A 112,939-nucleotide genomic window follows, 5' to 3' on the forward strand; every position below is an offset into this window, starting at 1 on the left:
CCGCCCACTGAGCGGCGGTCAAATCACCACGACCCACCCGAAGATCATCCCAGAAGTAGATCACTCACGTGATCCACTTCTGAAACACGCCCTAGCACGGGGCACATCTTTACACCTTCGTTATCGCCTCGGCAGTCACTCCGATAACTCCAGTCATTTCTGACTATCTCGTCACTTGCCGTGAACCTGTCCCGTCGGAAGCGCGTACCTCCGACCATGCACAGGCTTCTACGCCGCAAACCCGCCGCGGGAGAGCTGCTCCTGCTGGGCGGGTTCGCCCTGGCGGCCGTGGTCACGGTGCTGCTGGTCATGCCGGGGCCCGCCGCGCTCACGTCGGTCTCGCCGGTGGCGCCGACCACCTCCGACCAGGACCTGCTGATCAAGGTACGGCAGGCGGGCCTCTGGGAGATTCCCACCGGGCAGCAGGCCCAGCAACGGGCGCTCAGCGCTCGGGTCAAGGATGTCGGCAAGCACCTGGTCGAGGACCATCTGAAGCTCGACAAGACGGTCATCGCCGTCGCGTCTCGCCTCGGCGTGGTGCTGCCCAGCCAGCCGACGGCCGACCAGCAGCGCTGGATGGCGCAGCTGTCCACCAAGACCGGCGCCGCCTACGACAGGGACTTCGCGAACCTGCTGCGGGCCGCCCACGGCAAGGTCTTCAGCGTGATCGCCCTGGTCAGGGCCGGTACCAGGAACGACGAGATCAGGAAGTTCGCCACGACGGCCAACGCGTTCGTGCTCAAGCACATGACGCTGCTGGAGAGCACGGGGCTGGTCGACTACGACGCGCTGCCCGAACCGCCCACGCCTTCGCCCGCCCCCGTCGCCCTGGCGGCGGCCGATTCAAGGAGAGAGAACCAGTGATCGCATCCAGACGGTTGGCCGCGGCCATGTCGTCGCTGGCCCTGGTGGCCGGCGGCCTGGTGTCCGCGGCCGTCATCCCCGCCCTTCCGGCCCTCGCCGACCACTGCGACCCCGCGGGACACCCCGAGCAGAACCAGGGGCAGCGGGGCGGCGCGCTCAGCCCGGTCGAGCCCACCCCGTCGCCGAGCCCCACAGGGGACGGCGACAGCCGTACCGACCGAAACCAGGAGGGCCGAAACCAGGAGGGCCGGAACCAGGAGGGCCGGGACCCGCGGGACCCCGGCGACCAGCGGCGGCGACCTCAACCCCAGCCCTCGCCCACCCCGTCTCAGGGGGAGAACGACTGCGCCGACCTCGGCCCGTTCGTGGCCGACTTCGTCGACATCCGCGACGTGCCTCCGGGCGGCAACCTCCTGGCGAACCTCCGGTCGGGTTCGCGGGGCACGTTCGTCTCCCGGTGCGGCACGAACGGCAACCGCCACAACAACCCCGACAACTTCATCGTCGCCCCCGGCGTCTCCAACGGCGCCCACCACCTGCACGACTACGTCGGCAACCTCTCCACCGACGCCTTCTCCACCGACCAGTCGCTGGCCGCGGCGGGCACCACGTGCAGGTTCGGCGACCGGTCGACCTACTTCTGGCCCGTCCTCAGGGACAGGCGGGTCGACGCCAACCTCGGCGACCCCGACGGCAACGTCGGCCAGGTGCTGCGCCCCCGTCAGGCGATCATGCTGTTCCGCGGGAACGCCGCGAGCAGGGTCAGCCCCATGCCCCGCTTCCTCCGGCTGATCACCGGCGACGCCAAGGCGGCCACGAACGGCGGCGCCAACGCCCGCGCCGCGTGGTCGTGCGCCGGCTTCACCAACCGCGTCACCACCAGGTACCCGCTGTGCCCGCGCGGCAGCCTCGTGCTCAGGGTGCTCGACTTCCCCAGTTGCTGGGACGGCCAGAACACCGACAGCGCCAACCACCGCACCCACGTGGTCTTCCCCGGCCAGGGCGGCGGCTGCCCGCAGGGCACGAGGGCGGTGCCGCAGCTGCGGATGATCCTCGCCTACAGCGTGCCGCAGGGCCCGTCCTACGCGCTCGACGCCTTCCCCGAGCAGTTGCACAACCCGGTCACCGACCACGCCGACTTCGCCAACGTCATGCCGGACCGGCTGATGTCCTTCGTCGTGAACTGCGTCAACCGCGGCAGGCGCTGCTAGCGGACGCGCTCCTCGACGACCTCCCGGGCGGCACACCTCACCCATCTCCCTGGGAGGGAATCGATCGATGCTCCACAGAAAGCAGCCGCGCCACGCGGGTCTGGACACCAGGCAGCTGCGCCTGGGTGCCACCGCCGCGGTGACCGCGCTGATCCTGTCGGCCGTCGCGCTGACCCGCACCGAGCGCGGTGTCCAGCTGCTGAACGGCGGCCTGGGCTTCCTGGAGTTCTACGTGGGCGTCTTCGCCCTGGTCACGCTGACCGCCACCGTCGCACTCGGACTGGTCACCACCGAGCGCGTCTTCCTCTCGGCCCCCGACAGGATCCGCGCCCAGCTCGCCCACAGGGTCGCGGCGGCGGCAGGCATGGCCTTCCTGCTCGTCCACGCCGCGCTGAAGACGTCCTCGCCGACCGGCCTGGCCGCGTTGGCCCTGTTCGCGCTGGCCACGACGACGGGAGTGGCGCGCGGCCGGTTCGCGCTCACGTCCCGGCCGTGGCTGTGGCGGGCCCTGCACGGCACCGCCTACCTGGCCTGGCCCGTCGCCATCCTCCACGGGCTGACCGCGGGCCGTACGCCCGCCGGGTGGGTGGCCTGGTCCTACGTCGTCTGTCTGGCGGCGGTGGTGTCCGCGCTGCTGGTCAGGGCGGTCGCGACGCTGCGCAGACCGCCGGCCGTTCCCGAGACCGTGGCCGTGGCCGAGCCCGTGGTCGTCGGCGAGCCCGCCCGCGGCGAGCTGATCAGCCTCGACGACCTGCGCAGAAGGAAGGCGGGATGATTCCGCACCGGGTGCCGCGCGTGCTGAGGCTCGCCCCTGCGAGGCTCACGGCTGGGCTCGACCACTGCAGGCGGCTCGACCTGCCCGCGCACCGGGCGCTGCACGGCGAGCCCGCGCGGCGCGACCTCGACGCGCTGGTCGCGCTGGCCGAGGAGGTGGACCTGCGTGGCCGCGGAGGGGCCGCGTTCCCCTTCGCGCGCAAGCTCCGCGCCGTGGCGCCTGGCGAGCGGGTGGTGCTGGTCAACGCCGTCGAGGGCGAGCCCGCCAGCGCCAAGGACGCGATGCTGCTGGTCCGCGCCCCGCATCTGGTGCTGGACGGCGCACTCCTGGCCGCCGAGGCGCTGCGGGCGCGCGAGGTCGTCGTCGCGACCGTGGAGGGGGAGGTCGCGCACGCGTCCATGATCGCGGCCATGGAGGAGCGCCGCGTGGCGACCGTGTCAGGAGCCGCCGAGCGGTACGGCGGGCGGATGCGCGTGGTCGGCCTGCCCGAGCGCTTCATCAGCGGTGAGGGCGGCGCGCTCGTCCGCGGGGTGAACGGCCTCGACGCCGTCCCCGCAGGACGCAGGCGCAGGGCGGCGGAGGAGGGCGTCGGCGGCCTGCCCACGCTCCTGGCGAACGCCGAGACGTTCGCCCAGCTCGCCGTCCTGGCCGGGCTTGGCCCGATCGGGTACGCCGAGGTGGGCACGCCGCGCGAGCCCGGCACCGTCCTGCTCACGGTGGGCGGCGAGGCGGTCGTCGAGGTGATGACGGGCGTCCCGCTGGCCACGGTGCTGGAGGAGTGCGGGCTCGACCCGGGCGAAGGCGTGCTGGTCGGCGGCTACCACGGGGCGTGGCTCAGCGCGGCGGCCGCCGCCGCGGCGGTCGTCTCCCGCGAGGGGATGCGGCTGGCGGGCGGCGTGCTCGGGGCGGGGATCGTGGTGCCGCTGCCCACGACGACCTGTCCGCTGGGCGAGGTGGCGCGGGTGGCCGCCTACCTGTCCGCCCAGTCGTCGGGGCAGTGCGGCCCCTGCCGGCTCGGCCTGCCCGAGGTGGCCAGGACGCTGTGCGCGCTCACCGAGGGCTCGGGCTCGGCCGTCGACGTACGGCGTGCCGTACGGACGGTGGAGCGCCGGGGTGCCTGCTTCCACCCCGACGGGACGGCGAGGTTCGTGCTGTCGGCGCTGGAGGCCTTCGCCTTCGACGTCGAGCGGCACCAGGAGCGCGGCACGTGCGGGCGGCCCGTCCGTGGCGCGCTGCCGCTCCCGGAGGCCGAGGAGGAGCCCCGCTATCGGCTCGACGTCGACTGGACCCGCTGCCAGGGGCACGGCCTGTGCGCGCACCTGCTGCCGGAGTTCGTGGACCTGGACGAGCACGGCTACCCGTCCTTCAGGCAGGTGCCAGGCTGGATGGGCAGGGAAGCACGAAGGGCGGTGGAGATGTGTCCCGCTCTCGCCCTCCGTCTGGTTTCGGGCCGGTGATGCGAATGTGACCAACCAGTCGCTCCCTTCACGCGTCTCACCCTTCGGTTCACAGCAGGACTTCGGGGAGATCACATGGACCGCCGCGGCTTCCTCCGCACCGCCGCCCTCGGCGCGCTGAGCAGCGCCGCCACCGTGGGCGGCCAGGGCGCGCCCGACTGGGCGGCGCTCGGCAGGGTCCTCGACGGCCGGCTCGTACGGCCGGGCGACGCCGGATACGACACCGCCCGCCGCCTCTACAACCCCACCTTCGACACGGTCAGACCACGCGGCGTCGCCTACTGCGCCACCCCGTCGGACGTCGCCGAGTGCCTGGCCTTCGCCCGCAAGGAGCGCGTCCCGCTCACCTCCCGCTCCGGCGGCCACTCCTACGCCGGCTGGTCGACCGGCCCCGGCCTGGTGATCGACGTGTCGCGAATGAATACGGTCACCTACCGGTCGGGGCTGGCGACCGTCGGCGCGGGCGCCAAGCTGATCGACGTCTACGACCGGCTCAACGCCAGAGGCGTCAGCATCCCCGCGGGCACCTGCCCGACCGTGGGCATCGCGGGGCTCACGCTGGGCGGCGGGATCGGCGTGGTGTCCAGGAAACACGGCCTGACCTGCGACGTGCTGGAGTCCGTGCGCGTCGTGACCGCCGACGGCCGGGTGCTGACCTGCGATGAGAACACCCACAGCGACCTGTTCTGGGCGTGCAGGGGCGGCGGGGGCGGCAACTTCGGCGTGGCCGTGTCCTTCACCTTCCGCACCCACCCGATCAGCGACGTCGCCGTGTTCTTCCTGCACTGGCCGTGGTCGAGGGCGGCCGCGGTGGTGAAGGCGTGGCAGTCGTGGGCGCCCGCCGCGCCCGACGCGATGTGGTCCAACCTCCACCTCACCCGCAGCGCCGGCGGCCTCGACGTGCAGGTCGGCGGCCTGTACCTGGGCGGCACGGCGGGCTGCGCGAAGCTGCTCGACGGCCTGCTGAAGGCGACGGGCGCGCCGTCGTCCCGGTACGTGGTCGAACGCTCACACCTGGCGGCGACCATGATCATGGCGGGGTGCGCGGGCCGTACGGTCGCGCAGTGCCGCCGGATGCCGCGCGAGGCCTTCGTCGCCTCCTCCCACCTCGCCTACGCGAAGCTGCCCACGGCCGGGGCCAGGGAGCTGGTGGCGCGCGTCGCGCGCCCCGGCGGGCACGCGGTGCTGATCGACGCGATGGGCGGCGCGATCGGCAGGGTACGGCCCGACGCGACCGCCTTCCCGCACCGCCAGGCGCTGTTCAGCGTGCAGTACTACGCCGACGGGTCGGACCGGGCCTGGCTGCGCGGCACCCGCCGGGCGATGGGTCCCCATCTCGGCGAGCACGCCTACGTGAACTACCTCGACCCCGACATCACGCAGTGGCGGCAGGCCTACTACGGGGCGAACGCGGGCAGACTGGCGGCGGTGAAGGCGGCCTACGACCCAGGTCGGCTGTTCGCGCTGCCCCAGGGGGTGTGAGGCGGCGGATAACGCGTCGCGTTCGACCACGTCGGGCGGCCACAATGGGGCGCATGCGTCATTTGCCGATCTTCGAGCTGTCCGTCCGCACGCCCAGGCTGGAGCTGCGCCTGCCGACCATCGCGGAGCTCGACGAGCTCGGAGACCGGGCAGCCGAGGGCATCCACGAGGCGGGGTTCATGCCGTTCAGCTTCCCCTGGTCCGACGTCCCGCCCGCCGAGCGCGCCCTCTCCACGATCCAGTACCAGTTCCGCCAGTGGGCCGAGTGGAAGCCCGAGTCGTGGGCGTGCGAGTTCGCGGTGTTCTTCGATGGCGAGCCGATCGGCCTCCAGGGCATGACGGCCAAGCACTTCGCGGTCACCGGCGAGGTGCTGACGGGCTCGTGGATCGGGCGGCGCTTCCAGGGCCAGGGCATCGGCACCGAGATGCGGCGCGCGGCCCTGCACTTCGCGTTCGAGGGGCTGGGCGCGCGGCACGCGGCGACGGCGGCGTTCGAGGACAACGCTGCCTCGCTGGGGGTGACGCGCAAGCTCGGCTACCGGGACGACGGGGTCGAGATCCACAACCGGCAGGGCAAGGCCGTCACCATGCGCAGGTTCCGCCTGTCGCGCGACGACTGGAGCCCGGCCGCGGACATCTCGATCCACGGCCTCGAGCCCTGCCTCCCCCTCTTCGGCGCCACCCCCGCCTGACTTTGGGGGGCGGCCCCCAGAGTCACGGCTTGAAGTGCTCCAGAACCTCGGGGTTGGCCATCGCGTCCGGGTTGGCCGCCTGGTCGACCGGCGTGCCCAGCAGGATCTTGCGGACCGGCACCTCCAGCTTCTTGCCCGACAGCGTCCGCGGGATCCCCGGCACCGCGATGATCTCGTTGGGCACGTGCCGGGGCGACAGCTCCTCCCGCAGCGCCGCCTTCAGCCGTGACTCCAGCTCGGGCGTCACCTCCCCCGAGGCCATCGTCACGTACAGCAGCAGCCGCCCTTCCTGCCCGAGCTGCCCCGTGTCGATCACCAGGCTGTCGGCGATCTCGGGGAAGCGCTCCACCACCCGGTAGAACTCACTGGTGCCCATCCGCACGCCGCCCCTGTTCAGCGTCGAGTCGGAGCGCCCGTAGATCACGCAGCTGCCGTCCTGCTCGATCTTGATCCAGTCGCCGTGCCTCCACACGCCCGGGTACACGTCGAAGTAGCTGTCGCGGTAGCGCTCCCCCGACGGGTCGTTCCAGAACATGACCGGCATGGACGGCATCGGCTGGGTCAGCACCAGCTCGCCCACCTCGCCGATCACCGGCTTACCCGCGGGGTCGAACGACTCCACCCGCGCCCCCAGCGACCGGCACGGGATGACGCCCGCGCGGATCGGGTGCAGCGGCGTGGCGCCGACGAATCCGGTGCACACGTCGGTCCCGCCGGAGAAGGAGCCCACCGGGATCCCGGGCAGCACGTCGGCCAGCCACGCGAACCCCTCGGGCGGCAGCGGCGAGCCGGTCGAGCCCATGCCCTTCAACGCGGGCAGCGCGGGCGGCCGCTTGTCGTTCTTCATGCACGAGACGATGTACGGCGCGCCGGTGCCGAAGTAGGTGACGTTCTCGGCCTCGGCGATCGCCCACAGATCGGTCGGCGCCCCGTCGTACAGCACCACGGTCGATCCCACCAGCAGCCCGCCGATGAGGTAGTTCCACATCATCCAGCCGGTGGTGGTGTACCAGAAGAACACATCGCCCTGCCCCAGGTCCTGGTGGAAGGAGAGCGACTTCAGGTGTTCGAGGACCACGCCGCCGTGCCCGTGGACGATCGGCTTGGGCAGCCCCGTCGTGCCGCTGGAGTAGAGGATCCACAGCGGGTGGCCGAACGGCACGCGCTCGAACTCCAGCGGCCCCTGCTCGGCGCGCAGCCCCTCCCAGCCGATCACCTCGCCGTGCGGGAGGGCGGCCGCGTGCGTGGGCGTGGGCTCGGCCAGCTGCGGCGGCCGCCCCTCCTGGGCCGCAACCAAGTAGGGGATCCACACGGTCGCGCGCAGTGACGGCAGCGCGGCGGCGATCTCGGCGACGGCGGCCGACCGGTCGAAGGACTTGCCGCCGTAGCGGTAGCCGTCCACGGCGATCAGCACCACGGGCTCGATCTGGGTGAAACGGTCGACGATGCTGGGCACCCCGAAATCAGGAGATCCGGCCGACCAGATCGCGCCGAGCGAGGCGGTGGCCAGGAAGGCGATGAGCGCCTCGGGGATGTTCGGCAGGTAGCCCGCGACCCTGTCGCCCTTGCCGACACCCAGCCTGACCAGGCCCTTCCTGACCCGCGCGACCTCCTCACGCAGCTCCGCCATGGTGATGACGCGGCGCGTGCCGTCCTCCGAATGGAAGACCACGGCCGGGCCGTTCTCGCGGCTGAGGGCGTTTTCGGCATAGTTCAGCGAGCTTCCGGTGAACCAATCGACGCCCGGCATCGTCCCAGTCATGACGGGCCCGTCACCACGCTCACCGATCACGCCGAAGTAGTCCCAGATCGACGTCCAGAACTCCGCGGGGTTCTCGACGGACCACTGCCATGCGCTCTGGTAGTCGGCGTGGCCGACGTCGTCGAGATAGCGGGTGATCCTCGCGTTCGCCACCACCGACGGGGTCGGCTCCCACAGCAGTGCACCTTCAGCAACCATGTGTCCCATCCTGTCGCCGCGGGAACCGAAAGTCATCATCGCCGCCCACACATCCCCTTACCCGCGTAGGTGGTCCACAGCCATACGCGCCGCCGTACCGATGATCGCGTCGGCGCGCGGCTGGTTCAGCGCGGGGCTGAAAGCGCGGGTGAAGACGGCGACCGCGTAGCGGCCCCCGTCGGGGTACTCGACCACGCCGATCTCGGCGCGCAGCGTCGGCAGCGTGCCCGTCTTGCCGCTGACCGCCACGTCGTCGTACGGGAAGCCGGACGACAGCCGATGCGGCCACACCTGCAGCCCGAGCAGCCGCCGCATCCACGCGCACTGCTCGGTCGAGGCCGCCTCGTCGCGCCAGATCAGGCCAAGCAGGCTGGTGAGCTCCCGCGGCGTGCTCCTGCTGGAGGCGAGCGGGTCGAGCGCCCGCAGCCCGGCGAGTGTGTCGGGGTCGACCACCGGCCATTCGCCGCCGGAGTCCTCGTTGATCTTGGCGAGCAGATCCTCGCAGTTGTCGACCACCCGCGTCCGGCCGAGCCCGAACCCGTCGAGCATCGCGTTGACGCTCTCCAGCCCGATCCTGTCGACGACCGCGTCTGCCGAGGTGTTGTCGCTCACCGAGATCATCAGGTAGGCCAGGTCGCGCAGCGACATCGTGACGTCGTCGAGCATGGCGCCCACGCCCGTGTCGCCGCCGATGCGCCGGGTGAGCGTCAGGCGCTCGCGCGGGTCGAGCACGCCCGCGTCCGCCTGCCGGGCCAGCTCCACCAGCACCGGCACCTTGAACACCGACGCGAGCGGCACCAACTGGTCGGCGCGGTAGGACACCTCGGCGTCGCCGTCGATGTCGGCGGCATGCAGCCACCCCGCCACACCCGCCCGCCTGAAGACGTCATCCAGGTTCATGCCAGGAAACCCATCGCAGGACGGCTCCTGACCTTCCTCGCGGGCGTGACGCCTTCCGCGCTCATCCCGGCACTCTCCTTCAGCGTTCGTACGGCCGCCGCCGCGAAAGCCGCCACCTCGGGCGTCTCCGCACGCCACGCCGTCGAGACCCGCCACGTCAGCGGAGACCCGAGCAGCGGCCGCCAGACCACCCCCTGCGGCGCCAGGTGCTCGGCCGCCCGCGGGCCGAACGCCACTGCCGAGCCCGCCAGCACCAGTCCGAGCCCGATCCCATGATGCACCTCCAGCGGGACGAAGCCGTGCCTGCGGCAGTCGGACAGCGTCTCGGCGTGCGCGCCCGGCTCTCCTTCCTGCGGGAACAGCAGCAGCTCCCGCTCGGCCAGGTCCTGCAGGTGCACGCTGGGGGCGGCGGCCAGCGGGTCGGCCTCGGCCAGCAGCACGCCGGGCGTCTGCACGAGCACCTCGCCGAAGCTCAGTCCTGGAGCGGTGACGGGATGGCGGACCACGCCGACGTCGATCGTGCCCTCGCCCAGCGCGGCCACCTGGTCGGCCGTCCACATCTCGGCGGGGGCCAGCCTGAGCCCGGGGTTGTCCTCGCGGAAGCGCGCCACGAGGGCGGCGATGGCCGTCGCGCCCAGGTCGGGAGGCAGGGCCGCCTTGAGCGTGCGGGCCTCGCCGTGCCGTACGAGCTCGCGAAGGCGGTCGACGCGGGCGATCACCTCGCGCGCCTCCGGCAGCAGCAGCCGCCCCGCCTCGGTGAGGCTGACCTGGCGGGAGGAGCGGTCGAACAGCCGCGCGCCCAGCTCCTCCTCCAGCCGTTTGATGCGCTGGCTGAGCGGTGGCTGGGCCATGCCGAGGCGGATCGCGGCGTTGCCGAAGTGACGCTCTTCGGCGACGACCGTGAAGTAGTAGAGGTGCCGCACGAGATCCACGAACAGGGATGATATCGGAAACCGTATTAATGGGAGCTTGATATCCATATTGGACAAAATCTCCAGGCGTCTGGTCTGCTCGCCGTCATGCACGAACTCGGCAACCTCAGAGCGGAGCGCAGGCGCAGGAGGAAGTGGCCGCTGGTCACCGCGGGGATCCTGGTGCCGCTCCTGGTCGGGGGAGGGGTGATCTGGGTGACGCGCACCACCGGCTCTCCCGAACAGACGGCGGAGGCGTTCCTGTCCGCCTGGTCCAGGCAGGACTATCCGGCCATGAAGGCGCTCGTCAACGCGCCGCCTCCCGACTTCACCGGCGCCTACCAGCGCTTCTCCAAGGAACTGAAGATCACCTCAGCCGCCTTCTCGGTGGGCGGGCCCGTACGGGAGCTGGAGGAGGGCAGGGTCGTCCCGTTCACCGCCACACTCAAGGGCGCCGTCGACTGGACCTACGAGGGCGCACTCCACGTCGGCGAATGGGACGGCGCGTGGAAGGTCGCCTGGTCGACCACCGCCATCCACCCGGCGCTCGGCCACCAGGACACCTTCAAACTGGTCACCACCAAGCCGGAGACCGCCGCCATCACTGCCGCCGACGGCTCGCGCATCGACGGCGCGGGCGCGCCCGGGTCGGTCCAGCAGCTCGTCGAGGGGCTCAAGGAGACCTACAAGGACCGGCTCACCGGCAGCTCGTCCACCAAGCTCAACCTCTACCAGGACGGCAAGCTCGTCGAGACGGTGGCCGAGAAGGGCGCCACCGAGGGCAAGCCGCTGAAGACCACCATCGACCTGCGCGTCCACCGCGCCGGAGCCGACGCGCTCGATGGCGTCACCAAGCCCGCCTCCCTCGTGGCGCTGCGGCCCTCGACCGGCGAGATCCTCGCCGCCGTCAACAAGCCGGGCGGCTTCAACAGGGCGCTGCTCGGGAAGTACCCGCCGGGGTCCACGTTCAAGATCGTCACCGCCTCCGCCCTCGTCGCCGACGGCGTCGCACCCGACAAGACCGTCCAGTGCCCGCCCGAGCAGAACATCGGCGGCTTCCCCTTCCACAACGCGGGCTTCCACGACTACGGCACGCTGTCGTTCAGGGACGCCTTCGCCCACTCCTGCAACACCACGTTCGGCGCGATGGCGGTCTCGTCGCTGAACGGCGGGCGGCTCGGCGAGGTGGCGGCCAGCTTCGGCTTCGGCGCGCCGATCACGCCGGGCGTGCCCGCCGTACGGGCCGAGTTCCCCGACCCGAAGGACGACACCGACCTCGCCTCCGCCGCCATCGGCCAGGGACGGATCCTGACCAGCCCGCTCAACATGGCCGCCGTCGCCGCCGCCGTCGCGAACGGCACCTGGCGGCCGCCCCGGCTTGTCCCCGCCGACCTGGTCCCTTCAGGGGGCTCGGCGCCACGCAAGCTGGAGCCCAAGGTGGTGAGCGCGCTGCGCGACCTGATGCCCGCGGTGATCAGCGAGGGCACCGCCCAGGCGGTACGGTTCCCCGCGGGGTCGGCGGGCAAGACGGGGACGGCGGAGTACGGCTCGGGCAAGGAGCCGCCGTCGCACTCGTGGTTCGTGGGCTACCACGGGGACCTGGCCTTCGCGGTGATCGTCGAAGGAGGCGGGGCCGGAGCGGCAGTCGCGGCCCCGGTCGCGGCCCGCTTCCTCGCCAACCTCTCCCGGTAGCCCCACGCGCCCAGGGCGATCGTTGATCAGGTGGTGTTCGCTGCCGGCCCGTCCACGATCGACTGCGGACGGGCCGGCGCCTCCCCGGGGTTGCCGAACCGGACCATAGTCCGGTAGCTTGAGCCCATCAACAACCGGACTATGGTCCAGTTAGGAAACGGTCATGTGGAGAATGTCCATCACGGTCGCAGCTCTCGCCGTCATGGCGGCGGGACCCGCGGCGGCGGCACAGGACCCGGCGCCGGCTGAGGACCGAGTCGTCTACAAGCACGCGGGAAAGCGGGGCACCCCGTGCGAAGGCCTGCCCGGCTGCACGTTCGTCCAGCTGAAGGGCGACCCGAAGACCGGTCCTTCGGAGGCGATGTTCACCCTCAAGGCGGGCACGCCGTTCGCCCCGCACTGGCACACCAGCCCCGAGCACGTCGTCGGCGTCTCAGGCACGATGTTGTGGAACGTCAAGGGCCACAAGACCTACCGGGTCGGCGCCGGCGACTTCCTCTTCTACCCGTCCAAGGCGGTGCACTCGGGCCGGTGCGCCGCGGGAGCCGACTGCGTCTACTACGTCTACGACTCCGAGCCGTACGACTTCCACCCCGCTGGCCGCTAGCTAGGCGTGATGGACCCGACCGCCGCCTTCCCTGTCCGGTTCGACTTTTCCGATCTCGTGGGGCTCGAGTTGCGGGGGAAGGGGCTTCGGGTGGCAGTGCTTCTTCTTACTCTTCTTCGAACAGTGACTGGCGTCTGTTGGCGTCTGGATGGAGGCCGTGGCGGCAGCTGGCTGAGCCGACAACAGCAAGGGGGCGACAAAGGCGGAGACTGTGATGGCGCTGACTCCGACAGCCTTCTTGAGTACCTTCATGAGATGAAACCCCCTGTTGAACCAGATTTCGGATGTTCGAGGGCTTTTGTAGCAATATGAGGTTGAAAGTCCCTTTCATGTGGCTGACCGGTGCCCGCTGGGGGTCAAGAACTGCTGGAGAAGTGCGGGGACGTGCCGCTCGACGACGTCGAGCGCGACACCGTGGCGCTCATGTGCTCACCGGCTGCGGGAGCAGCGTGGTCAGCGCCGTCAGCGCCTCGCGCACCTCGTCGCAGCGGTCAGCAGGGATGATCACGCGGACGCCGGTGTACATGCGCTCCTGGTACAGCCGGAGCTCGACCCAGCCGAGGCCGTGCTCGACGCTCAGGAAGTCCGGGTTGGCGGGGTCGCGGTCGATCGCCACCACGAACTGGTTCGGGGCGTCGTCCGTGAGGCCCAGCAGGTAGGCGAGCCGGGTGACGTTCTCACGGTCGAGCGGGAATGCCTTCTCGTTCATCCCGACCGCGACCACGTCGACCCCGTTCACGACCATCGGCCAGAAGGCCAGCGTGTCGGTGTCGCGCAGCTGCGGGCGGATCGTCTCGTACGTGGTGCCCGTCAGGGCGAGCAGGTGAAGCGACGGGACGGTGTCGGTGTGGTCGCCGGGGAAGGTGAAGCTGCGGGAGTCTTCGTCCGTCGGGGGGACGTCGGACATGAGGGGGCTCGCTTCTTGGTCTGTGATCTTCGGTTCGGGTGGATCTCCGACCCTAATGAATGATCTTGTATGTTGATTTCATACAGGATATCCGTACGCTCGCGTTACCCCAGCTCAAGCACCCCCTACCCCAGCTTGGAGAGCCGTTGTGGCGTGCGGCGGTCCATGCGACCAGCCCCCTTGACGCCCCACCCTCTTGCCCGGGAGTGCATCGACTGTACGACGCGTGACCGTGTCGCCCGATCTCATTGCATAGGAAGCGCGAAGCGGTGTCCCGGTCAGCCTGCCTTGCGGTCCACTGGCGAGGTCAGTCCCGCCACCGCCGCCACGACCTCCGAGGCGTTCGACAGGTCGGGCAGCACCATGTCCGCCCCCGCCTCCCGCAGTTCGGCCGCCGTCGACCGTCCTGACGCGATCGCCACATGATCGACTATGAGCGGCTCCTGGAGCACTCGGAAGCGCATCTGACTTGGGCTGCGATAACGCTCCTAACGCGCCGCCTGACCAGGGGATCTGTCGCGCTATCGTGGGCCAAGCAGCGACCGGTCTCATCACAGGCGGCTCCATTCGCTCCGCCGAGTTGGATTGAATCGATCCGCTGCCGCAGTGGGATCCGAGCTCGCTCAGAAGGTGTATAGACGCGCCTCGCTTAGCGCAGGGCTGCGGCATAGGTCTTGAGGGTGATGGCGTTGGCCGCCTCCCGGATCGGCTGCATGATCTTCTCCATGACCCTGGCCTTGCCCCGCATGTACGGCATCATGCACATCATCGTCGCCGGGCCTTTCCCCCAAGGCCAGGTATTAACGTTCCCGGCGTTCCCGTAAGAGGTTAGGCAGCGGACCTTCAGCAATCGCGAAACAAAGGCAACCGAGCCCCGTTGATACAGGCAGTCGACCCGGAAAGCACCCAATCGCCGGGTTGCTCAAACACTACCCGAAGCGTGGTCATCAGGCTTAAAAGCCTCAGGGTTCAGGAAGTACTGGAAATTTCTACTCGTAGTCTTGAGCACGGCAGGATCACAAGAGGGCTCAGGCCAGATCTGAAGGTAGTGATCCAGTGCTCCCGCATGATCGTCCAGTCCTGTGATGTGGAACCTCATGCGGTACGGTCCAGGACCAGCCGGCAGTGGGGGGAGGCTGTAGGTCTTAGGCTCATCCCAGTCCCACTCCAGCAGGACAATCCGGCCCGACAGGGACTCGAAAGTGATCTCTACGATGTCTTCATAGCCTTCGAGGTCAGCACGCGGATCCCGACCAGCCACAGCCACCGTGATAGGCACTTCCCCCCAGTCGACGCCGATACTCAGAGTGGCAAGGCCCGGCGTCACCCGGATGACGCCCGCTGAAGTGGTTGGCGAGTCTTCGGAATCGCCCGACACGTCCCCATCGAGTTGTTCGTCCGCAAGGTAGACCTGCCCGTACCACACCTTCACCGTCATTTGGCTGGTATCCACGGCAAACGGCTCTTCTTCGCTCACGTCGGCAAGCATAGAAAAATCCAAGGGACGAGATCAGACATTTGACCTCGATGACTCACGTGGTGACTATGTCGGCTGAGGCAATCAGCATGGCGGAAGTTTCCGCCTCATCATCCTTTTCAAGGTGTCTTGCTGGGTGGCGGCCCCTCGACGCCCCACCTCTCGCCGGGGAGTGCATCGACTGTACGACGCATGACCGTTTCGCCCCCATCTCATTTCCGTGCGCGAGTGCCCGACCGCGCGAGGGCGGAGCCCGAGCTTGAAGGAGGCGTCCGAGCGGAGCGAGGCCCTTCAAGGGGTCGGGCGCAGGCCCGACTGGAAGAACAGCCCGAGCTGGAAAAGCGCGAAGCGCGTCACTGCGAGGCCCTTTGAGCGCGGGCCCGGAATACGCGAGACCGGTCAGCCTGCCTTGCGGTCCACTGGCGAGGTCAGTCCCGCCACCGCCGCCACGACCTCCGAGGCGTTCGACAGGTCGGGCAGCACCATGTCCGCCCCCGCCTCCCGCAGTTCGGCCGCCGTCGACCGCCCCGACGCGATCGCCACTATCGCCGCGCCGCCGATCCGCGCCGCCTGCACGTCGCGGGTGGAGTCGCCGATCAGCACGGTGTTGGCGTGGGTGAACGGCGTGCCGTACCGCTGCTTGGCCCTGCCCTGGGCGACCTGCAGCAGCGTCGCCTTGGGGTAGACCTCCTCGCCGTAGCCGCCGAGGTCGAAGTCGATGTGCTTGTCGAGCCCGAACGCCTTCAGCTTGTGGACCGCGTTGCCCTTGATCGTGCCCGTCAGCACCGACTGGACGACGCCGTCGAGCCTGGAGACCGCTTTGAGCGCGTCCTTGGCGCCCGGCATCATCCTGCCCTCCTTGGCCAGCCGCTTGCGCCGGTCGGCGAACGCGACGGCCAGGGCGGCCAGGAACCTGGGCAGGTGGTCGTCCTGGGCGACGATCCCGTTGACGGCGAGCGTCTCGAAGACGATCTCGGAGTCGGGCCTGCCCATGGCGGGGGCCAGCTTGACCAGGGGACGCCCGGTGACTTGGCGGAACGCCTCGGCGTACGCGTCCCTGGTGACGATCGCGACGTCGACGAGCGTGAGATCGACGTTCCACAGCACAAGGCGGTTGATGGCGGGCCTCCCTGAAGTCCATGCCAGGGTACGGCTCAGCGGCCCGTTTCAGGCGTGTTTGAGCGCTTCGGTAAGGGTGTCGACCACGGGCCATCCGGTCGATTCGAGCTCCGTGCGCGGCGTCATGCCGCCGGTGTAGAGCACGGCCTTGGCCCCCACGTAGGTGGCGGCGACGCCGTCGTCGACGCTGTCGCCGATGAGGAGGATCTCGGCGGGGTCGATCGCGATGGCGGCGATGTGGGTGGCCATGTGCTCGGCCTTCTCCCCTCCGGTGGTGCCGGTGAGCCCGTCGACCCTGGTGAAGTGCGTGGAGATGCCGAAGGCGGTGACGGTGGGCACCAGGTGGTCGTGGGGGGCCATCGAGCACAACGACTGGGTGCCGGTCCAGCCGCGCAGCGACGTCTCCGCGTCGGCGGCGAGCGCGCAGGCGGCCATCAGCCGGTAGTAGTTGTCGTGGAAGCCCTTGTCGAGCTCCTCCCATTCGCCTTCACGCAGCGGGCGGCCGAGCAGCCGCTCGTAGGCCAGCCAGATGGGCCGCGTGTAGACGGCGCGAAACCCGTCGGCGGTCATCGTCGCCAGGCCGTACGGCTTGAAGACCTCGTTCGTCGCGCCCACGACGGCGTCGATGTCATGAAAGAGCGTGCCGTTCCAGTCCCACACGATGTGCTGCGCCATGTCCCCATTGTCGGGCATCAGGCGAGCAGGTCGGGGATCTCCTGGGTGGCGTACCACATGAGCTCGTGCGCCTCCGCGCCGTCGACGGTGAACCTGGCGTCGTCGTCTCCGCCGTCGGCAGCGGGCAGGGCGGCGATGGCGGCCTCGATGTCGGCGGCGGCGAAGGTGTCGTCGATGTGCACGGCCGCCACCTTGGCCATCGGTACGGCTGCCGCCAGCCGTACCCTGGCCCGCTCCTCCAGGTCGGCGCCCATGGACAGCACGTCGTCGGGCACCTCGGCCGCCACGACGACCCTGCGGGGGGCGGCGGCGACGCCGTCGGCGCGGTCGGCGGCGAGCATGCGCAGGGAGGCGCGGGCCGCCTCGGTGAGTGCCACATACTCCAGCTCTTCGGTGTCGCCCGAGGCGTACCACTCGGTCAGCGCCGGAGTGACGGCGTAGCCGGTCAGCGGTGCGGGGCCCAGCTGCCCTTCGGCCGCCGCCCTGGCAAGCGCGGGGAGGGTGCTCGGCAGGTAAACGCGCATCGGGAACCTTTCACGACTGTCAGGGGGACCATCATCGCAGGGGCAGCCGCAGCAGCGTCTCCAGCTCGGCGATCGTCGTGTCGGGCGCGGTGTGGTGGATGACGCCGATGCCGAGCTCGCGGGCGGCGGCGATGTTGACCTCGACGTCGTCGATGAAGACGCATTCGGGGCCGCTCAGCCCGATGAGGTCGAGGGCGTGCAGGAAGATGCGCGGCTCGGGCTTGCGCATGCCGATCTCGCCGGAGATGACGATGGCGTCGAAGACGTCGTCCCAGCCTTCGCGGGGGTACTCGTTGGCCCACGAGTTGGACAGCAGGCAGGTCTTGATCCCCGACCTGCGGATGTGGAGCAGCGCGTCGTACATCGCGTCGGCCCGCTGGAAGCCGAGGAACATCCGGGCGAGCAGGCCCTCGGCCACGGGCGGGGTGCCGTCGAGGGTGCGCAGCCTGGCGGCCAGGTCGCGCTCGAAGTCGGCGGCGCTGATCTCGCCGCGTTCGAGGGCGTGGACGGCGCTCTCCTGCAGCAGCAGCTCGCGCATCACCGCGCGGTAGTGCTCGCCGTCGAGACGATCGGCCGCGACCCAGGCGGCGACGGCCTCGGTCATGCTCGTGGTGAGCACGCCGCCCCAGTCGATCAGGACTCCCTTGACCATGGTGCGCAGCCTATATCCCCTGAATGGAGCCGGTCATTTCCCTCGATAGCGTGGCCTTCCGTCCAAGGCGACGAAGGGACCCGGGTGTCAGACAGGTTCAACCCGCCCGGCCCCGAACTGTTCGAGCTCCCGCCCCTGTTCCGCGACGGACCGGCATGGCTGACCAAGCCCGTGCTGATCGCCGTCCTCACCGCTCTCCTGCTCATCGCCTTCTTCTGGGCGGCGTTCGCCAAGCCCAGGCTCGTGCCGAGAGGCATGCAGAACCTCGGCGAGCTGGGCTACGTGTTCGTCCGCGACCAGGTGGCGCGGCCGTTCCTCGGCAGGCACACCGACCGCTGGATGGGGTTGCTGCTGACGGTCTTCTTCACCACGCTGGTGTGGAACGTCATGGGCGTGATCCCGCTGGTGCAGTACCCGATCGCGGCCAACGTCGCCTTCCACATGGTGCTGGCGGTCACCGTCTACGTCATCAAGATCTACCAGGCGGTCAAACACCACGGCTGGTCCGGCTACCTCAGCCCGCTGGGCTCGATCGTCGGTCTCGTCGGCGTGGTGATGACGATCCTGGTGACCGCCTTCGAGCTGTTCATCATGTTCCTGCAGGCCTACCTGTTCACGCTGCTGGCCGCGATGTTCATCGGGGACGCGATCGAGGGCAACCACTAAGCCCCGGTAATGCTCTGAAATTTCCGGACATGGGTGGGTGTGGAGCGCATACCGAAGGAGTCCGATGAACCAAGCTGACCGGTTCGCCGAACTCTACGAAGAGACCTACACCGCCCTGCTCGGCTACGCGTTGCGCCGCTGCCACGATCCGGAGGACGCGGCCGACATCGTCGCCGAGACCTTCGCCGTGGCGTGGCGGCGCATCGCGAAGGTCCCCGAGGGCGACGAGGCCAGACTCTGGCTGTACGGCGTGGCCCGGAAGGCCCTCGCCAACCACCGCCGAGGCGAACGCAGGCACGAGCGGCGCACGGCCGCCCTGCGCGACCAACTGGCCGCCTCTCCTCTCCTGGAGGACCCGCCCCCCGGCGGCCGGCTCGCCGAGGCGCTGGCGACGCTGTCGGAGGAGGACAGGGAACTGCTGACGCTGGTCGGGTGGGAGAACCTCGACCACGCCCAGCTGGCCACCACGCTCGGCATCTCCCGCAACGCCGTACGGGTGCGGCTGCACCGCGCTCGCAGACGACTGGCCTCGATCATGAACGACCACGAGCTCGAAGGAAGCGCGCTGTGAACCTCACCGATCTCGCGCGGGTACGCGACGAGGACCTGGCGGCCGATCCCGCGGGCCGGCCGTCAGGGGCAGGCGCGCAGGCGCTGCTGGCCGCCATCACGGCCGAGCCGGTCAAGCGACAGTCCGCGGTACGACGGCGCGTCGCGTGGGGTGCGGGGGCGCTCGGCCTGGCCGCCTCCATCGTGCTCGCCACCGGTCTGCCGTTCGGCGAGCCCACCACGAGGTACGCCAACGCCGCGATCGCGGTCTCCAGGTACGAGGGCCAAATCACGATCGAGATCAAGGACCCGCTCGCCCGGCCCGAGGAGTTCAGGGAGGCCTTTGCCGCCATCGGGCTGAACGCCGAAGTGAAGCAAATACCCGTGGTGAAGGAGCAGGTCGGCGCGCTGATGGGGCCCGGCACGCCGGACACGGGGCACTTCGAGGGCTGGTTCTCCCAGGAGCCGATCGAACCGTGCGCGGCCACGACGTGCGTCAAGATGAGCGTGCCGAAGAACTTCCCCGGCCGCATGATCTTCGGCGTCGGCCGCGAGGCGCGCCCCGGCGAGCCGTACACCTTCACGCACTGGTACCTGAGCCCTGCCATGAAGGACGTCAAGGTGGAAGGCAGGCCGGTCGCCGAGGTGCGAGCCGAGGTGGAGCGGCGCGGGTTCAAGGTCGGCTACCAGCTCCGCTGGCACACGGAGAAGAACGCCTACATCCAGCAACGGGCCACGGCCGACCAGGTCGAGGACAACTGGAAGGTCGAGACCGTCCAGGACTACAGCAGCGACATGCTCGACATCGTCGTCGTCCCAGGCCCCGAGGCATGGCCCGCCCCCTCCCCCACCCCCAGCCCGAAGTGGTGGGAGAAGGACTAGCGGCTCTCGCGGACGATCGTGGCCGCCAGCCTGCGGTGCTCGGGCGAGCGCAGCACCTTGGCGGCCTGCGCGGCCGAGGCGACGGGGGCCGCGTCGAGGAAGCCGCGCTTCTCGCGCAGCTTCAGCAGCCTGGTCACCGACTGGTCGAGGCGCTGCTTGGAGATGCGGCCCGACTTGACCGCCGCCAGCACCGCGCTGTGGGCCTTGGGCAGGCTCGGCGGCATCAGCAGCAGGTCGGCTCCGGCCAGGACGGCGCGCACGGCGACCTCGCCGTCGTCGTACTTCTTCCTGACGCCCGCCATGTTGAGCGCGTCGGTGGAGATGACGCCGTCGAAGCCCAGCTTCTCGCGCAGCAGGCCGGTCAGGATGGGCTTGGACAGGGTGGCGGGGTCGCCCGAGGAGTCGAGCTTGGGCATGACGATGTGGGCGCTCATGATCGCGTCGACTCCGGCGCCGATCGCGGCCTTGAACGGCGGGGCGTCCAGCGTCGCCCACTGCTTCTTGGTGTGCTTGATCACCGGCAGGCCGGTGTGGCTGTCGGTGCGGGTGTCGCCGTGTCCGGGGAAGTGCTTGGCGGTCGCGGCGACGCCCGCGTCGTGGAAGCCCTTCACCGACGCGGCCACCATCTGGGCCACGCGCGCGGGGTCGCTGCCGAAGGCGCGCTTGCCGATGACCGGGTTCCTGGGGTCGATGTTGACGTCCGCCACGGGCGCGAAGTCGAGGTTGACGCCGAGCGCCTTCAGCTCGGCGCCGGTCGCCTCGGCGGCCTTGCGGGCCAGTTTCGTGTCGCGGGTCGCGCCGATGACCGAGGCGCCAGGCAGGTCGGTGACCAGCGCGGACATCCTCGACACCAGGCCGTTCTCCTGGTCGGTGCCGATCAGCAGCGGCACGCCGTTCGACGCCTGCTGCAGGCCGTTGGTGAAGGAGACGACCTGGGAGACGCTCTTGATGTTCTCGGGGAAGAGGATCACGCCGCCCAGGTGGTACTTGGCGATCACCTTGGCGGGCGTGCTCGCGCCGAACGCGTTCTGGTTGCCCTCGGAGACACTGTCGGCGGAGGTGCCGTGGACGACCGGCATGAACAGCTGGCCGATCTTCTCCTCGACGCTCATCCGCGCCAGCTTCTGCCGAACGGCATCCGCCTTCGCCGGGGGCGTGGCGGACGGCTTGGCCACAGGTGGCGGCACGCGCGTCGCCGATCCCGCGTGACCTGTCGAGCTCGCGCATGCCACGAGCGAGGTCGCGATCGCCAGGACGCCTGCGGTGCGGATGCCTCTAACCATGGCACCCAAGCTATCCGCCCCGCCGGTGTGACGCCGACCGAACGGCCGCCCGCGGGCCGTGCTCAGAGCCCCAGCTCGGCCAGGCCAGGCAGGTGCGCGCGGGCCGCGTTGCGTGCCTCCACCGCCGTCACCTGCCCCCTGGCCGCCGCCGCCGCGGTACGGCACTGCGCCAGCGAATGCCCCGCCAGCCCCGCCCGTACGGCAGGCAGCGCGGGCGCTGCCATCGACAGCGTCGCCACGCCCATCCCCACCAGCACGCAGGCCAGCGCCGGATCGGCCGCCGCCTCACCACACACCCCGCACGGCACCCCGTGCTCGCCGACGGCCGCGGCGATCAGGTCGAGCAGCGCGGGCTGCCACGGGTCCTGCAGCGCGCTGAGCCCGCCCACCTGCCGGTCGGCGGCGAAGGTGTACTGGGCCAGGTCGTTGGTGCCGATCGAGAAGAAGTCGACGACGGCCGCGAGGTCCTTCGAGCGCAGCGCGGCGGCCGGAACCTCGATCATCACCCCCGACGACTCGATCCCCATGGTCGCGCACTCGTGGGCGAACCAGGCGGCCTCCTCGACGGTCGACACCATCGGCGCCATCACCTGGAGGCGGCCGGAGATCCCCTCGGCCGCGTCGGAGAGCGCCTGGAGCTGCGCGGCCATCACGTCGGGGAACGCCCTGAACATCCGCAGCCCCCGCTCACCGAGCGCCGGGTTGGGCTCCTGGCTAGGCGGCGGCAGGAACGCCAGCGGCTTGTCGGCGCCCGCGTCGAGCGTGCGGACCACGACCTTGCCGTGCGGGAAGGCCTCCAGCACCGCCCGGTAGGCGTCGCGCTGCTCCTCGCGGGTGGGCGCCCCGGTCCTGTCGAGGAAGAGGAACTCCGTCCGGTACAGGCCCACGCCCTCGGCGCCGCTGTCCAGCGCGGCCTTCACATCGCCGGGGCCGCCGATGTTGGCCAGCAGCGGCACCGGGTGCCCGTCGGCCGTCCTGCCTGGCCCCGCCGCCGCGTCGAGCGCCCGTTCCCTGATCCGGGAGACGCGCAGGGCCTCGGCCACCTGCTGCTCGCTGGGCTCGACGGTGACCGTACCTGCTCCTCCGTCGACCAGCACCCTGACACCGGGCCGCAGCCGGGTCGCGCCGCGCGCGGCCACCACCGCGGGCACGCCCATCGCGCGCGCCAGGATGGCGGTGTGGCTGGTGGGGCCGCCCTCCTCGGTCACGAAGGCGGCGACCACGTCCTTGCGCAGCAGCACCGTGTCCGCGGGCGCCAGGTCCCTGGCCACCAGCACGTACGGCTCGGCCGCCACCGTCGGCACGCCGGGCAGCGGCTGCCCGGTGAGCACGGCGATCGTCCTGTCCCTGACGTCGTCGAGGTCGGCCACCCGCTGACCCAGGTAGCCGCCCGCCGCGACGAGCAGCTCACGGTAGGTGGCGAAGGACTCGTAGACGGCCCTGGCAGCCGCCGTACCGCGCTCGATCAGCGCGTCGACGCCGATGGCCAGGCCGGGGTCGCGGGCCATGAGCGCCTGGGCGCCGAGCACGTCCTTGGCCTCGCCGCCCGCCTTGACGCCGCGCGCCTCCAGCTCGCCCGCGACCCGCTCGAGCGCCGCGCGCGCCTTCGCCTTCTCCTGATCCGCCTCGCCCTGGTAGGTGGCGCCCTCGGGGGGTTCGGGCACCGAGACGGTCAACACGTAGACGGGGCCGTGCCCGATGCCGGGACTGACCCCCACCCCCGAAACGGTCATGGCGCCGATGCGATCGCGGCGAGCTCGTCCACGAGCTCCTCCGCGCCCTCTCCGTCGGCCCTGATCACGATGGTCTCGCCCTGACGCACGTCGAGGCCCAGGATCATCAGGATGCTCTTGGCGTTGACGGGCTCGCCGTTCACCTTGGCCACCGTGACGTCGATGACAGCCTTCGACGCCGCCTGCACGAACGTCGCCGCGGGTCGGGCGTGCAGGCCGACCTCCGCCTCGACGGTCACCTTGCGCTCGGCCATCGGGACTCCTCCTAGGTGTGCCGGTCCAGACCAGCTGGACTCACGAAAACAACGGCCAGTCGACCCCGGTCAGGTCGGCGACCACGAGGTCGGCGTCGGCCAGGTCCTCGCCGACGTGGGTGGTGGCCACCGCCACGCACCGCATACCCGCCGCCTTCGCCGCGGTTATCCCCGCCACCGAGTCCTCGAAGACTACGCAATCGCCGGGCTCGGCCCTCAGCCGGGTCGCGGCGAGCAGATAGCCCGCGGGGTCGGGCTTGCCGACCTCGACGTCCTCGGCCGTCACCAGGATCTCGAACAGCTCCCGCACCCCGATCTGGTGCAGGCGCTCCTCGGCCCACGAACGGTGCGCGGAGGTGACCAGGCCGATGCGCGAGCCGTAGGCGGCGACCTGGCGGACCAGCTCGGCGGCCCCGGGCACGGGCACCACCTCGGGCAGGCCGGGATGGTCGTCGTAGCTGAACACCTCGGCGATGAGCTTTTCGACGTCGTGGCCGGGGAAGACCTCGGGGATCACGTCACGGCCTCTGCGGCCCATGAAGACGGCCACGTCGTGGTCGAGGTCGTGGTTGTCGAGCAGGAGTTGCCAGATCGCCTTGTTGCGCACCTCGGTGTTGATCAGCGTGCCGTCGAGGTCGAACAGCGCCGTGTCTACGCCCACGTGTCTACGCCCACTCGTCTACGCCCACGTGTCACGCCCATTGGAAGAGCTCGTCCCCCACGTGCACAGGGCCCTCCGCGATCACGGTCACCGCCTCCGCGCGGGCGTCGAGCGCGACGACGGGACATACCGGGGACCGGCCGCCCGCCTCGACGACGGCGGGGTCCCACGCCACGACGGGCTGGCCCGCGTTCACCCTGTCGCCCTCGGCCGCCAGCAGCTCGAAGCCCTCCCCCTTGAGCTGCACGGTGTCGATGCCCAGGTGCACCAGCACGCCCCTGCCGTCGTCCCCCACGATGACGTAGGCGTGCGGATGCAGCTTCAAGATCCTTCCGGCTATCGGGGCGACGGCTTTGCCCGGCTCGCGCGGCGGGTCGATCGCCGCCCCCGGCCCCACCATGCCCGCCGAGAACACCGGGTCGGGCACGGCCCCCAGGCCGATCGCGGCCCCGTCGACCGGGGCGAGAACGCTGGTCATTGGTCCCCCCTGCACCAGAACGCCGGCGGCGGAAGGCCCGCCACCGGCGCTCTAGCCGATGATGTCCTCGATGTCGCTGGCGATCGTGTCGGCCTCGGGACCGACCACGACCTGGACGACGTTGCCCGCGGCCATCACCCCGTGGACCCCTGCGGCCTTCAGCGCCGCCTGATCGACCTTGGAGGCGTCGTGCACCTCGGTGCGCAGCCGCGTGATGCACGGCTCGATCTCGATGATGTTGGCCGCACCACCGAGCCCGGCGATGATCGCGTTCGCGTCCGCCGCCATCTGGTCCTCCCTCGTGGATACGTCTGTCTGACCAGGTTAAACGACCACGAGTAATCAGTCGGTCTGCGTCACTTTGTTGAGCCCGCGCGGCGCGTCGGGGTCGATTCCGAGGCGACGGGCCAGGGCCTCGGTGAGGAGCTGGCCGGGCACGATCAGGCCCATCGGGGCGACCCACTCGGGCAGGTCGGGGCCGTTGAGCGCGGCCGTACCCGCCTGGGCCAGGGCCTTGCCGCCGCCCACCGTGAAGGCCGCGGCGCCGGCGCCGACCACGCGCTCGGCCAGGGCGACCGTGCCCGCCAGCGTCGGGCTGTTCTCGGCGGCGACCAGCAGCGCCGGGGTGTCCTCGTCCACCACGGCGATCGGGCCGTGCAGCAGGTCGGCGTACGACAGGCCCATGGCGTGCAGGTAGCAGGCCTCCTTGAGCTTCAGCGCGGTCTCCAGCGCGGTGGAGAAGGCCAGGCCGCGCCCGGAGACGACCACGCCGGGCTTGTCGGCCAGGCCCTCGACGACCGCCTCGAGGTCGCCGGGCTCGGCGATCAGCTTCTCCACCGCCTCCGGCACCCGCTGCAGGTCGGCGGCGTCGACGTCCGCGCCGAGACCCAGCGCGAGTACGGCCAGCGCCGCCAGCTGCGTGGTGTAGGTCTTGGTGGCGGGCACCGCCTTCTCCTCGCCGGCCAGCGTGACCAGGGCGACGTCGGCGGCCTGGGCCAGCGGGCTGTCCTCGCCGCCGTTGGTGATGCCGACGGTCCTGGCGCCGCAGTCCTTGGCCCACGCGAGCGTCTCGACGATCTCCTCGGTCCTGCCGGACTGGGAGATCGCCACGGCCAGCACGCCGTCGAGGTCGAGCTTGCGCCGGTAGGTGGTGGCGATCGAGGGCGCGGCGAGGGCGGCCAGGCGGCCGGCGTGCGACTCGATGAGGTAGCGGCCGTAGACTGCGGCGTTGTCCGAGGTGCCGCGCGCGATGAACAGCAGCTGCCTGGTCTGGTCGCCGAGCGCCTTCACCTCATCGACGCGGGGAAGCAATGAATCCAGGGTGGCCCGCAACGCGGCCGGTTGCTCGGCGATCTCGCTGCGCATCTTCGTGGTCATCGTGTTCCCCATCGCTTGACTGGCTGTTCCGGCATGTGGTCTAGTCCGGACTAGACCAGTACGAACCATAACTCATCACCAAAACGAGAGCGAGGGGAGGATCCGTGGCGCACATCGATCCGGACAGCCCGGTGCCCAAGTACTTCCAGCTCCGCGAGATCCTGCTGGATCTCATCGACAGCAACGAGCTCAGCATCGGCGCGGCGATCCCGTCCGAGCGCGAGCTCTGCCAGCGGTTCGGCCTGTCGAGGATGACCGTCCGCCAGGCCGTCGACCACCTGGTCTCCGAAGGACGCCTGCACCGGGTGCCGGGCAAGGGCACCTTCGTCGCCAGGCCCAAGATCGAGCTGGCGCTCCAGCTCACCTCCTTCACCAACGACATGCGCGCCCGCGGCCTCGCACCCGGCTCCCGCGACCTCGACCGGCGCATCGTGCGTGCCAGCGCCCACCTGGCCAAGGAGCTCGGGATCCAGCCGGGCGAGGAGGTCCACTTCATCGAACGGCTGCGCACCGCCGACGGCGAACCACTGTCGATCGAGCGCGCCCACATCCCCGTCTCGCTGGCCCCCGACCTGGCCGAGCACGACCTCACGGGCAAGTCGCTCTACCAGCTCCTCGAGACGCGCTACGGCATCGTGATGGACGCCGGCGAGCTGACCATCGACGGCGGCATCGCCGACCCGAGCGACGCCGACCTGCTGAAACTGCCGCGCGGCGGGGCCGTGCTGCTGCTGCAGCGCCGCTCGTTCGCGGGCGGGGTGTGCGCCGAGCTGGGCGTGTCCACCTACCGCGCCGACCGGTACCAGTTGCGCACCATCCTGGAGATTCCCACCCGTCGCGGCTGACCCGGTTCGCAGGGGTACGGCATGCTTGAGTCCATCCCCCACCCCCCGGAGGAACTCTCGGTGAACGAGTCCGCCGCGATCCCTTCGCCGTTCTCCCGCTTCATGGCGGTGCTCCAGCGCCTGGGCCGCTCGCTCATGCTGCCCATCGCGGCCCTGCCCGCCGCCGCGCTCCTGATGCGCTTCGGCCAGCCCGACATGCTGGGCGCCAACGGCGCCGAACCCGGCGGCCTGGCCGACGTGGCCGGTCTGGCGTGGATGACCCACGTGGCCGAGGTGATCGCCGCCGCGGGCGCCGCCCTGCTCGACAACCTGCCGCTGCTGTTCGCCGTCGGCGTGGCCATCGGGTTCGCCCGCAAGGCCGACGGCTCCACCGCGCTGGCCGCCGTGGTCGGCTACCTGGTCTTCGACCGCGTCACCAAGGTCATGTTCTTCGACTCGGCCATCAGGGACACCGTGCTGCTCCGCCAGGCGGACGGCCAGGGCATCAAGGAGATCATCGACTACGGCGTGCAGAACCCGACCAAGGTGCTCGGCGGCATCCTGATCGGACTGGTCACCGCCATGCTCTGGCAGCGCTTCTACCGGATCAAGCTGCCCTCCTGGCTGGCCTTCTTCGGCGGGCGGCGCTTCGTCCCGATCATCACCTCGATCGCGGCGCTGCTGATCGGCGTGCTCATCGGCTGGATCTGGCCGGTGCTCGGCGAATGGATCGGCCAGGCCGGCCGGGCCCTGGCCGACGCGGGCGCGATCGGCACGGGCCTGTACGGGTTCTTCAACCGGCTGCTGGTGCCGCTCGGCCTGCACCACTTCGTCAACTCGATCGTGTGGTACGTCGTGCCCGAATGCCAGGTCGGCGGGCGGACCCTGGCCGGCGACTGGAACTGCTACTTCGGCGGCGACCCAGGCGCGGGCGAGTTCATGGCCGGGTTCTTCCCCATCATGATGTTCGCGCTGCCGGCCGCCGCGCTGGCCATCTGGCGGGCGGCGCTGCCCGCCAAGCGAAGGGCCGTCGGCGGCATCATGCTCTCGGCGGCGCTCGCCTCGTTCGTCACCGGCATCACCGAGCCGATCGAGTTCGCGTTCATCTTCGTCGCACCGGTGCTCCTGGTGGTCCACGCGGCGCTGACCGGCATCGCCATGGCGGTGACGACGCTGGCCGGCGGGCAACTCGGGTTCGGCTTCTCGGCCGGGCTGCTCGACCTGCTGCTGAACGCCGGCAAGTCCAACACCCACAACCTGATCGGCATCCTGGTCATCGGGGTGATCTACGGGGCGGTCTACTACGTCGTGTTCAGCTTCCTGATCAGGCGGCTGAACATCATGACGCCGGGGCGCGAGCCTGAGGTCGACGTGGACTCCGGCGAAAGCGCCACCAGCCGCTCCCCCTGAGCGTTTCCTCAATCCAGAGCGTGGTAGATACCTGGCATCCCCCGTGACGACCTGCCGGGGGAGCCGGGATGAGCGCAACGACCGCCGACGGCGGCACGTCCTTCTGGTCTGCCGCCTTCGCCGTGCTCCAGCGGGTCGGCAGGTCCCTGATGATGCCCATCGCCGTCCTGCCCGCCGCCGGCCTGCTGCTCCGCTTCGGCCAGGACGACCTGCTCGGCCGTACCGACAACGCCTTCCTCGACAACGTCGCCGCCATCTTCGCCGCCGCCGGCGGCGCGCTGTTCGACAACCTGCCGCTGCTGTTCGCGATCGGCGTCGCCATCGGGTTCGCCAAGAAGTCCGACGGCTCCACCGCGCTGGCCGCCCTCGTCGGCTACCTGGTCTTCGACCAGGTCACCCGCCGCATGTTCTTCGACTCCACCAGCGAGGCGGTCAAGACCAAGGTCACCCTCACGCTCCAGGACGACAGCACAGTCATCAACCAGGCCGCCTCCGCCCAGCCCACGGGCGTCCTCGGCGGCATCATGATCGGGCTGGTGGCGGCCGTGCTCTGGCAGCGCTACTACCGGATCAAGCTGCCCTCCTGGCTGGCCTTCTTCGGCGGCAGGCGCTTCGTCCCAATCATCACCGCCGTGACCGCCCTCGGCCTCGGCGTGATCTTCGGTCTCATCTGGCCGCCCATCGGGACCGCGCTCACCAGCTTCGGCGACTGGCTGGCCACCCACGCCGCGCTCGGCGCGGGCGTCTACGGGGTGGCCAACCGGCTGCTCATCCCGCTCGGCCTGCACCACTTCATCAACTCGATCGTCTGGACGGTCATCCCCGAGTGCACGGTGAACGGCGTGCACGCCGCGGGCGACCTCAAGTGCTACGCGATCGGCCAGCAGGGCGCCGGCATCTTCATGACCGGCTTCTTCCCCGTGCTGATGTTCGGCATCCCCGGGGCGGCGCTGGCCATCTGGCGGGCGGCGCCGCGACACAAGCGGGCCGCGGTGGGCTCCATCATGGTCGGCGGCGCGCTGACCGCGTTCGTCACCGGGATCACCGAGCCGGTGGAGTTCGCGTTCATCTTCGTGGCGCCGCTGCTCTTCGTCGTGCACGCCCTGCTCACCGGCGTCTCGATGGCACTGCTCGCGACGCTGGACACCCGTCTCGGGTTCAGCTTCTCGGCGGGCAGCATCGACATGCTGCTGAACGCCACCAAGTCGAACACCCGCGGGCTGGTGCTGATCATCGTGATCGGGCTGGCGTACTTCGCGCTGTACTACGCGCTGTTCAGCTTCCTGATCCGCAAACTCAACATCCTCACCCCGGGCCGCGAACCCGAGGACGACGACACCATCCCCTCCGCCCCCTCGCCTCCCTCGCCTCCCTCGGGCCCCCCGTCTCCGGCCTCCGGCTGACATACGGACAGACCCACCCGGATTCGGTACGGCAGGCAGGCCACCCGCGCCCGCCGGAATGCCGGACAAGCTGGCCGCCAACCGATCCAACTCGTCGTGATCTTCTCCGCCGATGCCTGCAAAAGACCGCACGACGCGGGAAAGCTGGCGGCCGATGTATCTGAGCGTGGGGCCGAAAACTCCTTATAGCGACGTTCTCCCGCATGAGGTTGGAGGTTTCATGGCATCACGGCTGCGTCCCGCTCCGCTCCCCCGCGTCACCCTCACCCCTATCCCCGACCCGCCGTACGACGGGGAGCACCGCGGTCCCGACCCCGCCGCCACCCACGGGTCGCTCGCCCTCGCTCCAGCGGACCCGCGCCCCCTGGTCTGGGGGCCGCCGGGGTCCGTCCCCGACGAACGCCACCTGCGCCACCTCGGCCAGGCGCTCGCCGAGATCCTCACCGGCCGCCGGCCGCCCGAGACGGTCAGCGACCGCCTCACCGACCGGGCCTACGCCGAACTGGTCCGCGCCGGGCAGATGATCACCACGGGGAGCCGACCCCTCGTCGGCGTCCCCCGCGTGACACAGCCCGGGGACGGCGTGGTCGAGATGTGCCTGCTGGTGCACGGCGGCGAACGCAGCCACGTGCTCGCGCTCCGGCTCGAACGCCGCGGCGTCCAGTGGCTCTGCACCGACTTCGAGACCGCCTGACGGACCCTGCGCGCCGTACCCGCCAAGCCCGGGTACGGCGCGCCACCCGCCCGAAAACGCCAGCGACCCCTGCGATCCCAAACCCAAGACCCCAGAGACCCCGACGACCCCGGGCCACTCCGAAAACCCCAGGCCCCGAGACCCGGAAACCCCGGCTTGAAGATCCTGAAGGCCCCGGAAACCCCCGGCCTGAAGACCCCAGAGACCCCTGAAGGAGCCGGGGGTCGCAGAGGCCGCGGACGTCCCGCGACCTCAAAGCCCCCGGACACGCGGAAGGCCCCGCGCCCGGACGAACCGGGGGCGGGGCCTTCGGGCGCTTCGGTTACGCCTCGACGTGCTTCGGGTCGCCGTGGCAGCGCTTGTACTTCTTGCCCGACCCGCACGGGCACGGCGCGTTGCGCTCCACGTTGCCGTAGGCGGCGCGCTCGGCCGCCGTCGTGCGGACCTTGGTGTGCTCGACCTCGCCGGTCTCGCCCGGAGCGGTGTACTCCAGCTCGGTCGGACGCTGGGGCCCACGCAGGCCACGCGCGATGATGTTGCGGGTCTCGGCGATCTCCGCCGACTCCTCGACGATCGGGTTCTCCTGCACCTCGACCTCGAGGTTGAACAGGTAGCCGACCGACTCCTCCTTGATGCCGTCGAGCATCGCGGAGAACATCTCGAAGCCCTCGCGCTGGTACTCGATCAGCGGGTCGCGCTGCGCCATCGCGCGCAGCCCGATGCCCTCCTGGAGGTAGTCCATCTCGTAGAGGTGCTCGCGCCACTTGCGGTCGAGGACCGACAGGATGACGCGCCGCTCCAGCTCACGGGTGGCCTCGGAGCCGAGCTCCTCCTCGCGCCGGTCGTAGGCGGCCAGGGCGTCGGCCTTGATCTTCTCGCGGAGCAGGTCGGCCGACAGCTCCTCACGGCCGCCCGTCTCCTCCACCAGGTCGTCGAGCGGGAGCGCGACCGGGTAGAGCTCGCCGAACGCCTTCCACAGCTTGTCGAGGTCCCACTCCTCGGAGAAGCCCTCGGCCGTGGCGGCGCCGACGTACTCGTCGATCACGTCGGCGACGAAGCCGCGCACCTGCTCGTGCAGGTCGGCGCCCTCCAGCACGCGATGGCGCTCGGCGTAGATCACCTTGCGCTGCCGGTTCATGACCTCGTCGTACTTCAGAACGTTCTTGCGGATCTCGAAGTTCTGCTGCTCGACCTGGTGCTGGGCGGAGGCGACCGCCTTGGTGACGATGCCCGACTCGATCGGCTGGTCGTCGGGGATGTTCATCCTGACCATGATCGCTTCGACGCGCGGCGAGTTGAACAGCCGCATGAGGTCGTCGCCGAGCGAGAGGTAGAAGCGCGACTCGCCGGGGTCGCCCTGGCGGCCGGAACGACCGCGGAGCTGGTTGTCGATGCGGCGCGACTCGTGGCGCTCGGTGCCGAGGACGTACAGGCCACCGAGGCCGGTGACCTCCTCGTGCTCGGCCTTGACCGCCTGCTTGGCCTTCTCCAGCGCCTCGGGCCAGGCCTTGTCGTACTCTTCGGGCGTCTCGATCGGGTCGAGGCCGCGCTGGCGCAGCTCGATGTCGGCGCGGAACTCGGGGCTGCCGCCGAGCATGATGTCGGTGCCACGCCCCGCCATGTTGGTGGCCACCGTCACGGCGTGCTTGCGGCCCGCCTCGGCGACGATCGCCGCCTCACGCGCATGGTTCTTGGCGTTGAGCACCTCGTGCTTGACGCCCTTGCGGGTCAGCAGCTTCGACAGCCGCTCGGACTTCTCGACCGAGGTGGTGCCGACGAGGACGGGCTGGCCCGCCTCGTAACGCTCGGCGATGTCATCGACGACCGCGTAGAACTTCGCGTCCTCGGTCCGGTAGATCAGGTCTGACTGGTCCTTGCGGATCATCGGCCTGTTGGTCGGGATCGGGACGACGCCGAGCTTGTAGGTCTGGTGGAACTCGTTGGCCTCGGTGACCGCGGTGCCGGTCATGCCGGAGAGCTTGGTGTAGAGGCGGAAGTAGTTCTGGAGGGTGATCGTGGCGAGCGTCTGGTTCTCGTCCTTGATCTTCACCCCCTCCTTGGCCTCGATGGCCTGGTGCATGCCCTCGTTGTAGCGGCGCCCGTGGAGGACTCGGCCGGTGAACTCGTCGACGATCAGGACCTCGCCGTCGGCGACGATGTAGTCCTTGTCCTTCTTGTAGAGCTCCTTGGCCTTCAACGCGTTGTTGAGGAAGCCGACCAGGTGGGTGTGCTCGGGCTTGTAGAGGTTGTCGATGCCGAGCCAGTCTTCGACCTTCTCCACGCCGGCCTCGAGGATGCCGACCGTGCGCTTCTTCTCGTCGACGACGTAGTCGCCCGTGCTGGGCTCGCCGGGGGTCTTGGCCTCGACGCCCTTGCGGAGACGCGGGACGATCTTGGCGAACTCCGTGTACCACTTGCCCGACTGCTCGCCGGGACCCGAGATGATCAGCGGAGTACGGGCCTCGTCGATGAGAATGGAGTCGACCTCGTCCACGACCGCGAAGTTGTGGCCGCGCTGGACGCACTCCTCCAGCGACCACGCCATGTTGTCGCGGAGGTAGTCGAAGCCGAACTCGTTGTTCGTCCCGTAGGTGATGTCGGCGTTGTACATCTTGCGGCGCTCGGCCGGGTCCTGTCCCGCGAGGATCATCCCGACCTCGAGACCGAGGAAGCGGTGCACGCGGCCCATGTTCTCGGCGCCGACCTTGACCAGATAGTCGTTGGTCGTGATGACGTGGACGCCCTTGCCGGAGATGGCGTTGAGGTAGGCGGGGAGAGTACAGGTCAGGGTCTTGCCCTCACCGGTCTTCATCTCCGAGATGTTGCCCAGGTGGAGGTTGGCGCCGCCCATGATCTGGACATCGAAGTGACGTTGGCCGAGCACGCGGCGCGCAGCCTCGCGGACCGTCGCGAACGCCTCGGGGAGCAGGTCATCGAGCGACTCGCCATCGGCGTGTCGCTGCTTGAACTCATCCGTGAGCGCGCGCAACTCCGCGTCGGACAGGCTCTTGAAGTCGTCCTCGATGGAGTTGACCTGGTCGGCGATCCGCCTGAGCTTGCGCAGGATCTTACCCTCGCCGGCGCGCAGAATCTTGTCGAGAATGGCTGGCACTTGTGTAAAGCTCCTCGCAGGTCTTCCCCGGCGGCCGCCAGGAGGAGAGGCTGAGACAAACTTCCCCGCTGCCATCGTAGGCGGTTTCGCCACCAGACACAGCCACCGCGGCTGGGAGGCCGCTACACCCGTCTGGGAGAATGGTCTTTCGGCAGAGCGTATGCCGATCTGGTTTGATCTCGCACCATTGACATGGCTCGGCGGGAAATATCTTCAGGAGGGATAGGCCATGGCAGATGGTCACAACCTTGGCAACCACGGCGGGCGGGCGTCCTCGTGGCTGGCGGTCAGCATCATGCTGGCCGGGTTCACTGTGGGCGGCGTCGGTCTGACGGTGGCCAACTGGATGATCGTCTGGGTCGGCGTGGGAATCTTCGCCCTGGGCGGGATCCTCGCCCTGGTCTTCGACATCTTCTCCGACGTGGTCATCGACGCGCCCCGTGTCGGCATGCGCGCCGAGGACCATCGCTGACCTACTCCGCCGACGGCGGGCGCCAGGGCGAATCATCGCCCCGTCGCCCGCCGTCGTCGTTTCCGGGGCCGCGTTTTCCGTCGGTCCCGCCGTCGTCGGTTCCGGAGCCACGTTTCTGGTCGTCGCCTGCCGTCGTCGGGTTCCGGGGCTGCACTTTCCGTGGGTGCCCGTCGCTGTCGTCGTTTCCGGGGCCGCGTTTTCTGTCGGTGCCCGCCGTTACGATCGCGGCATGCTGTGCCGTACCGCCATCACCGGATCGACGACATGACCGAGCTGAGCGCCGACGAGGCGCGCCGCCTGATCCTGCGTGCCCAGGGGCTCATGGGCGCCGACGGCAGGCGCGGCGGCGTGCGCGGGATGCTGCGCAGGCTGGGCGCCGTCCAGCTCGACACCGTCTCCGTCCTGGCCCGCTCCCACGAGCTGGTCGCCTACGGCAGGCTGGGCGCCGTCGGCAGAGCCGCCGTCGAGCGCTCCTACTGGCACAACCCCGCCCGCAGCTTCGAGTACTGGTGTCATGCGGCGTGCATCCTGCCGATCGAGCACTGGCCGCTGTACGGCTTCCGCCGCCGCGCCTACCGTGAGCGCAAGCAGCGCTGGCACGAGGTCCCCGCCGACTACGAGAAGGTGCTCGACCAGGTGCGCGACAGCGGCCCTGTCACCACCTCCGACATCGGCGGCGCCAAGAAGAGCGCCGAATGGTGGGACTGGTCCGACTCGAAGATCGCGCTCGAGTGGCTGCTCGACATCGGCGAGCTCGTCTGCACCCGGCGTGTCGGCTGGCGCAGGGTCTACGACCTGGCCGAGCGTGCCGTCCCCGCCGACCTGCTCGGCCAGGAGCTCACCGACGAGGAGTGCGTCGTACGGCTGGCCCGCGTGGCCGGCTCCGCCCTCGGCGTGGCCACGCGCGGCGACCTCGTCGACTTCCTCAGGGTCAGCGGCCCCTCCGCCGCGCTGCTCGACCAGGCCCTGGCCAGCGGCGCGGCCGGGCTGGTGCCGGTCAAGGTGGCGGGCTGGCCGTCGGGCAAGCAGGCCGCCAACGCCTGGGTCGCCCCCGAGGCGCTCGAGTCAGAGCCGCGCGGGCGGCACCGCACCACGCTGGTCTCGCCGTTCGACTCGCTCATCTGGCATCGCGGGCGCACGTCGCGGGTGTTCGGGTTCGACTACACGCTGGAGATCTACGTCCCCAAGGCCAAGCGGGTCCACGGCTACTTCACGATGCCGGTGCTGTCGGGCGGCAAGCTGATCGCGCGGGTCGATCCCGCACGCGAGGGGCAGACGTTGGTGGCCAGGCAGGTGTCGTTCGAGTCGTCCAGAGTGCGGCCCGCCGACGTGGCGGGGGTGCGGGAGGCGCTGTGGTCGGCGGCCGACTGGGTGGGGTGCACCGACGTGCGGGTGGAGCGCGTCACCTCTGAGGCCCACACCCGACCGCTCCTCGACGCCCTCCCCCTCGGCCTGTCCGACCTCCGCTGACCCACGCCAGGGGCGACCTCGACCCCCTGGCGCATGTCCGCCCTCCGCCGACGCACGACAGGGGGCGCGTCGACGCCCTCGCCTGGGCGCTGTCCGACCTCCGCTGACCCACGACCGCGGGCGGCCTCGACCCCCTTGGGTGCCCTCCCCGGGGCCTCTCCGCCATCCGCCGACCCACGGCCGGGGCGGTTCCCGACGTCCTGGTGCCCTTCCCTGGGCACACGCGATCGGGGGCAGGCTCGAAAGGCGTCCCCCTCAGCGCCGGAAGGGGGCGCGCCTCAGGTGATCTCCAGCATGCGTTCGCGAACGGCGTAGACCACCGCCTCCATCCTGGAGTGCAGCTGCAGCTTGTCCAGGATGTTGCGCACGTGGTTCTTCACCGTGTTCTCCGAGATGAACAGCTGCTTGGCGATCTCGCGGTTGTTCATCCCCTTGGCCACCAGCCGCAGCACCTCCATCTCCCGGTCGGTCAGCCGGGGCACCGGCAGTTGCGGCGGACGCTCGGCCTCCTTGCGGCTCATGTTGGCGAACTCGGTGATGAGCTTGGCCGCCATGGCGGGGTTGATGAGGGACTGGCCCTCGTGAACCCCGCGCACCGCGTCAGGCACCTCGTCGATCTGGACGTCCTTGAGCAGATATCCGGTCGCGCCCGCCTTGATGGCCTCGAAGAGGTCCTCCTCCTCGTCGCTGACCGTCAGCATGATGATCCTCGTGCTGGGGACCGACGCCTTGATGCCGCGCGTCGCCTCGATGCCGCTCTGGCGGGGCATGCGGACATCCATCAACACCACGTCGGGCAGGAGACGGTCGGCGAGTTCGACGGCCTCCTGACCGTCGCTGGCCTCGCCGACCACCTCGATGTCGTCCTCTGCGGCCAGAGCCAGCACGAGACTGCGCCTGATCAGCTCGTGATCGTCAACGATCATCACGCGGATCGGGTCGCTCATGCGGCCTCCTCGGCGGACCGCATCTGCCTGATGGCTCGCTCGCTCACGTGGCCGAGGCGCGCCGCCTCGACTCGCTCGCTGCGCTCGCTCACGTCTCCTCCTCGTGGGGGGCCAGAGCCGTTGAACCGCCATGATGCCAGGCTTTTGCGGTCCTAGGGTGGTCGAGAGGATCTTCGTTGGCGTAAATCAGGGCTCGACGAGCCGCAACACGCCGTAGTTGTAACCGCGCCTGCTGTAGACGACGCTCGGCTGACCGCTCTCCTTGTCACGGAAAAGGTAGAAGTCGTGGCCGACCAGTTCCATCTCGAGGAGGGCCTGGTCGATGGTCATGGGCTCGGCTTTGTGGAACTTCTCCCGGACGACGCAGGGTCCGTCGCCGTCCATCGCGATGGGGACGATGTCGTCGTAGGCCTTGTCGTCGGGCAGGAAGTCTTCTTCCGACTCCTCCTGCGCGGGGACGACGGTGGCCTCCGGCATCGTGTCGTACACGTCGGCGAGTGCGGCTGTCAGCTCCGCCACGGAAGGGGTCGCGTGGTTGCCGTGATGCACCTTGCGCCGGTCTGCGATGCGCCGCAGACGGCCTTCGAGTTTGTCGAGGGCGAGATCGAGGGCGGCGAATCGGTCGTCGGCCGAGGCCTCGGCGCGGATGGCCGGTCCTCGGGAGTGGATGGTCAGCTCGACACGCTCGCGCTGGTCGGCGAGGCGGGGGTTGCGTTCCTTCGACACCTCCACATCGACTCGGATGAGCTTGTTGTCCAGACGTTCGATCCTGGCCAGCTTGGTCGTCACGTGGTCTCGGAACCGATCACTCACTCCTGTGTGCCGGCCCTTGACGATGATGTCCATGCAACAGCCCCCCTTCGCCTAACGACTGAGACAGAGCGCCCGACGATGTGCCCGTCGGACGAGGTCATGATTCACCGTTACCCTCTTTCGCCACATCGTCACCAGCTACTCCAGTGGCACCCGCTCGGCCGACCTGGTCTTCGACCCCACATCCGCCTGCTGAGGGGTTCGCAGCTCAGTGCCACTACTGCCCTTCTCTTCTTGACGAGGGACATCTGGACCCTCGGGAAGGCAGGACTTACCTCTAAGCCGCACCGTGATCAGTCGACAAAGAGTCGCCTTACGTGGACCGTTTCGCCTGCGGCTGGCATCGGCTAGCGGAGCCGGGACCCCCGGCTCTGCGCAACCACGGACCCGAACGGGTGCCATGTCAGAACGCTATCTGCATCCTGACCGAATGTCAGCCTGGGGATCGCCCAAAAGATCACTTTCTGTGATTTTCTTCGGGTCCACAGGGGGTGCGAGATGCCGCCTTTGGTAGCTGAATACACCTTTGGACCTGCCTCTCCAGAGCGATGAGCTGGGAACGGGGAAGACACATGTAGCGAACCGGCGAGCCTCCCGACTTGGCATTCTCTTTACCCTCCGTGATCGCTAGCCGTTCGAGCGTGTCGGCGTGTCGCGGCGAAGGTCACCGCCGCGACCACCGTCACCCCCGTCTCACGCACCGCTCTGGCCGCCTCCGCAAGGGTCGCGCCCGTGGTGACCACATCGTCCACGATGACCACGGGCGGGCCTGAGCGGCCACTCAGACCCGCTTTACCTGCCTGGGTGACTTGCAGGGACGAGGCGAGGTTGGCGGCCCTCTGCGCGGCGCTGAGGCCCGCCTGGTCGGCCACCCTCCTGCTCTGGCGCAGGTCTGTGCGGAGAGTGACCTGCCGGCCCAGCCGCATCAGATGGCGTACGGCGAGCGCGGCCATGCGCGGCACCGGGTCGTGACCTCTGGCGCGTACGGCACGGCCGGCGCTGGGCACGGGGACGACGGCCAGCCCGCCCTCGGGGACGGCCATGGCGATGGTGAACGCGACGGCCTGGGCTAAGGGGGCCGCGAGCGCCGTACGGCCGCGCTCCTTGTAGTGAAGGACCGCCTGACGGGCCGCGCCCTCGTAGAGGGTCGCCGACCAGCAGACCGGCAGGCCCTCGGGGGCGGGGTGGGGCGTGCGGGGGGCGGGGGTGACGACCAGGCACGCGTCGCACAGGAGGCTGCCCGGGGCGGCGCAGCCGACGCAGCGGGTGGGCAGGAGGAGGTCGAGCACGTGAACCAGGTTGCCGGACGGCACCGACAAAACCCGGCCCTGAAGGTCCCCGCGGCTGGGCGTTCCCGATGGACCTCAGGTGAGGCGGGGGCTGGGGTTTCAAAGGGGGGCAGGCGGGTGGCGCGCGGGCTGGGGTTCTGAAGGGCTCTGGGAACAACGACCCCAGGGACGACGCCTGGTGGGGGCGTGGGCTGGGGTCCTTGAGGGGCTCCGGGAAATCCGCCCCAGGGCGACGCCCTGTCGGGCACGAGCTGGGTTCTTCAAGGGGTCAGGCGGCGCGGGCCGGGGTGGTGGACGGGCGGGGGCGAGGTGCGCGGGCCGGGTCGTCAGGCGACGGCCAGGGAGCGCTCCGCGCGCAAGTCAGTCGAGGGGGAAGGTGGGCGACGAGGTGCCGTCCTGGACCTTGGTGTCGGCCCACTTGTCCTGCACCAGCTCCAGCACCTTGCCGCCGCCCTCGTCGTCCGCCCCGGTGCCGGCCACCAGCCGCTCGTTCAGCGCCGAGATGGACGTGATGTGCTTGTGCGCGGCCAGCTCCCTGAGCTGCCCGTTGCTGATGTCGATCTCCCTGGGCGTGTTTCCCGAACTGCTCCCCACCAAGGCGATCAGGTGCTCGGAGTCCTTCCAGGCCAGGTCCTTGATCTCCTCGCTCTTCTCAGCCGTGTACAACGTCTGGAAGTGGTCGAGCCGGTCGCCCGCGATCACCCCCACCATGACCGACACCGCACCGCCGTCGGCGACGATCGCCGCCACCCGGGTGCCGTCGCGCGCCACCTTGAACGCCATGACGTGCTTGCCGTTCAGGTCGGGCGCCGCGATGCGCGTCACCTCCTGTTCGAGGTTCGACATGTCGTAGCGCAGCACGTAGGAGGTGTGGTCGTCGATCCGGTCGACGGTCCACAGCGTGCCGTTCCAGTTCCAGGCAGGCGGGGTCAGGTTGGTGCCCTTGATCGCCTCCTGCCACTGGCTGTCGGGCGAGAGCCTGTTGGTCCAGATGCTGCGCCCGTCGCTCTTGAGCGCGGCCACGTACTCGGCGGGGTCGCCCTTGGCGGGCCCGGGGATGCCGGTGATCGCCGGCTCCTTGTAGGTGTCGCCGAGCTGGCCGACCGGGCCGGGGAACGCGATGCCCGCGCCGTTGGCGCCGAGCCACATGAGCTGGCCGTTCTGGACGAAGTAGACCTTGCTCGCCGGCGAGCGCAGCCAGGTGTCGCTGTCCTTGGAGCCGATGGTCAGCGGCGCCGAGTCGAAGAAGGTCTCGCCGTTGAGCCGTACCTCGATGTTCCTGCCCTTGGTGACCTCGCGCAGGCTCCACTGCAGCTGCCTCTTCAGCGCCTCGACCGACATGGGGTCGCTCTTCTTGCCTTCGAGGTAGACCACGACGGTCTCCTCGTCGGTCGCGATCCGGTCGAGGCTGAGGCCATCGAACGCGGTGGACACGGCCCCGCGCAGCGACTCGCTCGGCCCTTCGAGCAGCCGGTCGACGATCGTCTCGGCCAGCGACCTGGTGGGGTTGATCGGCAGCCACACGTGGTCGACGACGGGCAGCGCGGCCAGGTTGTCCTGCGAGCCCGAGCCGCCCAGGAAGTAGATGTCGGCGGGCGCGTAGGCCCTGCGCACGTCGGCCGCGGTGAGCAGCATCAGCCCGTTGCGCAGGCTGGAGACGCGGTAGCCCTGCGGGGTCTTGGCCACCATGAACTGGAGGGTCAGCTTCTCCCGTTTGGGCTCGTACCAGCCGTCGTCGTGGATGACGGCGATCTGGTTGGCCTCGAGCTGCACGATGTCGTCGCCCACCGGCACGTAGCTGGGGTTGTCCTCGACGACGATCACCGAGTTGCCCGGCTGCCACGCGCGCTTGGCCTCGGGTGTGAGATAGCTGCGCAGGATCTTCTGCTCGACGTCGTCGAAGCTGGCCATGGCGGCCTGCATGCCCTTGACGGTCCTGACGGGGTCCCAGTCGGGCTGGGGTTCGGTGGCGACCATGCGCTGGAACGGCTTGCTCAGGGAGTCGGCGGCGTTGCCCTGCTTGACCTGCTCGGGCGGGCCGCCCACCGAGATCACCGAGCAGGCGGAGCTGCCGCACACCACGCCCGCCGCCATGACGGACAGGAGGATCCTCCTACTCCGCATGGAAAACCCCTTCCCCCGCCACCGGCGAAAGGACCGGTGTGATGTGCCCGCGCCATGTCCGTCGCATTTCCACCTCCGGCGGCACGAGCGAAAGCGGTGACCCCTTCAGCTCAGCCCCCGCCGTGCGGGGCAGCGTGAGCCTGAACTGCGACCCCTCTCCCGGTGCGCCCCACGCCTGCAGCCATCCTCCGTGCAGCATGGCGTCCTCGCGTGAAATGGCCAGTCCGAGCCCGGTGCCGCCGATGGTGCGGGCCCGCGAGGGGTCGGCCCGCCAGAAGCGGTCGAAGACCATCTGCTCCTCACCAGGCTTCAGACCCACCCCGTGATCCCGTACGGCCACGGCCGCCGAGTCGCGGTCGACGCCCACCGTGACCACGATCTCGCGCCCCTCGCCGTGCTCGATCGCGTTGAACAGCAGGTTGCGCAGGATTCGCTCGACCCTGCGGCTGTCGATCTCGGCCATGCACGGCTCGCTGGGCAGCCGCAGCTCGAAGCGGGTGCCGTGCCGTTCGGCCAGCGCCTCGGAGTCGGCGACGGCGCGCAGCACCACGTCGCGCAGGTCGGTGGGGTCGAGGTCGAGCGTGGCCGCGCCCGCGTCGTAACGGCTGATCTCCAGCAGGTCGGCCAGCATCGACTCGAACCGTTCGAGCTGCGCCTGCATGAGCTCGGCCGAGCGCGCGGCCATCGGCTCGAAGTCGTCGCGGGCGTCGTAGAGCAGGTCGGCGGCCATGCGCACGGTGGTCAGCGGGGTGCGCAGCTCGTGCGAGACGTCGGAGACGAACTGCCGCTGCACCTGCGACAGCTCCTCCAACTGGTGGATCTTGAGCGCCAGGTTGGCGGCCATCTCGTTGAAGGAGGTGGCCAGGCGGGCAAGGTCGTCCTCGCCGCGCACCTTGAGCCGCTCGTCGAGGCGGCCGGAGGCGAGGCGCTCGGCGGCCTGGCGGGCCAGCCGTACGGGAGTCACGACCTGGCGGGTGACCAGGGAGGCGATGGCGCCGAGCAGCAGCACCAGGCCGATGCCCACGACCAGGACCACCTGGCTGACGACGGAGAGCAGCGACTCCTCGTCGGTGAGCGGGAAGAAGTGGTAGATCTCGTAGCCGTCTTCGATGAAGGCGCCCACGACCAGCGTGAGCTGCGGTTCGCTGCCGGCGGCGAACGTGATCCGGTAGACGCCCTGCAGCGGGTCGTTGAGGCTGTGCCTGTCGCGTTTGATCTGCAGCCGGCCGCGCAGGTCCTCGGGGATGTCGCTGGGCAGGACGCTGCCGGTGGCGCGTGACTGTCCCGGCTTGGTGGGGTTGAGCACGAGCAGCTGGTAGCGCTTGCGCCAGCCGTTCTCGCCGGTGCCGATGATGCTGTTGACCGCGGTGTCGAGCGGGTCCTCGGCGGCGGGCGGACCGCCTTCGCCCTGCTTGGCGGGCTCGATGGGCTCGGCGTTGAGGGCGGCCATGATGGCCACCCGGTCGGCGGTGGCCTCGTTGGCGGCCGACAGCTTGCGGCCGTTGACGACGGAGGTGTTGATCTCCTGGACCAGGAAGACGCCGAGCACCGCCACCACGGTCACCGAGATCACCAGCGTGCTGGTGATGACCTGGAGCTGGAGCGATCGCCGCCAGGTGCGCCTGACCATGCCTGCCGCGCGCCGTGCCCGCCGCCGGACGCCGCCCAGAATCTGGCGAAGCGTCCTGCGGCGAATCCTGCTCTTCGACGGAGGCATGAGAGAAGCGGGGGTCAGGCAGGACCGGCTTTGTAGCCCACGCCGCGGACCGTCACCACGATCTCGGGGTGCTCGGGGTCCTTCTCGATCTTGGCGCGGAGCCGCTGGACGTGCACGTTGACCAGGCGGGTGTCGGCCGCGTGCCGGTAGCCCCACACCTGCTCGAGCAGCACCTCGCGGGTGAAGACCTGGCGCGGCTTGCGGGCCAGCGCGACGAGCAGGTCGAACTCCAGCGGGGTGAGGTTGATGGTCTCCTCGCCGCGCTTGACCGAGTGGCCCGCCACGTCGATGGTGATGTCGCCGATCTGCAGGATCTCGGGCGTCGGCTCGTCGGTACGGCGCAGCCGCGCGCGCACCCTGGCCACGAGCTCCTTCGGCTTGAACGGCTTGACGATGTAGTCGTCGGCGCCCGACTCCAGGCCGAGCACGACGTCGATGGTGTCGCTCTTGGCGGTGAGCATGACGATCGGGACCCCCGACTCAGCCCTGATCCTGCGCGCCACGTCGATGCCGTCGGCCCCCGGCAGCATCAGATCGAGCAGGACCAGGTCCGGGCGCGTGTCCCGGAACGCGTCGAGGGCCTTGTCGCCGTCGGATACGAAGGACGGTTCAAAACCTTCGCCCCGCAGTACGATGCCGAGCATCTCGGCAAGAGCGGCGTCGTCGTCGACGACCAGCACGCGACCTTTCATGGCCCCTCATTCGTTCTACGCATTGTGGGACATACCCGCATGGTTGCTGAAGGTTACCCTTGCCTGGCTCATGGCATAACCATCAGACCATTGAAAGCCGAATTTTAGACTCCCTGGTAACCCCCGTAATCTCAGTCTGCAAGACAAGGGCGTGTTTCGGCCATCCCCGAAGACCGACTACACCAATGAGTCGCCCATCATGCCAGGATTGGTGTATGTCAGACGGTCACGAGACGCCGCCCGGCTGGTCGGCTGAGCAGCCTCCGCCCTACCAGGCCCCCGGTTCCCCCTACAGCGGCCAGGGCCCGTCCGCCTGGCAGCAACCGGCTCCCCCGCCGCCGCCCCCCGGTCAGCAGCCCCACAGTCAGCCGCCGCACGGTCAGCCGCCCTACGGTCAGCCAGGTTACGGCCCCCAAGGGTACGGACCCCAAGGGTACGGTTACGCGCCGCCGCCCGCGCTGCGTCCGGGAATCATCCCGCTTCGCCCGCTCGGCCTCGGCGACATCTACGACGGCACGATCAAGCTGATCAGGTCCAACCCCAAGTCGGTGCTGGGCCTGTCGGCGATCGTGGCGGCCATCGCCGCCATTCCGGTGTCGATCGGTCAGGCGCTGGCGTTCAGCTCGTTCGGCGCCATCATGTCCGACCCGACGGCAGCCAACGCCGACGCGCTGGAAAGCGGCGGTTTCCTGTCGCAGACGCTGCCCACGATCATCTCCTCGGTCGTCAGCCTCGTCGCGGTCACGATCCTGACGGGCGTCATCATCAGGATCCTCGGCCGCGCGGTCTTCGGCGGGAAGATCACCGCAGGCGAGGCATGGCGGCTGGTCGCCTCAAGGGTGCCCGCGCTGTTCGGGGTGATCCTGCTGATCATCGCGATCATGCTCGTGCCCGCCGTACCGATCGCCCTGATCATCGTCGCCGTCGCCGCGAACGGATCGGCCGGAGCGGCGGTCGGCCTGGGTGCCCTGTTCCTGATCCTGTACATCGGCTACATGCTGTTCATCAACACCCGCCTCTCCTTCGCCGCGCCCGCCGTGGTGCTGGAGGGCCTCGGCCCGGTGCAGGCGCTGCGCCGCTCATGGCGGCTGGTGAGCGGTGACTTCTGGCGGGTGCTCGGCATCCTGCTCCTCACGATGATCATCGTCTATGTGGTCAGCATGGTCCTCAGCTTCCCGTTCGGGCTGATCGCGGGCGTCGTGAGCGTAATGGGCGGCGGCTCCACGGGCGCCACCATCCTGGTCGCCGTCGTGTTCGCCATCGGCACCACGCTCGGCGCGATGATCACCTATCCGCTGCAGGCGGGCGTGACGGGCCTGCTCTACACCGACAGGCGGATGCGCAGCGAGGCCTTCGACCTCGTCCTGCAGACCGCCGCGCTCGAACAGCAGCGTCAGGGCTGGGTCCACGCCTCCGCCGACGAGCTCTGGCACCCGTCGAACGCCCGCAGGCCGTGACCCCACCTGGTCGTGAGGAGGCCCAGCGCAGGGCCGCCGAAGAGCTGGCCAGGGCCGAGTACGCCGACGAACCGCTGCCCGACAGGCTCTGGCGCATGTTCCAGCAGTGGCTCGGCGACCTCACCGACGTCGTGCCGGGCGGCCCCCCTGTCGGGGCCGTCCTCGCGGCGCTGCTGCTGATCCTGGTGGTCGTGGTGGCCGTCTGGGTGACGGTGTGGCTGTCACGCAGGTCGGCGCGCACCCGCGCCGACGACTCCGGCGACCTGTTCGGCGGCAGGGCGATGACCGCGGCCGAACACCGTATGGCCGCCGAACGCCTGGCCGCCGAGGGCCGCTGGGCCGAGGCCGTCCAGGAGCGGCTGCGCGCCATCGCCCGCGATCTGCAGGACAGGGCGCTGGTCGACAACCTGCCCGGCCGTACCGCGGACGAGCTGGCGGCCGAGGCGGGCCGGTCGCTGCCCGCCTTCGCCGACGAGCTGACCGCCGCCGCGCGCGCCTTCGACGACGTCGCCTACGGCGGCGTGCCTGGCACCCCCGACTCCTACGCGATGCTGCGCGAGCTGGACGAACGGCTCCGCGTGGCCAGGCCGGTGGTGGCGCTGTGAGCGTTTCGACGTCCCCCACCGCGGCCGGGCTGTGGCGGCGCGCCAGGGCGGGCGTGCTCGTCGGGCTGCTGGTCGTGCTGACGGCCGTGATCGCGGCGGTGATCGCGGGCGGGGCGGGGCCCGGACGCTACCTCGACCCCGACGACACCTCGCTGCGCGGCTCCAAGGCGCTGGCGCAGTTGCTGAGGGCGCAGGGCGTGCGGGTCGACAGGGTCGACTCGGTGTCCGCCGCCGAGTCCCTGGCCCGCGAGGGCGACCGGCTGCTGCTGGTCGGCGCGCCGTGGGACGGCGGCTACGACGAGGCCGAGCGGCTGGCCGCGATCCCCGGCGCCAGGGTGGTGGTCGGCGACCAGCCGTACTTCGACGTGCTCGCGCCCGACATCGTCGCCGAGCGCGGGCTGCGGCTGCGCTCCCGCGAGCCGGGCTGCGACCTGCCCGCCGCCCGTGCGGCGGGCAGCGTCTACCTCGGCGGTATGGGCTTCGAGGCGGGCGGCACCTCCTGCTACGGCGGGTCGCTCATGGTCTCGGGTACGGTCACCGCGGTCGGCAACGGCGACTTCATGACCAACCAGCGCCTGGCCGAGGACGGCAACGCCGCTCTGGCCCTGCACCTGCTCGGCACCCGCAGGGCGGTGACCTGGCTGGTTCCCGCGCCCGTCGCGCCCGGCGAGGAGCAGGTGGCCGGCCCGGGCGGCAAGAGCTTCGTGGAGCTGCTGCCCGCGAGCATCCCGTGGGCGGTGCTGATGGCGGCCGTCGCGGTCGGGGTGACCGCGCTCTGGCAGGGCAGGCGGCTGGGGCCGGTGGTGGCCGAACGGCTGCCCGTCGTGGTCAGGGCGGCCGAGACCGTGGAGGGCAGGGGCCGCCTCTACAACGCCCGCAGGGCCAGGCTCCAGGCGGCAGAGGCGCTGCGCGTCGGCGCGCTCGACCGGCTCGTCCCCAGGCTCGGGCTCGGCTCGGGCGCGGGGACGAACGAGGTCGTCGCGGCGCTGGCCGTACGGACGGGGCAGGACCCCGGCTGGCTCGCAGCGGTGCTGTACGGCCCACCGCCCGCCGCTGACACGGAGCTCGTGGCCCTGGCTGGATACTTGGACGAGATCGAAAGGCTGGTTCGTGAACACTGAGGAGACCACCCGCGTGGCGGGGCGCGGCGACGACGCGCGCGAGGCGCTCGGCGCGCTGCGCGCCGAGGTGGCCAAGGCTGTCGTCGGCCAGGACGCGGTGGTGACAGGGCTGGTCATCGCGCTGCTGTGCAGGGGCCACGTGCTGCTGGAGGGCGTGCCCGGGGTCGCCAAGACGCTGATGGTGCGCACGCTGGCGGCGGCGATGTCGCTCGACTTCAAGCGCGTGCAGTTCACGCCCGACCTGATGCCGGGCGACGTGACCGGCTCGCTGATCTACGACGCGAAGACGTCGGAGTTCGAGTTCCGCGAGGGGCCCGTCTTCACCAACCTGCTGCTCGCCGACGAGATCAACCGCACGCCGCCGAAGACGCAGGCCTCGCTGCTGGAGGCGATGGAGGAGCGGCAGGTCAGCGTCGAGGGCGACGCGCGGCTGCTGCCCGACCCGTTCGTGGTGTGCGCGACGCAGAACCCCGTCGAGTACGAGGGCACCTACCAGCTGCCCGAGGCGCAGCTCGACCGGTTCCTGCTGAAGCTGACCGTGCCGCTGCCGCCGCGCGAGCAGGAGATCTCGGTGCTCGAACGGCACGCGCGCGGATTCGACCCCCGCGACCTGAGCCAGGTCAAGCCGGTCGCCTCCGCCGACGACCTGGCGGCGGGGCGGGAGGCGCTGGCCGCCGTGCACGTGGCGCCCGAGGTGCTCGGCTACATCGTCGACCTGGCCAGGGCCACCAGGCAGTCGCCCTCCCTGCAGCTCGGCGTCTCGCCGCGCGGCGCGACCGCGCTGCTGGCCACCTCGCGGGCGTGGGCGTGGCTGTCCGGCCGTACTTATGTGACGCCTGACGATGTGAAGGCGCTGGCCAGGCCCGCGCTGCGGCACAGGATCCAGCTGCGGCCGGAGGCCGAGCTGGAGGGCGCGACCGCCGACGGCCTGCTCGACGGCATCCTGGCCGCCGTGCCGGTTCCACGCTGATGGCGCTGACGGGGCGCGCCGGGCTGGTCGCGGCGCTCTGCGTCGTGGTGGTCGTGCTCGCGCCCGGCCCCGGCTACGCGCTGGCGGCCTGCTGCCTGCTGCTGGCCGCGGCCGTCGTGGTGGACCTGCTGTTGGCGGGCTCGGTGCGGCCGCTCAGGTTCACCCGCTCGGGCGACACGACGGTACGGCTCGGCCAGTCGGCCGCCGTGACGCTCGTCGTGGAGAACCCAGGGCCGCGCCGGGTCCGTGGCGTGCTGCGCGACGCGTGGCAGCCCTCGGCCGGGCTCGCGGTCCGGTCGGTGCCGATCGACGTGCCGCCGGGCGAGAAGCGGCGGATCGACCTCCAGCTGACGCCCACCCGCCGCGGCGACCGCTCTTCGGTCGCGGTGACCGTACGCGCGCTCGGACCGCTCGGGCTCGCCGCGCGCCAAGGCGACCACAGCGTCCCGTGGACGCTGCGGGTGCTGCCGCCGTTCCTGTCCCGCAAGCACCTGCCCTCGCGGCTGGCGCGGCTGCGCGAGCTGGAGGGCAGCCATCTGGCGCTGGTCAGGGGGCAGGGCACGGAGTTCGACTCGCTGCGGGAGTACGTGGTCGGCGACGACGTGCGCTCCATCGACTGGCGGGCCACCGCCAGGCGCAACGACGTCGTCGTGCGCACCTGGCGGCCCGAACGCGACAGGCGCGTGCTGATCGTGCTCGACACCGGACGCACCTCGGCGGGCCGCCTCGGCGCGGGCTGGCCGCGCCTCGACTGGTCGATGGACGCGGCGCTGCTGCTGTCCGCGCTGGCCGCCAAGGCGGGCGACCAGGTCGACTTCCTCGCCTACGACAGGGCCGTACGCGCGTGGGTGGCCGGAGCCTCCAGGACCGAGCTGCTGTCGGCGCTGGTGAACGTCATGGCGCCGATCGAGGCGTCGCTGGTGGAGTCCGACGCGCCCGGCATGGTCGCCTCGATCCTGGCCAGGGCCAGGCGGCGCGCGCTGGTGGTCGTGCTCACCGACCTCAACTCCGCCGCTCTCGACGAGGGCCTGATGCCGGTGCTGCCGCAGCTGTCGGCCAAGCACCTGGTGCTGGTCGCGGGCGTCTCCGACCCGCGCGTCGCCGAGATGGCCGCAGGCCGCGGTACGGCGGAGCTCGTCTACGACGCCGCGGCGGCCTCACGTGCCATCGCCGAGCGCAAGCGGATCACGGCCAGGCTGAGGGGGCACGGCGTCGAGGTCGTGGACGCGCTGCCCGAGGACTTCGCACCCGCCCTGGCCGACGCCTACCTGGCGCTGAAGGCGGCTGGGCGGCTCTGATCAGTTGATCAGTTGGTGGGGACGACATCCGGCGCCCGCTCCAGGTCGCCGGTCTCCCCCTGCAGCTCCGCCTTGCGCCCGAAATAACCGATGTAGGCGAGGAAAGCCACCAGGGCCAGCACCCCGATGCCCACGCGCGCCCACGTCGGCAGGCCCGACGGCGTGACCAGCGCCTCGATCAGCCCCGACACGAACAGCACCACCACCAGCCCGACGGCCACGCTGATCACCGCCCTGCCCTGCTCGGCCACCACGTCGATCCTGCGGCGCGGACCCGGCGCGACCACCATCCAGCCGAGCCGCATGCCCACCGCCGAGGCCAGGAACACCGCGGTCAGCTCCAGCAGGCCGTGCGGCAGGATCAGGCCGAAGAAGACGTCGAGCTTGTCGCGCGAGGCCATCAGGCCGCCGGAGACCGCCACGTTCGCGGCGTTCTGGAACAGCACCCAGGGAATCGGCAGGCCGAGGAAGATGGCGAACACGATGACCTGCATCGACACCCACGCGTTGTTGATCCACACGCGGCTGGCGAACGAGGCGGCGGGATTCTCCGAGTAATAGTCGGCGAAGTCGTGCTCGACGAGCTGCTTGATCTCCTCGGGCGTGCCGATCGCGGCCTGCACGTCCGGATTGCCCGCCACCCACGCGCCCATGACCCACGAGACGGCCAGGAAGGCCAGCGTCGTGACCAGCCACCACCACCTGGCCCGGTAGGCGACCACGGGGAACGACACGGTGAAGAACCTGACGAACTCCCGCCAGACCGGCACATGCGCGCCCGTCACCGCCGAACGCGCCCTGGCCACCAGGGCGGACAGCCTTCCGACGAGCACCGCGTCCTGCGTGCCCGAGCGCACGATCGACAGATGGGTCGACACCCTCTGGTAGAGCTCGACCAGCTCGTCCACCTCCGCGCCGGTCAGCGACTTGCGCCGCCGTACCAGATGCTCCAGGCGGTCCCACGCGGGGCGGTGCGCGGCGACGAAGGCGTCAATGTCCACCGGGACATTCTGGCACTAGGCTCCACTTATGTCCGAGGTGGTAACCGGCGACGCCGTCGTCGTGGAGGTCAGGGTGGCTCAGCCGCCCATCAGAGCCGTGGCGCTCGTGATCGACATGATCGTGCAGATCGTGTTGATGGTCGGGGCCGTGATGCTGATCTTCGCCACCGCCGTCGTGTCCGACCCCGCCCTCGCGGCCGCGGTGTCGATCCTGGTCAGCGTGCTGGTGATAGTGGGATACCCGGTCGTCTTCGAGACGGCGACGCGGGGACGCAGCCTCGGCAAACTGGTCTGCGGGCTGCGGGTGGTCAGCGACGACGGCGGGCCGGAGCGGTTCCGTCAGGCGCTGTTCAGGGGGCTGGCGGGGGTGCTGGAGTTCTGGATGTTCTTCGGGGCGCCCGCGCTCATCGCCTCCCTGGTCTCCCAGCGGGGCAAGCGGCTCGGTGACGCGTTCGCGGGCACGATCGTGATCTCCGAACGGGGGCCGAGCGGGACGTCCGAGCCGGTGCTGATGCCGCCCGCGCTGGAAGCATGGGCGCGGACGCTGGAGCTTTCCCAGCTGCCGGGCGAGGTGGCGGGGGCGGCTCGGCAGTACCTCGTGCGGTGGCGCGACCTGTCGCCTGCCGTACAGCACGAGATGGGGGTGCGGATCGCCACGCAGGTGGCCGCCTACGTCACGCCACCCCCGCCGCCCGGGGTGCCTCCGCATGCCTACCTCAGCGCGGTGCTGGCCGAACGGCGGAGGCGGGACCAGGCTCGGCTGGGTTATCCACAGGGCGCTCCCGCTCCGGCCGGTTATCCACAGGCGAGGGCGGGAGCGGGGTCTGTGCCGTACGGCGGGCCGTACTCTCATCCGCATGCCCCAGCCACCCCGCCCGCCTGGCCAGGACCCGGGCCCGTCTCCACGCCCGGATCCGGGTGGTCCGGACCCACGCCCGGGCCTACCGGACCTACCGACCCCGCTCCCGCGCCGCCCGGCGTCACCCCGGGTGGCTTCGCCCCACCCCAGTAACCCAACTCACCCGCCCGTGGGCCACAAGCAAGGGCATGGCCCCTTCACAGTGGCGCGCTACGCGCGTTCGGACTGTTCTTCCCAGGGGCAGCCCCTTCGACCCCGGCCCTGGACGCCTGGAGAGCACAGCGCCAGATCACGATCGCAGACCGGCCCGGATCTTGACCGAACACAGCAACGAAGCCTGCCACGGGCAGCCCAGCCCACGGCCGCAAGATACCCTTCCCCAGCCACGGCGACCAGCGAGGCCAGAAGAACAAGATCCAGCGCCACTACCCGCACCCGCTGCTGGTCACCCTGATCCGCGACTCGGATCAGAAGAGGTTAGAAGGGCAGTTGGGTCTGTGTGTTCAGCGCCTTCAGCCGCACCTTGGCCGCCGCGTCCGTCCGCTTGTCGGAGATCCGCAGCACATCGAATCCCCGCTGAATGTCACTGCTGTATACGAACCCGTTGTAGTAGTACGCCGACCACGACCCGCCCGTCCGGCGCGGCTTCAGCGCCGCACGGTCGAAGTATCCGATCTCCTTCGGCGCGGTCGAGTCGGTGAAGTCCCAGATCGAGACCCCGCCCTGGTACCACGCCTGCACCATGATGTCCTTGCCCTTGACCGGGATCAGCGAGCCGTTGTGCGCCACGCAGTTCTCCGACGCCTCCTGACGCCTCGGAATCTTGAAGTACGCCTGATGCGTCAGTTGCCCGTCCACGATGTCGAAGATCGCGTTCGCGCCGCGCTGCCCGCCGACCCGCTCGTTGCACGTGGCCGACATGCCGCCGCCGAGCTCGTCGGTGAAGACCACCTTGGTCCCTGTGTTGTTGAAGGTCGCCGAGTGCCAGAAAGCGAAGTTCTCGTCCGTTACGGTCGCCGTCACCTTGGGGTGTTCGCGATCGGAGATGTCCATGAGCACGCCATCTCCCATGCAGGCGCCGGCGGCCAGGTTTCTGGACGGAAAGACGGTGATGTCATGGCATCCGCTGGTGGGCAGGAGCAGGCCGTTCTGCTGCTCGTTGCCACCATCAGGGAAGAGCACGGGCGTGGAGACGACCTTCGCGTCGGTCGGCTTGTCCAGCGGCACCTTCACGATCGAGATCTTGTCGTGCGGTGGCTTGCACTCGGCGTAGATGTCGGCCGGCATGTACGACGAGACGTACAGGTAGACGGACTTACCCGACTTGCCGGGCACCAGCGTGTGCGTGTGCGAGCCGCAGGCCGTCTCGACCGCCTTGACGTACTTCGGCCTGGCCTTGTCGCTGATGTCGAAGATCCTGATGCCCTCCCACGACGCCTTGCTCGTGGGCACGCCGCGGTCGCTCCTGCAGGAGTCGCTGTCGCGCGGGTCGTCCACCGACAGGAAGAGGAGGTCACCTTGCACCGAGATGTCGTTCTGCGCGCCCGCGCACGTGACGCGGCTGACCATCTTCGGCTTCACCGGGTCCTTGATGTCGTAGATCGCGAACCCGTGGTAATTGCCCTGGAAGGCATAGTTTCCTTGGAAGGCCAGATCGGAGTTGAACGCGTCGGAGCCTGCGAAGGATCCCATCTTGGGGACATTCGCCACATGCGTGACGTTGCGGCTCTTGATGATCGTGTCAGCCGACTCCGCCCGCGCCGGCGCCGTGGCCGCCACCAGAGTCAGGGCCGCACCGGCCATCACGAGCAAGCGGCCGAGTCTGGACGCCACCGGGACCTCCCGTCGAGACAAAACGATCAGACCCGACCCACTATGTCACCACAAATCACCCGGATTCCGACTCGATACCGAGCCGATACACCGCCTACGCGACCTTTCTGTAGGTCAGGTCGAAGTCGTGATCCCAGACGGAACCGTCACGCGACAGCTCCCAGTAGCCGGTGATGGTGGCGCCGTCGTCGCCGAGAACACCGGTGAAGCGCTGATGGAAGCCCGGCGCCTCCCGCCACATGTGCCAGGTGGCCCCGTCGAAGCTCATCCGGTAGACACGGAAAACGCCCCGCGCGTCCGCATACAGCATGGAGAGCTCTTCGGAAGCGTCGTCGAGACCCATGATCGAGGTGACGGGGAACGGCGAGTTGGCCACCCATTCCGGCGACGTGCCCTCGACGACCTTGGCATCGGAACGCTGGACGAGGAAAGCGCCGTCCTCCATCCACTCGAACACCGTCCGCGCTCCGGCGGTGTCCTGGTCGGCGATGGAGGCCCAGATCTCCCACTCGCCCACGAAGGCGTCCAGCCGCTGTAGAACGGGGTGAGGTTTCCGCATCGGTTACTCCCTTCGCTGCCACCATTGGAGCACCGACCGCCGACAAAATCCGCCCGTTTGGAACGCCACGGCGGCGACCCCGCCTGGTGACCCTCCGGCACCCGCCCGACCGCCGACGCGGTGGGTAGGTCGGCGCCGATTGGGTCATGCGGCCCGGCGAGGCCGATGCACACCACCCCCCACGAGACACGGCGCATAACTGCGGCAAGGACGTCTGGCCCTGCTGCGCGGCGAGCTGGAACGGCCCGACGGTGTTCCCTGGCGGGGCGACCCTGGCGGCGCTGGAGGGGGTCTGCTCGGATACGGCGCTGCCGGTCGAGGAGCGACCAAGCCGCCCAACCAACCGCACGGTGAGACGACGGGGGGCACGGCGAAGCCGCCAGGGCATCGGCCCTGGCGGCTTGCGGAATGAGGGTGCCGTGCGGGTGGCTAGTGGTCGTGGCCCCTCTCGCGGTAGGACGTCTGCGTCTGGGCGTTCAGCATGTCGAACTTGACGCGCTTCGCCTGGTTCGTGCGCGGGTCGTTGATCCGCAGCACGTCGAGCCCCAGGTTGAAGTCCGACCCGTAGATGTAGCCGTTGTAGTAGTACGCCGACCAGAATCCGCCGGACAGAGCCGGAGCGGTGTTGTCAGGCCCGCGCTCGAAGTACGCGATCTCCTCGGGCCGCGTAGAGTCGGTGAAGTCGACGACCGAGATGCCGCCCTGGTACCACGCCTGCACCATGATGTCGCGTCCCTTGACCGGGATCAGCGAGCCGTTGTGCGCGACGCAGTTCTCGGTGTCGGCCTGATGCCGAGCGATCTTGAAGTAGCCGCGGAACTGCAGCTGACCGCCGGCGAGGTCGTAGTAGGCGTTGGCGCCGCGGTTCGGACCGATGGCCTCGTTGCAGGTGGCGCGGGTGCCGCCGCCGAGCTCGTCGGTGAAGATGACCTTGGTGCCCGCGTTGTTGAACGTCGCCGAGTGCCAGAACGCGAAGTTCACGTCGTCCCGGACGGTCTGGGTGACGCGCGGGTGTTCGCGGTCGGAGATGTCCATCAGGACGCCCTCGCCCATGCAGGCGCCGGCCGCGATGTCCTTCTCGGGGTAGGCGGTGATGTCGTGGCAGCCGGCGGTGGCGGACTTGCCGTCCGGGTACGGCAGCGGCACGCCGGGGTTGCCGCCGTCGTCGGGGACGCCGTCGCCGTTGGTGTCGCGGTCGGGCGCGAACAGCACCGGGGTGTTGACCACCGTGGCGGCCGTCGGGTTGGCGAGCGGCACCTTGATGACCGAGATCAGGTCGTGCGGCGTCTGGCAGTCGGGGAACTCCAGCCGCGGGCCGTACGACGAGATGTAGATGTAGAGGTTCTTGCGCGCGTCGCGGCCCTTGCCGGGCACGAGGGTGTGGGTGTGGGAGCCGCAGTTCGTCTCGACGGACTTGATGTAGACCGGGTTGGTCTTGTCCTTGATGTCGAAGATGCGGATGCCCTCCCACGATTCCTTGATCGACGCGGACTGCCCCTGGCTCTGGCAGGAGTCGTTGCTGCGGGAGGAGTCGACGGAGCCGATGAGCAGGTCGCCGTAGACGGAGATGTCCATCTGGCCGCCGGGGCAGACGACGCTGCTGACCAGGGAGGTCCGCTTCGGACGCTTGATGTCGTAGATGGAGAAGCCGGAGTAGTTGCCGACATAGGCGTAGTCGCCCTGGAAGGCCATGTCGGTGTGGATGTCGGTCAGCGCGGCCGGCTTGGGCACGTTGGTGACGTGCTCCATGTTCGGGCTCATGACAATCTGACCGGGGGCGGGGATGTCAGCGGCCTGGGCCGGCAGCGTGGTCAGCGCTAAGCCGACCGCCGCTCCGATCAGGACGAGGGCTCTGCGGGGGGTGATCACTCAGCCGCCTCCATAAGGGAAAGATAAATGTAAAGAATCCTCACCTGTGTCCTGACAAGCGGGCTAGCGCCCAAAATGTCAATTTTTATTGCGCTTTGCCGTCTTTTTAACGATCACGGTTGTGCTCTAAAGTTCGCTCTCTCGACAAGGGGAGGTCAGGTGCGCGCCGCGCTCATCGTCATCACAGGCACGGTGATCGCCCTCACGGGCTGCAGCGGCGGCGCCAGCCGCCCCGTCGCCGCCACGGACGGTTCGACGGCACCGGTGCTCGCACCGGGCAAACCAGGCGAGGCGGCCAGGACGCTGTCCCCCGCCGAGGCGGCGACCGCGGTCCCCTCGCCCACGGCGAACGCGGTGGACGTGACGTTCGTGCAGGACATGATCGTTCACCACCGGCAGGCGCTCGACATGTCGATCCTCGCGCCTGCCAGGGCCGAGTCGGAGAAGCTGAAGGGGCTCGCCTCCCGGATCAAGGACGCGCAGGGCCCGGAGATCCAGTACATGACCACGTGGCTCCAGGAGCAGGGCCAGAAGGTGACCGACCATCACGCGGGCCACGCGAACATGCCGGGCATGGCGACGCCCGAGCAGATGGCGGCGCTGAAGGCGGCGTCGGGGGCGAGCTTCGACAGGCTGTTCCTCGACCTGATGATCGCGCATCACACGGGGGCGATCACGATGGCGACGAAGGTGCTCGGCGAGGGCTCCCACCAGCGGATCTCCGAGCTCGCCACCGACATCGGCGTCGAGCAGACCGCCGAGATCCGCCGCATGCGCGAAATGCGCTCAGCCCTCTGACCGCCACACGCACGAGGGCAGGTTGCCGGGACCGGTCAGGAGCCGGTTCGCCAGGAGTGGAGGTAGTCCTCCTGATCGGCCGTCAGGCGGTCGATCTCGATGCCCGTCGCGGCCAGCTTCAGCCGCGCCACCTCGACGTCGATGTCCTCGGGCACGTCGTAGACGCCCGGCGCCAGCCGTACACGCTCGGTGGTCAGCCAGGCGACGGCCAGGGCCTGGGCGGAGAAGGACATGTCCATGACGGCCGCGGGATGGCCCTCGGCCGCGGTGAGGTTGACCAGGCGGCCCTCGGCCAGCAGCAGCAGGCGGCGGCCGTCGGCGAGCACGTACTCGTCGGTGTTGGGCCGCACGCCCGGGTTCAGCGCGACGGCCAGCCCTTCCAGCGCCCGCACGTCGATCTCGACGTCGAAATGCCCCGCGTTGGCCAGGATCGCGCCATCCTTCATCGCCGCCAGGTGCTCGGCCGTGATGACGTCGCGGTTGCCCGTGACGGTGACGAACAGGTCGCCGACCGGCGCGGCGGCCCCCATGGTCCGGACCTCGTAGCCCTGGAGTGAAGCGTCCAGCGCCTTGACCGGGTCGATCTCGGTGACGATCACGCGGGCGCCGAGACCCTTGGCCCGCTCGGCGACACCGCGGCCGCAGTAGCCGAACCCGGCGACCACGACCGTGCGCCCGGCGAGCATGACGTTGGTGGCACGCATGACGCCGTCGAGCGTGGACTGGCCGGTGCCGTACCTGTTGTCGAACATCCGCTTCGTCCGCGTGTCGTTGACGGCGACCACGGGGAACCGCAGCGCCCCCTCGGCGGCCATCTGGCGCAGCCTGATGATGCCGGTGGTGGTCTCCTCGCAGCCGCCGCTCACGCCGTCGAGCAGGTCGGTGCGCTCGGTGTGGAGGATGTTGACCAGGTCGCAGCCGTCGTCGAGGACGATGTCGGGCGCCAGGTCCAGCGCCTGGTGGATGTGGCGGTAGTAGGTCGCCCTGTCGACGCCCGCGCGCGCGTGGACCGCGATGCCGTAGTCCCGCAGCGCCTCGGCGACGTCGTCCTGGGTGGAGAGCGGGTTGGAGGCGGCGAGCGCGATCTCGGCCCCGCCGGCTTTGAGCGCGCCCATGAGGACGGCCGTCTCGGCGGTGACGTGCAGGCACGCGGCGATCCTGAGCCCGTCGAACGGGCGCTCGCGCGCGAACCGCTCACCGATGGCCGTCAGCACGGGCATCCCCCTGCCCGCCCACGCAATCCGCCGCTCTCCCACCACAACTCCATGATCTTGTACGGCAAGCCCGCTCAAGGCCACCGTGGTCACCGGTGGCCGCCCGTCCATCACAGCACTCCAGCAGGACTTCGGTACCCGCCGCTACGTCGTATCGTCGACCGGATTCCCCGCTTCGCCACCACCGAAGGTCCGCTGACCCGCCACACGCCCTTCCGGAGGCTGGGTCTTGGGGGCGCCGTGATGGCGGGGACCGGAGTCCTGCTGGGCGGCGCGCCTTCGACGGACGGGACCCGGTGACCACGGAGGCGCCAAGCCCGCTTGCCGTACCCACTGAAGGGTGTCAGACCCGGGATATGGAACGACGGCGGGAGCCCGAACGCGGGCGCCCGCCGTCGGGTGCCGGTCAGTAGCGGTAGTGCTCCGGCTTGTACGGGCCCTCGACGTCGACGCCGATGTACTCCGCCTGCGCCTTGGTCAGCGTGGTGAGCTTGACGCCCAGCGCGTCGAGGTGGAGGCGGGCGACCTTCTCGTCCAGGTGCTTGGGCAGCGTGTAGACGCCGATCGGGTACTCCTCGGTCTTGGTGAAGAGCTCGATCTGCGCGATGACCTGGTTGGTGAAGGAGTTGGACATCACGAACGACGGGTGGCCGGTCGCGCAGCCCAGGTTCATCAGGCGGCCCTCGGCCAGCACGAGGATGGAGTGGCCGTCCTCGAAGATCCACTCGTCGACCTGCGGCTTGATGGTGTTCCTGACGATGCCGGGGGTCTTGGCGAGCCCGGCCATGTCGATCTCGTTGTCGAAGTGGCCGATGTTGGAGACGATCGCCTGGTGCTTCATCTTGGCCATGTGGTCGGCCGTGATGATGTCGAAGTTGCCGGTGGTGGTCACGAAGATGTCGGCGATGCCGACGACCTCCTCCAGCGTGGTGACCTGGAAGCCGTCCATGGCGGCCTGGAGCGCGCAGATCGGGTCGATCTCGGTGACGATGACGCGGGCGCCCTGCCCGCGCAGCGCGTCGGCGCAGCCCTTGCCGACGTCGCCGTAGCCGCAGACCACGGCCACCTTGCCGCCGATGAGGACGTCGGTGGCGCGGTTGAGGCCGTCGATGACGGAGTGGCGGCAGCCGTACTTGTTGTCGAACTTCGACTTGGTCACCGAGTCGTTGACGTTGATCGCCGGGAAGAGCAGCGAGCCGCTCTTGAACATCTCGTAGAGGCGGTGGACACCGGTGGTGGTCTCCTCGGTGACGCCCTTGATCTGCTCAGCGATCTTCGTCCACTGGCGGTCCTCGCCGACCGTGCGGGTGAGCAGGTCGATGATGACGTGCCACTCCTCCGGGTCGTCGGCGGTGGCGGCGGGGACGGCCCCGGCCTTCTCGTACTCGGCGCCCTTGTGGACCAGCAGCGTGGCGTCGCCGCCGTCGTCGAGGATCATGTTGGGGCCCTCGCCGCCCGGCCAGGTGAGCGCCTGCTCGGTGCACCACCAGTATTCCTCCAGCGTCTCGCCCTTCCAGGCGAAGACGGGCACGCCCTGCGGGTTGTCGACGGTGCCGTTGGGGCCGACCGCGACCGCGGCGGCGGCGTGGTCCTGGGTGGAGAAGATGTTGCAGCTGACCCAGCGGACCTCGGCGCCGAGCGCGACGAGCGTCTCGATGAGGACGGCGGTCTGGATGGTCATGTGCAGCGAGCCCATGATCTTCGCGCCGCGGAGGGGCTGGGAGGCCGCGTACTCCTTACGCACCGCCATGAGGCCGGGCATCTCGTGCTCGGCGAGCCGGATCTCCTTGCGGCCGAAGTCGGCAAGTGAAAGGTCTGCGACCTTGAAGTCCATCTGTTTACCCCTCGATACACGAAGCTGTCGCCGTTGAGTTTAAGCGCGGGTTCTCCACGTCGCATCCCACGGGGGCCGAATCTTCCACAAGAATGTAAGGATGCGCATCACAGAGGCGGCGAGACGGTTGGGGATGTCCCCTCGAATGCTCCGCTACAGGGAGGCACTGGGGCTGTTGCCGCCGGTCAGGGAGCAGGGGGCGCATCGGAGGTTCACCGAGGAGGACCTGACGGCGGTGGCCCAGGCGGTGGAGCTGGAGCGGCGTTTCGACGCCTCCCCTGCCGAGCTCGCCTTCGCGCTGCGGGCGCTGGCCGACCCCGCGGTGACGCAGGCCGTCAGAGACCTGGGCCTGCGCATCGGCCGCCTCCAGGCCCCCAGGAGGGCGCTGGACTTCGAGAAGGAGAAGGCGCTGCGACTGCTGCAAACCAGAGCGGGAAATCGGCCGTCCAACCGGATATGAAGGCTCTCGTTCTCGCCACCGCGCTCGCGGCGGCCCCCGCTCTCGCCACGACGCCCGCACCGGCGTCCACGGCCACCGCTCTCGCCAAGCCCGCACAGGCGTTGGCGACCTCCTCTGCGACCGCCTCGGCGGCACCCGCTCTCGCCACGACGCCTGCACAGGCGTTCAAGACCTCGTCGGGAAAGACGGTGAAGGTCTACTTCTCCGCCGACTTCGACGTCCCCGGCAAGGTCGTCGCCGTCACCAGGAAGGCCCCCAACAGCGCGGTGGGCACCTTCGCCATCCAGCAGCTCATCAAGGGCCCGACCAAGACCGAGCGCAAGCGCGGCCTGCACTCGGAGCTCGGCCCGCAGATCAGGGGCAAGTCCGACTGCGGCGCCGACTTCAAGCTCTCCATCAGCAAGGGCACCGCGACGCTGCGCTTCTGCCGCACGGTGTTCGGGCTCGGCGTCGGCGGCGACGCGCGCATCCTGCACACGATCGACAGGACGCTGCGCCAGTTCGGCACCGTGAAGAAGGTCATCACCCTCGACAAGGACGGCCGCTGCCTGTTCGACCAGACCACCAACGGCACGTCCTGCATCACCGGACACGAGTGAGCGCGGGCCGCCGAGGGGGCTTATCTGGCGGCGGCCTTGTCCAGGTCGGGTTCGAGGTAGATGACGCGGGCGATCGGCACGGCGGCGCGGATGCGCTGCTCGGCCTCGTCGATGCCGCGCGCGACGTCGGCGGCCGTGTCGTCGTGCTCGACGGCGATCTTCGCGGCGACCAGCAGTTCCTCGGGGCCGAGGTGCAGCGTGCGCATGTGGATGACGCGGCTCACCTCGGGGGCGTTCTCGAGGGCGGTCCTGATCTGCGTCTCGACCTCCGGCGAGGCGCCCTCGCCCATCAGCAGCGACTTGGTCTCGATCGCCAGGATGATGGCGATGACGGCCAGCAGCACGCCGATCATCAGGGTGCCGATGCCGTCCCAGACTCCGTCTTCGGTGACCACGGCCATGGTGACGCCGAACAGCGCGAAGATCAGACCGAGCAGCGCGCCGAGGTCCTCCAGCAGCACCACGGGCAGTTCGGGCGACTTGGAGCGGCGGATGAAGGCCCACCAGCTCTGACTGCCGCGGTGGACGTTCGACTCCTTGATCGCCGTCCTGAAGGAGAAGATCTCCGCGATGATCGCGAAGATCAGCACGCCGAACGCCCACCCGGGAGAATCGATCTTGTGCGGGTCACTGATCTTGTGGATGCCCTCGTAGATCGAGAACACCGCGCCGATCGTGAACAGCACGACCGCCACGACGAAGGCGTAGAAGTAGCGCTCCCGGCCGTAGCCGAACGGGTGCTCCTGGGTGCGGGCCCGCTGCGCCCGCTTGCCGCCGATGAGCAGCAGCGCCTGGTTGCCCGAGTCGGCCATCGAGTGGATCGACTCGGCCAGCATGGAGGAGGAGCTGGTGAAGAGGAACGCGACGAACTTGGCGACGGCGATCGCGAGATTCGCCGCCAATGCTGCAATGATCGCTTTGGTACCGCCGCTGGCGCTCAACGCACTTCTCCGCTCATGCCACTGAAAATCCCGGACACGGGATTTTATTGGGAAATTCTCGCCTTTAGCTCTGTGATCGACGTCACTGGGGTCGGATCGATGCCGTAGCCGAGGGCAAGGTAGGCGCTGGCGTAGTCGCCCAGCTCGATCAGCGTGGCCAGCCGTTCGAGTGGTTCGACGCCCTCCGCGACCAGCTCGCTGACCGGCACACCGCGGTCCTCGGCCACTCTGAACAGGGCCTGCGGACGCTCCTCGGCCTCACGCAGCACGACCAGCCGCAGCGTGCGCTCGGTGGTCTCGGCGAAGATGTCACGCTCGGCCAGCGGGCCGTCGAGCACCGCGAGCTGGTTGTGCCCGGCCTCGGGAAGCTCACCCCAGATCGCCGGATACTTCGCGTTCTCGTTGAGCTGGAGCGCCAGCCGGTGGGCCGCGACCGCGGTGACCGGCGTCGCACCCCAGAGCACGGGCACGCTCTCGGCCAGCTCCATGGCCAGCGACTTGCCCGGGTTGATGAACGACTCGCTCGACGGGCGGCAGCGGTGCGCCATCTCCTCCAGCGCCCTGGCCACCCCCTCGAACAGCTCGGGGCCCTCCCTGGTCAGCCCCAGCGCCCCCGCCCCGGCGAGCAGCGGTACGGCAAGGCTCCACAGGTGCGCGCGGGCCGGGCCCTGCGCCGTGACCGGCACGAACAGCGCGGACGCCTGCGTGGCGATCGCCTGCAGCGGCGAGCCGGGAGCGCCGACCGCCATCAGCGACGCGCCCCGCCGTACGGCCTCGGCCGCGACGGCGAGCGTCTCGGTGGTCTGGCCCGAGCTCGACACCGCCATCACCAGGTCGGTGGCGCCCACCCAGCCAGGCAGCCGGCCGGAACGCACGGTGAGGATCGGCAGCGGCGCGCCGTACCCGCAGATCGCGGCGAGGATGTCGCCCGCGAGCGCGGCCCCGCCCATGCCCGCCACCACGATCGCCCTCGGCCTGCCGTCGCGGGCCAGGCGCGCGACGCCCGCCTCACTCGCGTCGCGGTGGGCGGTGCGCACCTGGGCGGCCGCCGAGGCGATCGCGGGCAGCATCGCGCCCTGGTCGCCCTCGGCGAGCGAGGCCTGGTCGTCGAGCCGCTCGGGCTCCCAGGTCACGGCTTCCGTGCCTCGTCCACGAGCAGCACGGGGATGTCGTCCCTGACCGGGTAGATGAGACCGCAACCCGTGCAGGCCAGCTCGTCGGTCCCGATGTCAGGGTCGTCCTGCGCGCGCAGCGGTGACTTGCACGCCGGGCAGGCCAGGATCTCCAGCAGCCAGTCGTCGATCTTCACTCTTCAGCTCCTTACGACGGCAAGGACTTCGTCCCTGATCGCCGCCATCTGGCTCGGGTCGGCCGCCTCGGCGTTCAGCCTGAGCAGCGGCTCGGTGTTGGACGGACGCAGATTGAACCACCAGCCGGACCCCGTCACGGTCAACCCGTCGAGCTCGTCGAACTCGCCGCGCCCCGCGAACCGCTCGCGGACCCGCCCCAGGGCGGCCTGCTGGTCGGCGACCGTGCTGTTGATCTCGCCGCTGGCACTGTAGCGGGCGAACGGCTCCAGCACCTGCGACAACGGCCGGTCCTGCTCGCCCAGCGCGGCCAGCACGTGGAGCGCGGCGAGCATGCCGGAGTCGGCGTACCAGAAGTCACGGAAGTAGTAGTGGGCCGAGTGCTCCCCGCCGAAGACCGCGCCCGTGCGGGCCATCTCGGCCTTGATGAAGGAGTGGCCCACTCGCGTGCGGACCGGCACGCCCCCGTGCTCGGCGATGATCTCGGGAACCCCGCGCGAGGTGATCAGGTTGTGGATGACGGTCGAGCCCGGATGCTTGGCCAGCTCGCGGGCCGCGACCAGGCCGGTGATCGTGGACGGCGAGACCGACTCGCCGCGCTCGTCGATCACCCAGCACCTGTCGGCGTCGCCGTCGAAGGCGAGCCCCAGGTCGGCGCCGGTCTCGAGCACGGCCCGCTGCAGGTCACGCAGGTTGTCGGGCTCGATCGGGTTGGCCTCGTGGTTGGGGAAGGTGCCGTCGAGCTCGAAGTAGAGCGGCGTCACCTCGATCGGCAGCCCCGCGAAAACGGCGGGAACGGTGTGACCGCCCATCGCGTTTCCGGCGTCGACGACCACCTTGAGCGGCCGGATGTCCGACAGGTCGACGAGTGAGCGCAGGTGCTCGCCGTATCCGCTGAGCAGGTCTTTCTCGATCCGGCTGCCAGGCCTGCCCGCCGGGATGCCGCCCGCCAGGTAGGCGGCGGCCGTGTCGCGGATCTCGGTGAGCCCCGTGTCGGCGCCGACGGGCACCGCCTGCGCGCGGCACATCTTCATGCCGTTGTAGCGGGCCGGGTTGTGGCTGGCGGTGAACATCACGCCGGGCAGCCCCAGGCTGCCGCTGGCGTAGTAGAGCAGGTCGGTGGAGCCGAGCCCGGCGTCGATCACGTCGGCGCCCCTGGCGGTGGCGCCACGGATGAAGGCGTCGGCGAGCGCGCGGGAGGAGACCCGCATGTCATGGGCGAGTACGGCCTGCGTCGCGCCGAGCACGTCGACGAACGCCGCCCCGACCGCCTCGGCGCTCTCCTCGTCGAGCTCCTCGGGCACCACGCCGCGCACGTCGTACGCCTTGAAGATCCTGGAGAGATCGCCCACTCGTCCGCCCCCTGGTCGCCTGCCTACTGGGACGAGCCTACTAGCGGTCCCGGTGGGGTTGGGCGGAGCGCAGGACACGCAGATGACCGCGACGGCCGACCTCGACACCCTGCCCGACGGGCTCGGTGCCACCGGACGGCGCGGGCCTGGCCGCCTCGCGGACGGCGTTGGCCAGCGCCTCGAGATCGTCGGTGCTGGGGCTGGCACCGTCGGTCGGCAGGCGCACGACCTCCCACCCGCGCGGGGCGGTCAGGCGTTCGGCGTGTTCGGCGCACAGGTCATAGCAATGCGGCTCCGCGTACGTCGCCAAAGGGCCGAGAACAGCGGTCGAGTCGGCGTATACGTACGTGAGCGTGAAAACGGCAGGCTGACTGCAAGCAGTGCGGGAACAGCGACGGACGGGGCTCACGGAGGGACCGTATCTGCTATGCGTGCGAGGCGCCACTACCTGAGCGCTCTTAACGAGCGTGTCGCCACAATTCGGACACCTGTCCCACTGTTTCCACCCACCTGTACCGAAGCTGACCCTGATTGGGTACGTCCGAAAGCTTAAGCTGGGGTGGTGACACCGACGCGCGGCCCTCGACGGCGCGACCGCCATGGGCGCGGCCTTCGCGGTCCTCTCGCCCCTTCCTACGTTCCCCTCGCGCGCTCACGCAGCGAGCGCTTCGACGACCTCGTCCTCGACGCGGTCGACCGGCTCAAGCCGAAGTGGGGCAAGCAGCTCGCGGCTGTGGAGTTCGCGGTGGAGGAGGTGCCTCCGGTCAGCGAACTCGGCGACGGGCCCGGTCGGCTGGGGTCCGATCCGATCCCGTTCGGGCGGGCCGACACCGCGTCGGGCACCGAGCCCGCCTCGGTGGTGATCTACCGGCGGCCGCTGGAGGCGCGCGCCCGCGACCGCGACATGCTGGGCGCGCTGGTGCACGACACGGTGGTGGAGCAGGTGGCCTCACTGCTCGGGGTGTCGCCCGAGACCGTCGACCCTGGCTACGACGAGCGCTGACTCATGAAGAAGGGTCACGCGGCAGACACCGAACGGCCGCGTGACCCTTGTCGATATCCAGTTAAACGGCCTGCTTCTTGATCCTTCGGCGTTCCCGCTCGGACAGCCCACCCCAGATGCCGAACCGCTCGTCGTGCTCGAGTGCGTATTCCAGGCACTCGGCCCGCACCTCGCAGGAGCGGCACACCTTCTTGGCTTCTCTGGTGGAGCCACCCTTCTCCGGGAAGAACGCCTCGGGATCAGTCTGCGCGCACAACGCACGCTCCTGCCAGCCGAGTTCTTCAGCGTCAAGCTGTTCCTGTGCGATGACCACCAACTCGGTCACTGCACACCTCCCTGCCGCCCGCCCGCAATGGAGCCCCCCATGAACGCCTCCTTACATACCCACCCTGGAGGCGTAACAACATGGCTGTAATTACACGCGCGTGCCGTAGGCGACGTCAAGCGGCATGCCGGTATCCGGGGAAAGACCACCTCGCCCCGGTGTGCTTGCCATGTGCTGTTCAGGACCGGGTGAAACCGGGATCCATGGCCTTGACGTGACTTGTTCAACGCTGTCAGCGGTCGGAACCGTACCAGGGCGGGATTGACGCCCGCCCAGGGCCCACCTTCTCTCTATCCGGCGATGACCGATTTCTTACCCGTCGATTCTTACCCGCGCTCCTACCTGCGCGGATCGTTCGGCGTGTAGATGGCCGTGGGGTCTATGGGGTCGTCGCCCGGCCGGTACGCGCTCTGGTCGAACCTGATCGTCGAGTCGGCGGGCGAGGCGTGCGACGCCTGCGACGGGTAGCCGGACGGGGACTGCGGATGGCCGAACGGGTCGTCGTGCGGCTGCTGGTACGGCTGCGCGGGGTTCTGCCCGGGGTTATGCGCGGGGCCGTTCGCAGGGACCTGCCCGGGGTTCTGCGCGGGATCGAAGTGCAGTTGCGGGTAGGTGCCCGCGGTGGACTGCTGGTAGGTCTCCGCCTGCTGGTAGGCGTGCAGCATCTGCTGCGAGCGCGGGTCCACGGGCGGGTCGGGCTCGGCGTAGAGCGGCTGCTGCTGGGCGTACTCCTGGCCCGAGTAGCCAGTGAACGGGCTGCCGCCCTGCTGCTCGAAGGCGGGCGCCTGCTCGTAGTAGGGCTGCTGGGGCTCCGGCTGCTGGTACGGCGTGCCCGGCGCGGTGTCGGCCGGCTGGTACTGCTGCGGCTCGCGGAGGTCGGGCGCGTGGAGGTCAGGTGCGTGGAGGTCAGGCGCGCTGTGCGTCGGGGTGTAGGCGCTGGGCAGGCTGTCGGCCGGCACGTAGGGCGCGGGCTGGTAGTCCTGCTGCTGCGCGAAACCGTTGCTCGGCAGCGTCTCCGACGGCGTGTAGCCGCTGGGCTCCTGCGGCGCGTAGGGGTTCGGCTCCTGCTGGAACGACTGGGGTTCGGGCGCGTAGGCGCTCTGGAGCGTCTCGGCGGGCGCGTAGGAGGCCTGCGGCGGCTCCACGGCCGTCGCGAAGGCGCCCTGCGGGGTGTCGTACGCGTTCTGCGGAGTCTCGTAGACGTTGCTCTGCGGGGTCTGGTACGCCGACTGCGGCGTGTCGTACCCGTTCTGCGGTGCGACGTACGCGGGCTGCGACGCGTCGTACGTGGGCTGCGGAGCGTCGTACGTGGGCTGCGGCGTGTTGTACGCGTTCGCCGGGGAGTCGTGGGCGATTGGTGCCGCCTGCGCCTGCCCGTAGGAGCTCTCCATGGGCGGCGCGTAGGCGCTCTGCGGCGTCCCGGCCGCCGACGCGTAGGCACCCTCAGCCGCCGACGCGTAGGCACCCTCGGTCTGCGACGCGTAAACGTTCTCGGTCTGCGACGCGTAAGGGCTGTCGGTGGGCGGCGCGTAAGCGTTCTGCGGTTCGGGCTGCGGCGTGGGCGCGGGCGGCAGCGCGGGCAGCTCCGCCCTGCGCTGTGCCTGATAAGGCTCCTGCGGCGCCTGCTGCTGCTGAGCGGACCCCGTGTGAGGGGCCGCCTGAGCGGCGGCGGCCTGCTGGTCATGGCCCTGTGGGCCGCCGTAGCTCGGCGGCTGCTGTCCGTAGCCGGAGGAGGCGGGCTGCTGGCCGTAGCCGGAGGAGGCGGGCTGCTGCGCGTAACCGTTGGCGGCCTGGCCGTACTGCGGGGCCTGGCTCGGCGGCTGCTGACCGTAACCAGAGGAGGCGGGCTGTGCGGGGTGCTGGCCGCTCGGGGCCTGGCTGGGGGGCTGCTGGCCGTACCCCTGCTGGGCGTGCCCGTGCTGCGCGAAGCCGGGCTGCTGGCCGAAGCCTGACTGCTGACCGAAGCCGGGCTGCTGGCCGTACCCGCTGAAGACGGGGGTGGCCGGGCCGACGGCGAGCACCTGCGGCAGCAGGTAGGCCAGCCCGATCGCGGTGAGCGCCAGCGTGGGCACGCCGAGCAGCACGAAGGACAGCAGGCTCATGAAGCCCAGGCCGGAGAAGAGCCCGAGGAGCAGCGCGATGGCGCCGAAGAACGTACCGGCGGCGAGCGTGCCCGCGGCGCCGTACGCGATCGTCTTGGCCTTGGGTGTCGGATCGCCCAGCTTGGTGACCAGGACCACGGCCCCGACAGCCAGCGCGGCCGCCACGGGGGACGTCAGGTCACCCTGGGCCAGGCGTGCCCTGACCAGCAGCGAGGTGACCGCTCCCGACTCCGCGACCAGCAATTGCAACAACGCGACGAGGACGTTCCCCGCCGCGACGGCAAGCATGATCCATGCAGCCGGCTCTCTCAGCCGGCTGACGTCTATTTTGCTCACTGTTAACCCCCAGCTGGTGGCTTACCACCCGGGGTGAGTTTGCCACATAGCTGACTTTGGTGGCGGGCGTCCCAGCAAGCTCATCTATCCCGATAGTCCCCGATCAGCTCCAATACACCGAAATTTCCTGACACGTGGACATGGAAGCCTGCCTCTTCAGACAGGATGCGAGACTGACGGCATGCGTATCGTGTCCCTAGCCGGCGGCATCGGCGGCGCCCGCTTCCTGCGTGGCCTGCGTGCCGCCGTACCCGACGCCGAGATCACGGTCATCGGCAACACCGGCGACGACATCACCCTCTTCGGCCTGCGGGTCTGCCCCGACCTCGACACCGTGATGTACACGCTCGGCGGCGGCATCAACGAGGAGCAGGGCTGGGGGCGGGAGAAGGAGAGCCACGTCGTCAAGGAGGAACTGGCCGCCTACGGCGTCGAGCCGCAGTGGTTCGGGCTCGGCGACCGCGACTTCGCCACCCACATCGTCCGCTCCCAGATGCTGGAGGCCGGATACCCGCTCTCCCAGGTCACCGAGGCGCTGTGCGCGCGCTGGCAGCCGGGGGTGCGGCTGCTGCCGATGAGCGACGACCGCTGCGAGACCCACGTCGTCATCACCGACGAGCAGGGCCGCCGCGCCGTCCACTTCCAGGAGTGGTGGGTACGGCTGCGCGCCTCCGTCCCCGCCGAGTCGATCGCGCTGATCGGCGCCGACACTGCCACGCCAGCCCCCGGGGTCCTCGAGGCGATCGCCGACGCCGACGTGGTGATCCTGCCGCCGTCGAACCCGGTGGTGAGCATCGGCACCATCCTGCAGATCCCCGGCATTCGCGACGCCCTCGTCGCCAAGACGGTCGTCGGCGTCTCCCCCATCATCGGCGGCGCGCCCGTCCGCGGCATGGCCGACGCCTGCCTGACGGCCATCGGCGTGGAGACCAGCGCGCAGGCGGTGCTGTCGCTGTACGGGGCCGACCTGATCGACGGCTGGCTCGTGGCCGAGGAGGACGCCTCCGTCGCCCTCGACGGCGTGCGCGTCGAGGCCCGCCCGCTGATCATGCATGACACCGACGCCGCCGCGGACATCGCCCGCGCCGCGCTCGCCCTGGCCGAGGAGCTGTCCCGATGACCATCGAGATCTTCGGCGTGGAGGGCATCGACGAGGTGCGTCCGGGCGACGACCTCGCCGCGCTGCTGAAGGAGGCGGACCTGCGCGACGGCGACATCGTCGTCATCACCTCCAAGATCGTCAGCAAGGCCGAGGGCCGCGTCCGCCAGGGCAGCGACCGCACCGAGGCCATCGAGGAGGAGACGGACCGCGTGGTCGCCAGGCGCGGCGACACCGTCATCTCCCAGACCCGCCACGGCTTCGTCATGGCCGCGGCGGGCGTCGACGCCTCCAACACCGAGCCGGGCACCGTCCTGCTGCTGCCCGAAGACTCCGACGCCTCGGCCCGCCGTATCAGGGCGGCGCTCGGCGTCCGCGTCGGCGTGATCGTCTCCGACACCTTCGGCCGCCCGTGGCGGCACGGCCTCACCGACGTGGCCATCGGCGCGGCGGGCGTGCGTCCGCTGGAGGATTACCGGGGCGGCACCGACACCCACGGCAACCCGCTCGTCGCCACCGTCACCGCCCTGATCGACGAGATCGCCGCGGCGGCCGAGCTGGTCAAGGGCAAGCTCACGGGCGTGCCCGTGGCGATCGTGCGCGGGCTGGCCCATCTGGTGACGGCCGACGACGGTCCGGGGGTGCGCCCGCTCATCCGTCCCGCCGACGAGGACCTGTTCCGTTACGGCTCCCGCGACGTCGTCTTCGCCCGCCGTACGATCAGGGAGTTCTCCTCGGCCCCCGTCGACCCCGAGGCGGTACGGCGAGCGGTGGCGGCCGGCATCGCGGCCCCCGCCCCGCACCACACGACGCCGTGGCGGTTCGTCCTGGTGGAGTCGGCCGAGACCCGGCTGCGGCTGGTCGACGCGATGCGCGAGGCGTGGATCGCCGACCTGCGCGGCGACGAGTTCACCGAGCAGTCGATCGCCAAGCGGATCAGGCGCGGCGACGTCCTGCGCAACGCCCCCTACCTCGTCGTTCCGTGCCTGGTGATGGACGGCTCCCACACCTACCGCGACGAGCGGCGCAACGCCGCCGAGCGGGAGATGTTCGTGGTGGCGATGGGGGCGGGGGTGGAGAACTTCCTCGTCCAGCTCGCGGTCGAGGGGCTCGGCTCGGCGTGGGTGTCGTCCACGATGTTCTGCCGTCCCGTGGTGCGAGAGGTGCTCGACCTGCCCGAGTCGTGGGACCCGATGGGCTGCGTCGCCGTCGGCCACGCCGCCGCGCCCCCGCGCGACCGCGCGCCCCGCGACGCGGCCGACTTCTACGTCACCCGCTGAGTGGGATGTCCGCCGTCACGTGACGGCGGACATTCCAGCTCACCCGCGTCCGGCCTCCGCCTCACCCGCCGGATCCAGCAGGTCCACGAACGCTCCTGTCGCGCCGACCTCGACGAACCGCTCTCTGGCCCGACCCGCGATATCCGGCCCCGCCGGTCAGACGACTGGCAGGGTGCGGCGGACGCTGCGGCAGACGCCGTCGCTGGCCGCCGATGCCGCCAGCCGTTCCGCCGACGGCGTGCCGTACTCGGTGGTGCGCTGGCGCAGCTGGCGGCCCGTGGGGGCGACCATCTCGCCGATCTCGGTGATCGTCTTGTAGGAGCCGTTCTCCGAGCCCGCCATGCGGCTGATCGTCTCCTCCATCAGCGTGCCGCCGAGGTCGTTGACGCCGCCCTGCAGCACCTGGCGGCACAGGTCGTCGCGGAGCTTCACCCACGAGCACTGGATGTTGTCGATCGCGCCGTGCAGCAGGATCCGCGCCAGGGCGTGGACGGCGCGGTTCTCGCGGGCGGTGGGGCCGGGACGGGCGATGCCGGCCAGGTAGATGGGCGCGCTGTGGTGCACGAACGGCAGCAGCACGAACTCGGAGAACCCGCCGGTCCGCTCCTGGATGCTCCGGATGAGCTTGATGTGCCGCACCCAGTGCAGGTGCGTGTCGACGTGGCCGTACATCATGGTCGAGGTCGTCGGGATGCCCACGCGGTGCGCGGTGGTGATGACGTCGACCCATTCCTTGGCGGGCAGCTTGCCCTTGGTCAGCACCCAGCGCACGTCGTCGTCGAGGATCTCGGCCGCGGTGCCGGGCAGGGAGTCGACGCCCGCCTCCCTGGCCGCGGTCAGCCAGTCCTCGACGGACAGGTTCGTACGGCTGGCGCCGTTGATGACCTCCATCGGGGAGAAGGCGTGGACGTGCATGTCCGGCGTCCTGGCCTTGACCGCGCGGGCGATGTCGAAGTAGGCGCTGCCGGGCAGGTCGGGGTGGATGCCGCCCTGCATGCACACCTCGGTCGCTCCGGCCTCCCAGCCCTCCTGGGCGCGGTCGGCCACCTGGTCGAGGGAGAGGGTGTAGGCGTCGGCGTCGGTCCTGCGCTGGGCGAACGCGCAGAACCTGCAGCCGGTGTAGCAGACGTTGGTGAAGTTGATGTTGCGGTTGACGACGTAGGTGACGTCGTCGCCCACGGCCTCCCGCCTGAGGTGGTCGGCCAGGCGGGCGAGCTCCTCCAGAGCGTCGCCGTCGGCGCCGAGGAGGGCGGCGGCCTGGGCGTCGGTGAGGCTCGCGGGGGCGCGTTCGGCCTGGCGCAGCGCCTCGGCGACGTCGCCCATGACCCCGACGGCCGGAGCGGCGTCCCGCCCCGAAGGGGCTGTGGGGAGGCGGTCGCGGAGGGCGTCCCAGTCGCCGTAGACGTTGTCGAAGTCGTCGCGCCGGTCGTTCGTACGCCCCGAGGTGTCCACCTCGACGTGCAGGTCCGTACGGCCTGAGGCGTCGAAGCCGCCGTCGGGCTCCTGCCATGGCCGTCCGACCAGCGGGGCGTCCTGCCTGGCCAGGCCGGTGTCGGGGTCGGCCAGCGCCGACACGTGCGCGAAGAGCCTGGGGTCCAGCCACGGCTCGCCCGCCAGCACGTACTCCGGGTAGATGGTCAGCCGCTCCCGCAGCTCGAACCCGGCCGCGGCCGTACGGGCGGCCAGTTCGTCGATGTTCGGCCAGGGACGCTCGGGGTTGACGTGGTCGGGCGTGAGCGGCGACACCCCGCCCCAGTCGTCGATGCCCGCTCTGATCATCAGCGCGTACTCGTCGTCGACCAGGTTCGGCGGCGCCTGGATGTGCGTCTTGGGGCCGAGCACCAGCCTGGTCACCGCGATCGTGGCGGCCAGCTCCTGCAGGGAGGCGTCGGGCAGGCCGCGCATCGCGGTGTCCTGCTTGGCGCGGAAGTTCTGGACGATGACCTCCTGGATGCCGCCGTACTCCCTGGCCACGCGGCGCATCGCGAAGATCGACTCGGCCCTGTCCTCGATCGTCTCGCCGATCCCGATCAGGATGCCCGTGGTGAAGGGGACGTTCGAGCGGCCCGCGTCCTCCAGCACGCGCAGCCGTACGGCGGGGTCCTTGTCGGGAGAGCCGTAGTGCGGCTGGCCCTTCTCCTCGAACAGGCGGCGCGAGGTGGTCTCCAGCATCATGCCCATCGAGGGGGCGACGGGCTTGAGCCGCTGGAAGTCGCGCCAGGAGAGCACGCCGGGGTTGAGGTGGGGCAGCAGGCCGGTCTCCTCCAGCACCCTGATCGCCATCGCCCGCACGTAGGAGAGCGTGTCGTCGTAGCCGTGGGCGTCCAGCCACGTGCGGGCCTGGTGCCAGCGGTCCTCGGGCCGGTCGCCGAGCGTGAACAGCGCCTCCTTGCACCCCATGGCCGCGCCCTGCCTGGCGATCTCCAGCACCTCGTCGGGGCCGAGGAAGGCGGCGGGGAGCTTGCCGGGCGCGGTGGCGAACGTGCAGTAGCCGCACCTGTCCCTGCACAGCCTGGTCAGCGGGATGAACACCTTCTTGCTGTAGGTGATGACGCCGTCGCGGCCGTTGGCGTCGCGCACGCGTGAGGCGTGCTCCAGCAGGGTGTCCAGGTGCTCGTCACGGGCCTGGAGCAGCACGGTGGCCTCGGTGAGGTCGAGGGCCTTGCCGTCTCTGGCTCTGGCGAGCGCGCGACGGAGTGCGGAATCGCTGACTTGGGTCATACCGGCACATTAGTCGTTAAGCAACACTGAAGGGTGCCCCGTAGAAAGTCTCGATGGACGTAAATACATGCACAGGCACATAATTGGAGGTAAGCAAAGGAGCACGCAATGTCCTGGATCTTCATCATCAGCCTGATCGCCGTCCTCGCCCTCGCCGGCCCGTTCCTCGGCACGGACACCCGCGACAGCAGAGACTGGAGGAAGCTCCCTTTCAGAACGAACGGTAGTCACGGACGGACTGCCTAGGCCCCCGCGCGGGTGGCCGCAACCCGGTGAGCCCGACCAGCAGGCAGGCCCGGTGCCGATGCCCCCTGTACGGCTCCAGCAACCGCATCATCTCGGCGTCGTCGGCCTTTCGCCCCGTCAACGCCCAGCCCACGATCTTGGCGAGATGGAAGTCGCCGACGCTCACCGCGTCGGGATCGCCCATGCAGCGCTGCCGAACCTCCGCCGACGTCCACACTCCGATGCCGGGCAACGCCCTCAGGAGCCGATCGAGCGAGGCGGAGTCGGCCGCTGCCTCGAGTTTGTCCGCGTGCCAGGCCGCCGTCGCGATCGTCCGCGCGCGCACGGCCTCCGCGCCCGCCCTGTGCCAGTGCCAGGCGGGGATCTGCCGCCACACCTCGGGCTCCGGCATCACCCGCATGCCGTCGGGCGCGGGCCCCGGCGCGGGCGTGCCGTACATGCGCAGCAGATACCGCCACGCGCGCCACGCCTCACGCCCGACCACTTTCTGCTCCAGTACGGCCGGCACCAGCGCCTCGAACACCCGGCCTGAGCGCCCGATCCTGGGCACGCCGTAGCCCCTGAGCACCTCGTGGTGCACCTCGAAGCCCGAGACGTCGTCGTCGGCGCCCAGCAGGGCGGGCAGTGAGGCGAGCAGCCAGGCCGCGCCAGGACCCCAGGCCTGCCCTCCCCTTCTGGTGACGCGCAGGGTGCCGGGACCGTCGGGGGTGCGGCAGGTGCGCCAGATCGTGCCGTCGGCCGCCCGCTGCCAGGTCGGGTCGTGGCCGCCGTGCTGGTGCGGCCCGAGGATCATCCCGGGATCGCCCATCACCTCCAGCCGCCGCTCCATCGGCCCCGCCGACGCCGCCCGCGCCCCAGCCGACCGCCCGGCCTGCGCGGGCCGTACAAGACCTGCCTGTGTGGGCCGTCCGAGAGAGACCGCCGCCCCATCGGCGGGCGCCCCCGGAGAACGAACGGGCCGCACGAGCGAAGAGGCTCCCTCATCAGGGGCGCGCGTGCCTGCCGAACGGGCGGGCCGTACCAGGGAGGACGCCGCCCCATCGGTGCGCGCACCGGACCGCGCCACCTCCGTGCCGAGCGTCACCCGCTCGACGGGCAGAATCGCCTCGCCCGAGACCGGGTCCTTCGCGGGAGAGCGGCCGTCCATGACAGCACGCTACGCGTCGCTGGAGAAGCGGACCGCGCACTCCGGCAGCACCACACCGGGCCACACCCGCGCGCCCGCCCGCAGCTCGTTGCCTGGCCCCACGGTCGCGCCGTCACCGATCACCGACTCGCGCACCACGGCGCCCTTGGCGATCCGCGCGCCCTCCCCGATCAGGGAGTCGACCACGGTCGCCCCCTTCTCGACCACGCACCCGTCGCCGAGCACGCTGCCGCTCACCGTGGCGCCCGCCTCGACCACGGCCCGCGCGCCGACGACCGAGCCGCCGGTGACCTCGGCCTCGCAGGACACGACCGCCCCGTCGAGCGTCAGCGACTGCCCCGTCGGCCCCGGCAGCGCGGGCGAGCGGAGCCGGCCGAGCACGAGGTCGCGCGAGCCCTGCACGAAGGCGGCGGGGGTGCCGACGTCGAGCCAGTAGCTGCTGTCGGCGTAGCCGAGCACCAGCGCGCCCGACTCGATGAGCCCGGGGAAGGTCTGCCGCTCCACCGACACGACCTCATCCGGCGGGATCGAGTCGATCACCGAGCGGGTGAAGACGTAGCAGCCGGCGTTGATGTAGTTGGTCACCGGATGGGGGGTCTTCTCCAGGAACGCCGTCACCCGCCCCTCGGCGTCGGTCGGCACGCAGCCGAACCGCGACGGGTCGTCGACCTCGGTCAGGTGCAGCGTCACGGCCGCCCCGCGGCGGACGTGCTGCCTGACCTGGTCGCCGACGTCGTGGCCGGACAGGATGTCGCCGTTGAGGATCAGCACCGGGTCGTCGGGGCCCGCGGTCAGCGCCTGCGCCGCGTTTCGGATCGCTCCACCGGTGCCGAGCGGCGTCTCCTCGGTCATGTAGACCAGCTCCAGGCCCATCGCGGACCCGTCGCCGAAGACCGGCTCGAACATCGAGGCCTTGTAGGAGGTGGCGAAGACGATCCGGCGTACTCCGAACGAGCGCGCCTGGGCGAGCTGGTGTGCCAGGAACGGGACCCCGGCCGTCGGCAGCAGCGGCTTGGGCGTGCCGAGGGTCAGCGGACGCAGGCGCGTGCCCTGACCTCCGACCAGGAGTATCGCCTCGAGACCTGGCAAGGAGCTCTCCATCACCCCGTGAGGTTACCCAACTATTCGATCGCGCGTTGATAGGACAACAGATGTGCCTGCGCGGAGGCGTCCCAGCTGAATTCCTTCGCCCTGGCAAGGCCTGCCGCCGCCAGCTGCTCGCGCCGCTCGGCCGAGGCCAGCAGCCGGCCGAGAGCGTCGGCGATGCTGTCGGGATCGGGCTCGGTGTAGGCGACCGCGTCGCCGCCCACCTCGGGCAGCGAGGTGCGGTGCGTGGTGAGCACGGGGGTGCCGCACGCCATCGCCTCCAGGACCGGCAGCCCGAATCCCTCCCCCACCGAGGGGAAGGCCACGACGAGCGCGCCGCCGAGGAAGCCGGGCAGGTCGGCGTAGGACAGGTAGCCGGGCCTGACCACCTTCACGGTCGCCGGCACCTCACTGACGGCCGCGTCGACGTCGTCCTCGTGGATGCCGCCGCCGATCACCAGCGCGGGCGGGTCCTGCAGCCCGTCGACCGCCCTGGCGAACCCCCTGATCAGGTTCGGCACGTTCTTGCGCGGCTCCAGCGCGCCGAGGAAGGCGACGTACGGCTGGCCGTGCAGCGCCAGCCGGTCGGCCACCCGCCCGGCCTCCGCCTCGTTCGGCGTGTGGAACATCGCGTGGTCGACGCCGTGGTAGGCGACGTCGATCCTGGTCGGGTCGGCGGCCAGCACCTTGATCAGCTCGTCACGTGTCGCCTTGGACGGCACGATCATGCGCGTGGCGTGCCGTACGGCGGTGCGGGTGGCCGACCTGAAGAAGACGGACGCCTCCTGCTCCCGCTCGCTGAACCAGGTGACGTCGTGGACGGTCACCACGGTCGGCAGGCCCGAGCGCAGCGGCATCGAGTAGGAGGGCGCGTGGATCACCCGCGCGCCCACCCGCTGGGCGATCAGCGGCACGCCGGTCTGCTCCCACGCCAGCCTGGCCGCCCTGTTGGTGATGGCGACAGGACCAGGCACCACCCGCGCCGAGGGCGCGATCCTGGCGTATCTGTCGGCGTCGGCGCGTTGACACACCACGCTCACGTCGGCGCCCGCCCGGTGGAGCCCACCGACCAGCCCATCGATGTATCTGTTCAGCGCGCCACGGTCGGCCGGTACGGCGGCCGCGTCGATGAGCACTCGAGGTATCACGAACGATCCCTCCCTGAAGACCCTCGTCCGCCTCCAACCCTACGACCGTGTGGGGCCGATCACACGGAATTGCGGTCCACGGCGGTCCTCGCCGCGGCGCCCGCGACTCCGGCGCAGATCAGGTCACCGATGATGATCACCATGCGGGAGCACAGCGCGAGCGCGATCGCCGAGCCGCGGTCGAGGACGGGCGACATCACCACGACCATGGCCGCCTCCCGCACTCCCGCTCCGGCCGGCACGACGAAGGTCATGATGCCCAGGCACCACGTCAGCGCGAACGCGCCGATGGAGAACAGCAGCCCGCCGGAGGCGCCCATGTCGGCGGCCAGCAGGTAGAGGTGGAGACCGTAGGCGCTCCAGCCGAGCACCGCCCACGCCAGCGCGGTCAGCATGCCCCTGCGGGTGAGCGGCCGTTCGAGCGGCTCACGCTTGAGCTTGCGCAGCCCGAAGCCGATCAACGCGTTGATCACCTTGGGCTCCAGGAGCACGGCGAGCACCGGGATGAGCAGCAGCGCCCAGCCGAACCGGTCCCAGCCGAGCGTGACGAGCGTGACGAGCAACCCGGTCGCCAGCTGGATGGGCATCATCAGGAAGAACGCCGCCGCGCTGCGCGGGCGCGGCACGCCGAGATCCTTGCCCATCTCCATCTGGGCGAGCACCGGCCAGACCGCGCCGGGGATGTACTTGCCGAGCTGGCCGACGAAGAACACCTTCGCGGCGGGTCTGAGACCGAGCGGGGAGCCCAGGTCGGCCAGCAGCGTGCGCCAGGTGAGCATGGCGGCCAGCAGGGCGGCCACGACGGAGCCGAGCGAGCCCGCCAGCATCGGCCAGGTCAGCCTGGCGAACCCGGCGACGACGGCGTCCCACTGGGAGGCCACGACCCAGGTGCCGAACCCGAGCGCGACCAGCAGGAAGCCGAGCCGTACGGCCTTCTTCACAGGCGCTCCGGCGGCTGCGGGAGCCTGGCTCCCGCGGGGGTGCGCGGCCGCTTGGTCGCCACCCACAGGTAGGTGGGCACCAGCGGGAGCAGCAGCTTGAGCACCGACCGGGGAGTGCGGGCCAGCACGGTCTTGGCGAGCCTGCCGAGCGCGCCTGGGAACAGCTCGCCGCCGGCGAAGGCCGTCGGCGAGGCCAGCACGGGGAAGGTGTAGTCCCAGACGTGGAAGGCGCGGGTCATCAGGCGCAGGCCCCGCCTGGTGCGGAAGCGCTCGTAGTAGTGGTCGGCCCTGCCGAAGGCGCGCACGTAGCGGTCGGCGAGCGCGGGCGGCAGGTAGGACAGGAACGGCAGCTTGTAGTGCGGCTCCACGATGCCGAGCTTGTTGCCCAGGCCCAGGTAGAGGACGCCGTCGTCGGACAGCACCCGGTGCATCTCGGCCACGACCGCGTCGGGGTCGACGACGTGCTCGTAGATGTGGTTGAACACCAGCACGTCGATCGAGCCGTCGGGGAACGGCAGCGCGGTGCCGTCGCCGCAGATGAACGCCACCCGCTTGCCGAACCTGTCGGCGGCCTTGCGCAGGCCTGGCACGTCGATGTCGATGCCCAGCGTGTGCGCGGCACCCGCGGCGGCCAGCTCGTCGGCGATGAACCCGGCCGAGCAGCCGACGTCGCCGACGGTGAGCCCGTCGAGCGGCCCGTTGAAGTGCTCCAGCACCGCGATGATCTTCGCGGCCTTGCGCCGGCGTTTGGCCTCGTCGAGCATCGCCGACTGGAACTCGGAGTAGGCCAGCTGCTTTTCCCTCACCACACCCGCATCCTCTCAGGCCCTGAGCAGTGCGCCGGTGTAGTCGCTCCAGAAGGGCTCGGGATCGACGGCCCGCACGCCCGCGCGCAGCCGCTCGGGATCCTCGTAGAAGCGCTCGATCGCCTTGCGCAGCGCCTCGGCGTCACCCGGCTCGACCAGCAGCCCGTCGACGCCGTCGCGGACGTTGTCGGCCAGCGCGCCGACCCGCGTCGCGATCACCGGCACGCCGTGCTCGTGGCCGAGCCACACGTTCTGGCTGGCCGTGGCGTTGCGGTACGGCAGGACGAGCGCGTCGGCCCGCGCGAACAGCGCGGGCACCTCGTCGGCGGCGACGTAGCCCGGCCTCAGCTCAACACGGTCGGCGATGCCGAGCTCGGCGATCAGCTGCCGCGTCTGTTCGATGCCGCCCCAGAACTCCCCCGCCACGGTCAGCGAGACGCCTTCGGGCAGCGCCCTGAGCAGCAGGTCGAGCCCCTTGTAGGGGCGGACGATGCCGAAGAACAGCAGTCTGTGATGGATGCCCTCGCCCCTGGCCGGGCTCCTGGCGGGCAGGTGGGGAGGCAGCGCGACCGTGGTGACCGGCTTGCGGGTGAGCGTCCGCGCCAGCTCGGCCTGCTGCCCCGAGTGGGTGAGCACGCCGTCGACCCGGTTGAGCAGCGCCTTCATCAGCGGCTCGTCCCATGGCTTGCGCTCGTGCGGCAGCACGTTGTGGCAGAGCGCCACCACCCTGACCTTGCGCGCCGTACCGAGCAGAATGCCCAAGTAAGGGGGCACCTGCACCGGGCTGAGCACGGCCAGGACCACCAGGTCGGCGCTCCTGAGGCGGCGTCCCGCCGCCACCCAGCCGTCGGGCCTGCGCCAGTCGAGCCTCCTGCGTGTCTTCGGGTACGGCTCGCCCTCGGGAACGTCGATCGTCTGCTGGCCCGGGTAGAGGAAGGACGGGTACTGCGCCTTCCACGACTCGATCACCACGTCGTGGCCGGCGGCCGTGAGCCGGTGCGCCAGCTCGGTGGTGTGCTGGGCGCCGCCTCCCTTGTAGGGGTAGGTCGGGCCGACGATCGCGATCCTCATTCGCCGCGCGACCTCACGATCAGGTCCGCCAGCAACGCCACTGAGCCGATCAGCATGCCGGACAGCACGATCATGATGGTGTTCGTCGGGATGTAGAAGGGCTGGCGCACCATGTCGTAGACGAACTTGACGAACCCGATGCCCACCAGCCACAGCGCGGGCGGCATGAGCACCTTGAGCGGGTTGAAGTACATCACCATCCGCAGCACCTGCAGGATGTAGCGGTAGGCGTCGCTGATGAAACTGAACTTCGACTTGCCCGCCCGCTTGGCGTAGTCGATCGGCAGATAGTAGACGTCGTGCTGGTTCGACAGGAACGACAGCGTGATCGTCGTGACGCAGGAGAACCCGGGGGGCAGCAGCCTGAGGTACGGCTTGGCCACCGACTTGCGGAACGCGCGCAGCCCCGAGTTGAGGTCGGGGATCCTCTGCCCCGCGAGCTTTTCGGCGATCTTACGGATCACCCACTTGGCGGGCACCCGCAGCAGCTTGTGCGAGCCCTCCTCGGTGGTCCGCGCGCCCACGACCTGGTCGACCGTCTGGTCCTTCTCCAGAATCTGGACCAGCTCGGGGATCCGCTCGTTCGGGTAGGTCATGTCGGCGTCGGTCCACACGACGATCTCGCCGCGCGCCTCCTGGGTGCCGATCCTGCGGACCGTGCCCGAGCCGCCGTTGCGGTGGAAGGCGCGGATGCGCATGTGCGGGAAGCGGGGGGCCGCCTCCTCCAGCCTGGCGAGCGTCGCGTCCGTCGAGCAGTCGTCGACCGCGACCAGCTCGTAGGTGTAGCCGCTGGAGTCCATCGCCTCGGTGATGCGTTCGACCTCGTCAATGACGTGGTCCTGCTCGTTGTAGCAGGGCAGGACGATCGTGACGTACGGCGTAGCTTCCACAGCGGATCCAGTCTCGGGGGGCTCAAGCGTGCTCACGTGGGACGAGGGTACCGTTACCTGGAATGTGATCGTGGCTGGGCGAAGATTCTGCCCTGCCCTGTCGCTCTTACACCGGCTGCGTCATCCACACGTTCACCTGCAGCCGCCAGGTGCCGTTCGGCGGTTCGACGAGCGAGCGCTCGTCCTGCCGCGTGCTGAGGTCGACCACCTGCTGTGGCGTGCCGTACGGCGTGAGCTGGCCGGACTCGGCTGCCAGCAGCACCGGCGTACGGCCCGCGGCGCGGATCCGGTCGACGAGGCGGCGGACGTCGTCGGCCGCGGCGGCCGTATCGCCCTCCTTCCTCCTGCGCACCTGCGCCGTGGGGACGCCGCAGGTGCCGCGCACGACCTGGGTGAAGCGCGCGCCGGTGACGCGCTCGACGATCAGCACGGAGGCGTCGGAGGGGATCCGCGCGCACAGTCCCGCGACGGCGGCGCTCTCACCGCGTTCGACGGGCGTGAAGGCGGTGCCGATGGAGGTGATCGCGACGGGCGCGAGCACCAGCACCGTGGCCGCCGCGGCGAACCACCGCGTGCCGTACCCGAGCCTGCGCAGCTTGTCGCGCGACCACGCCAGCCCCCAGACGGCCAGCAGGATCAGCCCGGGGATGACGACGGGCACCAGGCGGCGGGCGGCCCACGGGTGGTCGGGCGTGATCTCGGGGCGCAGCAGCGTGGTGACGGTGGTCCAGCCGATGACGGCCAGCGGCAGCAGCCACTCGAAGGCGCTCCCCCCGCCGCGCAGCAGCCGCCTGACCAGCACCGCCGCGGCCAGCGTCGCGAACACGACGACGGGGACGCCGACGTACCAGATCACCCAGTAGAGGGAGTCCTCGGAGTAGAGGCGGGTGCCGTCGGCGGGCAGGCCGTTGGCGCGCTCGGTCACCCTGAGGAACTGGTAGGTGAGCCAGTCGGCGTCCGTGTCCGGCTCGCGGCGCACCGTCTGGACCCACGGGCGTACGGCCAGGCCGACCATGACCAGCGCGACCAGGGCGGCGCCGATCTCGGGCAGCCACCTCGGCAACCGGATCCGCGCGAGGCGGCCCGCCAGCGCCGTACCCACCACGGTCAGGACCAGCACCGCGACGCAGATCAGCAGCAGCGGCTTGACCGAACGCGACAGATAGGACAGGTACGGCCCGGCGAACACCCACGCCGCGCCGAACCCCAGCCCCAACCCCACGGCCAGCCCCGCCACCAGGGCGAAGCCGCGCCGCATCGCGATGAGCAGCCCGCCGAAGGCGAGCACCGGCAGCACGTCGCGCAGCGCGTCGATGCGCACCAGCACGGCCAGCCCGAACACCAGACCCGCGACGGCCGTCTCCCACCGGCCGCGGGCGTCGTGGAGGAGGGCGAGGCCGCCGAAGATCAGGATGAGCGAGGGGATCTCGCTGAACGTGGTGCGCGAGGTGTAGAGGATCGGCATGCTGATCGCGAACGTCAGCGCGGCGAGCACGGCCCAGCGGGCGCCCGCGAGCCTGGCGACGACTCCCGCCAGGACGAGCACGGCGAGCGCGCCGAGCACGGGAGGCGCGAACAGCAGGCCGCCCAGCCACTCCCCCGCGGCGAACAGCATCGGCGGGCCCGGCAGGAACTGCGGCACGACGGCGCCTGCCGAGTCGTAGAAGCCCATGCTGTCGAAGCGCAGCGCCGGGTCTGCGCCGCCGAACGCCTCCACCTGCTGCGGGATGGGCAGGGAGCCGTGCCTGGCGATCCAGATGGCGTACTGGGCGTAGGTGGCGGGGTCGCGGCGGACGATGAGCTGTTCGCCGTGCAGGACGGCGTTGAAGACCAGCGAGCCGAGCGCGACGCCGACGATGCCGGTCACCTGCCAGGCGGTGGCGTCGAGGTCGGCGCGGCCGGTGAGCGTGGTCCTGCACAGGACGGCGAAGATCAGCGCGCCGAGCGCCAGGGTGGGTAGCGGGTGGAACCAGCCGGCGAGCAGGAGCGGGAGCCCGGCCAGCAGCCAACTGGCGACCGCGAGGACGGGCAGCACGGAGACGACGGCGAGCACCCTGCCCGCCGACGGTCTGCGCGTCTGATCGAGCCAGGCGAGTCTCATCGGTGATCGCGAGGCTATCCAACCCGACCGACCCCACGCGCCACGTGGCACTCCGGCTTGAACGGGGGCCGTGGGACGGGCGCGGCGCGTGGCCGGAGCATGGGGCCGGGGTCCGGTAGCGTACGGCTGGCGTTGGGTGCCGCCCGGCCGGTGGGAGCGGCGTCGGGGACGGAGGGCACGCGGGGTGGAGACCGGGCGGACGGCCTGGACGCGACAGCCGGCCCAGGCGACGCGCGACGCGGCGACGGCACTGTGGAAGCAGGCGCGACCCGCGGCGGCGGCACTGTGGGAGCAGGCGCGCGACGCGACGACGGCGGCGTGGAGGCGGGCGCGACCCGCGGCGGGGCGGCATCGCTGGTTTCTGGCCGTGTTCGGGCTCGGCGTCCTGCTCAGGGCGATCACCATGCTGGGCTACCGGCCCGCGCTGTGGTTCCCCGATTCCTACACCTACATCGTCACCGTCTTCCGCCCGCGCCCCGACCTGGTGCGTCCGGCGGGCTACTCCCTCTTCCTCAAGCTCCTCCACCCCTTCCACAGCTTCGCCGCCGTCACCGCCGTCCAGCATCTGCTCGGCCTGGCCACCGGCGTCCTGGTCTACGTGGCCGTCCTCAGGGTGGCCCGCGGGATCCCGAGGTGGGCGGCGACGCTGGCCGCCGTTCCGGTGCTGCTCGACGCCTACCAGATCGAGCTGGAGCACCTGCTGGTCTCCGACGCGCTGTTCACCTTCCTGGTGGTCGCGGCCGTGGTCCTGGCGATCCGCAGGAACCTCACCTGGCGTACGGCTCTGGCCATCGGCCTGCTGCTGGCCTGCGCCTCCCTCACCAGGACCATCGGCCAGCCGCTCATCGTGGTCCTCGGCGCGTGGCTGCTGCTGCGCAGGAGGATCGGGCTCGCGGGTGTCATGGCCGCCGCCGCGCTCCTGCCCGTGCTCGCCTACGGCGCCTGGTTCCACGCCACCTACCAGCGGGTCGGCATCGTGGGGGCGAACGGCGTCTTCCTCTACGCCCGCACGATGTCGTTCGCCGACTGCGCGCGCATGGACCCGCCCGCCGACCTGGCCGTGCTGTGCGACCCGCGTCCCGCGAAGGACCGTCCGCCGTCGCAGGAGTACATCTGGGCCAAGGACGCCCCGCTGGTGAAGCTGCCGGACATCACCTTCTCCAAGGCCAACGACGACCTGGCGGGCAGGTTCGCGATGCTGGCCATCCGCAGCCAGCCGCTCGACTACGCGGCCTCGATCCTGTCGGAGCTGGCCCGCACGTTCACCCTGGGCAGGCCGGTTTATCCGGACGCGGAAATCTACGGCTACTACGAGTTTCCTGTGAATCCCCCTCCGCCGCCGGGCCGTTATCCCGCGCAAGTCGGAGCGAAATTCGCACAAGCTTACGAAAATGGAGCTATTGGCACGGACATCGTGGAGCCGTTCGCCGGGTGGATGCGCGCCTACCAGGACGTCGCCCGCCTGCCCGGGGCCGCGCTCCTGGTCATTCTGCTCGTCCCGCTGGTCGTGGCGATCAGGCGCAGGAGCTACCAGGGCGCATGGCTGCTGCCCTGGTCAACGGCATGGGTGCTGCTGATCGTGCCGCCTGCCGTGGCCGAGTTCGACTACCGCTACACGCTGCCGGCCGTACCGCCGGCGTGCCTCGCGGCGGCGCTGTGCGCCAGGCGGGTTCCGTAAAATTTTGCGACAGTTCATTCCATGAAATGTCCGGTTTTGAGTAAGCTCTGGGGCTGGATCATCACGCTCGGGTCACGACCGATTAAGTCGATCATGGCTCCGGCTACGCCTACAGTGACTTAGTCTCGTGGGACTTGGCCGCAGGCTTGGTCTCGCGGCGCGATGAGCGATCTATACGAGCCGGCATGACGCGGGCTCCGAATCTCCGGACGAGGAGGCCGTGATGAGCAGGATGCCGAACACGGGCTCCACGCCGTCGGGCGAGGGGGTCGTATGAGCAACCACAGGAGCGCCGACGTCCAGGACCGCCTGGTCGCGCCCGCCACCCCCGGCTACCGGTCCTCTCGCAGGGCCGCCGCCGCTCCCCCACCCCCGCCGCCGCGCCCGCCGGACGAGCCCGGGAGCCGCAGGAGCGGCGGAGGCGGCGGCAAGCGGCTGAGCGGCCTGGCCTGGGCGGGCATCGCGGTGACCGGCCTGATGGTCGCGGGCTCGCTGACCGGCTACACGGTCTACCGCAGCGCGCTCGAAAAGATCGGCATTTCGGACATTACCGGCAAAATCCCCAACGCTCGCCCGGTGAACGCCACGGGCGCGCTCAACGTGCTGATCGTCGGCTCCGACACCCGCAAGGGCGACGGCAACGCCAAGTACGGCAAGATCGACTCGATGCGCGACTCGGGCAAGCGCACCGACACGATGATTTTGATGCACATCTCCCCCGGCAGGGACAAGGCACAACTCGTCAGCCTGCCGCGCGACTCGATGGTCCAGATCCCCTCGTGCACGAGCGAGGCCAACGGCGCGATCCTGCCGAGCACCCGCGGCATGATCAACTCCGCCTACAACACCGGCGGCATCGCCTGCACGGTTAACACGATCGAGACGCTGACCGGCATCCGCGTCGACCACCACGTCGAGATCGACTTCAACGGCTTCAAGGCCATCGTCGACGCCCTCGACGGCATCGAGGTGTGCCTCAACACCGCGGTCGACGACAAGAGTTCCAAACTCAAGCTGCCCAGGGGCAGGTCGACACTGAACGGCGAGCAGGCCCTCGGCTACGTCCGCCTGCGCAAGTACGGCAACGGCAGCGACCTCCAGCGGATCCAGCGGCAGCAGCTCTTCGCGAGCCAGGTCGTCAAGAAGGTCACCACGGGCGGCGTGCTGGCCAACCCGGCCAAGCTGCTCAGCCTGATCAACGCGGCGGCCTCCTCCGTCACCATGGACAAGGAGCTGGCCACCAGCACGAACAAGCTCCTGGAGATCGCGGAGAGTGCCAGGGCGCTCACCGCCAGCAAGGTGCAGTTCTACACGGTCCCTGTCCTGGCCGACCCCGAAGACAGCAACCGGGTCATCTGGGACCCTGCCCGGGCGCCGAAGCTCTGGCAGGCTCTCGTGACCGACACCCAGCTCCCGCAGCCGGACCCGAGCTCCACGGTCAAGAAGGTCGTCCCGAAGGTCGAGCAGGTCAAGATCCAGGTGATCAACGGCACGACCACCCCTGGCAAGGCGGGCGAGGTGGCCAAGGAGCTGTCCGAGCTCGGCTTCCAGATCGTCGGCACCGGCAACGCCCTCACCGCCGAGGGCACCAGCCAGCCCACCACCAAGCTCCTGTACGGCAAGCGCGACACCACCGGCCCTGACTACGCCGACGTGCTCGCCCGCAAGCTCTCCGGCACCAAACGCCCCTCCACCAAGGGCAAGGTCAAGGTGACCAACCCCGCGCCGTTCACCGATGGCGGCGGCACGACCCAGACCGTCTCCGACACCAAGGCCGAGAAGACTCCCGTCATCCAGCTGCTGATCGGCGAAGACTTCTCTGGCGTCCGCACGGAGATCCCCGACGCCATCAAGGAGACGGGCATCTCCGCCGACACCAAGAAAATCTGCGCATAGGACGCGCCAGAGTGCCCACTTGACTCGGCTCGACAGACCTCGTCAACCTCCAGATTCCCTGTGGATTCCGCTCGTTTCTGCAGTCTCCACCGCGACATCGGCCCCACTGACCGTTACTGTTGTCAGACCGCCAACGCGAGTCGGCATCCTGCTAGGCGTCTGCAAGGAGCCATGGCTACCGTGGCTTTGCGATCCCCGGCCCCGACAGATAGCTGAGCGTCCCCACCGTGAGTGACCCCCGATCGCCCTTCCCGGTTCCGGCCCACAGGAGCAACGGCGCGACCCCCGCCGCCTCCGAAGCGCCGCCTGCCGAGACGGAGCGGGCGGACGCCCCGTGGCCCGCGTTCCAGCCGGGCGCGTCACGGCAGCGCCCGCAACAGCAGGGCCCACACCAGCAGACCTGGCCGCAGCAGGAGACACCTCAGCAGAGCCCGTCGCGGCACGGTGCGCCTCAGCAGGGCTCGGCCTGGGGCGAGCAGCCCGCGGAGGCCTCCTTCTGGGGCACGGTCGCCACGGAGGAGCGCACCGAAGACCGGGGCGAGCAGGCGCGGGAGGAAGAGGAGCCGAAGCCCGCGCCGCGCAAGCGCGAGCCGTACCTCGACAACGTCAAGTTCCTGCTGATCGCGCTCGTGGTGGTGGGCCACTCGCTGGTGCCCACGCTCAACGCCAACTCCTCCAAGGCGCTCTACGTCTTCATCTACACCTTCCACATGCCGCTGTTCGTCATCATCAGCGGCTACCTGTCCAGAAACTTCTGGAACTCCAACGCCAAGACGAACAAGCTGGTCGACACCTTCGTCGTGCCGTACGTGATCGTGGAGGTCGGCTACGCGGCGCTGCGCTTCTCCCTCGGGCAGAAGTGGAGCCTGACGATCATCGACCCGGCCTGGCTCAACTGGTACCTGCTGGCTCTGCTGTTCTGGCGGCTGTCCACGCCGGTGTGGAAGCGGATGAAGCAGCCGATCCCGGTGGCCATCGCCATCTACCTGTTCGCCGGGTTCTCCCAGATCTCGGGTGACTTCAGCATGGACCGTTTCTTCGGCCTGCTGCCGTTCTTCGTGATCGGCCTGGTGATGCAGCCCGAGCACTTCGAGATGCTCAACCGCACCTGGGTCAAGGTCGTCTCGGCCGTGACGCTCGTGGGCGCCGCGGGAGTGGCGATCTACGTCGGGCTCAGCAAGTTGTCGCTGAAGCCGTTCTACTTCAAGCACAGCTTCCAGGACATGGATCTGTCCTGGTACATGGGCCTCGGGCTGCGGGCGGGCCTGCTGCTCGCCTCGCTGGCGATGTGCTTCGCTTTCCTGGCGCTGGTGCCGCGCGGCGAGACCTGGTACACCGACCTCGGCACCCGCACGCTCTACTGCTACCTGCTCCACGGCATCCCTGTGCTGATCGCCAAGGAGATGGGCTGGCTCGACTTCCCCTGGCTGCACGGGCCGCTGGGCGTGCTGGCGATCAGCACCAGCGCGTTCGCCCTGGCGATCGTGCTGTGCCTGCCCGAGACCCGCACGGTCTTCAAGTGGGTGCTGGAGCCGCGCCTGACGTGGCTCTACCGGCGTCCGTCAGGAAGTTAAACGGCAGTTCCCCCCGCATTCACGCCCGTGATGGCATAGCCACGCACCATCACCTTTATGCGCGTTTGCGTCGCCACCACCCTTCATCATCCCGAGGACGCCCGGATCATGCACCGGCAGATCAGGGCGCTGCTCGACGCGGGCCACGAGGTGACCTACGTCGCTCCTTTCACCCACTTCAACGTGACCCCCGTGCCGCCGATCACCGCGATCGACGTCAGGCGGGGCGGCGTGCCGCGCGCCGCGCTCAGGCGCGGGGCCAAGGACGCCGACCTGCTGATCCTGCACGAGCCCGAGCTGCTGCTGCTGATGCCGTTCCGGCACCCGCCCGTCGTGCTCGACACGCGTGACGAGCCCGCGGGCCCGCTGGGCCGCAGGCTGGTGGCCAGGGCCGGGCGGCTGCACCACGTGCTCGAACCCGCCGCGGCCGAGGCCACCCTGGCCGCCGCCGAACCGCCGCCGCCCGGCGACACCAGGGTCGTCCACATCGGCAGGCTCACCACGAGCAGGGGCGCGCACGAGCTCGTCGAGCTGGCCCGGCGGCTGGCGCCCCACGGGATCAGGCTCGACCTCATCGGGGCCGCCGAGCACGAGGTCAGGCCCGTCCTACGGGACGCCCAGCGGGGCGGGCTGCTCGACTGGTACGGGTACGTGCCCAACCGCCACGCCCTCCGCATGGCCGAGGGCGCGCTCGCGGGCGTCTGCCTGTGGCGCGAGCCGCTCACCAGGCCGCCCACCAGACCGCCGACAAAGGTCCTCGACTACATGGGCCGCGGCGTGCCGGTCGTCACGACGCCCGCGGCGGCCGCCGAGGTGGAGCGGGCGGGCTGCGGCTCGGTCGTGCCGTACGGAAACGTGGACGCGGCTGTGGAGGCGGTGCTGGACCTCAAGGAGGATCCGGTACGGCGCGCACGGCTTGGCGCGGCGGGCAACGCCGCCGCCCGCCTGCACCACCACTGGCCCGACCAGGCCGCGGCCTTCGTGGCGCGTCTGGAGAGGTCGGCGGGCGTCGCCCACGAGCTGGCCGTCTGACGCCTTTCCCTGGGCGGAGTTGCGGCAAGACATGGACGGCGGCCGGATGGTCACATGTACTGGGGTCATGGCTTCGCATCTGATCCAGGGCCGCACGATCACCATGCCCGTGAGGGTGACCGACGCCACGGTCTGCAGCGCCATGTATCCGGTCCGCGCCGACGCGGCCCGCGCGGTGATCGCCTACTCGGGGCTCGACGTCGCCGAGGTGCTGCCCGGCAAGGCCATCTGCACGCTGGTGTTCGTCGAGTACCGCGACAGCGACCTCGACGCCTACCACGAGTTCGGCGTCGCCTTCCTGGTGCGTCCGCCCGGCAGCCCCCGCTCGCGCGCCGCGGGGCCCGCCACGCTCAGGTCGGCGGGCGCGTTCGTCCACTGGCTGCCCGTGGACCAGGGCTTCACGCTGGAGGCCGGGCGGACGATCTGGGGCTTCCCCAAGGAGTTGGCCGACATCGAGCTGCGCCTGTCGTCGCCGTACAAGCGGTGCATCGTCCGCAAGGACGGACGGCTGGTCATCGACATGCTGGTGAAACCAGGAGTGCCGGTGCCGGGCGCGGCGACGCCGCTGACCGCCTACACCCACCTGGACGGCATCACCCGCCGTGTCCCAGCCAAGATGTGGGGAAGCGGGATACGTGTGCGTCCGGGAGGAGCGCTCGTCCGGCTGGGCAACCATCCCGTCGCCAAGGAACTGAGCGAGCTGGGGCTGCCGAAGCGGCCGCTACTGACGACGAGCATGCGGGCATCGATGACCTTCGGCACCGCTGCGCCCGCTGGGCGGCCCTGATTCGCGGCGGCATCAAGCGGTTGGCGACCTCTGGGTGCCGTAGGCCTCGAATACGGGGTCAGGCTGTGGGGGTCAGGCGGTTTCGGGCGGTCGTCCGTCCTCGATTCTCGCGATGGGGTCGGCGACGAGCTGTTGCAGCGCGCTCTTCAGGGCGGTCCGTGCCGAGGGGGCGAGGTCGGCCACGAGCTGGTCCTCGATCGCCTCGATGTCATCCCGGGCGGCTTTGAGGGCGCGGCTCCCTTCGGAGGTGACCTCGACGATGCGGGCCCTGCGGTCGGCGGGGTCCGGCCGGCGGCGCACCAGCCCGGCACCTTCCAGCTCGTCGAGGATGAAGACCAGTTTGCTCTTGTCGACCGATACGGCCTGGGCGAGGGCGAGTACCGGGCTTCACCCTGACCGACAGCCGCCCGGACATTCCGGCGTTCGTCACCGACACCCTCGCCGCCGCCACGCCCACTCGCAGGCTCTCCAGCGCCGACGATGTGGCCAACCTCATCGTCTTCCTGGGTTCGGGAGCCAACGGCAACCTCACCGGTGAGGTGATCCGGGACGGCTCCGCCGCCGCACGCGCACCGCACATCGGCGGATAGCACGCCCAATCCCGCAACCACCTGAATCCGCTCCCCATCCGACCCAGGCGGGCGGGGAGCGGTTCTCACCTGACACCCGGCCGCGCGAGCATGGATACCTCTGATTCTCCCGGTTGGTGCCGCCGATGGCGTTCGCGCCTGATCGGCGAAGGCCGGTTTTCATCCGTGGTTGGTCGCCGGGCAGCTAAGCTCGAAGGCGCACGCATCGCCCCCGCCGAGTGAGGGCCCATCAGCGCAAGGAGCTAGCGTCATGACCGCCGAGCCGCATGAGGTGACCAGCGTTCGGGCTCCCGAGCAGATCGTGGAGTCTCTCATGGCCGATCGGAGTCCTCGTAACATCCGTGCTTGCCTCCCTCCCGCGGATCGCGGCTACTTCGACAGGGACTACCGGCAGGCCATGGCCAAGGCCACCGAGGAGCTGGATCTCAAGCCGGTCAACGACCTGCTCGCCCATTGGTGGCACATGGCCAGAATGAAGGCGACCGGGGAGTATGAAGAAGTCCTGGAGCGTGGCGGGCGTGTCCAAGAACAGCTTGAGCGTGGGGAGTACATCTCGGGGAGGCCGCTGCGCGAGGTCATGGCCGAGCGGGCAGCCCAACTTGGCGTGAAGCTCGACCTGTAGATGTACACAGTCGGCACAACCAAGGACGCAGACGAGCAGATCACGGTCCTCCCCGCCGAGGCGCTCGCAGCATTCCATGAGGTGACGGTGTTCCTTCAAGTCGCTCCTTGGAACGGCACTCCCTTCGTGAGGGAACGACCTGACGCCCCGATGCGGACCCAGACCTTCGGCGACAGCGGGTCCGGAATGGTCACCTACCTGATCGTCGAATACCGCCGTCTGGTGGAGATCATCCAAGTGACCTGGTACGGCTGAACGCCGCTGGAAGACACCATGCGGACTGGTGGTCCCTCGGCCGGCGGATACGTGGGCCAGACTTCTCCCCGAGAATCCTACGTATCGCTGTCAGCGGCGCGGTCTCCTCCCGGGCCGGGATACCGAGACGCGTGGTCAACGGGGGCGGGACGGGGGCGGGAGCCCCGGGGAGGGCCGGCCCCTCGCCGGCAGGCGAGGGGCCATGCTTGTCAGACGATCGGGGGACGGCCCAGCTTCACCATGCGCCACGCGGTGCGCCACGCCATCGGCCTGCGCTCGCCCGCGGGGGTCCGTACACCCTCGACGAAGCCCTGGAACCAGGCCCGCAGCGCCACGCCCGAGCGCCGCTCGCGCCACAGCGTGAGCACCACCCAGTCGAGCAGGTACCACACGGCCAGCGGCCACGGCAGGTTGCGCCGCGCCAGCCACACCCTGTTGCGGGCGTTGAGCCGGTAGAAGTCGGCGTGCCTGGTCGGCGGCACCTGCGGGTGGTACATGACGGTCTCGGCGTCGTACTCGATCCGGTAGCCCTCGCCCAGCAGCCGCCAGGCCAGATCGGTCTCCTCGTGCGCGTAGAAGAACCGCTCGGGCAGCCCGCCGACCTGGAGGAACGCCGACCTGCGGATGGCGGAGGCGCCGCCGAGGAAGGTCGTGACGGGTGAGGAACGCTCGGGGTCGCCCGCGCGCAGGCGCGGCACGTGGCGGCGCTGTCCGGTGCCGCCGTCGGGGTCCATCACCCTGAAGGAGATGACGGCGAGGTCGGGCTCGGTGGCGAACCGGTCGCGGACGTGGGCGACGATCTTCTGGTTGGCGTACCAGCCGTCGTCGTCGAGGAAGAGCACGACGTCGCCCGAGCACTCCTCGACCCCGCGGTTACGACCTGCGGGAATGCCGGTGTTGTGCGGCAGGCGGACGGTTTTGACGGTCGCGGCGGAGCCCTCGGGCGGTGTCGCCGTCAGCGCGGGCACGTCGGCTCCGTTGCCCACGATGACCACCTCGACGTCGCCGTCGATCTGGTTGAGCGCGGACTCGACCGCCCGGTTCAGCTCGGCGACCCGGTTGCCCATGGTGAGGATGACGCACGAGATCTTCAACGGGTCATCGCCTTGACGCGTCGAGAACACGAGCGGAGCATTCTTTCATGATCACCGAGTCTGCTGGGGTCTGCCAATATCCGGATTGATGGAGACAAGAGTATCGGAACCGTCAGTGAACCCCCACCGAACAGCGGGCGTCTGATCAATTCGACGGGTGCGGCGCCCCGACGGTTCCGAGTCACGCTAGCCGCCTGGAGGCCAGGATGCTGACCAGATGGAGGATCATTTGCAGTCCGGCCGCCACGACGCAGGCCACGACGAGCACCTTCGAGGCGGTGAGATCGCCGCGGACCAGATCGATCACGGCCGCGACCAGCGCGAGCAGTGACAGCTCGATCGGCTGCACGATCCGGTGGAACTTCGTCGCCCCCAGCACCCGCCGGCCCAGCCCGAGCAGGCCCGAGCGGAGCTGCCCGGCGGACGCCTCGGTGGCGGCCGTCAGACCGCCCTTGGCCCGCGCCACGTCCACGAGGTCGGTCTCGGCCTTGATGAGGATCGCGCCGAGCGCGGCGGCGAACCCCAGCACGGTGTACCAGTCGGGAAGGACGCTCGACGCCCGCCAGCCGAGGCCCGCCAGCAGCGCCGCCTCGGTGAAGTAGGCGCCGACCCGGTCGAGGTAGACGCCGGTCAGCGAGGTCTTGCCGGTCCAGCGGGCCAGTTCGCCGTCCGAGCAGTCGAGGAGCAGGTAGACCTGGACGAGCAGCGCGGCACCCACGGCGGCCCACAGCCCGGGCAGCGCCAGCACCACACCCGCCGCGACGCCGGCCACCGTCATCACCCAGGTCAGCTGGTTGGGCGTGACCGACGTCCTGGTCAACAGCCAGGTGACGCGCAGGGAGAGCGCGCGCATGTAGAGCACGCCCGCCCAGTGCTCGCCGTTCCTGCGCTCCAGGTGGCCGGCGGGCTGGGCGACCGCCCGCAGCTCAGCTACCGAAGGCCCGGACATAGCTCTCCACCCGATCGCGAACCTCTGTCTCGGACAGCCGCAGGTGCTCGAGGATCGTGTAGCGACCTGGACGGGTGGACGGCGCCAGCATGACGGCCTCGGTGAACTGCCCCACGCTGAGCCCGATGTCGCCCGGCGTGACGGGCAGCCGGTGCCGCCTGAGGCAGTTGACCACCTGCGTCAGCCTGGCCTGGTCCTCCCTGAGGAAGAAGCAGAAGGCGGCACCGATCCCGGCGAGCTCGCCGTGGTTGGAGGTGCCGGGAAAGAGCTGATCCACGGCATGAAGGATCTCATGATCTCCGCCACTGGATGGACGGGACGATCCCGCGATGACCATGGACATCCCGGACAGGATCAGCGACTCCGCCAGCACCGTCAGGAACGCGTCGGACTCGATCGAGTCGGTCCGCCCGATCAGCGCCTCGGCGGACGTGCGCGCCATCGAGCAGGCCAGGCCGTCGATCGGCTCGCCCCGCTCCACGTTGCCCAGCTGCCAGTCCTCGATCGCCGACAGGTTGCTCACCACGTCGCCCACGCCCGACCTGACCAGCGCGTCGGGCGCGGCGTGGACGAAGTCGAGGTCGACGAGGATGGCCAGCGGCATCGGCACCCCGAAGGAGCCCTTGCCGCCCTCGTAGACCAGCGACGCGGTCGGCGAGCAGATGCCGTCGTGGGACAGGTTGGTGGCCACGGCCACCATGGGGATCCCGGCCAGCGAGGCGGCGTACTTGGTGGCGTCGATGGTGCGGCCGCCGCCCACGCCGACGACCACCTCGTAGGCGCCCTTGCGCAGGTCGGAGCCGAGCGCGACGGCGGCCTCGACCGAGCCGTCGCTGACACGGAACACCTCTGCCTCGGTGAGGGTCGGCGCGATGAGACCCTCGATGTGGTCGCCCTGACCAGGGCCGACCGCCACGGCGACCCTGCCCGAGGTGGCCACCCTGCTGTCGGCCAGCAGCGCGCCGAGCTGCGCGACCGCGCCCCGCCGTACCTCCATGGTGAGGGGCGCGGGCAGCATCCTCGCTAGAAGCGGCATCGAGCCTCCTCTAGTAGCGGACGGCGATGTCGCGGGCCTTGGCGAGGTCGTCGTGGTTGTCGACCTCGACCCACTCGACCTTGCCGATCGGCGCGACGTGGATCTTCTCGCCGCGCTCGACCATCTCCTGGTAGCCGTCCTCGTAGTAGAGCTGCGGGTCGCGCTCGAAGGTGGCCTGCAGCGCGTCGGCCAGGCGCTCGGCGGCGCCGGGGCGGATCAGGGTCGCGCCGATGTACTCGCCGTAGGCGACGGCCGGGTCCATGAGCTTGGTGATCCGCTTGAGCGAACCGTCGTTAAGCGTGACCTTCATCTCCTCGTCGGCCAGCGACTTGACGTCGTCGACGGCGAGCAGGATGTCGCTGGTCACCGGAGCCGACAGCAGCGTCTCCTCCACCGAGACCGGGTGCACGGTGTCGCCGTTGACCAGCAGCGCGCCCTGCGCGAAGTAGTCGCGCGCGCACCACAGGGAGTAGGCGTTGTTCCACTCCTCGGCCTTGTCGTTGTGCACGAGGGTGAGCCGCACGCCGTGCCGCTTCTCCAGCTCGGCCTTGCGCTCGTGTACGGCCTGCGCCGCGTATCCGACCACGATGACGACGTCACGCAGGTCCACCGCGGCGAGGTTGCGCAGCGAGATGTCCATGATCGTCGTTTCTCCGTCGACCGGCACGAGCGCCTTGGGCAGCGTGTCGGTGTACGGCCGCAGGCGTCGTCCGGCCCCGGCGGCCAGCACCATTCCCAGCAACGTGCACTCCTCAGTCGAGCATGACTATGTAAGACCCCAAAGGTTAGTTGCCTTGAGGCCCTGTTCGGGTAATCCCTTCTTAGTCTGGAGTTCCCGCATCGGCCGTTTCCACCCCCGAGCGGGGCGCGGCCAGCCAGCACGTCAGCGATTCCCAGCCGAACAGGCACCACAGGTAGAGGGCCAGCAGGACGCACACGGCCGTCGCCTGGCCGATGAGCACGCCTGCCGACACGACGAGCATCCTGCCGTCCCAGCCGAGGCCCGCGGTCGAGAGCCACGGCGGCGGGTAGACGCGCTGCCGTACCCGGTAGACCAGGTCGTAGTGGTGGAAGGCCATCGCGCCGAGCAACGCGAAGATGATCAGCGGGTGGATGTCGTGGCCGAAGCAGACGGCCGCGATGAAGACGTACTCCGTCAGCCGCAGGATCGGCGGGACCAGCCAGTCGAGCCTGCCGTCGTGCGGGTGGGAGCTGCCTGGCCCGGAAAGCAGGAGCGTCACGGCCGGGGCGAAGACCGCCAGCCCGTCGGTGCCGCCCAGCCCGATCAGCAGCAGGATGGCGGTGACGAAGGCGCCGGCGATCGCGGGCGGCAACGGCGGCAGCTGCCCCGCCACCAGCGCGCCCATGCCGCGCGACAGCGGGCCGTCGTCGCGGTAGGAGACGACCCGGCTGCGGGGCACGGGGATCATGTGGACCGAGATCATGGCCGCGTCATCCGATCGACCTCACGATCTTTCCGCCGAGCTGGTAGAGGCAGGCGACGCCGCCACAGACCAGCAGCGCCGTGAACGTGGTCTTCGCGTTGTACAGCGCGGCGGTGACCGCGATCAACGCCATCCGCTCGCCGATCGGCAGTGTGATCACCTTCTTCGCCCACCTGGTGAGCGTCTCGCGCTCCAGGCGCTGCGCCAGCCCCATCACCCCCTGATGGGGTACGGCACCGCGCCCGCCGTCCGCGGACTCCAGCAGCGACCTCGCCGGCCTGGCCCACGCGGCGCCGATCCGCTTGGCGTCGGCCACCGCCCCCTTGTAGGAGAAGTCGATCGAGTGTCTCAGCGTCTGCAGGATCATCGCCGCCACGGCGAACCGCCAGATCCCTTCGGGGCCGCCGTCGCCCGCGTCGAGCCCGGCCGTGTAGCCGAGCGCGAGGCCGACGTAGACGATGTACTCCTTGAACCGGTCGGCCATGCCGTCGGCCCACGCGCCCAGCGGCGTGAACGTCCGGGTGAAGCGGGCCAACTGCCCGTCGACGCAGTCGAGCACGAACGACAGCAGGAGCAGCACGGCGCCGACGACCTGGGCCTGTCTGGTGCCCGCCGAGAACCACACGGCCGCCAGCACCGCCGTGCCGACCGAGATGCCGGTCACCGCGTTGGGCGTCAACCCCAGGTGCGCCGCCAGACGGACCAGATGTGGGGACCACGAGCTGACGAAGAAGGTGGCGAAGAAGCCGTCGTTGTTCTTGACCGCGGTGTCGAGCCGTACCTTGACCTCGTCGACGTCGGCCAGCCTGGTGACGGCCAGGTCGGCGGCGGACTGGGCGGCGACACGGTCGGCGTGCAGCCGCCCGATCCGCGCCGCCCGCACCGGCACCCCCGACCGCACCAGCCCGACCAGCAGCAGGTCGATGGCCTCGATCGGGGTGACAGGGCCGAGCCGCCCCGTTTCGGCGAGCTCGGCGAGCTCGTCGGCGATGTCGGCCAGGGTGCCGAGATCGGCCTCGCCCACCTGGAGCACGCCCCTGAACGTGGCGTTCGCCTCGGGAACCACGTGGAAGGAACTGCCCGCGGCGACGACCCTGCCGTGCTGGAGCCTGGCCGGCGGGCGCAGCGGCCCGACCGTGGCGTCGGAGCTGACGAGCGCGCCCGTGCCACGGGCCGGATGCTCCATGAGGACGGCCAGCGCCTCAGTGTGCGCGACGAGGTCGGCGGGCAGCAGCACGACCGTCCCCGTGCAGATGCGCGCGATCTTGGCCACGCCCCGCAGGTCGGCGCCCAGGCCCCCGCCCTGCGACACCACGTGCACGTCACGGACGGGCAGCAGCACGAGCTGGTCGTTGATCCTGTCGAGCAGGGTGCCGTCCGCGCACGACAGCTTGGCGGCAGGGGTCGTGGCGAGCACCACGGCAGCGGCCGTGGTGCTTTGTCGGGTGGTGGTGGACTTTGGCACGCGCAGTTCTCCTTCGGACACGAGGAGTGCGTTGCCCAGCGTAGCGACAGGTTGACCGCAAATCACGGGTGCGCGGCCGCGACGCGCGAGACCGTTACGCTCGCCGTATGGAATCTCGGCTGCGCTGCGTGGGAGTGCTCCTCGCGGGAGGTGTGGGCCAGCGAGTCGGCCTGAACACCCCCAAACAGCTCGTCACGATCGCCGGCAAGTCGATCATCGAGCACACGCTCGCCCTGTTCGACGCAGCGCCCGAGATCGACGAGATCATCGTGCTGATGACGCCGGGCTTCACCGCCGAGGTCGAGAAGCTCGTGGCGGGGCGCGGCTTCACGAAGGTGAGCCGGGTGCTGGAGGGCGGCGCCTCCCGCACCGAGACCACGTGGCGGGCGCTCGACGCGCTGGGTCCGCAGGAGTGCAACGTGCTGCTCCATGACGCGGTACGGCCGCTGCTGGAGCCCCGGATCATCACGGAGTGTGTCGAGGCGCTGAAGACGGAGACGGCGGTGGAGGTGGCGATCCCGAGCTCGGACACCATTGTCGTGGTGGAGCCGGGGCCGCGCGGAGACGTCGTCCGTGAGGTGCCCGACAGGGCGCGGTTGCGCAGGGTCCAGACGCCGCAGGGGTTCAGGCTGTCGGTGATCAGGAGGGCCTACGAGCTGGCCTTCGCCGACCCTGACCTCGGCCTGCGTCCGCCGACCGACGACTGCGGGGTGGTGCTGCGGTACCTGCCCGAGGTGCCGATCGTGGTCGTGCCGGGAAGCGAGCGCAACATCAAGGTGACCCACCCCGTCGACCTGCACATCGCGGACGCGCTGTTCCGGCTGGGCCCCGCTGTCGTGCCCCCTGCCGTCGGCCAGTCGATGGAGGGGAAGACGGTGGTGCTCTTCGGCGACGATGAGGGGATCGGCGCCGACGTGGCCGAACTGGCGCGGTCGCGCGGCGCGGCCCGGGTCCTCCTCCTGCCGCCGGCCGAGGCTTCTGCGGCGCTGGCCGGGGCTTCTGCGGGGCTGGCCGGGGTGGGGCGGGTGGACTGTGTGGTGAACGCGGCTGCCGTACGGCCCGCCGACGGTCTGGCCGAGGTCGGGGAGGCCTACCTCGCGGCGGTGAACGTGGCCCGTGCCGCGCATCCGCACCTGCGGGAGTCGCGCGGACGGCTGTTGCTGCTCACCCCGTCACGGTCGGCTCAGTCGCCGCCTGCCGGGTCGCTCGCCCGGTCCGGCGCGGCGGCGATCGTGGAACTGTCGCGAGCTCTGGCGCAGGAATGGGAGCGCGACGGGATCGCGGTCAACTGCGTCGCCGCCGAGGGACCCGAGGCCGCGCGGATCGCGCTCGACGTGCTCGCATCGGACCTGACCGGCCAGGCCATCGACACCTGACCCACGTGTGCCCGCCTGCCCGACCACGCGGGCTTCATCACGCGACGCCGTACCAACCTTCGGCTTCCCGAGAAACCGCCACCCCGTGAGCACCGGCCCGACCGCACGCGGGCCCCGCACACGGCGCTACCCCCTGTGACCACCGGCACGACCGCCGCACGCGAGGCCTTGGCCCGCGACGCTGTCCACCCGCTTCCCAAAAGACCGCCACCCCGTGACCACCGGCACGGCCGCGCCCGCGGGGGCGTCGGCGGGAGTCTTCGGAAGTAACGGGAGAGCGGCCCTGGGAGCGCCCGGACGTCACTCATTCATCTCGAAAGACCGCAACCACGGTCTCACCGCCAGGCCCGTGTGACGGGGTCGGGGGGGGGGAATGGGTGGCCGCGTTGGGCGGCCCGGCGCGCCCCCGGGCCCCCACCCGCGACCCGGTCAGCGCTGGGGGCGGGACAGTTTGCGGGGGCTGGTGAGGAAGCCCCAGCCCCACGACACGTGCATCGCCGCGTACACGAGCGGCAGGGCCGCCTTCGCGCGCCCGGGAAGGCCGCTGCCCGTCAGCACGGACCCGCCGAGGATCGCCAGCGCGTACCCACCGGGGACGATCAGCCCCAGCGGGAAGAACGGCGAGACCAGCAGCCCCAGCGCCATCGCCACCACCGCGGCGGGCGGGGCCAGGTAGCGGAGGTTGATCGTGCCCTCGTGGGTGCGCGCCACCACGCGCCGCCAGCGGCCGTAGTGGAAGTACTGCTTGGCCAGCGCCTTCAGGTTGGGCCGGGGCCGGTAGGTGACGCGCATCCGCGGCTGGAACCACACCAGGCCGCCCGTTTCGCGGATGCGGTGGTTCATCTCCCAGTCCTGGGCCCGCTGGAAGTGCTCGTCGTAGCCGCCGACCCTGAGGAGGGCGCTGCGTCTGAACACGCCGAGGTAGACGGTGTCGGCCGGCCCCGCCGTACCTCCCACGTGGAAGGCGGCGGCACCGACGCCGATCTTGGAGGTCATCGCGCGGGCGACGGCCTGCTCGAAGGCGGTAATGCCTTCGGCCGCCATGACGCCGCCGACGTTGTCGGCTCCGGTCTCCTCCAGCGTCTCGACCGCCACCCTGAGGTAGTCGTCGGGCAGCATGGCGTGCCCGTCGACCCTGGCGATGATCTCGTGGCGGGAGGCGCCGATGGCGGCGTTGAGCGCGTTGGGCGTGCGTCCTGTCGGGTTGGCCACCACGGTCACCCTGGGGTCGGCCGCGGCGATCGCGTCGGCCACCTCCTGGGTGCGGTCGCGGGAGGGCCCGACGGCGAGCACGACTTCGATGGGGCCTGGATAGGCCTGGGCGAGGATCTGGGCGACGGCCTCGCGCAGGTGCCGTTCCTCGTTGAGGATCGGCATCACGACGGAGATCGCCGGCCAGGCGCGCGTCTGTGGGAACGCGGGCTGCGCGGGCGAGTCGGGGAACTGCTTCATGGCGGGCCTCACGCTACTGTACGACCAGGGGAGGAGGGCAATCCAAAGCCCGATTCCGGCGGCGCTTGGAGGGGGCACGGCATGCGCGACCCGGAGGAGGATGACGCGGGTGTGCACGTGGGCGGCGACGCTCCGGGAGGGGTCAAGCTCGCGGCCCGCCGTACTCCACGCAAACCGGGTCGTGGCGCGAGGGCGCGCAGGCGCAACCTGATCGTCGCGGGCTCCCTGTCGGCCGCCATTCTGGCGGGCACCGGGTGGGTGTGGGCCACGCCGCGGCAGATCGGCTCGGTCGACGCGGGCCTCGGCGCGGTCGAGCAGGCCCCGCGGGGGGCGATGAACATCCTGCTGGTGGGCGTCGACAAGCGCGACGACCTGACCCGCCAGGAGCAGAACCGGCTCAAGCTGGGCCGCGAGGTCGGCGAGCGCACCGACACGATGATGGTGATCCACCTGTCGGAGGACCACCGCAAGGCGACGGTGGTGAGCCTGCCGCGCGACACCTGGACCACGATTCCCGGCAAGGGCCAGCACAAGATCAATTCTGCCTACCAGTTCGGCGGCGCCAAGCTGGCGGTCAAGACCGTGCAGCAGCTGACGGGGCTGCCGATCAGCAGATATATCGAGGTGAACGTCCTCGGGTTCGTGGACGTGGTCGACCGGCTGGGCGGCGTGACCGTCTGCACGCCGGTCCCCATCAACGACCCGAAGACGGGGCTCAACCTGCAGGCGGGCACCCACCGGCTCGACGGCGCGAAGGCGCTCGGCTACGCCCGCACCAGGGCGACCGCCCGCTCCGACCTCGACCGGATCGACCGCCAGCAGCAGGTCATCTCGGCGATGCTGAGCGAGGCGCTGGCCAACCCGGCCAACCTGATCTCCTTCGTCAACGCCTCACTCGCGACGATCAAGGTGGACCCCGACGACGGCCTCGTGCCGCTGGTCGAGCAGCTCAAGGACGTCTCGCTCTACGACGTGAAGTTCGCCAGCGTGCCGCTGGCCGACGTCGACTTCAAGACGCCGACGGGCGAGTCGGCCGTGCTGTGGGACAAGGACCGCGCCGCCGACCTGTTCCGGCGCATCGCCGCCGACCAGGACCTCGCCAAGCCCGCCCCGAAGCCGTCGCCCGCTCCCACCATGAGCACGCGGGAGATACCGCCCGAGCAGATCACGGTCAAGGTGCTGAACGGCACGCTGATCACCGGGCTCGGCGCGCGCACCAGGACGGGGCTGGTCGACTACGGGTTCAAGGTGCCAGGCGAGCCCGGCAACACCACGCGCAAGGACTTCAGGACGACGCTGGTGCGCCACGCCCCCGGCAAGGCTGCCGAGGCGAAGGTGGTCGCCGCGGCGATCCCTGGCGCGCAGGTGAAGGAGAGCGGCGACGTCAAGGGGATCGAGGTCGTGATCGGGCAGGACCAGCCGAAGGTCCGCAAGCCGAAGTCGCCGACCACGCCGTCCGTCTCCGCGTCGCCGCAGGCTACCCCGACCACCCGCACCGCAAGCCAGAACATCTGCAAAAAAGAGGGATAACTCCTCCCTTTCCGGGCAGGAACTCCGCACGAGCGGAGGTGGCCGAGAATGCACGTCAGGTCCTGGACGGACGACAGGTTCGCACTCCTCCAGGCGGCCGGTGACCTGGACCTGACCACGGTTCCCCGGCTCAAGGCCGAGATCGACGCGTTGCTCACGCGGATGGAGCAGCCGCACCTGGCGATCGACCTGACCGAGGTTCCGTTCTGCGATTCGGTCGGGCTGGGGTTGCTGGTCTCGACGCTGACCAGGGTGCGGCACCAGCGCGGGCGGATGATGCTGATCGTGGGCGACGGGATGATCCCCCACCTGCTGGCGATCACGAACCTGGACCGCCACTTCGAGGTGACGACCTCGGTCGACGAGGCACGTCAGGAGCTGGCGGCCTGAGCCTTGCCGGGGTTCACCGGCACCACGGCCCCGTGACCCGTGATCCCACGGCCCCGTGACCCGTGATCCCACGGCCCCGTGACCCGTGATCCCACGGCCCCGTGACCCGTGATCCCACGAACTCCGTGGCCCTGTTAGCCACGAGCCACCCCACGTTCCCGTGACCCCATCACTCCGTTAGCCCGCGACCCCGTTGACTCGCGGCCCATGACCATCGGAGGATGCCCGGATGAGGCTTGGTGTGATGTTCGACCGCGATCTGCCGCCCGAGCGGCTCGTCCCGTTCGCGCAGGCGCTCGACTCCAGGATCGACGACGTCTGGGTGGTGGAGGATCTCGGCTGGACCGGCGGTCTCAGCTCGGCCGCCGCCGCGCTCGCCGCCACCTCGCGGGTGCGGGTCGGCCTCGGCATCGCGCCCGCCCCGCTGCGCAACCCGATGCTGCTCGCCATGGAGTTCGCCAACCTGGCCAGGCTCTTTCCCGGACGCTTCGTCGGCGGCATCGGCCACGGCGTACAGGAGTGGATGCGCCAGGTGGGCGCCGCCGCCCCCTCGCCGCTGACACTGCTGGAGGAGACGATCACCTCGGTCCGCGGGTTGCTGCGCGGCGAGAGCGTGACCATGGACGGCAGGGCCGTTCACCTCGACGCGGTACGGCTGGTGCACCCGCCCGCCGTGGCTCCCCCGGTCGTGGCGGGGGTGAAAGGCCCGCGTTCGCTGGCCATGTCGGGCAGGGTGGCGCAGGGCACGATCCTGCCCGAGGGCTTCGGCCCCGACGCGATCGGCCCGGCGCTGGAGCGGATCTCCGCGTCCGGCGAGCACGAGCTGATCGTCTTCACCCTCCTGTGCGTCGGCGACCCCTCGGGACTGGAGCGGATGCGGGCGGGAGCGGCCGAGTTCCTTGGAGTGGGACCGTCCGAGGTCTTCGCCGCCGAGGGCTCTCCCGCGCAGGCCGCCGAGGCGGTCAAGGCGCTGTGGGCGGCGGGCGTGAACACCGTCGTGCTCCGCCCCGTCGGCGACGACCCGCTCTCCCACGTCGAACAACTCCTGTCCGCCCTCTAGGAACGACCGACCTTTCGGGGACGACCGGCCTTTCGGGGACGATCGGCCGATGGGGGATCGGCCACATGGCCGATGGCGTCGCGGTCGATCGGCGACACGATCGCTTGCATGAAGCGGATGATCGCACTGGCAGCGGCAGGCCTCGTCACTCTGACCGCCTGCGGGTTCCAGGCCGACGCGAAGGAACGGCACCAGAGCACGACCTTCCCCCACGCGGGCGGCATGCTCACCGTCAAGGCCATGGGCGACCTGCGGGTGGTCCCCGGCGACGCCTCGGGGGTGAAGGTCGAACGGTGGCTGCTGGGCAAGAGCGGCGAGCCCGGCAAGGCCACCTGGTCGCTGGAGAACGGCACGCTGTCGCTCCGCACCGACTGCACGGTCTTCTTCTCCGTCTGCGGCGCGCGCTACACCGTGCACCTGCCGCCAGGGGTGAAGCTCGTCGTCGACGGCGGCGACGAGCGGGTGACGCTGTCGGGCCTGGCCCAGGACGTCTCGGTGGCCACCACCGGCGGCGACATTCTCGGCGACGGCCTGTCGGGTGTGCTGCGGCTGCGTACGGCCGAAGGGCTCATCAGGTCGAGGGCCACCCGCTCGGCCGATGTGAAGGCCCAGTCCCGCGATGGCGACATCAGGGTCCAGTTCGCCGCCCCGCCCGGCAAGGTCGACACCCAGTCGAAGACGGGAGGCGTCGTGGTGACCGTACCGGAGGGTGAGTACGGGATCACCGCGGAGAGCCGCAACGGCCGCGCCCGCTCGGAGGTGAAGGACGCGGGCAAGGCCGGCGTCAGGACGATCGTGGCAAGGAGCCTCGATGGGGACGTAAGGATCTCCAGAACCTGAACCGGGAGGTGGGTGAGCGGTATCGGGCACGTCGCCTGATACGTTCGCGCAATCTCGACTTCGCGCCAGGGGGAGCACATGGTGGAGATTCGACCGTTCCAGCCCTACGACCTGCCCGGCATGTACCGGGTCTGTCTCCAGACGGGAGATTCGGGCAAGGACGCCACCTCGCTCTACCACGACCCCGACCTGCTCGCCCACATCTACGCGGGCCCGTACCCGATCGCCGACCCCGCGCTGAGTTTCGTGGCCGTCGACCAGCGGGGCGTGCTCGGCTACATCATCGCCACCGCCGACACCCTGGCCTTCGAGCACTGGATGGAGGAGCACTGGTGGCCGGGGCTGCGGGCCCGCTATCCGCGCACGATGGCCGCCGACCCCGGCGACGGCACGCAGGACTGGTGGTGTGTGCAGCGCATCCACGATGCCGGCCCGACACCTGACGAGCTCTACGACCGCTACCCCGCCCACCTGCACATCGACATCCTGCCGAGGGGGCAGGGCGCGGGGTTGGGGCGGCAGCTGATGAAGACGCTGCTCGACGCGTTGCGGGTACGGCGGGTGCCGGGCGTGCACCTGGGCGTGGGGGCGGGCAACCCGGGAGCGTTCGCCTTCTACCAGGCCATGGGCTTCGGCGTGATCCGGCCCGATAGCTGGGGCTCCACTATGGCGAAAGGTATTCTGGACGTGTAGTATCCAGAATATGCGGATGAGCGAGGGCGTCGAGTGGGCGCTTCACAGCTGCCTCAACCTCTCATGGATCGAGACGGGCGAGGCGATGACGGCCGCCAAGCTGGCCGCGTTCTACGGCCTGCCCACGGCGTACCTCAACAAGCAGCTCCAGTCGCTGGCCAAGGCCGGGATCCTGACCTCGACCTCGGGCCCCAAAGGCGGCTTCAGACTGTCCCGCACCCTCGACCGGATCACGTTGATGGACGTGGTCACCGCGATCGAGGGCGCGGAGGAGGCGTTCAGGTGCGAGCAGATCCTGCGGGAGGGCCCCGGCGGCAGCCCGCACGTCGACTACCGGGAGTCGTGCGTGATCGCGCAGGCGATGCGCAGGGCGGAGCTGGCCTGGCGGCACGAGCTGGCGAGTCAGACGCTGGCCGACATCAGGAAGACCGTCGAGGGGCGCTTCCCCTTGACGCCCGACAACACCCGGTCGTGGTTCGCCAACCTGCGAACCTGATCGGCTCATGACGAGATTCTGGATATTTCCCATCGAAGATAGCGAGGACCTTCCATGTTGAACATCCATTTCCCCGGCGACGAGAGCTTCGAGCAGGCGGCCAAGCCGTGGAACCTGGCCGTCCACCAGCCCGTCCGAGCGGTGGCCGAGGCGTATGACGCCGACGACGTGGCCGAGGCGGTCAAGCTGGCCCGCAAGGAAGGGCTGGCTCTCGCCGCCCAGCCCAGCGGGCACGGCGCCAGCGGCGACGTCGACGACGCCATCCTGCTGCGTACCCGTGGGCTCTCCTCACTGGAGATCGACCCCGCGGCCAGGATCGCGCGCGTCGGTGCGGGCGTCGCCTGGGGGCAGGTGCAGGCGGCGGCGGCCGCGCACGGCCTGACCGGCCTGCCCGGCAGCTCCCCCGTCGTCACCGTCACCGGCTACACGCTGGGCGGCGGACTGTCCTGGTTCTCCCGCGCGTACGGCTGGGCCTCCTCCGACGTCCGCTCCTTCGACATCGTCGACGCCGAGGGGCGGCGCTCCACGGTGACGCCCGACGACGAGCTGTTCTGGGCCCTGCGCGGTGGCGGCGGCGACTTCGCGCTGGTGACGTCCATCGAGTTCGATCTCCACCCCGCCCCCCACCTGTACGGCGGGCGCGTCCTGTGGCCCGCCGACCGCGCGCCCGAGGTGCTGGAGGCCTTCAGGGAGATCACCGCGACCGCGCCGGACGAGCTGACGCTCTGGTTCGAGCTCCTCCAGTTCCCCGGCGCGCCGCCGTTCGTCGCCGTCGACTCCACCTATCTCGGGCAGGACGCGAGCCGGCTGCTCGCGCCGCTCGACCGGATCGGCGGGGCGCTGTCCGACACCCGCGGCCTCATGCCGATCACCGCGCTCGGCGACATCACCGGCGAGCCGACCGACCCGTCCGCCGGCGCGTCCAAGGCCCGGCTCATCGACGACCTCGACGGGATCCTCGACCGGCTCATGCCCATCGACCCGCTGATCAGCGTCCAGATCAGACACCTGGGCGGGGCGCTGGCCAAGCCGTCCGACAGCGCGGCGGGACGGCTCGACGAGCCCTACCTGCTCTACCTGTTCGGCCGGCCGGGCGTCGAGGACAGGCAGCGGGAGATCATCGACGGCGGGCGCAAGCCGTACACCTTCCTGTCGCCCGGAGAGAGCGCCGCGGACGCCTTCCCCGCCGAGACCCTGGAGCGGCTGCGCGGCATCAAGCGCCGCCACGACCCCGACGGCGTGTTCCGCAGCAACTACCCGGTGCTCGGGAACTGAGCTGACTCTCGTGGCGACTACGTAGAGTGATCGATCGGACACTAATGTGCAAGGTGGGGCCCTTGTGGCCCCAGCACTTGATCACTCTCTCTGGAAGGAATCTTCCTGTGAAGACAGTCGTCGCCACGCTCGGCATCGCCCTCTTCGCCCTGGTCGGTCTGGTCACCCCCGCCCACGCCGCCTCTACCCCTGCCTACGCCTGCATCATTGTGAACCTCTCCGACAACGGCACACTGGAGGGCCTCCACTGCCGGCCCGCCGAGAGCGCCCCCGCCACGGGGCCGATCACCGGGCCGTTCGCCGTCTGGTCGCCGTTCCAGCTGACCCGCATCATCGTCTGCACGTCCGGATACGCCAACACGCCCGCGGGGATCACCGGCAGCGGCTGCCATCGCATCTTCTGAGCCGGACGCTCACAGCTCCCCCCGCCCCTCCCGGTTTTCACGAGCGCACCGGCGCCGGTGAAGGCGCGTGCACGAGGAAGGGAGCGAGGAGCCCGGGAACCGCCTCCTCCGCGAACGCGACGCCCTCCCCCACCCCGACGTCCTTCATCCGATGCGTCCCCGCGGCGGTCGCCGCCGCCAGGGTCATCAATCCCCTTCGCCGCTGCGCGGGCGACCGGCCGATCACCCAGCCGATGACCCCGTCCCTACGCGACGCCACGGTCCTGCGCCGCGCCGCGCCGTACCTGGTCACCAGGTAAGGACCGGCCAGCCCGTGACCGAGGTTGCGGTAGGCGTCCACGGCCAGCGGCAGCGTGATTAGCACGCCCGCGGCGGCGATCATCCAGAGCGCGTCCGGGACCCAGCTCAGCCACCACCCGAGCCCGGCCAGCGCAGGCACCGCCAACGCGAGCGGCCACACGGCCCTGAACAGCCGCAGCCGCAGCGCCTGCCGGGGATGCGGGCGCAACGGCACCGCCAGCGCGGGCCCGCCGAGCACCTGCGTGGCCACCCGCAGCGCCGTCGCCCTCGGCGCGGGCGGCAGCAGCGCGGTGGAGGTCCGCTCTTCGTCGTCGTCAGGGTCGACCCCCGCGACGAGCGCGCGCAACCTGGCTCCGCCGCCCCACCGCAGCGGGATCGGCTCGGCCAGCTCGACGCCGCGCAGCCGTCCCGCCTCCAGAGAGAGCGACCGCGTGGCGAGCAGGCCGCGCCGTACCCGATAGGCGCCGCCAGGTTCGCGCGACAGGCTGAAGCGCCACCACACCTCCACATACAGCGCCAGCGCCCCCACCAGCCCGATCACCGCGACGATCAGGACGGCGAGCACGGCCACCAGCAGCGGCGGGGCCGCGCTCACCTCGCCCCAGGCCTCGCGCAGGAACCCGACCTCGGCCGGCTCGACACCGAAGATGTCGAGCACGCGGAAGAAGGCGCCGAACGGGGCGAGGCCGATGAGCGGCGTCCAACTGCTCAGCAGCGCGAAGCCGATCCAGCCGGGCCGCAACGCCGCCAGCGTGGACTCCGCCGTACTCCCGGCCAGGAGAAGCGCGCGCACGCTCTCGGCCCTGGATCTGGAGATCGCGTCGAGCCTGAGCCCCGCCTGCTGCTCGCCCGCGTCGATCCGCACCACCGCCAGGCCGAGCAGCCGGTGCGCGGGCCCCGCCGTGAGGTCGACGGCCCTGACGCGGTCGCGGGGGATCGACCGGTGCCGCCTGAACAGCAGCCCCGACCGCAGCTCGACCCGGTCGTCGGTGATCCGGTAGCGGGTGGTGGCGTACCGGAGCGAGAAGAGCACCGCGGTCCCGGCGAGGACGGCCAGCAGGGCGAGCAGCGGGATGACGGTTCGGAGAGTGGGCCCCGCGACGGCGACCACGGCCCCGGCGGCGATCACGGGCCCGGTCACGTAGCTCACGCCCGTCACGACGGTCCGCCCGTCGAGCCGCCCCCATTCCTGGTCTGCGTGGTTCACGTGGCATCTCCCGGTACGGCCTGCGTCCTGGCCGTCAGTCGCTCGACGAGGTCGGCGGCCAGGGCCTGGTCCAGCCCCTGGATCGTGATCGAGCCCGCCGCCGAGGCCGTGGTGACCTTCACCCCGGACAGCCTGAAGATCTGCTGGAGCGGGCCACGCACGGTGTCGACGGTCTGGATACGCGACATCGGCGCGACCCGCGCCTTGTGCCACATCCATCCGGACGCCGCGTAGACGGCGTCCTCGGTGGTCTCCCATCGGTGCACCCGGTACCGCTGACGCGGCATGACCAGCGCGTACGCCAGGCCGGGCAGCGCCACGACGGCCAGCGAAAGCAGCAGCCACAGCCGGGCGGGCGGGATCAGCAGGGCCAGCAGGCCCAGCACGAGGACCGCGGGGACCACGGGAATCAGCGCCTGCGTCGTCCACCATCGGATCGCTCTTTGGTCGACCTGATGGCGGGGCGGCCGAAGTTCGAGTCGCATCCAGGCTCCTGTTCATATCTGGCCCTCTGGACCAAATTTTGACCGCTTGGCCAGAATTTAGCACACGCGGCCATCTGGAGGGTGTCCCGTAAGGTGTGATCATGGATTGGCAGGCCTGGCACGACGCGTACGACCGTCCCGGCTCGACTCTCGCCCGTCGGCTCCAGGTCGTCCAGGAGCGGATCAGGGAGGCGCTGGACGGCTGCCCTCCTGGGCCGTTGAAGGTGATCAGCCTGTGTGCCGGGGAGGGCCGCGACCTGCTGCCCGTGCTGGCCGGCCATCCGCGCCGCGACGACGTCCGAGCGCGCCTGGTCGAACTGGACCCGCGCAACACCGCCACCGCCGCGAACGTCATCTCGGCCGGCGGGCTGCACCAGGTCGAGGTGGTCACCGGTGACGCGTCGCGCACCGACCACTACGAGGGAATGACGCCTGCCGACCTGGTGCTGGCGTGCGGGATCTTCGGCAACATCACCGGCGAGGACATCGAACGCACCGTCGCCCACTGCGCCATGCTGGCCGCGACGGGCGCCACCGTGATCTGGACCCGCCACCGCTCCGCGCCCGACCTGGTGCCGCGGATCTGCGCGTGGTTCGAGGAACGCGGATTCGACCGGCAGTGGGTGTCGGAGCCCGGGGCGGGGTACGGCGTCGGCGTACACCGTTTCACCGGCCGCCCGTACCCGCTGGTCCCGGGGCGGCGCATGTTCACCTTCGTCGGTTACGACGAATTGGGGTCAGGCCCCAGGGCCTGACCCCAACAGCTGTGCGTCAGACCGGAGTGCGCTCGCCCTCGCCCTCGCGCCGTCCCAGCTCGACCTCGACCCCTTCGACCGACTCGGCGACCTTGTCGCGACGGTATTCGCGAACGGAGTAGGCGATCGCGGCGGCCCAGAGGGCCGCGATGGCGAGGTAGGCGATCGCCTGGACACCGCCTGAGGCGTCGATCCAGTCGCTGCGCAGCAGGGTGCGCACGTTCGTGAGGATGATGACGCCACCCACGGCCGAGCCGAGGATCCGGGGCGGAATGTGCCGTACCAGCCAGGCCGCGATGGGCGCGGCGATGACGCCGCCGAGCAGCAACACCCCGACCCAGGCGTAGTCGATGTTCTCCGACCCGATTCCCACGAGGAAGCCGATGCTCGCCGCCAGGGCCACCAGGAACTCGCTCGCGTCGATCGAGCCGATCACCTTGCGCGGCTGCAGCCGTCCACTGGCCAGGATGGCGGGGGTGCCGACCGGGCCCCAACCGCCGCCGCCCGTGGCGTCGACGAACCCGGCCAGCAGGCCGAGCGGCGCCAGGAACCGCTTGCGCAGCGGCTTGCCCAGGTTCCCGCGGGGAAGCCCGAAGGCGGTGAACCGGATGAGGATGTAGGCGCCGAGCGACAGCAGGATCAGCGACATGATCGGCGCCGCCACCTCGGTCGACAGGCTGGACAGGAACGTCGCCCCGGCGAAGGCCCCGACCGCTCCCGGAACACCGATCTTGGCGACGACCTTCCAGTCGATGTTGTTGAACCGCCAGTGCGCGACACCCGAGGCGAGCGTGGTGCCGATCTCAGCCAGGTGCACGGTGGCCGATGCCGCGGCCGCGTTGGTGCCCACAGCCAGAAGGAGCGTGGTCGATGTGACGCCATAGGCCATGCCCAGGCTGCCGTCCACGAGCTGGGCGGCGAAGCCGACCAGGCCGAGCAGGATGAGCGCGCGCACGACATCCCCTTTCCCGAGTTTCTCTACTATGCGAGTAGGAATTAACTATTTATCGGGGGCGCGCTCTCGTCAAGTCCTCACGGGAAAAGACTCAGGCCGGGCGGAAGCTTCCACCCGGCCTGAGTTCTGACGGCCGCCCGTGGCGGCCGTCACTCAAAGCTTGAAGGGATCGTCGTACGGCCCGGCGAAGGGATCGTGCTCGACGGCAAGGTGTACTCTTCGGGCCAGGGGGACAGCGCCGGCAGCGCCTCTCGCGGCTCGATCACAGGGACCCGCATCGTGGACCCGTCGTCCCAGCGGACCTGCGCCTCCGCCGGTGGAGCGGGGAGCGAACCAGCCACGACCCAGCCGTACTCCTCGTCACGCCCGATCTGCTCGCGCACCTCCGGCGGCATCGAGCTCAGGTCCCCGAGCGGAACGAAACCCTCGCGCCAGATCTCCGCGGCACCGCTGGTCCGCCAGTTCCAGATGGCTTGTGCGGCATGGTCTCCAAACGTGCGCGGCCCGATCAGAACACTGCCGTCGCTGAGGAGCAGCACCAACATCAGCATCGTCATGACCAATCGCAGCATGCGGTGATCTTGACAGAATGCCGCTTCCGTCACTGACGGCTTCGCGCACAGACCGATTGTCGGACCTGGTGGCTACGCTCCGGCACATGACAGTCCCCGAGGTCATTCCCATCGTGTACGAACCCGACTACCACACCGACACGATCGGCCACTGGGAAGGCGGGCAGTTCTTCGGCTCCGTCATCGCCGCCTTCCGTGAGGGCTACACCCGTACCGACGACTGGAGGTCGCACAAGCGCTGGTACGCCGTCCTGCACACGTTCGACGCCGCGGGCCATCACCTCCACTCCCGCATCGAGCGCACCGGATCCGACGATGACTACCGGACGGCCGTCGACACCGCGCAGGAACGGCTGAAGCTCTGGCTCGACGCGCTCCCCGGCCTCCGCTTCGACGACATCGCCATCCGGCCGTTCCGGCACCTGTTCGACGGAGTGCTGTTCGGTCTCGTCCTGGAGACCTTTGAGGGCGAAGAACACGCCGAGTTCTACCCGAACGGCATCGGCTTCTACGAACCCTGGGACGGTATGTACGACACCTGATCAGTTCCCTGAAGCGAGCTATGGGGCAGTTGTAATGTATTGCGGCATGGGACGTGGAACGGCATGAGCCCTGATCTCACGGCGAATCAGGGCGCACCCAACGATGAAGCGACGCCACCCGTCCCTTCCTGGCACGCGCCCACCGCCATCGAACGCGGCCTGTACGAGGCCAAGATGCGTGGCGACTGGGCCGCCTACTTCGACGTCCTGGCAACGGCGGACCTCTACCACGCGATGTCGCGCGCCCAGGCCGACGCCAAGCCCGGTTGGCTCCACTACAACGCCGCCTACTGGGGCCCTCCCCCCGGCCCCAAGTGTCTTGCCTTCTTCACCGCCGGGATGCTCCCGGCACCCGTACCCGACCCGGTCTTCTTCGAGGTCGACCTGGGCAAGCTCGCCGAGGACTGGCCCCAGGACGACGAGTGGCTGGCCATCAACCCCGGCACGCCCTGCGAGGCGTTCTTCCCCGCGACGGCCGCCCATCGGCAGGCGTGGCGCTGGCACGCCGACCGGATGCCCTACCCTCCCCGCAACCAACTGCGCACGCTGTGGGCCGGAGGCCCGCTGAACGGCCCCGTCGCTCACGGCCTCGCCTGCGGGGCGCTGCTGTGCGTGAAGAACGCCTCACTCTGGAATGCGATGGGCTGGCACGGCACCGGCTACGTTCGCGAGAGGAGACGCCTGGAGGAGTGGTGGGAGATCACCAGCCGAGAAGATTGGCTGCGTGTCGAGGAGGGGCTTCTCAGGGGCCGGATGAGCAGCCCGGTCTGGAGTTTCGTGCTGGGAATCCGCAGCGCCCTCGCCCTCGACTACGGCGGCGTGGTCGAGGTGGACCACTGGCGGCGCGTGACCACGCGGGTCATCCAGCAGCAGGCCGCGGAGAAGGAGAACGGGACCGCCTCCCTGAGTCACGCGGAGACCGACGCCGAGATCGCCGGAGCGCAGCGGCTCATCGGCCGAATCACCCGGTACGAGGCACGATTCCGGGCGGACGGCCTGCTCCCCGAGGGCAGGTTCGTGCACTCGGTGGAGGCGTGGGACTACGGGCGGGCGTCGAAAATGGCCCGCTGGGGACTCGGCGCCCGCTTCTGCGACCTGGCGGAGGCCGAACAGGCGGTCCTGCGCGCCGGACGGGTCAGCCGGATCAACTACCGCTCGTGGGAAGAGTTCTCGGCCGCCTACATCCTGGGACGCTGTCTCCACTTCGACGAGGAGGAGTTCGGTGACTGGTACGGGGAGATGCTCAACGCGCACCGAATCCTGACGACCGACCCGGACAGCCCCTGGCTCAACATCCCCTTCAAATGACCAGCGGTCCTTCACGACAACACAGCGAATCGCACCCATGACGAACTGTGGCTGGGGTGATGGCCTTCGTCGCAGCCGATGGCGCAAACCAGGGCGAGGTCATAGAGGTGGTCGGCCAGATCTATGGAGTCTGCGCCCCGGGCGATCACCCGGAGCTGGCCCTGGAGGATGAGGTCCTGGCGAGCGAGCGGTGGCGGGATGTGGTCCGGCGGTACGCGCGGGCGCTCTCCTGACGGGGCTACCACGGGCGTTATCGCAGCCCCGGAGAACGACGCGCGGCAGCTCGGCCATGCCGACCCTGGGTTCACCCTCCGCGTTCACGCCCACATGATGCCCGGCTCGCATGACCGCGCCGGGGCAAGTTCAACCTGCGAAAGCCCCGGCTCCTCACCGACAGGAACCGGGTTCTCGCAGCTCACCGCCTACTTGAGTAGCTGGCGAGCCATCACCATGCGCTGGATCTGGTTGGTGCCCTCGTAGATCTGGGTGATCTTGGCGTCGCGCATCATCCGCTCCACCGGGAACTCGCGCGTGTAGCCGTACCCGCCCAGCAGCTGCACCGCGTCCGTCGTGATCTCCATCGCGGCGTCCGAGGCCGCGCACTTGGCCGCGCTCGACAGGAACGTGAGGTCCTTCTGGGGCTGGCCGTGCATCGCCAGCTCCGACTTGGCCGCCGCGTGGTAGGTCAGCTGCCGAGCCGCCTCCAGCTTCATCCCCATGTCGGCGATCATGAACTGCAGGCCCTGGAACTCGGCGATCGGCTTGCCGAACTGCTTGCGCTCCTTCACGTATCCGATCGCGTAGTCGAGGGCGCCCTGGGCGATGCCCAGCGCCTGGGCGGCGATCGTGACGCGGGTGTGGTCGAGGGTGGCCAGGGCGGTCTTGAAGCCGCTCCCGGGGGCGCCGATCATGCGGGAGGCCGGGATGCGGACGTCCTCGAGGATGACCTGGCGGGTCGGCGAGGCCTTGATGCCGAGCTTCTTCTCCTTGGGACCGAAGGAGACGCCCTGGTCGGACTTCTCCACGACGAAGGCGGAGATGCCGCGCGCGCCCGCGGACGGGTCGGTGACGGCCATGACCGTGTAGTACTCGGACACGCCGGCGTTCGTGATCCACATCTTGACGCCGTTGAGGACGTAGTGGTCGCCGTCGAGGACCGCGCGGGTCTTCATGGCGGCCGCGTCGGATCCGGCCTCGGGCTCGGAGAGAGCGTAGGAGAACATCGCCTCGCCCGTGGCGACCGGGGCGAGGTACTTCGCCTTGAGCTCCTCCGAGGCCGACAGCAGGAGCGGGACGGTGCCGAGCTTGTTGACGGCGGGGATGAGCGAGGAGGAGGCGCAGGCGCGGGCGACCTCCTCGATGACGATGACCGCGGCGAGCGCGTCGCCTCCCGCACCGCCGTACTCCTCAGGGACGTGGATCGCGTGCAGGTCGGCGGCAACCAGCGACTTGTAGACATCCCACGGGAACTCCTCGCGCTCGTCGGCCTCGGCGGCACGGGGCGCGATCTTCTCGTCGGCGAGGGCACGGACGGTCTCCCGGAGCATCTCGTGCTCCTCGGTGAGGGCGTAGGTCATACCCCGATACTAGGACGTCCAAGCATCTTGTTACCAGCGGGTACGATTTGCCGGTTTACCCAGGTGGCACAGTGGAAGTTACGGGGACCGGTAACATGCCTTGGCGACGAAAGGAGCTCACTCGTGCCATATCGCCTTACGGTGATCGGAACCGGGTATCTGGGC

108 protein-coding genes and 1 pseudogene (1 of these 109 cut by a window edge) are annotated in these 112,939 nt (G+C 70.1%); 50 read left to right on the plus strand and 59 right to left on the minus strand.

The window, feature by feature from the left end; all coding sequences use genetic code 11:
• Positions 1-216: 216 nt before the first annotated feature.
• From ACFXJ8_RS00005 to ACFXJ8_RS00030, 6 genes are all read left to right on the plus strand, one after another.
• The gene (locus tag ACFXJ8_RS00005; protein ID WP_379641549.1) at positions 217-864 is read left to right on the plus strand and encodes a DUF4142 domain-containing protein; all 648 of its coding nucleotides are present in this window, start codon (positions 217-219) and stop codon (positions 862-864) included.
• Positions 861-2,075, plus strand: a complete 1,215-nt coding sequence (locus ACFXJ8_RS00010) for a DUF1996 domain-containing protein (protein ID WP_379641550.1) — start codon at positions 861-863, stop codon at positions 2,073-2,075. The genes ACFXJ8_RS00005 and ACFXJ8_RS00010 overlap by 4 nt, the downstream gene beginning before the upstream one ends.
• 67 nt (positions 2,076-2,142) lie before the next feature.
• Positions 2,143-2,850, plus strand: a complete 708-nt coding sequence (locus tag ACFXJ8_RS00015; RefSeq protein ID WP_379641551.1) for a hypothetical protein — start codon at positions 2,143-2,145, stop codon at positions 2,848-2,850.
• Positions 2,847-4,307: an NADH-ubiquinone oxidoreductase-F iron-sulfur binding region domain-containing protein gene (locus ACFXJ8_RS00020; protein ID WP_379641552.1), complete on the plus strand. Its 1,461-nt coding sequence runs from the start codon at positions 2,847-2,849 to the stop codon at positions 4,305-4,307. Before ACFXJ8_RS00015 ends, ACFXJ8_RS00020 begins: the two co-directional genes overlap by 4 nt.
• A gap of 75 nt (positions 4,308-4,382) precedes the next feature.
• Positions 4,383-5,789 (plus strand): FAD-binding oxidoreductase, encoded by a 1,407-nt coding sequence (locus tag ACFXJ8_RS00025; protein ID WP_379641553.1) that lies wholly within the window; start codon positions 4,383-4,385, stop codon positions 5,787-5,789.
• A 53-nt stretch (positions 5,790-5,842) separates the two neighbouring features.
• Entirely contained in the window at positions 5,843-6,481 is a 639-nt protein-coding gene (locus ACFXJ8_RS00030; RefSeq protein ID WP_379641554.1) for a GNAT family N-acetyltransferase, read from the plus strand.
• A gap of 22 nt (positions 6,482-6,503) precedes the next feature.
• Here ACFXJ8_RS00030 and ACFXJ8_RS00035 read toward each other — a convergent pair whose 3' ends face one another.
• Genes ACFXJ8_RS00035 through ACFXJ8_RS00045 form a run of 3 tightly spaced genes read right to left on the minus strand, consistent with a single transcriptional unit; the run spans position 6,504 to position 10,273 of the window.
• Positions 6,504-8,441, minus strand: a complete 1,938-nt coding sequence (locus ACFXJ8_RS00035) for an acetoacetate--CoA ligase (RefSeq protein ID WP_379641555.1) — start codon at positions 8,439-8,441, stop codon at positions 6,504-6,506.
• Between the two features lie 57 nt (positions 8,442-8,498).
• Positions 8,499-9,341 carry a serine hydrolase gene (locus ACFXJ8_RS00040; protein ID WP_379641556.1) on the minus strand — a complete coding sequence of 281 codons (843 nt, stop codon included), beginning with the start codon at positions 9,339-9,341 and terminating at the stop codon, positions 8,499-8,501.
• Positions 9,338-10,273: a LysR family transcriptional regulator gene (locus ACFXJ8_RS00045; RefSeq protein WP_379641557.1), complete on the minus strand. Its 936-nt coding sequence runs from the start codon at positions 10,271-10,273 to the stop codon at positions 9,338-9,340. The genes ACFXJ8_RS00040 and ACFXJ8_RS00045 overlap by 4 nt, the downstream gene beginning before the upstream one ends.
• Before the next feature lie 87 nt (positions 10,274-10,360).
• Between ACFXJ8_RS00045 and ACFXJ8_RS00050 the strand changes: the two genes are divergently transcribed.
• Entirely contained in the window at positions 10,361-11,944 is a 1,584-nt protein-coding gene (locus ACFXJ8_RS00050) for a penicillin-binding transpeptidase domain-containing protein (protein WP_379641558.1), read from the plus strand.
• Between the two features lie 163 nt (positions 11,945-12,107).
• On the plus strand, positions 12,108-12,551 hold the full coding sequence (locus tag ACFXJ8_RS00055; RefSeq protein WP_379641559.1) for a cupin domain-containing protein: 444 nt from the start codon (positions 12,108-12,110) through the stop codon (positions 12,549-12,551).
• Between the two features lie 421 nt (positions 12,552-12,972).
• Here the strand turns inward: ACFXJ8_RS00055 and ACFXJ8_RS00060 are convergent, their stop codons facing one another.
• The 7 genes from ACFXJ8_RS00060 to ACFXJ8_RS00090 form a co-directional block, all read right to left on the minus strand.
• Positions 12,973-13,458 (minus strand): hypothetical protein, encoded by a 486-nt coding sequence (locus ACFXJ8_RS00060; protein ID WP_379641560.1) that lies wholly within the window; start codon positions 13,456-13,458, stop codon positions 12,973-12,975.
• A gap of 278 nt (positions 13,459-13,736) precedes the next feature.
• Positions 13,737-13,880 (minus strand): hypothetical protein, encoded by a 144-nt coding sequence (locus ACFXJ8_RS00065; protein WP_379641561.1) that lies wholly within the window; start codon positions 13,878-13,880, stop codon positions 13,737-13,739.
• 500 nt (positions 13,881-14,380) lie between these two features.
• Complete coding sequence (locus ACFXJ8_RS00070; RefSeq protein WP_379641562.1) at positions 14,381-14,935, minus strand: hypothetical protein; 555 nt, start codon at positions 14,933-14,935, stop codon at positions 14,381-14,383.
• Between the two features lie 399 nt (positions 14,936-15,334).
• Positions 15,335-16,042 carry an HAD family hydrolase gene (locus ACFXJ8_RS00075; RefSeq protein ID WP_379641563.1) on the minus strand — a complete coding sequence of 236 codons (708 nt, stop codon included), beginning with the start codon at positions 16,040-16,042 and terminating at the stop codon, positions 15,335-15,337.
• Positions 16,043-16,102: 60 nt separating this feature from the next.
• The gene (locus ACFXJ8_RS00080; protein ID WP_379641564.1) at positions 16,103-16,729 is read right to left on the minus strand and encodes an HAD family hydrolase; all 627 of its coding nucleotides are present in this window, start codon (positions 16,727-16,729) and stop codon (positions 16,103-16,105) included.
• A 17-nt stretch (positions 16,730-16,746) separates the two neighbouring features.
• Positions 16,747-17,253 (minus strand): DUF6912 family protein, encoded by a 507-nt coding sequence (locus tag ACFXJ8_RS00085; RefSeq protein ID WP_379641565.1) that lies wholly within the window; start codon positions 17,251-17,253, stop codon positions 16,747-16,749.
• A 31-nt stretch (positions 17,254-17,284) separates the two neighbouring features.
• Entirely contained in the window at positions 17,285-17,905 is a 621-nt protein-coding gene (locus ACFXJ8_RS00090; RefSeq protein ID WP_379641566.1) for an HAD family hydrolase, read from the minus strand.
• An 84-nt stretch (positions 17,906-17,989) separates the two neighbouring features.
• Between ACFXJ8_RS00090 and ACFXJ8_RS00095 the strand changes: the two genes are divergently transcribed.
• The 3 genes from ACFXJ8_RS00095 to ACFXJ8_RS00105 all read left to right on the plus strand — a co-directional run bounded on the left by ACFXJ8_RS00095 (position 17,990) and on the right by ACFXJ8_RS00105 (position 20,002).
• Positions 17,990-18,571 carry a FoF1 ATP synthase subunit a gene (locus ACFXJ8_RS00095; protein ID WP_379641567.1) on the plus strand — a complete coding sequence of 194 codons (582 nt, stop codon included), beginning with the start codon at positions 17,990-17,992 and terminating at the stop codon, positions 18,569-18,571.
• A gap of 64 nt (positions 18,572-18,635) precedes the next feature.
• The gene (locus tag ACFXJ8_RS00100; protein WP_379641568.1) at positions 18,636-19,142 is read left to right on the plus strand and encodes an RNA polymerase sigma factor; all 507 of its coding nucleotides are present in this window, start codon (positions 18,636-18,638) and stop codon (positions 19,140-19,142) included.
• On the plus strand, positions 19,139-20,002 hold the full coding sequence (locus tag ACFXJ8_RS00105) for a hypothetical protein (RefSeq protein WP_379641569.1): 864 nt from the start codon (positions 19,139-19,141) through the stop codon (positions 20,000-20,002). The genes ACFXJ8_RS00100 and ACFXJ8_RS00105 overlap by 4 nt, the downstream gene beginning before the upstream one ends.
• On the opposite strand, the gene nagZ is transcribed toward ACFXJ8_RS00105, so the two are convergent.
• The 7 genes from nagZ to ACFXJ8_RS00140 form a co-directional block, all read right to left on the minus strand.
• On the minus strand, positions 19,999-21,285 hold the full coding sequence (gene nagZ / locus ACFXJ8_RS00110) for a beta-N-acetylhexosaminidase (RefSeq protein WP_379641570.1): 1,287 nt from the start codon (positions 21,283-21,285) through the stop codon (positions 19,999-20,001). The genes ACFXJ8_RS00105 and nagZ overlap by 4 nt on opposite strands.
• Positions 21,286-21,347: 62 nt before the next feature.
• Entirely contained in the window at positions 21,348-23,018 is a 1,671-nt protein-coding gene (ptsP, locus tag ACFXJ8_RS00115) for a phosphoenolpyruvate--protein phosphotransferase (protein WP_379641571.1), read from the minus strand.
• The gene (locus tag ACFXJ8_RS00120; protein WP_379641572.1) at positions 23,015-23,272 is read right to left on the minus strand and encodes an HPr family phosphocarrier protein; all 258 of its coding nucleotides are present in this window, start codon (positions 23,270-23,272) and stop codon (positions 23,015-23,017) included. The genes ptsP and ACFXJ8_RS00120 overlap by 4 nt, the downstream gene beginning before the upstream one ends.
• Before the next feature lie 40 nt (positions 23,273-23,312).
• Positions 23,313-23,933 carry an HAD family hydrolase gene (locus tag ACFXJ8_RS00125; protein ID WP_379641573.1) on the minus strand — a complete coding sequence of 207 codons (621 nt, stop codon included), beginning with the start codon at positions 23,931-23,933 and terminating at the stop codon, positions 23,313-23,315.
• Positions 23,934-23,964: 31 nt separating this feature from the next.
• The gene (locus tag ACFXJ8_RS00130) at positions 23,965-24,411 is read right to left on the minus strand and encodes a PTS glucose transporter subunit IIA (RefSeq protein WP_379641574.1); all 447 of its coding nucleotides are present in this window, start codon (positions 24,409-24,411) and stop codon (positions 23,965-23,967) included.
• 51 nt (positions 24,412-24,462) lie between these two features.
• Positions 24,463-24,699, minus strand: a complete 237-nt coding sequence (locus ACFXJ8_RS00135; RefSeq protein ID WP_379641575.1) for a glucose PTS transporter subunit EIIB — start codon at positions 24,697-24,699, stop codon at positions 24,463-24,465.
• A gap of 54 nt (positions 24,700-24,753) precedes the next feature.
• Positions 24,754-25,788: an SIS domain-containing protein gene (locus tag ACFXJ8_RS00140; protein ID WP_379641576.1), complete on the minus strand. Its 1,035-nt coding sequence runs from the start codon at positions 25,786-25,788 to the stop codon at positions 24,754-24,756.
• A gap of 104 nt (positions 25,789-25,892) precedes the next feature.
• Between ACFXJ8_RS00140 and ACFXJ8_RS00145 the strand changes: the two genes are divergently transcribed.
• The 4 genes from ACFXJ8_RS00145 (at position 25,893) to ACFXJ8_RS00160 (ending at position 30,119) form a co-directional block, all read left to right on the plus strand.
• Positions 25,893-26,633: a GntR family transcriptional regulator gene (locus ACFXJ8_RS00145; protein WP_379641577.1), complete on the plus strand. Its 741-nt coding sequence runs from the start codon at positions 25,893-25,895 to the stop codon at positions 26,631-26,633.
• A gap of 60 nt (positions 26,634-26,693) precedes the next feature.
• Positions 26,694-28,022 (plus strand): PTS transporter subunit EIIC, encoded by a 1,329-nt coding sequence (locus tag ACFXJ8_RS00150; RefSeq protein WP_379641578.1) that lies wholly within the window; start codon positions 26,694-26,696, stop codon positions 28,020-28,022.
• Positions 28,023-28,090: 68 nt separating this feature from the next.
• On the plus strand, positions 28,091-29,425 hold the full coding sequence (locus ACFXJ8_RS00155; protein WP_379641579.1) for a PTS transporter subunit EIIC: 1,335 nt from the start codon (positions 28,091-28,093) through the stop codon (positions 29,423-29,425).
• Between the two features lie 220 nt (positions 29,426-29,645).
• The gene (locus tag ACFXJ8_RS00160) at positions 29,646-30,119 is read left to right on the plus strand and encodes an Rv3235 family protein (protein ID WP_379641580.1); all 474 of its coding nucleotides are present in this window, start codon (positions 29,646-29,648) and stop codon (positions 30,117-30,119) included.
• Positions 30,120-30,441: 322 nt separating this feature from the next.
• Here the strand turns inward: ACFXJ8_RS00160 and secA are convergent, their stop codons facing one another.
• On the minus strand, positions 30,442-33,231 hold the full coding sequence (gene secA, locus ACFXJ8_RS00165) for a preprotein translocase subunit SecA (protein ID WP_379641581.1): 2,790 nt from the start codon (positions 33,229-33,231) through the stop codon (positions 30,442-30,444).
• 229 nt (positions 33,232-33,460) lie between these two features.
• Here secA and ACFXJ8_RS00170 point away from each other — a divergent pair, with 229 nt between their 5' ends.
• Together ACFXJ8_RS00170 and ACFXJ8_RS00175 are read left to right on the plus strand one after the other, a co-directional pair.
• On the plus strand, positions 33,461-33,703 hold the full coding sequence (locus tag ACFXJ8_RS00170) for an HGxxPAAW family protein (RefSeq protein ID WP_379641582.1): 243 nt from the start codon (positions 33,461-33,463) through the stop codon (positions 33,701-33,703).
• 234 nt (positions 33,704-33,937) lie between these two features.
• Positions 33,938-35,173 carry a winged helix-turn-helix domain-containing protein gene (locus ACFXJ8_RS00175; protein ID WP_379641583.1) on the plus strand — a complete coding sequence of 412 codons (1,236 nt, stop codon included), beginning with the start codon at positions 33,938-33,940 and terminating at the stop codon, positions 35,171-35,173.
• Between the two features lie 278 nt (positions 35,174-35,451).
• Here ACFXJ8_RS00175 and ACFXJ8_RS00180 read toward each other — a convergent pair whose 3' ends face one another.
• The 6 genes from ACFXJ8_RS00180 to mtrA form a co-directional block, all read right to left on the minus strand.
• Positions 35,452-36,120 (minus strand): response regulator, encoded by a 669-nt coding sequence (locus tag ACFXJ8_RS00180; protein ID WP_379641584.1) that lies wholly within the window; start codon positions 36,118-36,120, stop codon positions 35,452-35,454.
• A gap of 186 nt (positions 36,121-36,306) precedes the next feature.
• The gene (hpf, locus tag ACFXJ8_RS00185) at positions 36,307-36,966 is read right to left on the minus strand and encodes a ribosome hibernation-promoting factor, HPF/YfiA family (protein ID WP_379641585.1); all 660 of its coding nucleotides are present in this window, start codon (positions 36,964-36,966) and stop codon (positions 36,307-36,309) included.
• Positions 36,967-37,544: 578 nt separating this feature from the next.
• Positions 37,545-38,222, minus strand: a complete 678-nt coding sequence (locus ACFXJ8_RS00190) for a ComF family protein (RefSeq protein ID WP_379641586.1) — start codon at positions 38,220-38,222, stop codon at positions 37,545-37,547.
• A gap of 360 nt (positions 38,223-38,582) precedes the next feature.
• The gene (locus ACFXJ8_RS00195) at positions 38,583-40,346 is read right to left on the minus strand and encodes an LpqB family beta-propeller domain-containing protein (protein WP_379641587.1); all 1,764 of its coding nucleotides are present in this window, start codon (positions 40,344-40,346) and stop codon (positions 38,583-38,585) included.
• Complete coding sequence (gene mtrB / locus ACFXJ8_RS00200) at positions 40,336-42,063, minus strand: MtrAB system histidine kinase MtrB (protein WP_379641588.1); 1,728 nt, start codon at positions 42,061-42,063, stop codon at positions 40,336-40,338. Before mtrB ends, ACFXJ8_RS00195 begins: the two co-directional genes overlap by 11 nt.
• Before the next feature lie 14 nt (positions 42,064-42,077).
• Complete coding sequence (gene mtrA / locus ACFXJ8_RS00205) at positions 42,078-42,755, minus strand: MtrAB system response regulator MtrA (protein WP_043620615.1); 678 nt, start codon at positions 42,753-42,755, stop codon at positions 42,078-42,080.
• 215 nt (positions 42,756-42,970) lie between these two features.
• On the opposite strand from mtrA, the gene ACFXJ8_RS00210 reads away from it, so the two are divergent.
• Genes ACFXJ8_RS00210 through ACFXJ8_RS00230 form a run of 5 tightly spaced genes read left to right on the plus strand, consistent with a single transcriptional unit; the run spans position 42,971 to position 48,206 of the window.
• Entirely contained in the window at positions 42,971-44,212 is a 1,242-nt protein-coding gene (locus ACFXJ8_RS00210) for a glycerophosphoryl diester phosphodiesterase membrane domain-containing protein (protein ID WP_379641589.1), read from the plus strand.
• On the plus strand, positions 44,209-44,817 hold the full coding sequence (locus ACFXJ8_RS00215; RefSeq protein ID WP_379641590.1) for a DUF4129 domain-containing protein: 609 nt from the start codon (positions 44,209-44,211) through the stop codon (positions 44,815-44,817). Before ACFXJ8_RS00210 ends, ACFXJ8_RS00215 begins: the two co-directional genes overlap by 4 nt.
• A complete protein-coding gene (locus ACFXJ8_RS00220; protein ID WP_379641591.1) occupies positions 44,814-45,938 on the plus strand; it encodes a DUF4350 domain-containing protein in 1,125 nt (374 codons plus the stop codon). The genes ACFXJ8_RS00215 and ACFXJ8_RS00220 overlap by 4 nt, the downstream gene beginning before the upstream one ends.
• Entirely contained in the window at positions 45,928-46,908 is a 981-nt protein-coding gene (locus ACFXJ8_RS00225) for an AAA family ATPase (RefSeq protein ID WP_379641592.1), read from the plus strand. Before ACFXJ8_RS00220 ends, ACFXJ8_RS00225 begins: the two co-directional genes overlap by 11 nt.
• Positions 46,908-48,206, plus strand: a complete 1,299-nt coding sequence (locus ACFXJ8_RS00230; RefSeq protein ID WP_379641593.1) for a DUF58 domain-containing protein — start codon at positions 46,908-46,910, stop codon at positions 48,204-48,206. Before ACFXJ8_RS00225 ends, ACFXJ8_RS00230 begins: the two co-directional genes overlap by 1 nt.
• Before the next feature lie 8 nt (positions 48,207-48,214).
• On the opposite strand, the gene ACFXJ8_RS00235 is transcribed toward ACFXJ8_RS00230, so the two are convergent.
• Positions 48,215-49,207, minus strand: a complete 993-nt coding sequence (locus tag ACFXJ8_RS00235) for a stage II sporulation protein M (RefSeq protein ID WP_379641594.1) — start codon at positions 49,205-49,207, stop codon at positions 48,215-48,217.
• A gap of 28 nt (positions 49,208-49,235) precedes the next feature.
• Here ACFXJ8_RS00235 and ACFXJ8_RS00240 point away from each other — a divergent pair, with 28 nt between their 5' ends.
• The gene (locus ACFXJ8_RS00240; protein WP_379641595.1) at positions 49,236-50,219 is read left to right on the plus strand and encodes an RDD family protein; all 984 of its coding nucleotides are present in this window, start codon (positions 49,236-49,238) and stop codon (positions 50,217-50,219) included.
• A 324-nt stretch (positions 50,220-50,543) separates the two neighbouring features.
• Here ACFXJ8_RS00240 and ACFXJ8_RS00245 read toward each other — a convergent pair whose 3' ends face one another.
• The 3 genes from ACFXJ8_RS00245 to ACFXJ8_RS00255 form a co-directional block, all read right to left on the minus strand.
• Complete coding sequence (locus ACFXJ8_RS00245; RefSeq protein WP_379642048.1) at positions 50,544-51,869, minus strand: LVIVD repeat-containing protein; 1,326 nt, start codon at positions 51,867-51,869, stop codon at positions 50,544-50,546.
• A 124-nt stretch (positions 51,870-51,993) separates the two neighbouring features.
• Entirely contained in the window at positions 51,994-52,458 is a 465-nt protein-coding gene (locus tag ACFXJ8_RS00250) for a hypothetical protein (RefSeq protein WP_379641596.1), read from the minus strand.
• Between the two features lie 429 nt (positions 52,459-52,887).
• Positions 52,888-54,327: an LVIVD repeat-containing protein gene (locus tag ACFXJ8_RS00255; RefSeq protein ID WP_379641597.1), complete on the minus strand. Its 1,440-nt coding sequence runs from the start codon at positions 54,325-54,327 to the stop codon at positions 52,888-52,890.
• 159 nt (positions 54,328-54,486) lie between these two features.
• Between ACFXJ8_RS00255 and ACFXJ8_RS00260 the strand changes: the two genes are divergently transcribed.
• A complete protein-coding gene (locus ACFXJ8_RS00260; RefSeq protein ID WP_379641598.1) occupies positions 54,487-55,125 on the plus strand; it encodes a DUF305 domain-containing protein in 639 nt (212 codons plus the stop codon).
• A 35-nt stretch (positions 55,126-55,160) separates the two neighbouring features.
• On the opposite strand, the gene ACFXJ8_RS00265 is transcribed toward ACFXJ8_RS00260, so the two are convergent.
• Both ACFXJ8_RS00265 and ahcY read right to left on the minus strand, forming a co-directional pair.
• Positions 55,161-56,381, minus strand: coding sequence for an adenosylhomocysteinase (locus tag ACFXJ8_RS00265; protein ID WP_379641599.1), 1,221 nt, complete (start codon positions 56,379-56,381; stop codon positions 55,161-55,163).
• A 364-nt stretch (positions 56,382-56,745) separates the two neighbouring features.
• A complete protein-coding gene (gene ahcY, locus ACFXJ8_RS00270; protein ID WP_379641600.1) occupies positions 56,746-58,173 on the minus strand; it encodes an adenosylhomocysteinase in 1,428 nt (475 codons plus the stop codon).
• A gap of 100 nt (positions 58,174-58,273) precedes the next feature.
• Between ahcY and ACFXJ8_RS00275 the strand changes: the two genes are divergently transcribed.
• A complete protein-coding gene (locus ACFXJ8_RS00275; protein WP_379641601.1) occupies positions 58,274-58,633 on the plus strand; it encodes a MerR family transcriptional regulator in 360 nt (119 codons plus the stop codon).
• Positions 58,630-59,232 (plus strand): GerMN domain-containing protein, encoded by a 603-nt coding sequence (locus ACFXJ8_RS00280; protein ID WP_379641602.1) that lies wholly within the window; start codon positions 58,630-58,632, stop codon positions 59,230-59,232. The genes ACFXJ8_RS00275 and ACFXJ8_RS00280 overlap by 4 nt, the downstream gene beginning before the upstream one ends.
• Positions 59,233-59,252: 20 nt before the next feature.
• On the opposite strand, the gene ACFXJ8_RS00285 is transcribed toward ACFXJ8_RS00280, so the two are convergent.
• From ACFXJ8_RS00285 to ACFXJ8_RS00305, 5 genes are read right to left on the minus strand one after another with little or no spacing between them, the layout of a single operon-like run.
• The gene (locus ACFXJ8_RS00285; protein WP_379641603.1) at positions 59,253-60,173 is read right to left on the minus strand and encodes a cation diffusion facilitator family transporter; all 921 of its coding nucleotides are present in this window, start codon (positions 60,171-60,173) and stop codon (positions 59,253-59,255) included.
• A gap of 44 nt (positions 60,174-60,217) precedes the next feature.
• A complete protein-coding gene (locus ACFXJ8_RS00290; protein ID WP_379641604.1) occupies positions 60,218-61,306 on the minus strand; it encodes an SIS domain-containing protein in 1,089 nt (362 codons plus the stop codon).
• Positions 61,303-61,482, minus strand: coding sequence for a Trm112 family protein (locus ACFXJ8_RS00295; protein ID WP_379641605.1), 180 nt, complete (start codon positions 61,480-61,482; stop codon positions 61,303-61,305). The genes ACFXJ8_RS00290 and ACFXJ8_RS00295 overlap by 4 nt, the downstream gene beginning before the upstream one ends.
• Before the next feature lie 3 nt (positions 61,483-61,485).
• Entirely contained in the window at positions 61,486-62,832 is a 1,347-nt protein-coding gene (locus tag ACFXJ8_RS00300; protein WP_379641606.1) for a phosphomannomutase/phosphoglucomutase, read from the minus strand.
• Between the two features lie 40 nt (positions 62,833-62,872).
• Positions 62,873-63,241 (minus strand): DUF3499 domain-containing protein, encoded by a 369-nt coding sequence (locus ACFXJ8_RS00305; RefSeq protein WP_379641607.1) that lies wholly within the window; start codon positions 63,239-63,241, stop codon positions 62,873-62,875.
• Between the two features lie 153 nt (positions 63,242-63,394).
• On the opposite strand from ACFXJ8_RS00305, the gene ACFXJ8_RS00310 reads away from it, so the two are divergent.
• A complete protein-coding gene (locus tag ACFXJ8_RS00310; protein WP_379641608.1) occupies positions 63,395-63,835 on the plus strand; it encodes a metallopeptidase family protein in 441 nt (146 codons plus the stop codon).
• Between the two features lie 61 nt (positions 63,836-63,896).
• Here the strand turns inward: ACFXJ8_RS00310 and ACFXJ8_RS00315 are convergent, their stop codons facing one another.
• Both ACFXJ8_RS00315 and ACFXJ8_RS00320 read right to left on the minus strand, forming a co-directional pair.
• Complete coding sequence (locus ACFXJ8_RS00315) at positions 63,897-64,160, minus strand: WhiB family transcriptional regulator (RefSeq protein WP_192779894.1); 264 nt, start codon at positions 64,158-64,160, stop codon at positions 63,897-63,899.
• A 338-nt stretch (positions 64,161-64,498) separates the two neighbouring features.
• On the minus strand, positions 64,499-66,550 hold the full coding sequence (locus tag ACFXJ8_RS00320; RefSeq protein ID WP_379641609.1) for a hypothetical protein: 2,052 nt from the start codon (positions 66,548-66,550) through the stop codon (positions 64,499-64,501).
• A 229-nt stretch (positions 66,551-66,779) separates the two neighbouring features.
• On the opposite strand from ACFXJ8_RS00320, the gene cofD reads away from it, so the two are divergent.
• Both cofD and ACFXJ8_RS00330 read left to right on the plus strand, forming a co-directional pair.
• Positions 66,780-67,718 (plus strand): 2-phospho-L-lactate transferase, encoded by a 939-nt coding sequence (gene cofD, locus ACFXJ8_RS00325; RefSeq protein ID WP_379641610.1) that lies wholly within the window; start codon positions 66,780-66,782, stop codon positions 67,716-67,718.
• Positions 67,715-68,977, plus strand: coding sequence for a coenzyme F420-0:L-glutamate ligase (locus ACFXJ8_RS00330; protein ID WP_379641611.1), 1,263 nt, complete (start codon positions 67,715-67,717; stop codon positions 68,975-68,977). The genes cofD and ACFXJ8_RS00330 overlap by 4 nt, the downstream gene beginning before the upstream one ends.
• A gap of 156 nt (positions 68,978-69,133) precedes the next feature.
• Here the strand turns inward: ACFXJ8_RS00330 and ACFXJ8_RS00335 are convergent, their stop codons facing one another.
• The 9 genes from ACFXJ8_RS00335 to ACFXJ8_RS00375 form a co-directional block, all read right to left on the minus strand.
• On the minus strand, positions 69,134-71,698 hold the full coding sequence (locus ACFXJ8_RS00335; RefSeq protein WP_379641612.1) for a bifunctional FO biosynthesis protein CofGH: 2,565 nt from the start codon (positions 71,696-71,698) through the stop codon (positions 69,134-69,136).
• 211 nt (positions 71,699-71,909) lie between these two features.
• A complete protein-coding gene (locus ACFXJ8_RS00340; protein ID WP_379641613.1) occupies positions 71,910-73,091 on the minus strand; it encodes a DNA-3-methyladenine glycosylase family protein in 1,182 nt (393 codons plus the stop codon).
• A gap of 9 nt (positions 73,092-73,100) precedes the next feature.
• Entirely contained in the window at positions 73,101-74,192 is a 1,092-nt protein-coding gene (locus tag ACFXJ8_RS00345; protein WP_379641614.1) for a sugar phosphate nucleotidyltransferase, read from the minus strand.
• Positions 74,193-74,212: 20 nt separating this feature from the next.
• On the minus strand, positions 74,213-75,325 hold the full coding sequence (locus tag ACFXJ8_RS00350) for a glycosyltransferase family 4 protein (protein ID WP_379641615.1): 1,113 nt from the start codon (positions 75,323-75,325) through the stop codon (positions 74,213-74,215).
• A gap of 59 nt (positions 75,326-75,384) precedes the next feature.
• Complete coding sequence (locus ACFXJ8_RS00355) at positions 75,385-76,266, minus strand: lysylphosphatidylglycerol synthase domain-containing protein (protein ID WP_379641616.1); 882 nt, start codon at positions 76,264-76,266, stop codon at positions 75,385-75,387.
• Positions 76,263-77,072, minus strand: coding sequence for a methyltransferase domain-containing protein (locus ACFXJ8_RS00360; protein WP_379641617.1), 810 nt, complete (start codon positions 77,070-77,072; stop codon positions 76,263-76,265). Before ACFXJ8_RS00360 ends, ACFXJ8_RS00355 begins: the two co-directional genes overlap by 4 nt.
• A gap of 15 nt (positions 77,073-77,087) precedes the next feature.
• Positions 77,088-78,143, minus strand: a complete 1,056-nt coding sequence (locus ACFXJ8_RS00365) for a glycosyltransferase family 4 protein (RefSeq protein ID WP_379641618.1) — start codon at positions 78,141-78,143, stop codon at positions 77,088-77,090.
• Entirely contained in the window at positions 78,140-79,033 is an 894-nt protein-coding gene (locus ACFXJ8_RS00370; protein ID WP_379641619.1) for a glycosyltransferase family 2 protein, read from the minus strand. Before ACFXJ8_RS00370 ends, ACFXJ8_RS00365 begins: the two co-directional genes overlap by 4 nt.
• A gap of 106 nt (positions 79,034-79,139) precedes the next feature.
• Positions 79,140-81,134, minus strand: a complete 1,995-nt coding sequence (locus tag ACFXJ8_RS00375; RefSeq protein WP_379641620.1) for a hypothetical protein — start codon at positions 81,132-81,134, stop codon at positions 79,140-79,142.
• A gap of 184 nt (positions 81,135-81,318) precedes the next feature.
• On the opposite strand from ACFXJ8_RS00375, the gene ACFXJ8_RS00380 reads away from it, so the two are divergent.
• The 5 genes from ACFXJ8_RS00380 (at position 81,319) to ACFXJ8_RS00400 (ending at position 88,101) form a co-directional block, all read left to right on the plus strand.
• On the plus strand, positions 81,319-82,812 hold the full coding sequence (locus tag ACFXJ8_RS00380; protein WP_379641621.1) for a hypothetical protein: 1,494 nt from the start codon (positions 81,319-81,321) through the stop codon (positions 82,810-82,812).
• 273 nt (positions 82,813-83,085) lie between these two features.
• Positions 83,086-84,708 (plus strand): LCP family protein, encoded by a 1,623-nt coding sequence (locus tag ACFXJ8_RS00385; protein ID WP_379641622.1) that lies wholly within the window; start codon positions 83,086-83,088, stop codon positions 84,706-84,708.
• A gap of 227 nt (positions 84,709-84,935) precedes the next feature.
• On the plus strand, positions 84,936-86,282 hold the full coding sequence (locus tag ACFXJ8_RS00390) for an acyltransferase family protein (RefSeq protein WP_379641623.1): 1,347 nt from the start codon (positions 84,936-84,938) through the stop codon (positions 86,280-86,282).
• A gap of 57 nt (positions 86,283-86,339) precedes the next feature.
• On the plus strand, positions 86,340-87,314 hold the full coding sequence (locus ACFXJ8_RS00395; protein ID WP_379641624.1) for a glycosyltransferase: 975 nt from the start codon (positions 86,340-86,342) through the stop codon (positions 87,312-87,314).
• 67 nt (positions 87,315-87,381) lie between these two features.
• Positions 87,382-88,101: an acetoacetate decarboxylase family protein gene (locus ACFXJ8_RS00400; RefSeq protein ID WP_379641625.1), complete on the plus strand. Its 720-nt coding sequence runs from the start codon at positions 87,382-87,384 to the stop codon at positions 88,099-88,101.
• Between the two features lie 72 nt (positions 88,102-88,173).
• Here the strand turns inward: ACFXJ8_RS00400 and ACFXJ8_RS00405 are convergent.
• Positions 88,174-88,464: pseudogene (locus ACFXJ8_RS00405) on the minus strand (MarR family transcriptional regulator); the annotation flags it as partial.
• Between the two features lie 477 nt (positions 88,465-88,941).
• On the opposite strand from ACFXJ8_RS00405, the gene ACFXJ8_RS00410 reads away from it, so the two are divergent.
• The gene (locus tag ACFXJ8_RS00410) at positions 88,942-89,313 is read left to right on the plus strand and encodes a DUF6247 family protein (protein WP_379641626.1); all 372 of its coding nucleotides are present in this window, start codon (positions 88,942-88,944) and stop codon (positions 89,311-89,313) included.
• Positions 89,314-89,568, plus strand: a complete 255-nt coding sequence (locus tag ACFXJ8_RS00415; protein ID WP_379641627.1) for a hypothetical protein — start codon at positions 89,314-89,316, stop codon at positions 89,566-89,568.
• A gap of 209 nt (positions 89,569-89,777) precedes the next feature.
• Here ACFXJ8_RS00415 and ACFXJ8_RS00420 read toward each other — a convergent pair whose 3' ends face one another.
• The 6 genes from ACFXJ8_RS00420 to ACFXJ8_RS00445 form a co-directional block, all read right to left on the minus strand.
• Positions 89,778-90,662, minus strand: a complete 885-nt coding sequence (locus tag ACFXJ8_RS00420) for a glycosyltransferase family 2 protein (RefSeq protein ID WP_379642049.1) — start codon at positions 90,660-90,662, stop codon at positions 89,778-89,780.
• A gap of 181 nt (positions 90,663-90,843) precedes the next feature.
• On the minus strand, positions 90,844-91,611 hold the full coding sequence (locus ACFXJ8_RS00425; RefSeq protein ID WP_379641628.1) for a CDP-alcohol phosphatidyltransferase family protein: 768 nt from the start codon (positions 91,609-91,611) through the stop codon (positions 90,844-90,846).
• The gene (locus ACFXJ8_RS00430) at positions 91,589-92,629 is read right to left on the minus strand and encodes an iron-containing alcohol dehydrogenase family protein (protein ID WP_379642050.1); all 1,041 of its coding nucleotides are present in this window, start codon (positions 92,627-92,629) and stop codon (positions 91,589-91,591) included. Before ACFXJ8_RS00430 ends, ACFXJ8_RS00425 begins: the two co-directional genes overlap by 23 nt.
• Before the next feature lie 28 nt (positions 92,630-92,657).
• A complete protein-coding gene (locus ACFXJ8_RS00435) occupies positions 92,658-93,389 on the minus strand; it encodes a sugar phosphate nucleotidyltransferase (protein WP_379641629.1) in 732 nt (243 codons plus the stop codon).
• Positions 93,390-93,468: 79 nt separating this feature from the next.
• On the minus strand, positions 93,469-94,092 hold the full coding sequence (locus ACFXJ8_RS00440) for a DUF5941 domain-containing protein (protein ID WP_379641630.1): 624 nt from the start codon (positions 94,090-94,092) through the stop codon (positions 93,469-93,471).
• 7 nt (positions 94,093-94,099) lie between these two features.
• Positions 94,100-95,557 (minus strand): CDP-alcohol phosphatidyltransferase family protein, encoded by a 1,458-nt coding sequence (locus tag ACFXJ8_RS00445; protein ID WP_379641631.1) that lies wholly within the window; start codon positions 95,555-95,557, stop codon positions 94,100-94,102.
• 107 nt (positions 95,558-95,664) lie between these two features.
• On the opposite strand from ACFXJ8_RS00445, the gene ACFXJ8_RS00450 reads away from it, so the two are divergent.
• Positions 95,665-96,933: an SDR family oxidoreductase gene (locus tag ACFXJ8_RS00450; RefSeq protein ID WP_379641632.1), complete on the plus strand. Its 1,269-nt coding sequence runs from the start codon at positions 95,665-95,667 to the stop codon at positions 96,931-96,933.
• 429 nt (positions 96,934-97,362) lie between these two features.
• Here ACFXJ8_RS00450 and ACFXJ8_RS00455 read toward each other — a convergent pair whose 3' ends face one another.
• The gene (locus tag ACFXJ8_RS00455) at positions 97,363-98,385 is read right to left on the minus strand and encodes a glycosyltransferase family 2 protein (protein WP_379641633.1); all 1,023 of its coding nucleotides are present in this window, start codon (positions 98,383-98,385) and stop codon (positions 97,363-97,365) included.
• Positions 98,386-98,466: 81 nt separating this feature from the next.
• Here ACFXJ8_RS00455 and ACFXJ8_RS00460 point away from each other — a divergent pair, with 81 nt between their 5' ends.
• From ACFXJ8_RS00460 to ACFXJ8_RS00495, 8 genes are all read left to right on the plus strand, one after another.
• A complete protein-coding gene (locus ACFXJ8_RS00460) occupies positions 98,467-99,915 on the plus strand; it encodes an LCP family protein (protein WP_379641634.1) in 1,449 nt (482 codons plus the stop codon).
• Positions 99,916-99,963: 48 nt separating this feature from the next.
• On the plus strand, positions 99,964-100,305 hold the full coding sequence (locus ACFXJ8_RS00465; protein WP_379641635.1) for an STAS domain-containing protein: 342 nt from the start codon (positions 99,964-99,966) through the stop codon (positions 100,303-100,305).
• Between the two features lie 229 nt (positions 100,306-100,534).
• Complete coding sequence (locus ACFXJ8_RS00470) at positions 100,535-101,365, plus strand: LLM class flavin-dependent oxidoreductase (RefSeq protein WP_379641636.1); 831 nt, start codon at positions 100,535-100,537, stop codon at positions 101,363-101,365.
• Positions 101,366-101,473: 108 nt separating this feature from the next.
• Positions 101,474-102,205, plus strand: coding sequence for a DUF4097 family beta strand repeat-containing protein (locus tag ACFXJ8_RS00475; RefSeq protein ID WP_379641637.1), 732 nt, complete (start codon positions 101,474-101,476; stop codon positions 102,203-102,205).
• A 78-nt stretch (positions 102,206-102,283) separates the two neighbouring features.
• A complete protein-coding gene (locus tag ACFXJ8_RS00480; protein WP_379641638.1) occupies positions 102,284-102,898 on the plus strand; it encodes a GNAT family N-acetyltransferase in 615 nt (204 codons plus the stop codon).
• Between the two features lie 10 nt (positions 102,899-102,908).
• Positions 102,909-103,394, plus strand: coding sequence for an RrF2 family transcriptional regulator (locus ACFXJ8_RS00485; RefSeq protein ID WP_379641639.1), 486 nt, complete (start codon positions 102,909-102,911; stop codon positions 103,392-103,394).
• A 54-nt stretch (positions 103,395-103,448) separates the two neighbouring features.
• Positions 103,449-104,669 (plus strand): FAD-binding oxidoreductase, encoded by a 1,221-nt coding sequence (locus ACFXJ8_RS00490; protein WP_379641640.1) that lies wholly within the window; start codon positions 103,449-103,451, stop codon positions 104,667-104,669.
• Positions 104,670-104,776: 107 nt separating this feature from the next.
• On the plus strand, positions 104,777-105,073 hold the full coding sequence (locus ACFXJ8_RS00495; protein WP_379641641.1) for a hypothetical protein: 297 nt from the start codon (positions 104,777-104,779) through the stop codon (positions 105,071-105,073).
• 37 nt (positions 105,074-105,110) lie between these two features.
• On the opposite strand, the gene ACFXJ8_RS00500 is transcribed toward ACFXJ8_RS00495, so the two are convergent.
• Positions 105,111-106,580, minus strand: coding sequence for a PH domain-containing protein (locus ACFXJ8_RS00500; RefSeq protein WP_379641642.1), 1,470 nt, complete (start codon positions 106,578-106,580; stop codon positions 105,111-105,113).
• Positions 106,577-107,065 (minus strand): PH domain-containing protein, encoded by a 489-nt coding sequence (locus ACFXJ8_RS00505; RefSeq protein ID WP_379641643.1) that lies wholly within the window; start codon positions 107,063-107,065, stop codon positions 106,577-106,579. Before ACFXJ8_RS00505 ends, ACFXJ8_RS00500 begins: the two co-directional genes overlap by 4 nt.
• A 101-nt stretch (positions 107,066-107,166) precedes the next feature.
• Here ACFXJ8_RS00505 and ACFXJ8_RS00510 point away from each other — a divergent pair, with 101 nt between their 5' ends.
• Positions 107,167-107,820, plus strand: a complete 654-nt coding sequence (locus tag ACFXJ8_RS00510; RefSeq protein WP_379641644.1) for a class I SAM-dependent methyltransferase — start codon at positions 107,167-107,169, stop codon at positions 107,818-107,820.
• Between the two features lie 16 nt (positions 107,821-107,836).
• Here ACFXJ8_RS00510 and ACFXJ8_RS00515 read toward each other — a convergent pair whose 3' ends face one another.
• Both ACFXJ8_RS00515 and ACFXJ8_RS00520 read right to left on the minus strand, forming a co-directional pair.
• Entirely contained in the window at positions 107,837-108,775 is a 939-nt protein-coding gene (locus ACFXJ8_RS00515) for a sulfite exporter TauE/SafE family protein (protein WP_379641645.1), read from the minus strand.
• Positions 108,776-108,924: 149 nt separating this feature from the next.
• Positions 108,925-109,332, minus strand: a complete 408-nt coding sequence (locus tag ACFXJ8_RS00520; protein ID WP_379641646.1) for a hypothetical protein — start codon at positions 109,330-109,332, stop codon at positions 108,925-108,927.
• 101 nt (positions 109,333-109,433) lie between these two features.
• Here ACFXJ8_RS00520 and ACFXJ8_RS00525 point away from each other — a divergent pair, with 101 nt between their 5' ends.
• The 3 genes from ACFXJ8_RS00525 (at position 109,434) to ACFXJ8_RS00535 (ending at position 111,430) form a co-directional block, all read left to right on the plus strand.
• On the plus strand, positions 109,434-109,889 hold the full coding sequence (locus tag ACFXJ8_RS00525; RefSeq protein ID WP_379641647.1) for a hypothetical protein: 456 nt from the start codon (positions 109,434-109,436) through the stop codon (positions 109,887-109,889).
• A gap of 63 nt (positions 109,890-109,952) precedes the next feature.
• Complete coding sequence (locus ACFXJ8_RS00530) at positions 109,953-111,197, plus strand: DUF1266 domain-containing protein (RefSeq protein WP_379641648.1); 1,245 nt, start codon at positions 109,953-109,955, stop codon at positions 111,195-111,197.
• A 56-nt stretch (positions 111,198-111,253) separates the two neighbouring features.
• The gene (locus ACFXJ8_RS00535; protein WP_379641649.1) at positions 111,254-111,430 is read left to right on the plus strand and encodes a hypothetical protein; all 177 of its coding nucleotides are present in this window, start codon (positions 111,254-111,256) and stop codon (positions 111,428-111,430) included.
• Positions 111,431-111,619: 189 nt separating this feature from the next.
• Here ACFXJ8_RS00535 and ACFXJ8_RS00540 read toward each other — a convergent pair whose 3' ends face one another.
• The gene (locus tag ACFXJ8_RS00540; RefSeq protein ID WP_379641650.1) at positions 111,620-112,774 is read right to left on the minus strand and encodes an acyl-CoA dehydrogenase family protein; all 1,155 of its coding nucleotides are present in this window, start codon (positions 112,772-112,774) and stop codon (positions 111,620-111,622) included.
• 123 nt (positions 112,775-112,897) lie between these two features.
• Between ACFXJ8_RS00540 and ACFXJ8_RS00545 the strand changes: the two genes are divergently transcribed.
• On the plus strand, positions 112,898-112,939 hold the 5' portion of the coding sequence (locus tag ACFXJ8_RS00545; RefSeq protein ID WP_379641651.1) for a UDP-glucose dehydrogenase family protein. The gene runs 1,272 nt beyond the window's last position; the window shows 42 of its 1,314 coding nt (coding positions 1-42); it begins with the start codon at positions 112,898-112,900; its stop codon lies off the right edge, out of view.

The sequence above is a fragment of the Nonomuraea sp. NPDC059194 genome (assembly GCF_042754765.1).
Taxonomy (GTDB): domain Bacteria; phylum Actinomycetota; class Actinomycetes; order Streptosporangiales; family Streptosporangiaceae; genus Nonomuraea.

Bases quoted from the DNA above. Each gene is read 5' to 3' on its own strand.
- ACFXJ8_RS00120 (WP_379641572.1), bottom strand. From the start codon at position 23,272: ATGGCCGAGCGCAAGGTGACCGTCGAGGCGGAGGTCGGCCTGCACGCC.
- ACFXJ8_RS00155 (WP_379641579.1), top strand. From the start codon at position 28,091: ATGAGCGCAACGACCGCCGACGGCGGCACGTCCTTCTGGTCTGCCGCC.
- ACFXJ8_RS00520 (WP_379641646.1), bottom strand. From the start codon at position 109,332: ATGACGATGCTGATGTTGGTGCTGCTCCTCAGCGACGGCAGTGTTCTG.
- hpf (WP_379641585.1), bottom strand. From the start codon at position 36,966: ATGGACATCATCGTCAAGGGCCGGCACACAGGAGTGAGTGATCGGTTC.
- ACFXJ8_RS00100 (WP_379641568.1), top strand. From the start codon at position 18,636: ATGAACCAAGCTGACCGGTTCGCCGAACTCTACGAAGAGACCTACACC.
- ACFXJ8_RS00005 (WP_379641549.1), top strand. From the start codon at position 217: ATGCACAGGCTTCTACGCCGCAAACCCGCCGCGGGAGAGCTGCTCCTG.
- ACFXJ8_RS00080 (WP_379641564.1), bottom strand. From the start codon at position 16,729: ATGGCGCAGCACATCGTGTGGGACTGGAACGGCACGCTCTTTCATGAC.
- ACFXJ8_RS00170 (WP_379641582.1), top strand. From the start codon at position 33,461: ATGGCAGATGGTCACAACCTTGGCAACCACGGCGGGCGGGCGTCCTCG.
- ACFXJ8_RS00465 (WP_379641635.1), top strand. From the start codon at position 99,964: ATGCACGTCAGGTCCTGGACGGACGACAGGTTCGCACTCCTCCAGGCG.
- ACFXJ8_RS00415 (WP_379641627.1), top strand. From the start codon at position 89,314: ATGTACACAGTCGGCACAACCAAGGACGCAGACGAGCAGATCACGGTC.
- ACFXJ8_RS00470 (WP_379641636.1), top strand. From the start codon at position 100,535: ATGAGGCTTGGTGTGATGTTCGACCGCGATCTGCCGCCCGAGCGGCTC.
- ACFXJ8_RS00275 (WP_379641601.1), top strand. From the start codon at position 58,274: ATGCGCATCACAGAGGCGGCGAGACGGTTGGGGATGTCCCCTCGAATG.
- ACFXJ8_RS00055 (WP_379641559.1), top strand. From the start codon at position 12,108: ATGTGGAGAATGTCCATCACGGTCGCAGCTCTCGCCGTCATGGCGGCG.
- ACFXJ8_RS00140 (WP_379641576.1), bottom strand. From the start codon at position 25,788: ATGACCACGAAGATGCGCAGCGAGATCGCCGAGCAACCGGCCGCGTTG.
- ACFXJ8_RS00375 (WP_379641620.1), bottom strand. From the start codon at position 81,134: ATGAGACTCGCCTGGCTCGATCAGACGCGCAGACCGTCGGCGGGCAGG.
- mtrB (WP_379641588.1), bottom strand. From the start codon at position 42,063: ATGCCTCCGTCGAAGAGCAGGATTCGCCGCAGGACGCTTCGCCAGATT.
- ACFXJ8_RS00505 (WP_379641643.1), bottom strand. From the start codon at position 107,065: ATGCGACTCGAACTTCGGCCGCCCCGCCATCAGGTCGACCAAAGAGCG.
- ACFXJ8_RS00085 (WP_379641565.1), bottom strand. From the start codon at position 17,253: ATGCGCGTTTACCTGCCGAGCACCCTCCCCGCGCTTGCCAGGGCGGCG.
- ACFXJ8_RS00450 (WP_379641632.1), top strand. From the start codon at position 95,665: ATGGAATCTCGGCTGCGCTGCGTGGGAGTGCTCCTCGCGGGAGGTGTG.
- nagZ (WP_379641570.1), bottom strand. From the start codon at position 21,285: ATGGTTAGAGGCATCCGCACCGCAGGCGTCCTGGCGATCGCGACCTCG.
- ACFXJ8_RS00020 (WP_379641552.1), top strand. From the start codon at position 2,847: ATGATTCCGCACCGGGTGCCGCGCGTGCTGAGGCTCGCCCCTGCGAGG.
- ACFXJ8_RS00035 (WP_379641555.1), bottom strand. From the start codon at position 8,441: ATGGTTGCTGAAGGTGCACTGCTGTGGGAGCCGACCCCGTCGGTGGTG.
- ACFXJ8_RS00245 (WP_379642048.1), bottom strand. From the start codon at position 51,869: ATGGCCGGTGCGGCCCTGACTCTGGTGGCGGCCACGGCGCCGGCGCGG.
- ACFXJ8_RS00490 (WP_379641640.1), top strand. From the start codon at position 103,449: ATGTTGAACATCCATTTCCCCGGCGACGAGAGCTTCGAGCAGGCGGCC.
- mtrA (WP_043620615.1), bottom strand. From the start codon at position 42,755: ATGAAAGGTCGCGTGCTGGTCGTCGACGACGACGCCGCTCTTGCCGAG.
- ACFXJ8_RS00480 (WP_379641638.1), top strand. From the start codon at position 102,284: ATGGTGGAGATTCGACCGTTCCAGCCCTACGACCTGCCCGGCATGTAC.
- ACFXJ8_RS00400 (WP_379641625.1), top strand. From the start codon at position 87,382: ATGGCTTCGCATCTGATCCAGGGCCGCACGATCACCATGCCCGTGAGG.
- ACFXJ8_RS00195 (WP_379641587.1), bottom strand. From the start codon at position 40,346: ATGCGGAGTAGGAGGATCCTCCTGTCCGTCATGGCGGCGGGCGTGGTG.
- ACFXJ8_RS00050 (WP_379641558.1), top strand. From the start codon at position 10,361: ATGCACGAACTCGGCAACCTCAGAGCGGAGCGCAGGCGCAGGAGGAAG.
- ACFXJ8_RS00330 (WP_379641611.1), top strand. From the start codon at position 67,715: ATGACCATCGAGATCTTCGGCGTGGAGGGCATCGACGAGGTGCGTCCG.
- ACFXJ8_RS00540 (WP_379641650.1), bottom strand. From the start codon at position 112,774: ATGACCTACGCCCTCACCGAGGAGCACGAGATGCTCCGGGAGACCGTC.
- ACFXJ8_RS00440 (WP_379641630.1), bottom strand. From the start codon at position 94,092: ATGATCTCGGTCCACATGATCCCCGTGCCCCGCAGCCGGGTCGTCTCC.
- ACFXJ8_RS00335 (WP_379641612.1), bottom strand. From the start codon at position 71,698: ATGACCCAAGTCAGCGATTCCGCACTCCGTCGCGCGCTCGCCAGAGCC.
- ACFXJ8_RS00210 (WP_379641589.1), top strand. From the start codon at position 42,971: ATGTCAGACGGTCACGAGACGCCGCCCGGCTGGTCGGCTGAGCAGCCT.
- ACFXJ8_RS00530 (WP_379641648.1), top strand. From the start codon at position 109,953: ATGAGCCCTGATCTCACGGCGAATCAGGGCGCACCCAACGATGAAGCG.
- ACFXJ8_RS00430 (WP_379642050.1), bottom strand. From the start codon at position 92,629: ATGCTGCCCGCGCCCCTCACCATGGAGGTACGGCGGGGCGCGGTCGCG.
- ACFXJ8_RS00160 (WP_379641580.1), top strand. From the start codon at position 29,646: ATGGCATCACGGCTGCGTCCCGCTCCGCTCCCCCGCGTCACCCTCACC.
- cofD (WP_379641610.1), top strand. From the start codon at position 66,780: ATGCGTATCGTGTCCCTAGCCGGCGGCATCGGCGGCGCCCGCTTCCTG.
- ACFXJ8_RS00345 (WP_379641614.1), bottom strand. From the start codon at position 74,192: ATGGAGAGCTCCTTGCCAGGTCTCGAGGCGATACTCCTGGTCGGAGGT.
- ACFXJ8_RS00060 (WP_379641560.1), bottom strand. From the start codon at position 13,458: ATGTCCGACGTCCCCCCGACGGACGAAGACTCCCGCAGCTTCACCTTC.
- ACFXJ8_RS00455 (WP_379641633.1), bottom strand. From the start codon at position 98,385: ATGAAGCAGTTCCCCGACTCGCCCGCGCAGCCCGCGTTCCCACAGACG.
- ACFXJ8_RS00130 (WP_379641574.1), bottom strand. From the start codon at position 24,411: ATGACCAGCGTTCTCGCCCCGGTCGACGGGGCCGCGATCGGCCTGGGG.
- ACFXJ8_RS00230 (WP_379641593.1), top strand. From the start codon at position 46,908: ATGGCGCTGACGGGGCGCGCCGGGCTGGTCGCGGCGCTCTGCGTCGTG.
- ACFXJ8_RS00025 (WP_379641553.1), top strand. From the start codon at position 4,383: ATGGACCGCCGCGGCTTCCTCCGCACCGCCGCCCTCGGCGCGCTGAGC.
- ACFXJ8_RS00385 (WP_379641622.1), top strand. From the start codon at position 83,086: ATGAGCAACCACAGGAGCGCCGACGTCCAGGACCGCCTGGTCGCGCCC.
- ACFXJ8_RS00475 (WP_379641637.1), top strand. From the start codon at position 101,474: ATGAAGCGGATGATCGCACTGGCAGCGGCAGGCCTCGTCACTCTGACC.
- ptsP (WP_379641571.1), bottom strand. From the start codon at position 23,018: ATGACCGTTTCGGGGGTGGGGGTCAGTCCCGGCATCGGGCACGGCCCC.
- ACFXJ8_RS00280 (WP_379641602.1), top strand. From the start codon at position 58,630: ATGAAGGCTCTCGTTCTCGCCACCGCGCTCGCGGCGGCCCCCGCTCTC.
- ACFXJ8_RS00030 (WP_379641554.1), top strand. From the start codon at position 5,843: ATGCGTCATTTGCCGATCTTCGAGCTGTCCGTCCGCACGCCCAGGCTG.
- ACFXJ8_RS00240 (WP_379641595.1), top strand. From the start codon at position 49,236: ATGTCCGAGGTGGTAACCGGCGACGCCGTCGTCGTGGAGGTCAGGGTG.
- ACFXJ8_RS00090 (WP_379641566.1), bottom strand. From the start codon at position 17,905: ATGGTCAAGGGAGTCCTGATCGACTGGGGCGGCGTGCTCACCACGAGC.
- ACFXJ8_RS00395 (WP_379641624.1), top strand. From the start codon at position 86,340: ATGCGCGTTTGCGTCGCCACCACCCTTCATCATCCCGAGGACGCCCGG.
- ACFXJ8_RS00015 (WP_379641551.1), top strand. From the start codon at position 2,143: ATGCTCCACAGAAAGCAGCCGCGCCACGCGGGTCTGGACACCAGGCAG.
- ACFXJ8_RS00135 (WP_379641575.1), bottom strand. From the start codon at position 24,699: ATGGCGGCGGACGCGAACGCGATCATCGCCGGGCTCGGTGGTGCGGCC.
- ACFXJ8_RS00425 (WP_379641628.1), bottom strand. From the start codon at position 91,611: ATGTCCGGGCCTTCGGTAGCTGAGCTGCGGGCGGTCGCCCAGCCCGCC.
- ACFXJ8_RS00485 (WP_379641639.1), top strand. From the start codon at position 102,909: ATGCGGATGAGCGAGGGCGTCGAGTGGGCGCTTCACAGCTGCCTCAAC.
- ACFXJ8_RS00040 (WP_379641556.1), bottom strand. From the start codon at position 9,341: ATGAACCTGGATGACGTCTTCAGGCGGGCGGGTGTGGCGGGGTGGCTG.
- ACFXJ8_RS00180 (WP_379641584.1), bottom strand. From the start codon at position 36,120: ATGAGCGACCCGATCCGCGTGATGATCGTTGACGATCACGAGCTGATC.
- ACFXJ8_RS00365 (WP_379641618.1), bottom strand. From the start codon at position 78,143: ATGAGGATCGCGATCGTCGGCCCGACCTACCCCTACAAGGGAGGCGGC.
- ACFXJ8_RS00460 (WP_379641634.1), top strand. From the start codon at position 98,467: ATGCGCGACCCGGAGGAGGATGACGCGGGTGTGCACGTGGGCGGCGAC.
- ACFXJ8_RS00340 (WP_379641613.1), bottom strand. From the start codon at position 73,091: ATGGACGGCCGCTCTCCCGCGAAGGACCCGGTCTCGGGCGAGGCGATT.
- ACFXJ8_RS00410 (WP_379641626.1), top strand. From the start codon at position 88,942: ATGACCGCCGAGCCGCATGAGGTGACCAGCGTTCGGGCTCCCGAGCAG.
- ACFXJ8_RS00510 (WP_379641644.1), top strand. From the start codon at position 107,167: ATGGATTGGCAGGCCTGGCACGACGCGTACGACCGTCCCGGCTCGACT.
- ACFXJ8_RS00320 (WP_379641609.1), bottom strand. From the start codon at position 66,550: ATGCTTGCCGTCGCGGCGGGGAACGTCCTCGTCGCGTTGTTGCAATTG.
- ACFXJ8_RS00250 (WP_379641596.1), bottom strand. From the start codon at position 52,458: ATGCGGAAACCTCACCCCGTTCTACAGCGGCTGGACGCCTTCGTGGGC.
- ACFXJ8_RS00525 (WP_379641647.1), top strand. From the start codon at position 109,434: ATGACAGTCCCCGAGGTCATTCCCATCGTGTACGAACCCGACTACCAC.
- ahcY (WP_379641600.1), bottom strand. From the start codon at position 58,173: ATGGACTTCAAGGTCGCAGACCTTTCACTTGCCGACTTCGGCCGCAAG.